The organism is Leifsonia sp. NPDC102414, assembly GCF_044765685.1.
Taxonomy (GTDB): Bacteria; Actinomycetota; Actinomycetes; order Actinomycetales; family Microbacteriaceae; genus Leifsonia.
Map to the genome: position 1 here is coordinate 969,944 of NZ_JBIWKN010000001.1, position 113,990 is coordinate 1,083,933.

The window sequence follows — 113,990 nt, forward strand, 5'->3', positions numbered from 1 at the left end:
GCGACCAGCGATGGCAGCTCGTGCTGCGCGGCGGCCGCATCCGACACCAGCACGTCGATGACACCCTGGCCGTCGCGCGAGACCGTGGTCGCCCACGACCGTTCCGCGATGAGCGTCGCCAGCGCATCCGCGTCCGCCGTCTCTGTGACCTCGAGCAGGATGCGGTGACCGCCGTGCCGCGACCGGAGGTCCTGCATCGACGATTGCGTCAGCACGCGCCCGCGGTTCAGGATCGCGACGGTGTCGCAGACCCGCTCGACATCGCTCAGGATGTGCGAGGAGAAGAAGATCGTCGCGCGCCCGCGGAGCGCATCCAGCATGTCGAGCACATCCTTGCGGCCGATCGGGTCGAGGGCGCTGGTCGGCTCGTCCAGCAGGAGCAGGCGCGGGGCGTTGATGAGGGCCTGCGCGATCCCGAGCCGCTGCTTCATCCCCCGCGAGTACCCGCCGATCCTGGTGGTCACTCCCCCGAGCCCTGCCGTGTCCAGCAGCATCGCGGTGCGCTGCCTCAGGATGCGATGGTCCAGCCCGAACAGACCGCCGACGAACTCCATGAACTCGGGCGCCGTCATCCAGTCGTAGAACGCAGGCACGTCCGGCAGGAATCCGAGCTGCCCACGCACGGCGTTGCCCGCGCTGGCGATGTCCTGGCCGAGCACGCGCACGGTGCCGCTGGTCGGCTTCGCCAAGCCGGTGATGATGCGCAGCGCCGTGGTCTTCCCCGCACCGTTGGGGCCGAGGAAGCCGAAGACGGAACCATCATCGACGCTGAGGTCCACCGCGTCGAGCGCGTGCCTGCCGCCGAAGGTCTTGGTCAGGGCGACGGTTTCCAGGGCCGTGCTCATGCGCCCTCCCGATCGCGTTCTCCGTAGAGCGCGTCTGCGACCTCCGCCATCGTCACGCGCCCAGGTGGTGCAGCGGCCGGCTCCTCCGCTGGCACGCTGCGGAGCCGCCCGACGGCGAAGTACAGGATGGGGCCGATCAGGTTCACCAGCACGATGATGGCGACCCACACCCACTTGTTGCCGAACGCCACGCGCTCCTTCGGCCGACGCACCAGCGAGACAAGTGCGACGACGTCCAGAACCGCTTCGGCGAGCAGCACCGCGCCCAGGATCACGAGGACAGCGGGCGGCAGGGTGGCGAGGTCCACGTTCGGCTTCATCTGCATCCCCTCGTCGCATTGTTCTCGTTGCATTGTTCTCGTCGATGAGAACATTATCACGCGCGAGAATGCGCGCCATAGACTACGGGGATGAACAGCTCGGAACTCCTCCTGCATCCGGTGCGCCTCCGCATCGTGCAGGCGTTCCTCGGCGACCGCGCACTCACCACCGCACAGCTCGCCGACGAGCTCTCCGATGTGCCGACCGCCTCCCTCTACCGCCACGTCTCGCTGCTGACCACGGCGGGGGTGCTCGACGTGGTCGCAGAACGGCGGGTGCGCGGCGGCGTCGAGCGCACCCTCGCGCTGCGGGTGGATGCGGCGCGCGTCAGCCCCGCCGAGCTCGCCACGCTGACCGTCGAGCAGCACGCGGCCATGTTCCGCGCGTTCGTCGCCGCTCTGCTCAACACGTTCGATCAGTACCTCGCCGCCGGCTCCCCCGACCTCGTGGCCGACGGAGCCGGATACAGCATGAACGGCCTCTGGCTCACCGACGCCGAGTTCGCCCAGCTGGCCCAGGACCTCGGCACGGTCTACGAGACGAGGGCGGCGAACGGCCCGGGCGACGGCCGTACCCTCCGGATGTTCGGGAGCGTCGTCATCCCCGGTGCTCCATCGGCCCAGTCAGCATCCACCGGATCAGATGTACCCCGGACTGAGGGTTAACGTCCCCCGGTCGGCCTGCGACAATGGACGTGCTGCACACCCGAAATGGCAGCGCAATCGTCATTCGGCGACGCTGAAAGGGGTGTGTGTGCGTTTCTCAGGTGCCAGGTCGGTCATCGCCGGTGCAGGGTTCGCGATTCTCGCCGTCGCCGTGCTGACCCCGACCGCCGCGAACGCGGTCTCCAACGTGTCAGAGGGGTCGTCGCCGTCCGCGATCACGAGCGTGTGGGCGTGGGGCAACCCCATCGACCCCGCGACGGATGCGCGCGGCCTCGGCCAGCAGCAGTTCCAGCCGGATGCGCTGGCCGCCTTCGCCGGAGAGCACCACCTGACCAGCGTCTACCTCTCCGTGCCCTGGGCGCCGCAGGAGGGCGCGTTCGCGACCTGGCTGCCGCAGGCGGTCGACGCGCTGCACGCGGCGGGGGTCACCACGGTCTCCGCTCTCGGCGGCGACCCGGAGTGGGCGAAGCAGCCGCAGCTCGCAGCGCAGTGGACGCACGACGCCCTCGCCACCGCCGACTTCGATGCGATCCAGTTCGATGTCGAGCCGTGGGCGTCCGGCGGAGGCGAGCCGGACCTCGGCGTCATCGTCCCGCAGCTGAACGCGATGTTCGATGCGGCGTCCTCCGTCGCGGACGGCACGCCGATCGGCGCCGACCTGCCATGGTGGCTCGCGGCGAAAACCTACGGGAGCTCGACGGCGTTCGACAGCCTGCTCGGCCACGTCGACACGGTGGCGATCGTCGCCTTCTCCGACCACGCGGCCGGCGACGACGGGATCGTCGCGCTGGCGCAGCCGGCCGCCGTCGCCGCTGCGGCGCACTCGGTGCCGTTCACGATCGGCGTCGAAACAGACACCCCCGCTGCCGCCGGAGGCCCGCAGTACACGTTCGGCGACGACACGGCCGTCGCCCTGGAGACGCAGACGGCGCTCGTGCGGCAGCAGCTCTCGGCCACCGCCGGGTATCGCGGCGTCACCGCGGAGCACCTGCTCGCCTGGCAGACGCTGATCGCACGCTGACCCGGCGCCGGAGAAGGTGACCCAACGCCCGAGCTGCTGACCAAGCGCCGGAGCAGCCGACCAAGCGCCGGACCCACGGAGTCAGCCGTCGGCGGCGGCACGCAGCGCCGCGATGTCCAGCTTGCCCATGCTCAGCATCGCCTGGATGGCGCGGTTGGCGCGCTCAGGGTCTGGGTCGCCGATCAGCGCATCCAGAGCCGAGGGCACGATCTGCCAGCTCAGCCCCCACCTGTCCTTGAGCCATCCGCACTGGCCGGGCTCGCCGCCGTCGCCGGTGAGCGCATCCCACAGCCGGTCGACCTCGGCCTGGTCGTCGACGGACACCGAGAACGAGAACGCCTCGGTGAACGGGAACATCGGCCCTCCGTTGAGCGCCATCACCTCGACGCCGTCGAGCTCGAACCGCACCCGGGACACCCCGGCCGCCTGCCCTGGCGCGTCCGGTGCGAACCGGCTCACCTCCAGCATCCTGGAGTTCGGGATGACGGAGACGTAGAACTCCGCCGCCTGCTCTGCCTGATCGTTGAACCAGAGGAAAGGGGTGACCCGTGACATGCGCGCTCCTTGTGTCGGCTGGCGCCCATGCTACGCGCAGGCGGGTAACGTAGCGATGTGTTCACGAGCTACATCGCCATCGGCGACAGTTTCACAGAGGGCGTCGGAGACGAGCTTCCGGACGGCCGCACCCGCGGCTGGGCGGACTTCGTCGCGCTCGGCCTCGCGCAGGCCGCCGCCGCGAACGGCGACGCCGGCAGCGTCCGTTACGCCAACCTCGCCATCCGCGGCCGCAAGCTCGGCCCGCTGATCGCCGAACAGCTCCCCCCTGCCGTCGACCAGCGGCCGGAGCTGATCAGCTTGAACGGCGGAGGCAACGACATCATGCGCCCGCGGGTGTCGATCGAGGCCGTCGCGCAGCAGCTGGTGGATGCGGCGCGCACGGTCACCGACGCCGGCATCCACCTCCTCCTGCTGAGCGGAGCCAACCCGTCGCTGCACCTGCCGATGGGCTCGCTGATGCGCCGCAGAGGCAACGAGCTGGACGCCGCCGTTCGCGTTCATCTCCCCCTCGACGACGTCACCTACGTCGACAACTGGGCGGACGAGCGCCTCTGGGACATCCGCTACTGGTCGCAGGACCGCCTGCACCTCAACCCGCTCGGCCACGCGCGCGTCGCCAGCAACGTGCTGACCGCGTTCGGCGTTCCGGTGCCGGCCGAGTGGGGCGTCGAGGAGGTCGCCGCCGGTCCGGCCAGCGCCACCTCGCGGCGCACCGCTGACTACTACCGCCGCTACGTGCTGCCGTGGGTCGGCAGACGGCTCACCGGGCGTTCCTCCGGCGATGGCCGCACGGCCAAGATCGCCGAGCTCACCGTGGTCGACCCGACGGCCATGCCGCCGCTCTAGTCGTTCGGAGCGGCAGCGCTTCGGAGCGGCGGCGCATCGAAGAGGCGGCGCATCGGCGCCCGCGTCAGTCGTTGTCACCGCCCGTGGTGTCGAATCTCGTGGTCTTCGTGCCGCCGGCCCAGGCCCACTCCGCGACCTCGGGGATGTCTTCTCCGTGCTCGCGGGTGTACTCGCGTGCGGCGATCCGCGCATCCTGCATCTCCTGCCGCAGCGCGCCGTTCTTCGCCGCCAGCCCTGGGACCCGGTCGAGCACGTCGATCACCAGGTGGTAGCGGTCCAGATCGTTCAGCATCACCATGTCGAAGGGCGTCGTGGTGGTGCCCTCCTCCTTGTAGCCGCGCACGTGCAGGTTGTCGTGGCCGGCCCTCCGGTAGGTCAGGCGGTGGATCAGCCACGGGTAGCCGTGGTAGGCGAAGATCACCGGCTTGTCCGTGGTGAACAGGGCGTCGTACTCGCGGTCGTTCAGCCCGTGCGGGTGCTCCCCCTCGCTCTGCAGCCGCATCAGGTCGACCACGTTGACAACGCGCACCTTCAGCGACGGGATGCGGTCCCGCAGGATCGAGGCAGCGGCCAGCACCTCCAGGGTCGGGATGTCGCCCGCGCAGCCGAGGACCACGTCCGGTTCGTCCCCCGCCTCCTCGGTTCCAGCCCAGTCGAAGATGCCGATGCCGCGCGTGCAGTGCGCGATGGCCTCCTCCATGGTCAGCCAGTTCGGAGCAGGCTGCTTCCCTGCCACCACCACGTTCACGTAGTCGACGGAGCGCAAGCAGTGGTCGTACGTCGACAGCAGCGTGTTCGCGTCGAACGGCAGGTACACCCGCACCACGTCGGCCTTCTTGTTGACGACGTGGTCGATGAAGCCGGGGTCCTGGTGCGACGCTCCGTTGTGGTCCTGTCGCCAGACGTGCGAGCTGAGCAGGTAGTTCAGCGAGGCCACCGGCCGCCGCCAGGCGATCTGCCTGGAGGACTTCAACCACTTGGCGTGCTGGTTGAACATCGAGTCCACGATGTGGATGAACGCCTCGTACGAGTTGATGACACCGTGCCGACCGGTGAGCAGATAGCCCTCCAGCCAGCCCTGGCACTGGTGCTCGCTCAGCATCTCCATCACACGGCCGGAGCGCACGAGGTGGTTGTCGGAGTCGATCGGCCAGTACTCGGCGTTCCACTGCTTCCCGGTCACGTCGTAGACCGCCTGCAACCGGTTGGATGCGGTCTCGTCCGGCCCGAACAGGCGGAAGTCGCGGGGATTGGCCGCCATCACATCCCGGAACCACTCGCCGAGCACCTTCGTGGCCTCGGCGACGGTCTCGCCGGGCGACGGAACATCCACCGCGTATTCGCGGAAGTCGGGCAGCCGCAGGTCGCGGCGCAGCAGGCCGCCGTTGGCGACAGGGTTGGCGCTCATCCTCCTGTCGCCCTGCGGCGCGAGCGCTGTCACCAGCTCCACGGGAGCCCCCGACTCGTCGAACAGCTCCTCCGGCCGGTACGACGCCATCCAGCTCTCCAGCAGGCGCGTGTGCGCCTCCGTGTCCCTGGCGTCCGCGAGCGGCACCTGGTGCGAGCGCCAGTTGTTCTCGGCGGGGTGGCCGTCGATCTCCTTCGGGCAGGTCCAGCCCTTCGGGGTGCGGAGGATGAGCATCGGCCAGGCCGGACGCTCGGTCAGCTCGCCGACGGCCGCCGCCTTCTTGATCCCGGCGATCTGATCGAGGATCGTGTCGAGCGTCTCCGCCATCCGCTCGTGAACCAGGCGCGGGTCCTCTCCGTCGAACCCGCCGGAGACGAGGTACGGGGTGTATCCGTAGCCGCGCATGAGCTCGAACAGCTCGCTCTCCGGGATGCGCGCGAGCACAGTCGGGTTGGCGATCTTGTACCCGTTGAGGTGCAGGATCGGCAGCACGACGCCGTCGTGCACGGGGTCGAGGAACTTGTTCGAGTGCCAGGCCGTTGCAAGCGGCCCTGTCTCAGCCTCGCCGTCGCCGACCACGGCGGCGACCAGGAGGTCAGGGTTGTCGAAGGCGGCCCCGTAGGCGTGCGAGAGCGCGTAGCCGAGCTCCCCGCCCTCGTGGATCGACCCAGGCGTCTCCGGGGCGGCGTGGCTCGGGATGCCGCCGGGGAAGGAGAACTGCCTGAACAGCCTGCGCAGCCCGTCGACGCTCTGGTCGATGGCGCTGTACGTCTCGCTGTAGGTCCCGTCGAGGTACGCGCTGGCGACGACGCCCGGGCCGCCGTGGCCGGGGCCTGCGACGAAGATCGTGTCCAGGTCGCGCTCCTGGATCACCCGGTTGAGGTGCGCGTAGATGAAGTTCAGGCCTGGCGTCGTTCCCCAGTGGCCGAGAAGCCGCGGTTTGATGTGGTCGCGCGAGAGCGGCTCCCGCAGCAGCGGGTTGTCCAGCAGGTAGATCTGCCCGACCGAGAGGTAGTTGGCGGCTCGCCACCACGCATCCAATCGGTCGAGAGTCTCGGGAGTGAGCGTGGCGGTCGATGATGTCACAGGATTCCTTCCCCTCGTTCGGCATCCTACGTTGGCTCCGCTCCGAACAACAGGCATGGAAACCACCACCGTCGCCACCGCGATCGGCGCCGTCACCGTGCGGCGCACCCCGCGGGAGTCGCACACCGCCACGATCCTGCTGCACGGCGCTGCCGGCTCCTGGACCACCTGGCGGGCGGCCATCGCGGCGGCGGAGTCCGGTGGATCGGTCGCCGACCTCGTCGTGCCCGACCTGCCTGGCTGGGGCGACTCCCCCGTCGCCGACCTCACCAGGCTCGACGCCGGCAGCATCGCGGATGCGGTCGCCGAGGTCGCCCGCGCGCTCGGCTACACCAGGTGGCGCCTGGTCGGGCACTCGCTCGGCGGTTTCATCGCCCTGGAACTCGCCGTGCGCGAGCCGGTGGCGACGGAGTCCGTCGTGCTGGTCTCCGCCACGACCTTCGGCGGACGCGGCGACCGGCTCGGTCCGCTGGGGCGGCTGCTGCACTACGCGCCGCTGATGCTCCTGACGACCGGGATCAGGATGCTCACGGCACTCGGCCCCCTCGCCGCCCGTTTCGTGCGCGCCATCGACCGCGCCGGACTGCTCACCGTGCTCGCTGCCCCGCTGTTCACGGTGGTCGACCGGCAGGCGGTGCACGAGCTCGCACACGACCTCCGGCCTGGCGCGTTCCTGCGGGCGATGCAGTGCGCGGCCACGTACCCTGCTGCAGAGCGCTGGGGGCGCATCCACTGCCCGGTGTTCGCGCTGCACGGGGACAGGGACGTCTTCGTCGCGCGCGACGACGATGCCAGGCTGGCGGCGATCATCCCGGATTTCCGCGCCGTCGTCGTGCCGGCGACAGGGCACTTCGGCCACGTCGAGCACCCGACGATCCTCGCCGGGGCGCTGCACGCGCGATAACCTGGCGGGCATGGCAGAGCAGACCATCAGCGTCGAGTCGGTCGGCACGGAAACGTGGGACGAGCTACGCACGGTGTTCGGGGAGCGCGGGGACGCCTCCGGATGCTGGTGCCAGTGGTTCAAGGTGACGGGGGCGCAGTTCCACGAGCTGTCGCGGGAGCGCAAGGCCGAGCTGCTGCACACGAGCGTCGAGGCCGGGTCTCCCGGGGTGATCGCGCGGCTCGGCGGCGAGCCGGTCGGCTGGGCGGCAGTCGAGCCGTTCAGCGCGTACCCGGCGCTGCGGCGCTCGCCGATCACCAAGCGGCAGCCCGGTGACCCCGAGGACCCGTGGGCGGTCACCTGCTTCGTGGTGCGCATCGACCATCGCAATCGCGGCATCGCCCGCGCGCTGCTCGCGGGTGCCGTCGACCATGCCGCCGAACGCGGCGCCGAGGTCGTGGAGGGGTACCCGGTCGACCCGGGTGTTCGCCCGTCGCTCAGCGCGGCCGAGCGCTACCACGGCACCGTCTCCCTCTTCGCCTCTCGCGGCTTCGAGGTGGTGCGACGGCCATCGGCCACGCGAGCCGTCATGCGACTTCATGCGGGCTCCTGACCCCATAAGCTCGTCTGGTGAGCTCGAAACGCGACCGCCTGATCGGCGCAGGAACCCAGGTCGCCACCGAGGTCAGCATCAACTTCGGCTCGTCGGTCGCCGGGCTGCTCATCCCGATCGTCGGATCGGTGGTCGTCGTGGCGGTGCGACAGATCATCACCGCCATCGCCGTGCTGCCGTTCTACCGGCCGAAGCGCGCTGAACTCACCTGGCGCAGGCTCTGGCCGGCCATCGCGCTCGGCGTCGTGCTGGCGACGATGAACCTCAGTTTCTACGAGGCGGTCGGCCGGCTCGGGCTCGGCATCGCGGCGACCATCGAGTTCCTCGGCCCGTTCGCTCTCGCCCTCGCAGGCTCCCGCAGGGTCGTGGATGTGATCTGCGCCCTGTTCGCCGCCGGCGGCGTCGTGCTGCTCACCGGCACAGAGGGCGCCATCGACCCGATCGGCGTGTTGCTCGCGCTCGCGGCGGCGGCGAGCTGGGCGGCGTACATCCTGCTCACGCGCCGGGTCGCCACCCGCCTGCCAGGGCTCGAAGGACTGAGCGTCGCGAGCGTCGTCGCCACGATCATCCTGCTCCCGATCGCGCTCGTCGTCGTCGACTACAGCCGTCTGAACTGGCCGGTGATCGGGATGCTCGTCGCCGCCGGCGTGCTGTCGTCCGCCATCCCGTACAGCCTCGACACGTTCATCCTGCGCAGGATCACCCCGCGGCTGTACGCGATCGTCACGAGCCTCGGGCCGGCGATCGCGACCCTGTTCGGCGTGCTGGTGCTGCACGAGCGGTTCAGCGGCGTTCAGCTTCTCGGCATCGCGGTGGTGTGCGTCGCCGCGGGCGTCACGATCGCCACGCAGCGCGACCAGCAGAAGTCCGACCTGGAGTCGACCGCCGAGGCGATCCCCTAGCCGGGCCGGCCGACCGTGCTCAGGACAGGATGTCCTTCGTGGTGAAGCGTCCGATCGCCAGCGCCCCGAACACCGCCACGTAGCCGAGCTGCAGCAGCGCGTTGCTGCCGAACGAGTCCCACGACACCGGGTCGCGCAGGAAGTCGGCGAACCCGAACCAGTAGTGGCTGAACAGCCAGGGGTGCAGGCCGTCCAACTGCGGGAGCTGGTCGAGCACCTGCGAGACCACCGAGAGCACGATCGTCGCCGCCATCGCGCCGACAGGCACGTCGGTGAGCGTCGAGAAGAACAGGCCGATCGCGCACAGCCCGAGCAGCGAGACGACGACGTACGCGCCGATCAGCAGCAGCCGCAGGAACGCGTCCCACGCTCCCACCTGGCTGCCGGAGAGCAGCGTCACCGGTCCGACGGGGAACAGGATCGCGCCGATCGCCGACCCAGCGGCGATCACCACGGCCGTGCCCGCGATGCAGAACGCGGCGGAGCCTGCGTACTTGACCGCCAGCAGCCGCAGCCGCCCCGCTGGAGCGATCACCAGGTAGCGCAGCGTGCCGTGGCTCGCCTCGCCCGCGATGGTGTCCCCGGCCACCACCCCGACGGTCAGCGGCAGGAACAGCGGCACGCACACCACGAGCGCCGTGAAACCGACGAACAGCCCGTTGGCTGTGATCTGGTCGAGGAACGCCGGACCGCGCCCGGCGCGTGACCCTCCGGTGATGCGCACGGCGACGGCGATCAGGATGGGGATGGCCGCCAGCGCTGCAAGCATCGCCCAGGTGCGCGAGCGGCGGAACAAGACGGCCAGCTCCGACCAGAGCAGCGACCACCCGGCCGATGGGTGCGGCAGGTTCGCCGTCGGCACGGGATGCGCCGTCGCGGCCACCCCGTCCGCCTCCGTCTCACTGCTCGACATCGAAGCCCTCCCCGGTGAGCTCCACGAACCGCTCCTCCAGCGTCGACCCGTGCACCCCGAAGCCGCGCACGCGGACACCTGCGGCGACGAGGGCCGCCACGATGGCCTCCGCAGCCGGCGCAGGTTCGGGGAGGGGCGCATCCAGCACCCCGTCCGTCGCTGTCGCAGGGGCGATGCCGAGGTGGGTGAGGACGGTCGCCGCCTCCCGCGCATCCGGTGTCTCGACGCGGACCCTCGGCCCTGTCGCTCCGCGCAGCGCGTCGAGCGAGCCCTGCGCTACGAGCCGCCCCGTCCGCATGATGGCGGCGTGCGTGCAGACCTGCTCGATCTCCGCCAGCAGGTGGCTGGACACGAACACCGTCCTGCCCTCGTCGGCCAGCGAACGGACCAGAGAGCGCACCTCCCGCGTGCCCTGCGGGTCGAGGCCGTTCGTCGGTTCGTCGAGCACGAGCAGGTCACGGTCGGTAAGCAGAGCGCCCGCGATCCCGAGACGCTGCTTCATGCCGAGCGAGTACGCGCGCACGTTCTTGCCTGCCGCGTGGGTGAGGCCCACCCGCTCCAGCGCGACAGCGACCCGCTCGCGCCGAGTCGCGGACGGCGCGTAGCGGTCGGCGGAGTCGCGGCGGACGAGGTTCGCGAAGCCGGACAGGTACGGTGCGAACGCCGGGCCCTCGACGAGCGCACCGACGCGCGGGAGCACGGTGGCTCCCCGGTCGGGCATCGGCTGCCCGAACAGGCGGATCTCCCCCGCCGACGCGGAGACGAGCCCCAGGAGCATCCGGATGGTCGTGGTCTTCCCAGACCCGTTCGGCCCGAGGAAGCCGAACACCGACCCGCGCGGCACGCTCAGGTCGATGCCGTCGACCACGGCACGGGAGCCGAAGCGTTTGGTGAGGCCGCTCGTCGTGATGGCGGCGGCTGCATCCGTCACCGAGCGGCGGCCTGCAGGGCGGACACCGGGACGGCTCCGGCGAAGACGCGCCCGTCGTCGGTCACCAGCACCGACACCAGCGAGGTGCTGAAGGCGCGGCCGCCGTCGACGGCCGTGGTGAGCTGCCCGAACAGCGAAGAGGAGGTGAGATCGGCCGGCACGGAGCCGGCAGGCACACTCACGATGGCGTCCCAGCCGCTGCCGGTGACGGTCGGCTTCTGGTGCGTCCCAGCCTGTGCCTTCTTCTCGCCGAGCCCGGACGGCGACTGCTCGGTGACCGTCGCGCCCTTCGGCGGGGTGAACGCGAACACGCTCGCGGACGGCGTCGCCGTGCTGAACTCGCTGAAACCGACCTCGAAGGCCGGAGTGCTCTGGCCGCGCGCATCCACCTGCACCCGCAGCGGAATGCCCGTGGTGCCGTCGACGGCGATCGACACGGACCCGACGAGGGTCGCGTCGGTCTTCGGAGTGAGGACCAGGTCGTATGCGTCGCGTCCCGCGACCTTCACCGGGTCGCCGAGTGTGACCGAGGTGCTGGGGTCGACAGCGGTCAGGAACCGCTGCGCGAGCTGGGATGGCGTGGTGGCGGCGCCGGTGGTCGCATCCGGGTCCTGCTGCTTGTTGTCCGGGGTCTTCACGTTGTCCGGGGTCTTCACGTTGTCCGGGGTCTTCACGTTGTCCGGGGTCTTTACGTTGTCCGGGGACGTCACGGCCGACCGGTCCGGCAGCGTCACGTGCGTGACCTTCGTACCGGTCGAGGTGTAGAGCCAGACGTCGGAGCCGTTGCGGATCACGTCGCGCTCGGCGAGCTGGTCGAGCACCTGCAGGCGCTGCTTGGACGGCCCGTCGACGTAGACCTTCGCCGTGTGGTCGCCGGTCAGCAGTTCGATGACGCTCGCGGCGTCGCCTGAGCCCGAACCGGACCCGGCGCCTGGTCCCGTCGACGGGATCGACGGCAGTCCGAGGTCGGAACTCTGCTCGACCGTGCCGGAGAACGCCTTCACGTCGCTCGCCGCGACGAGCCGCAGCACGTCGTCCGGCGTCTTCGACGGAAGGTCTGCCGCGCCGGCCGCGAGCGGCGCGACGATCACGCCCGCCGCGATCGCGACGGGCACAACGGCAGCGGGGAGCCAGCGAACCCAACGGCGTTTCATGACTTCGAGACTACGCCTGTGGCGGGGCCGCGAACCCTCCTGGATGCTGCGAACTCCGTGGGAACCGCCCGCCGCATCCCGGCGACAACGAACGGCGACAGGAGCGGAGACGACGAACGGCCCCCGCACAGAGCGGGGGCCGTTCGCACATCCGGCCGTCTTAGAGGACGTCTCCGACCCTGTGGACGCGGATGTCGTTGGTGGTTCCGGGGATTCCGGGAGGGGAACCGGAGATGATGATGACCTTGTCACCGTTCTCCGCGCGCCCGGTCGACTTGAGCGCCTCGTCCACCTGGGCGACCATCTGGTCGGTGTGGGTGACCCGCGAGACGACGAACGACTCGACGCCCCAGTTGAGAGACATGCGACGGCGCACGGACTCCTCCGGCGTGAACGCCAGGATCGGGATCTTGTTGCGCAGACGCGACATGCGACGAGCGGACTCGCCGGACTCGGTGAAGACGCAGAGGTACTTCGCCTCGACGAAGTCGGCGACCTCCACGGCGGCGAGGGTGATCGCGCCGCTCTGGGTGCGCGGGCGGGTGCCGAGCGGCTGGATGCGGTCGAGACCGTGCTCCTCCGTCGACTCCACGATGCGCGCCATGGTCTGAACGGTGATGACCGGGTACTCGCCGACGCTGGTCTCGCCGCTGAGCATGACCGCGTCAGCGCCGTCGAGGACGGCGTTGGCGACGTCGGAGGTCTCCGCGCGGGTCGGGACGGGGCTGGAGATCATCGACTCGAGCATCTGGGTCGCGACGATGACCGGCTTCGCCGCGCGGCGGGCGAGCTCGACGGCGCGCTTCTGCACGATCGGCACGGCCTCGAGCGGGAGCTCGACGCCCAGGTCGCCACGGGCGACCATGATCGCGTCGAACGCCTCGATGATGCTCTCGAGGTTGTCGACGGCCTGCGGCTTCTCGATCTTGGCGACGACGGGGAGCTTGCGTCCCTCTTCCGCCATGATCTCGTGCACGCGATCGATGTCGGCGGCGTTGCGCACGAACGACAGCGCGATGAGGTCTGCGCCGAGCTTGAGGCCCCAGCGGAGGTCAGCCTCGTCCTTCTCGGACAGCGCAGGCACGTTGACGGCGACGCCGGGCAGGTTGATGCCCTTGTTGTTGGACACCGGGCCCGCCACGATGACCTTGGTGGTCACGACGGTGCCGTCGGTCTCGAGCACCTGGACGCGGACCTTGCCGTCGTCGATCAGGAGGAAGTCGCCCGGCTTGACGTCCTGGGGAAGCCCCTTGAACGTGGTCGAGGAGATCTCCTTGGTGCCGATGATGTCCTCGGTGGTGATCTTGAAGATGTCGCCTTCGGCGAGGTCGTATGGACCTGCCTCGAACTTGCCGAGGCGGATCTTCGGGCCCTGCAGGTCGACCAGCACGGCGACCGGCTTGCCTGCGTCGTCCGCTGCCTTGCGCACGTTGGCGTAAACGCCCTCGTGGACGTCGTAGCTTCCGTGGCTCAGGTTCATCCTGGCCACGTCAACACCCGCGTCGATGATCGCGCGGATGTTGTCATAGCTCGATGTCGCAGGCCCGAGGGTCGCGACGATTTTCGCCCTTCTCATACTTTTACTTGCTCCGTGATTCTGCGCCCCTGACGGCGCTCGATTCGGTGATGACGCCCGCGGGGTGCCGGGGTGTCCGTTCAGCTCAGACGAGGATTCCCCTGTCGGTGGGTCGGACGGGGGACGGCAGATGCGTCTCCCCTTCAAGATACCGGTCAACGGCGGCTGCCGCTGCACGGCCTTCCGCGATCGCCCACACGATGAGCGACTGGCCGCGGCCGGCATCGCCCGCCACGAACACGCCCGGCTGGCTGGTCTGGTAGTCGCTGTCGCGCGCCACGTTGCCGCGGTCGTCGAACGGCAGCGCGAGCTGCGCATCCAGGTCGGCCTGCTCAGGGCCGGTGAAGCCGAGGGCGAGGAGGACCAGGTCGGCCGGGATCTCGCGCTCGGTGCCCGCCTTGGGCACGCGGCGTCCATCGAGGTACTCGGTCTCTGCGACGCGGATGGCGCGGACCTCTCCGTACTCGTTGGAGAGGAACTCGACGGTGGATGCGAGGAACTCGCGCTTGCCGCCCTCCTCGTGCGCCGAGGAGACCTCGAACAGCGTCGGCGTCATCGGCCACGGCTGGTGGCTCGGACGCTCCGACGGCGGCTGCGTTCCGATGGCGAGGTTGGTCACGCTGGCTGCGCCCTGGCGGTGCGCCGTTCCGATGCAGTCGGCTCCGGTGTCTCCACCGCCGAGGACGACGACGTGCTTGCCCTCCGCCGAGATCTGGTCGGCGACCTGGTCGCCCGCGCCCGTCTTGTTCTGCTGGACGAGGTACTCCATCGCGAAGTGCACGCCGCTCAGGTCGCGCCCGGGGATGGGGAGGTCGCGAGGGACCATCGCCCCCGTCGCCACCACGACGGAGTCGTACCGGGCGCGGAGGTCGTCCCAGGTGATGTCGACGCCGATGTTGACGCCGGCGCGGAACCGGGTGCCCTCCGCCATCATCTGGTTGAGACGCGCCTCGAGGTGCTTCTTCTCCATCTTGAAGTCCGGGATGCCGTAGCGCAGCAGGCCGCCGATGCGGTCGTCGCGCTCGTAGACGGCAACGGTGTGACCGGCGCGGGTGAGCTGCTGGGCAGCGGCGAGACCGGCAGGGCCGGAGCCGACCACGGCGACCGTCTTTCCGGTGAGCCGCTCCGGCGGGTGCGGCTGCACCCAGCCGTTCTGCCAGGCCTGGTCGATGATCGACACCTCGACCTGCTTGATCGTGACCGCCGGCTGGTTGATGCCGAGCACGCACGACGACTCGCAGGGCGCAGGGCACAGGCGGCCGGTGAACTCCGGGAAGTTGTTCGTGGCGTGCAGGCGCTCGATGGCCTGACGGCCCTCGCCGCGGTACATCAGGTCGTTCCACTCCGGGATGAGGTTCCCGAGCGGGCAGCCCTGGTGGCAGAACGGCACTCCGCAGTCCATGCAGCGGCCCGCCTGCCTGCGGAGCTGGGCGGAGTCGCCTGCTTCGTAGACCTCTTTCCAGTCCATCAGTCGCACCGAGACGGGCCGGCGCTTGGGGAGCTCGCGCTCCGTAACCTTCAGGAAGCCCTTGGGGTCAGCCACCTGTCACCTCCAGAATCCTGTTCCACACGATGTCGCCGTCCGGGTCGAGTCCCTCGTCGACGGCGTCTTGACGCATCTGCAGCACGGCGGCGTAGTCACGCGGCAGTACCTTGACGAACTTCGCGACCGTGTCGTCGAAGTTCTCGAGCAGCCGGGCTGCCAGGGCGGACTCCGTCTCAGCGACGTGCCGTTCCAGGAGGTCGCGGACGATCTCCACGTCGGCGCTGCCGAGCGGAAGCAGCTCCAGCTCGCCGCTCGCGAGCGAGTCGCGGTTGACGAGGTCCTTCTGCAGCTCGTACACGTACGCTGTGCCTCCGGACATCCCCGCCCCGAGGTTTCGGCCCGTGCTGCCGAGGATGACGGCGAGCCCGCCTGTCATGTACTCCAGCGCGTGGTCGCCGACACCCTCGACGACCGCTGTGGCCCCCGAGTTGCGGACCAGGAAGCGCTCACCGACGATGCCGCGGATGAACATGCTGCCCTGGGTCGCGCCGTAGCCGATCACGTTGCCGGCGATCACGTTCTCCTCCGCGGGGAACACGCTGCCGCGCGGCGGGCGCACGACGATCTGGCCGCCGGAGAGACCCTTGCCGACGTAGTCGTTCGAGTCGCCCTCGAGCCGCAGCGTGATGCCGCTCGGCAGGAACGCGCCGAGCGACTGCCCTGCCGATCCCGTGAGCGTGATCTCGATGGAGCCGGTCGGCAGGCCGTTCTCGCCGTGCCGCACTGTGACCTCGTGGCCGAGCATCGTGCCGACCGCGCGCTCCGTGTTCCGGATGGGCAGGTTCAGCTCGATGTGACCGCCGCGGGCGAGCACGTCTGCGCTCTCCGCGATCAGGTGGTTGTCGAAGTGCTTGTCGAGCTCGTGGTCCTGCGCCTTCGCGTTCTTGCGCGGGGCGTCTGCGGGGAACTCCGGGCCGGTGAGGATCGGGGAGAGGTCGAGCCCCGACGCCTTCCAGTGGTCGATCGCACCGTCGACGCCGAGCAGCTCATTGTGGCCGATCGCCTCGTCGAGCGTGCGAAAACCGAGCTCGGCGAGGTACTCGCGCACCTCCTGCGCGATGAACTCGAAGAAGTTCACCACGAACTCCGGCTTGCCGGAGAACCGGGAGCGCAGCTCGGGGTTCTGCGTCGCGACGCCGACCGGGCAGGTGTCCAGGTGGCAGACGCGCATCATGATGCAGCCGGAGACGACGAGCGGCGCCGTGGCGAAACCGAACTCCTCCGCTCCGAGCAGGGCGCCGACGATGACGTCGCGGCCGGTCTTGAGCTGGCCGTCGACCTGGACGACGACGCGGTCGCGCATCCCGTTCAGCATCAGGGTCTGCTGGGTCTCGGCGAGGCCGAGCTCCCACGGAGTACCTGCGTGCTTGAGCGAGTTGACCGGGGATGCCCCCGTTCCTCCGTCGTGGCCGGAGACCAGGACGACGTCGGCGAGAGCCTTGGCCACGCCCGCCGCGACCGCGCCGATGCCGGACTCGGAGACGAGCTTCACGTGGACACGCGCATCCGGGTTGGCGCGCTTCAGGTCGAAGATGAGCTGCTTGAGGTCTTCGATCGAGTAGATGTCGTGGTGCGGCGGCGGAGAGATGAGGCCGACGCCCGCTGTCGCGTGCCTGGTGCGGGCCACCCACGGGTAGACCTTGGTCGGCGGGAGCTGACCGCCCTCGCCGGGCTTCGCGCCCTGCGCAAGCTTGATCTGGATGTCGTCGGCGTGCGTCAGGTACATGCTCGTCACGCCGAACCGGCCGGAGGCGACCTGCTTGATCGCACTGCGGCGCTCAGGGTCGAGCAGACGGTCGAGGTCTTCTCCCCCCTCACCGGTGTTCGACTTGCCGCCGAGACGGTTCATCGCGATGGCGAGGGTCTCGTGGGCTTCCCTGGAGATCGAGCCGTAGCTCATCGCCCCTGTCGAGAACCGCTTGACGATCGACTCGACGGACTCGACCTCGTCCAGTGGCACGGCGGGGCGGACGCCGGTGCGGAGGGTGAACATCCCGCGCAGCGTCATCAGGCTCTCCGCCTGGTCGTCGACCAGCTTCGTGTACTCGCGGAACACGTCGTACCGCCTGGTGCGGGTGGAGTGCTGCAGCCGGAACACCGTCTCCGGGTTGAACAGGTGCGGGGCGCCGTCGCGACGCCACTGGTACTCGCCGCCGGTCGCCAGGCGCTCATGCGCGACAATCGCGCTCTCCGCCGGGTACGCGCTCTCGTGCCTGGACAGGTTCTCGGCCGCGATGACCTCGATGCCAACGCCGCCGAGCTTGCTGGTGGTGCCGGTGAAGTAGTGGTCGACGAACTCCTGGCTGAGGCCGACAGCCTCGAACGCCTGAGCGCCCGCGTATGACGAGACGGTGGAGATGCCCATCTTCGACATGATCTTGAGCACGCCCTTGCCGAGCGCCTTGATCACGTTCTTGACGGCCTTCTCCGGCGTGATGCCGGTGATGGCGCCGCTGCGGACGAGCTCCTCGCAGGTCTCCATCGCCAGGTACGGGTTGATCGCGGACGCGCCGTAGCCGATCAGGAGCGCGATGTGGTGCACCTCGCGCACGTCGCCCGCCTCGACGATCAAGCCGACCTTCATGCGGTTCTCCGCACGGATCAGGTGGTGGTGGACCGCGGCGAGCATCAGCAGCGACGGGATGGGCGCGAGGTCTTTCGTGGAATCGCGGTCGCTCAGCACGATGAACTGGGCGCCGGCCACGATGGCCTCGTCCACCTCGTCGCACATCTCGGCAAGCCGGAGCGCGAGCGCGTCCGTCCCCGCGTCGAACCGGTAGAGGCCCTTGACCGTCGTGGTGAGGCGGCTGCCTGGACGCGGGTCGATGTGCTGGATCTTCGCGAGCTCGTCGTTGTCGATCACCGGGAAGTCGAGCACGACCTGCTTGGCGTGTTCCGGCCCGGCGGAGAGCAGGTTGCGCTCCGGACCGAGGCCGAGCTTCAGGGAGGTGACGACCTCCTCGCGGATCGAGTCGAGCGGCGGGTTGGTCACCTGCGCGAACTGCTGCGTGAAGTAGTCGAACAGCAGCCGAGGGCGGTCGGAGAGCACGGCGACGGGCGTGTCGGAGCCCATTGCGCCGAGCGGCTCGGCGCCGGTGGTGGCCATCGGCTTGAGCAGGATGCGCACCTCCTCCTCCGTGTAGCCGAAGGTGCGCTGGCGGCGCGTGATCGACGCGGGGGTGTGCACGATGTGCTCACGCTCCGGAAGGTCTTTGAGGTTGATGCGGCCCTCGTCCAGCCACTCGCCGTACGGCGCGCCCGCCGCAAGGTCGGCCTTGATCTCGTCGTCCTCGATCAGGCGGCCGGCGACGGTGTCGACCAGGAACATCTTGCCTGGACGCAGGCGGCCCTTGCGCACGACGCGGCTCGGCTCGATGTCGAGCACGCCGATCTCGCTGGCGAGCACCACGAGGCCGTCGTTGGTCACCACGTACCGGCCAGGGCGGAGTCCGTTGCGGTCGAGCGTCGCGCCGACGAGAGAGCCGTCGGTGAAGACGATCGCGGCCGGGCCGTCCCACGGCTCCATCAGCATCGAGTTGTACTCGTAGAAGTCGCGACGGGACTTCTCGATCTCCGTCTGGTTCTCCCACGCCTCCGGCACCATCATCATGACGGCGTGCGGCAGCGACCTGCCGGACAGCGACAGCAGCTCCACGACCTCGTCGAACGAGGCGGAGTCGCTCGCGCCCGGCGTGACGATCGGCAGCACGGGAGACAGGTCGCCAAGCAGCTCGCTCTCCAGCTGGGACTGGCGCGCGCGCATCCAGTTGCGGTTGCCCTGGACGGTGTTGATCTCGCCGTTGTGCGCGATCATCCGGAACGGCTGGGCGAGCGGCCAGGACGGGAAGGTGTTCGTCGAGTACCGCGAGTGGACGAGCGCCAGCTTGGAGGCGAAGCGCTGGTCGGAGAGATCGGGGTAGAACGGCTCCAGCTGGAGCGTCGTGACCATGCCCTTGTAGACGAGGGTGCGACTGGACAGCGAGGAGAAGTAGATGTCGAGCTCGCGCTCCGCGCGCTTGCGGAGGAAGAAAGTCTGCCGATCGAGGAGGATGCCGCCGACCTGCTCGCCGTCGTCGCCCGTGCGCGTGCTGGACACGTAGAGCTGCTCGATGAACGGCATGGCGCCGCGCGCCAGCGTTCCGATCTCGTCCGCTGCGACCGGCACCTCGCGCCAGCCGAGGACGGTGAGCTCCTGCTCAGCAGCGATCGCCTCGATCGCGGCCTTCGCCGCTGCCCGCTCCCCTTCCTCCGTGGAGAGGAACACGTTGCCGACCGCGTAGCGGCCGGCCGCCGGCAGCTCGAAACCGGCGACGGCGCGCAGGAACGCGTCAGGCACCTGCGTGATGATGCCTGCGCCGTCGCCCGTGCCGGCGTCGGAGCCGACAGCACCGCGGTGCTCCAGGTTGCGCAGCGCGTCGAGCGCCGCGTCGATGATGTCGTGGCCGGCCGTTCCGCGGAGCGTCGCGACCATCGCGAGCCCGCAGGCGTCCTTCTCATGAGCGGGGTCGTAAAGACCCTGCTTCACGGGGGTGGTGCTGAAACGGGAGCGGGAGGGCATAAGCGCCATCAACGACCGTCCTCACATATTCGGTGGTGCGGGGGGACGCCATCGGCCCTGGACTGAGGGGAAGGGGGTTCCGCCGCTCACGAGAGGCTTGGTGCTGCTCTGGGAGACGGTGAGGTGAGGTGCTCGGGGATGACCTCGAGAGGGGATTACGCGCCGAGTGAGCTTGTGGCCTTGGCTGCGTCCTTCTCGGTGGGCTCCTCGGCGTCATCGCCGGAAACCTCGTCATCCGAGTAGGTGTCGTCAGAGTCTACCTCAGCATCCGGCCTGACCCATTCACGACCAGGGCGGTACACGCTCGGCTCGAGTCCAGGGTGGCGACGGGACTGCACGATGAACAGGACGACACCGAGCACGACGGCCGCGAACGCCGCCCACACGTTGGTCGGGATGCCCAGGAAGCTGAACTCGCTCGGGTCGATGCGGATCGACTCGAGGTAGGAACGGCCCAGGCCGTACCAGATCAGGTAGACCGCGAAGGCCTTGCCCCAGCGCAGCTGGAACTTGCGCTCGAGCAGGATGATCACGACGATGCCGATGACGTTCCAGATGATCTCGTAGAGGAACAGCGGCTGGAACAGCGTGCCGTCCGGCAGGCCGACGGGGATGGCCTTGTTGCCGGAGTCGATCTGCAGGCCCCACGGCAGGTTGGTCGGCAGGCCGAACAGCTCCTGGTTGAAGTAGTTGCCGAGACGACCGAGCGCCTGGGCGAGCAGCAGGGCGGGAGCGAGGGCGTCGGCGAACGACCAGAACCGGATGCCGGACCAGCGGCAGCCGATATACGCACCGACGGCTCCGCCGATCAGCGCGCCGAAGATGGCGTTTCCGCCCTCCCAGATGTAGAGCGTCTTGAGGAGGTCCGCTCCCGGGTAGAAGTAGTCCGCCGGGTGGGTCACCACGTGGTAGACGCGGGCTCCGATGATGCCGAGCGGCACCGCCCAGAGGATGATGTCGAGCACGACGCCCGGCTCTCCCCCGCGCTTCGAGAGTCGCCTGGAGGTCCACATGGCGGCGACGACGATACCGATCAGGATGCAGATCGCGTACGTCTGGATGCGCCAGTGCAGCCCGAAGATGTCGATCGGGATCTGCTGCCATTCCGGCCCAGGGCTGGGGATGCTCGCGTACCAGCTGCTCATCGTCGCAAACACCCGATGACTCACCTTTCGTGTTGATCAGACCGCGCGAAGACCACGCGCGGCCACCATAGTCTAATTCGGTTTGGAGAGGCTGCCGCGCCTAGGCGGCGGTGCCTGCGGAGAGGGAAGCGGCGAGACGGCCGACACCCTCGACGCCGTCGTCGGCCAGCGCCTTCACGAGCGCCGATCCGACGATCGCGCCGTCCGCGTATCCGAGCACCTCCGCGACCTGCGCCGCGGTGGAGATGCCGATGCCGACGCACGTGCTCGTCGCCCCGGCGTCACGCAGCCTGGCGACCAGTGAGCGGGCGGCGGAGTCGACGTCCGAACGTGCCCCGGTGATGCCCATGGTCGAGACGGCGTAGACGAAGCCGCGGCTCGCATCCACTGCCTGCCGCAGGCGCTCGTCCGTGGAGGACGGAGCGGCGAGGAACACGCGGTCGAGACCGGTGCGCTCCGACGCCGCGAGCCAGGATGCGCCCTCGTCGGGGATGAGGTCGGGCGTGATGAGGCCGGCTCCCCCTGCGGCGAGCAGGTCGTCGGCGAAGCGGTCGACGCCGTACTGCAGCACGGGGTTCCAGTAGGTCATCACCAGGATGGGGATGTCCACCTGGGCGGTGATCTCGCGCACGGCGGTGAAGCCGTCGCGCAGGCGGAAGCCGTTGGAGAGCGCCTGCTGGGTGGCAGCCTGGATGACCGTGCCGTCCATGACGGGATCGGAGTACGGCAGCCCGAGCTCGATCACGTCGACGCCGTTCTGCGCGAGCGCGACGGCGGCCTCGATGCTGGTCTTCAGGTCGGGGAACCCGGCAGGCAGGTAGCCGACCAGGGCGCCGGACGCCTCGGCCTTTCGCTGGGCGATGACGCTCTCGACGCGACTCTCCGCGCCCTTCACGGCGCCGCTCACGACTGCACCGCGTCGTGGTCGATCAGGTCGAAGTACCGTCCGGCGGTCTCCATGTCCTTGTCTCCGCGACCGCTGAGGTTGACCAGGATCGTGGCGTCCTTCCCGAGCTCCTGACCGAGCTTCAGAGCACCGGCCAGAGCGTGTGAGGATTCGATGGCGGGGATGATGCCCTCCGTGCGGCTGAGGAGGCGCAGCGCGTCCATCGCCTCGGCGTCCGAGATGGGCAGGTACTCCGCCCGGCCGATGGATGCGAGCCACGCGTGCTCCGGGCCGACGCCAGGGTAGTCGAGCCCGGCGGAGATCGAGTGCGACTCGATGGTCTGGCCGTCCTCGTCCTGAAGCAGCATGCTGCGGGCGCCGTGCAGGACGCCGGGGCGTCCCTTGGTGATGGTGGCGGCGTGGCGCGGGGTCTCCGCTCCTTCGCCTCCCGCCTCGTAGCCGATCAGGCGCACGTCTTCGTCGTCGAGGAAGGCGTGGAAGATGCCCATGGCGTTCGAGCCGCCTCCGACGCAGGCGACCACGGCATCCGGGAGCGAGCCGGTGAGGTCGATGACCTGCTGGCGCGCTTCCTCGCCGATGATCTTCTGGAGGTCGCGGACCATCGCGGGGAACGGGTGCGGTCCTGCGACCGTGCCGAAGATGTAGTTGGTGTTCTCGACGTTGGTGACCCAGTCGCGCATGGCGTCGTTGATCGCGTCCTTGAGGGTGCGCGATCCGGTCTTGACGGCGACGACCTCGGCACCCAGCAGGCGCATCCTGGCGACGTTGAGCGCCTGGCGCTCTGTGTCGACCTCGCCCATGTAAATGGTGCACTCGAGGCCGAACAGGGCTGCGGCGGTCGCGGTGGCGACGCCGTGCTGGCCTGCGCCGGTCTCGGCGATCACGCGCGTCTTGCCGATGCGCTTGGTGAGGATCGCCTGGCCGAGCACGTTGTTGATCTTGTGCGAGCCCGTGTGGTTGAGGTCCTCGCGCTTGAGGATGATGCGGGCACCGCCTGCGTGCGCCGCGAAGCGCGGCACCTCGGTGATGATCGACGGACGCCCGGTGTACGTGCGGTTCAGCTCGTCCAGCTCCGCGTGGTACGCGGGGTCGGCCTTCGCCTCCTCCCACGCAGCGGACAGCTCGTCGAGGGCTGCGACGAGCGACTCGGGGACGAAGCGTCCCCCGAAGTCGCCGAAGTACGGACCGGTCTCGGAACGCAGGGACATCAGGCCACCAGGAATTCTTCGAGCGTCGCGACGGGGTCGCTCGTGACGAGTGCCTCGCCGACGAGGACGACGTCCGCCCCTGCCGCCCGATAGTGCGCGACGTCGTCTGCCGACTTCACGGCGGACTCCGCGACGCGGATGACACCGGACGGGATGCTGTCGGCCAGGCGGCCGAACAGGTCTCTGTCCAGTTCGAATGTGGAGAGGTTGCGGGCGTTCACGCCGACGAGCCCGGCGCCCGTGTCGAGCGCGCGGCTCAGCTCGTCCGCGGTGTGCGCCTCGACGAGCGACGTCATGCCGAGCGACGTGATGAGCTCGTGCAGCTGGACGAGCTTGCGCTGGTCGAGGGCGGCGACGATGAGGAGCACGAGGTCGGCTCCCGCCGCGCGTGCCTCGAACACCTGGTACGGGTCGGAGACGAACTCCTTGCGCAGCACAGGGAGCGACACGGCGTCGCGAACGGCCTCCAGATCGGCGAGCGACCCGCGGAACCTGCGCTCCTCGGTGAGGACGCTGATCGCGCTCGCTCCGCCGGTCTCGTACGAGACCGCGAGGGCGGCCGGGTCGGCGATCTCGGCGAGCGACCCGCGGGACGGGCTCGCGCGCTTCACCTCCGCGATGATCTTGACGCGCTCGGCAGGGGCGAGGTGGCTCAGGGCATCCAGGGCGGGAGCGCGATCGGCTGCGGCGGCCTCGACCACCGCGAGCGGGCGCTCTGCCCGGCGCCGCTCAGCGTCTTCGCGGGCGCCGGCGACGAGGTCGTCGAGCACGCGTCAGTGGCCCTTCGGCTGGTACTTGGTGCCGCCGACGCCGTAACCGGCCTTCTTCATCGCCCATCCGACGATGAGCCCGATGATGGCGAGTCCCGCTGCCGCCCAGACGACGATCGGGGCGTCGAAGTAGAACGCGACGGCACCGACGGTGAAGGCGACCAGCATGATGATGACGGCCGTCCACGCCGCCGGCGAGTGACCGTGGCCTGGTTCGACTGACTCGGTGCTCATGGGACTCCTGCTTCGTGAGGTGCGCGTCGCGAGAGGCGTCGCGCACGGTGGATCGGGGGAATACGGGTTCAAGTCTAGCGAGTGGGGCGCGCTCGCTCGCCACTCCGGGCGGCGGGTCAGCGCTGCGGGGCAGAGCGGCGGATCAGCGCGTCGGGTCTTCGCCGCGGGTGAGGTCGTCCCAGCTGTCGATGGCGGTGTCCTTGTCGACGACCCCTGTGCCCGGTGTGCTCTCGCCGTCAGCGGCGGCGCGAGCCTCCGCGTCGTCCGACACCTCGGAGGACGGTTCGCCGTCCGCCTCGCCGTCGAGGAGCAGCGCCGTGCCCTCCTGGTCTTCGAAGCGCGTCTGATACTTGCGCGACGTGCCCGGCCAGAGCCGGTTGGTCAGCACGACGGCTGCGCTCGCGAGCACCAGTACGACGCCCCCCGCCACCGCGACGCCCGGCCAAGGCTCGGTGGTGACGGAGTCGACCAGCCGCGCGATCGACGACGCCCCCGCGACGCCGGTCGCCGTTGTGATGGTCGCAGACGATGCGCGCAGCGCGTCGGCCAGTGCGCTGATCGAGGAGATCAGAACGGAGGCGCCGAGCAGCAGCCCGAGCAGCGCGAGGACGATGCGGAACACCGGTCCTGCGATGGCGAGCGCCGCCGTGAGCGCGAGGCCGGCGAGCGACAGCGCCGTGAGCGCAGGCGCAGCGGCCGACCCTGCGACCGCCAGCGTCGCCGTGTGGTCTGCGACGTCGGTCAGGTGCACCGTGAACCAGGTCTGCGTCGACGCGAGCAGGGCGAGCAGGCTGCCGACCACGACGGCGAGCAGCGTCAGGTACTTGGCCCTGCGGGAGACGCGGCGCACGGCCGTAGCGTCAGTCTGCTCGCTCACCGGTCACCCGCCTCATCGCGTTGGCGACGGCGACCGCGCGCAGCGGAGCAGCCGCCTTGTTCTGCGACTCCTCGAACTCGCTCTGCGGCACGGAATCGGCGACGAGGCCGCCGCCGGCCTGCACGCGTGCGACGCCGTCCATGATGGTCGCCGTGCGGATCGCGATGGCGAGGTCGGCGTCCCCGGAGAACCCGAAGTAGCCGATCACCCCGCCGTAGACGCCGCGCTGCGCGGGCTCCAGCTCGTCGATGATCTCGAGCGCCCTCGGCTTCGGTGCGCCGGAGAGCGTGCCGGCAGGGAATGTGGCGCGGAACACATCCACTGCCGTCCTCCCTGGCAGCACGTCGCCCTCGACGGACGACACGATGTGCATGATGTGGCTGAACCGCTCGACGCGCATGAACTCCGTCACCTCGACGGAACCGGCGGCGCACACCTTGAGCAGGTCGTTGCGCGCCAGGTCGACGAGCATCAGGTGCTCCGCGCGCTCCTTGTCGTCCGCGAGCAGCGATGTCTCCAGCTCCAGATCCTCCTCCGGCGACGCGCCTCTCGGGCGGGAGCCTGCGATCGGATGCGTGAACGCGCGCCCGTTCTGCACTTTGAACAGCGCCTCGGGAGACGAGCCGACGATGGAGTACTCCCCTCCGTCCGGCCGCTCCAGCGCGAGCAGGTACATGTACGGGCTCGGGTTCAGCGAGCGCAGCACCCGGTACACGTCGAGCGGAGCGGCTTCGCACTCCAGCTCGAAGCGCTGCGAGATGACGACCTGGAAGATGTCGCCGTCGACGATGCGGGTCTTGGCGGTCTCGACGGCCGCGAGGAAGTCGTTCTTCGCCGTGCGGGACACCGGGTGCGCCGGCGTGCCGAGGTCGACCTGCGCCAGCCACGCCTCCGACGGCTGGGCGAGGCCCTCCTGCATCGCATCGAGCCTGCGCTGCGCCGCGTCCCACATCGTGTCGGCGTCGTCGGTGCCGTCGTTCAGCACCGTCGCGATGAGCTGCACGGTGCCGTAGCGGTGGTCGATGGCGACGAGGTCGGAGCAGAACGCGAGTGCCTGACCGGGGATGTCGTAGTCGGCGGGCGGCTGGTGCGGCAGCCGCTCGATCTGCCGGATCGCCTCCCAGCCGATGAAGCCGACCAGGCCGCCGGTCAGCGGGGGCAGGCCGGGGATGCGCGGGGTCTGCCACCGCGCATACATGGCGGCGAGAGCTTCCAGTGGCGGCAGGTCGGCCGAGGACCCGATGGCGCGCTCGGCAGGGATGCCGTAGTCGAGCCAGCGGACAGCATCCCCCTGCTGGGTGAGCACGCCGAACGACGAGACGCCGACGAACGAGAAGCGGGACCAGATGCCGCCCTGCTCGGCCGATTCGAGCAGGAAGGTGCCAGGACGGCCAGCGGCGAGCTTGCGGTAGATGCCGACCGGCGTCTCCCCGTCCGCGAACAGCTCGCGGACGACGGGCACGACGCGGTGGTCGGCGAGCAGCTCTGCGAAGCCGTCGCGGGTGGTGGAGCTGGTGACGGTGTCGATCACGAATCCTCCGTTTGACTCGCTTCGACGTGACCGACGACGGGTGAGAGCTGGTCGGCGTCGAAGCAGGTGCGGGTTCCAGTGTGGCAGGCTGCGCCGATCTGCTCGACGGTCACCAGCAGGGTGTCGCCGTCGCAGTCGAGAGCAGCGCCCTTGACGTATTGCGCGTGGCCGGACGTGTCGCCTTTGCGCCAGTACTCCTGCCGGGAGCGGGACCAGAACGTGACGCGGCCTTCCGTGAGGGTGCGGCCGAGTGCTTCGGCGTCCATCCAGCCCATCATCAGGACCTCTTTGGTGTCCCACTGCTGGATGATCGCCGGCACAAGGCCGTCGCCGTTGAAGGCGACGCGCTCGATGATGGCGGGATCCACTCTGCTCGTGCTCTGTTCGCTCATGCTCTGATCTCCAGTCCGGCGCGGACGAGCTCGTCCTTCACGTCGCCGATCGTCATCTCGCCGGAGTGGAAAACGCTCGCGGCGAGCACGGCGTCCGCCCCTGCCTCCACGGCGGGGACGAAGTCGGTCACTTTCCCCGCCCCGCCAGACGCGATCACGGGCACGCTGCTGATGCCGCGCATCAGCCGGATGAGTTCGGTGTCGAACCCTTCCTTGGTGCCGTCCGCGTCGATCGAGTTGACCAGCAGTTCGCCCGCGCCCAGTCCGATCGCCCGCTCAGCCCACTCCAGGGCGTCGAGGTCCGTCTCCGTGCGTCCTCCGTGGGTCGTGACGACGAAACCGGATGCGGTGGCCGCCGACCGCTTGACGTCGAGCGAGAGCACGAGCACCTGCGCGCCGAACCGGTCGGCGATCTCGGAGACCAGCTCCGGCCGGGCGATGGCCGCGGAGTTGACTCCGATCTTGTCCGCGCCGCTCGCCAGCAGCTTCGCCACATCCTCTGCGCTGCGCACGCCGCCGCCCACCGTCAGCGGGATGAAGACCTGCTCGGCCGTCGCGCGCACCACGTCGTAGGTGGTCGCCCGGTTGTCGACCGTCGCCGTGACGTCGAGGAAGGTGAGCTCGTCCGCCCCCTGCTCGTAGTAGCGGCGGGCGAGCGCGACGGGATCGCCTGCGTCACGCAGGTTCTGGAAGTTGACGCCCTTGACGACGCGGCCGTCTGCCACGTCCAGACACGGGATGACCCTGACCGCGACGGACATCAGATCCGCGCAGCGTGGATCGACGTGACGAGGATGGCGCGCGCGCCCAGCTCGTACAGCGCATCCATGATGTGGTTGGTCTGGTCGCGCTTGATCATGACGCGCACCGCCAGCCAGTCCGGCTCGCCGAGCGGGGAGACGGTCGGCGACTCGACGCCGGGGGTGAGCGCAACAGCCCTGTCGAGCAGGACGGCAGGCAGGTTGTAGTCGATCAGCACGTACTGGCGCGCGACCATCACGCCCTGCAGGCGGCGCAGGAGCGTGTCGACGCCGGCAGCGGGCGACGCGGACGAGATGAGCACCGCCTCGGACTCCAGGATGACGGGTCCGAAGATCTCCAGGCCCTGCTTGCGCAGCGTGGTGCCGGTCTCGACCACGTCGGCCACCGCGTCTGCGACACCGAGCCGCACAGCGGACTCCACCGCGCCGTCGAGCTTGATCAGGGTGGTGGATGCGATACCGTTCTCCGCCAGGAACGCCCCGACCAGACCGGGGTAGCTGGTGGCGACGCGCTTGCCGTCGAGGTCGGCCAGCTCGGAGAACGAACCGGTCGGCCCGGCGAACCGGAACGTGGATGCGGCGAAGTCGAGCGCGGCGATCTCGCCGGCGGTCGAACCGGAGTCGAGCAGCAGGTCGCGCCCGGTGATGCCGACGTCGAGCGCGCCGGAGCCGACGTAGGTCGCGATGTCGCGCGGCCGCAGGTAGAAGAACTCGACGTCGTTGCGGGCGTCGGTGACGATCAGCTCTTTGGGGTCGCGGCGGCCGACGTAGCCGGCCTCGTGCAGCATCTGCGCCGCGGTCTCGGAGAGGGAGCCTTTGTTGGGAACGGCGATCTTCAGCATGGGTGGTCTTTCGTGTACGAGGGGACGATCAGGACGCGGGGGTGCCGGTCACAGATGTCGGTACACGTCGGCCGGGCTGAGACCCTTCGCGATGAGCAGCACCTGGAGGTGGTAGAGCAGCTGCGAGATCTCCTCGGCGGTCTCCTCGTCCGACTGGTACTCGGCGGCCATCCAGACCTCGGCCGCCTCCTCCACGATCTTCTTTCCGATGGCGTGCACGCCAGCATCCAGCTCACGGACCGTGCCGGAACCCTCCGGGCGGGTCGCAGCCTTCTCGCTGAGCTCGGCGAAGAGGTCGTCGAAGGTTTTCACGATTACAGGCTACTAGCTCGCGAACGCGCCGCCGGACATCGGGGATGTGACGGAGACGGTCCGCTGGATGTCGAGCAGTCGATCGGCGGCAGCCGCAAGCGCGCCCCGGATGCGCTCGACGCGGTCCGCGTCGCCCGAACCTGGCGGTCAGCACCGGCAGCCTGGCCGTGTCGTTCTCTTCGTGACCTCGTCAGCGGCTGACGTGGATGTGCTGCGCCGCCGTGTCGCGGAGCAGCGCGATCTGCCGCTCGGTGTTCTCCGCACGGAACACGCTGGAGCCCGCCACGAATGTGTCGGCGCCGTTCTCGGCCGCGATCACGATCGTCTCCTCGGTGATGCCGCCGTCGACCTGCAGCCACACGTCGGCGCCCGTCGCGTCGACGGCGGAGCGCAGCCGCGCGAGCTTCGGCATCGTCTCCGCCATGAACGACTGGCCGCCGAAGCCTGGCTCCACGGTCATCACGAGCACCTGGTCGAACTCCGGGAGCAGGCCGAGGTAGTCGTCGACCGGCGTGCCTGGCTTCAGCGCGATGCCGGCGCGGGCGCCGATCGCGCGGAGCCGCCTGGCGAGCCGCACCGGATCGGCCGCCGCCTCCGCGTGGAAGGTCACGGAGTACGCGCCGAGCTCGGCGTATCCCGGCGCCCACCGGTCGGGATCGTCGATCATCAGGTGCACGTCGAGCGGGATGGCCGACACATCCTGGATGCGCCCCACCATCTGCGGCCCGAACGTCAGGTTCGGCACGAAGTGGTTGTCCATCACGTCTACGTGCACGAGGTCGGCCGTCGCGATGCGGCCAAGGTCGCGCTCCAGGTTGACGAAGTCGGCGGCGAGAATGCTGGGGTTGATCCGGGGTGGCATGCCTCCAGCCTACAAAGCCGGCACGCCGCCGACCGTCACGCCGGTCAGCGCTTCTCGAGCAGAGCGACGAACATCGCGTCCGTGCCGTGCCGATGCGGCCAGAGCTGCGCCGCCAGGCCGTCGCCGGCGAGGTCGAGCCGTTCGGACGCGAGCGCCTGGAGCACGGCGGGCGTGTCGACGGCAGCGATGTCGTCGTGCGCATCAAGCGCCGCACTGACGATCCCCCGCGTCTCCGCGATGTGCGGCGAGCAGGTCACGTATGCGATCAGCCCGCCCGGCTTCAGCGCCGCGATGGCCGCGTCGAGCAGTCGCGCCTGGAGGCCCGTCAGCTCTGCGACGTCGCGCGGCGTCTTGCGCCAGCGCGCCTCAGGGCGGCGGCGCAGCGCGCCGAGGCCGGTGCACGGCGCATCCAGCAGGATGCGGTCGAAATGCTCCGAGTGCGTCTCTCCGATGGTCGTACCGTCCAGCTCCCACACCTCCACGGGCTCCGGCACGGCGGCCAGCGCCCGGCGCACGAGCTCGGCGCGGGCGGGGACGACCTCGTTCGCGGTCAGCGTCGCGCCCCCGAGGCGGGCTTCTGCGGCCAGCAGCGCCGCCTTTCCTCCCGGTCCGGCGCAGAGGTCGAGCCACCGCTCGCCCTGCACGATCGGGCGCGCCCTGCTGAGGGCGAGCGCTGCGAGCTGCGAGCCCTCGTCCTGCACGCGCAGCCTGCCGTCCGCGCCCTCGACGCGAGCCTGCGGGTCCCCGCCGCCCGCGGTGAAGCCCACGGGAGAGAACCGGTCGGCTGTCGCGTCGTCCGGCAGCTCGGCCAGCCCGGGAAGGGCGACGAGGTTGACGCGGGGGGCTGCGTTGTCCGCGTTCAGCAGGTCGGTGAGCTCCGCCTCCCTGCCCTCCGCATCCAGCGCACGGCGGAAGGCGCGCACGATCCAGACGGGATGCGATGTCAGCGCCGACAGCTCCTGGTCTGCGCCCTTCGCGTCCGCAAGGATGCGCTGCCGCCACTCCTCCGGGCTGTGCCGCCCGATCTCGCGCAGGACACCGTTCGTGAAGCCGGTCGCGGAGCGGGAGCCGACGGAGCGCGCGAGCGCCACGGACTCGTTGACGGCCGCGTGCGGCGCGACCCTGGTCGAGAGCAGCTGGTGCGCGCCGAGGCGCAGCACGTCCAGGATCGGCGGGTCGATGCGGTCGACGGGGCGGCCGGCAGCCCTGGCGATCACGAGGTCGTAGTAGCCCTGCATCCGGAGCGTGCCGTATGTCAGCTCGGTGGCGAGGCCGGCATCCCCCTGGTTGAGCCCAGCGCGGGCGATCCTGGTGGGCAGCAGCAGGTTGGCGTACGCGTCCGAATCGCGCACCGCGGCGATCACGTCGTATGCGACCCGGCGCGCCGGCTGCACGTGGCCGCCCTGGTTCCTGTTCCTGTCGTTCATCGCAGCACCAGCTCGCTTCCCGTGGGGAGACCTCGCCACCAGTCGGCGGCGGCCATCGCCTTCTTGCCTGCCGGCTGCACGGTCAGCAGTTCCAGTGGATGCGTTCCCGTCCCCACCACGACGCGCTTGCCCTGAAGCGCGACGGCACCCGCCGGAAGGGGGTCCGCATCCGCCACCTGGCGCGCGGCGATGAGCTTGAACCGGTCGTCGCCGAGCATGGCGAATGCGCCAGGCTCAGGGGTCACCCCGCGCAGCCGGGCGTACACGGCGTCGGCGGGCTGACCGAAGTCGAGGTGGGCGTCCGCGAGCGACAGCTTCGGGGCGAGGGTGACGTCGCCGGTCTGCTCGACGGCGACGGCCGTGCCGGAGGCCAGCGCATCCACGGTGCCTGCCAGCAGCTCTGCGCCCGACTGCGAGAGCGCGTCCAGCACGTCGCCGGCCGTCTCGTCCGCGCCGATCGGCCTGGTCAGCTCCGAGAACACCGCTCCGGCGTCGAGCTCTGGCACGAGCTGGAACACCGCGGCGCCGGTGACCTCGTCGCCCGCGATCACGGCGTGCTGCACGGGCGCGGCGCCCCGCCAGGCCGGCAGCAGGGAGAAGTGCAGGTTGACCCAGCCTAGCCGTGGCGTCGACAGCAGCGGCTCGCGCACCAGGCCGCCGTACGCGACGATCACGCCCAGCTCCGGGGCCAGAGCGCGGATGCGCTCTGTGACGGACTCGTCGAGCCTGTTCGCCTTGATCGTCTCGATGCCCAGCTCCTCTGCGGCAGCCGCGACGGGCGACGGGGTGAGCACGCGCTTGCGCCCCAGCTCGGCGTCGCGCCTGGTGAGCACGGCCACGACCTCGTGCCGCTCCGCCAGGAGCCTCAGCGCGGGAACGGCGACCACGGGCGTGCCGGCGAACACCAGCCTCATCCGGCGATCTCCCGGCTGGTGGGCGTGGACGGCACTCGCTGCATGACAGGTTCTTTCGGTCGACTTCGGCGGTCGCGCGCTCCGCGACCACCGTCGATCCTACCGGCCCGAGTTCCGGCGTTCCCTGGTCGAACGACGCCCTCCACCGCGGATGCAGAGCTGGTCAGATGATGTCGGGATCGTCGAACTGCACGCGCAGCGTCGGCGCAGGGCGGAACCCGGTCTTCCCCGCCGGCGCCTTGCGCCGCTTGCTCGCGTTCCGCACGATGGCGCCGCGCACGGCGGTCGCGACGTCCTGCCCCTTCGCGTACTCGAAGCGAAGAATCGCGCGCACCGTCGCGTCGTCGACGGTCGCCGGGCCGAGCACGTCGATCAGCAGCGCAGGGTCCACGGCCGCGACGGCGGCGTCCACCACGTCCGGCGCTCCGGCGATCGAGGCGAGCCGCACGGCGGGAGGGAAGTGCAGTGCGCGGCGGTCGGCAAGCTCCGCGTGCGCGAACTCGGCGACGCGGCCTGTCGCAAAGTCCCGGGCGAGGCCGCCGGAGACGCCGACGAGCACGGTCGGGGCTCCGGGGGCGGCGAGTCCTGCCGCGTTGGTCCACCAGCGCAGGCAGTCCTCCGCGACGCCGAGCGTCTCCCTGGCGAGCATCCGCTCACCGTCGAGCAGCAGCACGGCACGGTAGCCGCCCGCCGCGACGGGTTCCGCGCCGCGCGTCGCCACGACGATGGCGCGCGCGTCGGGGACGGACTGCACGGGATGCTCGCCGTCCGCCACGATCACCCGCACGCCGGGGAACGCGCGGCCAAGCTCCTCCGCCGTTCGGCCGGAGCCCAGCGTGACCAGTCGGAATCTGTCGTGCTCGCAGTGGTCGCAGTGCCAGTTGGTCGCGAGAGCACCGCACCAGCCGCAGGACGGGACGCCGCCGGCCCTCCGCTGGCCGAGCGGTCCCGTGCAGCGGTTGCAGCGCGCGGCCTGACCGCACTTCGCGCAGGCGATCTGAGGCGCGTACCCCGGTCGCGCCACCTGGATGAGGACGGGACCCGCCGGGGTCATCTCGTCGCCCTCCAGCGCGGCACGCGCCGTCCTCCACGCCACTGACGGGATGCGCGCCGCCCGCGCGACAGGCTCCTCCGCCGTCTGGTTGGCGCTCAGGATGACCTTCGGCCAGACAGCACGCTCCGGGTCGACGGCCCGCAGCCAGCCGAGCTCGACCAGCCGTTGCGCCTCGACGCTCCGGATGCGCCCGGCCAGCACGAGCGCCCCTCCCTGCTGTTCCTGCCGCACCAGCGCCGCATCCCTGGTGTGGATGTACGGGGCCTGCCTGGCCGCGTGCAGCGGGTCTCCGTCGTTCCAGACGATCAGCAGCCCGAGATCGTCGGCCGGGGCGTACACCGCCGACTGGCTGCCGATCACGATGCGCGGACCGGACAGCGCCCCGAGGAACGCCTTGTAGCGCTCGGAGTCGGTCTGCCTGCCGTCGACGCGCACGACAGCGTCGGCCGGAGCGAGCGCGACCAGGGTCGCGGCGAGCTGATCGAGGTCGCGATAGTCCGGCACGGCGATGATGGCCGACTTCCCCGAAGCCCAGCAGGCAACGGCCGCCCCGGCGAGCGTCACGGCCCACTGGCCGACCCACTCGCCCTCCGGCGTGCGCACCACGCCGGGCATGGTGCGCAGTGCCACCCGCTCCCCCGCGGCGATCGCCGATTCGAGCAGGCCGTCGCCGTAGCCGCCGATCGGCGCGACGGACGGGCGCGCCGACGCGGACGCGTGCGCCTCCCGGCCGGCCTCCCGGCCGGCCTCCTGGGCGGTCAGCCACGCCTTCTCCACCCGCACGGAACGCGGGGGAACAGCGAACCGCAGGATGTCGTTGGCCGTCCCAGCGCTCCGGTCGGCGAGCTTGCGCGCCAGCGCCCACACCGCGGGGGTCAGCACCCGCGCCGTCGAGACCACCTGGTCGATCGGCGTCAACTCGCCCTCGAAGTCGATCTGCTCGCGCGGAAGCACCTCGACCACATACCCGGACACCATCCTGGCGCCGGTACGCAGGGGCACCTTGACCCGCACCCCGGGATGCACGTCGGCGTCGAGCGCGTCCGGCACCCCGTAGTCGAACAGGTGATCGAGCTGGGGAAGCGCCGAGTCGATCACGATGCGGGCGACCCGGCCGGCCGCCGCCACCGTCAGAGACCTGCGGCCGACCGCAGGTCGTCGACGCGGTCCAGACGCTCCCAGGTGAAGTCGGGGAGCTCACGGCCGAAGTGGCCGTACGTCGCGGTCTGCGCGTAGATCGGGCGCAGCAGGTCCAGGTCGCGGATGATCGCGGCTGGGCGCAGGTCGAAGACCTCACGGATGGCCTCGATGATGCGCTCCTCCGGCACCCTGCCCGTGCCGAACGTCTCGACGTACAGGCCGACGGGCGCCGCCTTGCCGATCGCGTACGCGATCTGCACCTCGAGGCGGTCGGCGAACCCGGCGGCCACGGCGTTCTTCGCCACCCAGCGCATCGCGTACGCCGCCGAGCGATCCACCTTCGACGGGTCCTTGCCGGAGAACGCACCGCCGCCGTGACGACTGGCTCCCCCGTAGGTGTCCACGATGATCTTGCGCCCGGTGAGCCCGGCGTCGCCCTTCGGGCCGCCGATCTCGAACCGGCCGGTCGGGTTGATGAGGGTGCGCACGTGAGCGGACTCGAGCCCTGCCTCGTGCAGCACGGGGGCGATGATCTCCTCGATCACCTCGGCCTGCAGCCGCTCGTTCGTCACGCTCGGCGCGTGCTGGGTGGAGAGCACGACGGTCTGCACCGACTTCGGGACGATGCCCTCGTAGCCGATGGTCACCTGCGTCTTGCCGTCCGGGCGGAGGTAGTCGAGCGTGCCGTCCTTGCGCACGGCGGCCAGACGCTCGGAGAGCCGGTGGGCGAGCCAGATCGGCAACGGCATGTACTGCGGCGTCTCGGTGGTCGCGTAGCCGAACATGATGCCCTGGTCGCCTGCGCCCTGACGGTCGAGGTCGTCGCTGCTCTGCTCCGCGCGGGTCTCCAGCGCGTCGTCGACGCCCTGGGCGATGTCGGGAGACTGCGCGCCGATCGACACGGACACTCCGCACTGTGTTCCGTCGAAGCTCACGTCGGACGAGTCGTAGCCGATCTCGACCAGCTTGGCGCGCACGAGGGCGGGGATCTCGACGTAGCCCTTCGTGGTCACCTCACCCGCCACGTGCACGAGGCCGGTGGTCACGAGGGTCTCGACGGCGACGCGGCTGTGCGGGTCGACGGTCAGGAGCGCATCCAGGATGCTGTCGGAGATCTGGTCACAGATCTTGTCCGGGTGGCCTTCCGTGACCGATTCGGACGTGAAGAGGCGCAGATCTGCCATTGTTCTCCCTAGTCGGATAGTGGCTGCTCGGACGGTGTCCGAGACTCGTCAGGCGATGACGTCGAGAATACGATCGGCCACCGACAGCTTGCTCCCCGAGGCCTCCATCACTATATCGCCGCCCCGTCGGAGGACCACGACTTCATTGCTGTCCGTTGCGAAACCCTGTGACCAGCCCACCTGGTTGATCACCAGGAAGTCGCTGCCCTTCGACGCGAGCTTGCCTCGGCCGAGCTCGATCAGGGCGGACGGGTCCGGCTCGGTCTCCGCTGCGAAGCCGACGACGACCTGCCCGTCCCGCTTAGCGGATGACAGACCGGCGAGGATGTCAGGGTTGGCGACCAGTTCGAGCGTGAGGGTGTCACCCTCGGCCGACTTCTTGATCTTGGAGTCGCGCACCTCGGCAGGACGGTAGTCGGCGACGGCGGCGGTCATCACGATGACGTCAGCTGCACGGGCCGCCTCCGTGACGGCCTCCTGCAGTTCGAGGGCGGTCTGGACCTCGATCAACTCGACGCCCTCCGGCGGCTCCACCTCGAGGTGGGCCGCGATCAGCACCACCTGCGCGCCGCGCGCCTGCGCAGCGCTCGCGATGGCGACGCCCTGGCGGCCGCTCGACCTGTTGCCGAGGAAGCGCACGGGATCGAGCGGCTCCCTGGTGCCTCCCGCGGTGACGACGACGCGCTTGCCCGCCAGGTCGTCTCCGCCACGCGGGCGCCTGGCGGCCTCGTTGGCCCTGCGGCGCTCGGAGAGGACCACGATGTCGGCGCCGGATGCGCCTGCAACACCGGATGCGGCGGATGCTGCGGGAGCCGGAGCATCCTGCGCGGGCTCTGCTGGCGCATCCGCTGCTGCCGCACGCTCGGGATGCGCGCCGACAGCGGCCAGCGCCTCCCGCACGATCACGGCCGGCTCCTCCATCCGGCCGGGACCGGAGTCCTTGCCGGTGAGCTGTCCGCTCGCCGGGCCCACGACCGTGACGCCGCGCGAGCGCAGCGTGGCGATGTTCGCGACGGTCGCCTGGTTGCGCCACATCTCGGTGTGCATCGCCGGGGCGATGACGAGAGGCGCCGTGCTCGCGAGCACGGTGTTGCCGAGCAGGTCGTCGGCGAGACCGGCCGCGAGCTTGGCGATGGTGTTCGCCGTCGCCGGGGCGATGACGATGAGGTCGGCTGACTGGCCGATGGCCACGTGCCGCACCTCGGCGACGCCCTCATAGAGGTCGGTCGCGACCGGATTGCGGCTGATCGCCTCCAGCGTCGGGCGCCCGACGAAGCGCAGGGCCGCCTCGGTGGCGACCACGTGCACCGAGTGCCCTTCGAGCACCAGAGAACGGATGACGCCGACGGCCTTGTACGCGGCGATGCCGCCGGTGACTCCGACGACGATGGTCAATCGTGCGCTCACGGCACCCTCCCCTTCAGCGACCCGGCCGCGATGGGCCGGGCCGGGCGCTGACGCTGTCGTTACTCGACGATCGGCTTGATGGTGAGCTTGTCCTCGTTGATCTCGTGCAGTGCGACGGACAGCGGCTTGTCGTCGACCGACGAGTCGACAAGCGGTCCGACGTTGTCGAACAGGCTGCCCTCGTGCAGGTCGGCGTAGTAGTCGTTGATCTGGCGGGCGCGCTTGGAGGCGAAGATGACCAGAGCGTACTTGGACTCGACCTTGGCGAGAACGTCGTCGATGGGCGGGTCGATGATGCCCTTGTTGCTGAGTGCCATGCGTGTAGTGCTCCTTGCAGGTTGTCGATCAGTGGTGGTCGCAGGCGGCGACGGCGTCGAAAGGACGCGACGAAAACGGTCTACGGGCGCGACGGCGCCGCGCGGATATTCATCAAGTCTACGACCTCGCGCGCCGCATCGGCCACGTCGGTGTTCACGACGCGGTGGTCGAACTCGTCCTGAGCGGCCAATTCGACCTTCGCCGTCTCGAGTCTGCGCTGCTGCTCCGCCGGCTCCTCCGTGCCGCGGCCGATGAGCCTGCGGACCAGCTCCTCCCAGGTGGGAGGGAGCAGGAAGATCAGCCGGGCCTCCGGCATCGCGGCGCGAACGCTGCGCGCGCCCTGCAGGTCGATCTCGAGCAGGACGCTCTTGCCCTCCTCGAGCGCACGCTCGATCGGCTTGCGCGGCGTGCCGTAGCGATACGCGTTGTGCACGGTGGCGTACTCGAGCAGTTCGCCCTCCGCGATCATGCGGTCGAACTCCGCGTCGTCGACGAAGTAGTAATTGACGCCGTCGACCTCGCCTGGGCGCGGAGCGCGCGTGGTCGCAGAGACCGAGAGCAGCACGTCCGGGTAGTTCTCGCGGATGTAGGTGGACACCGTCCCCTTGCCGACCGCTGTCGGCCCGGCGAGCACGACGAGGTGGTTCTTCAGGCGACCGGCCTTCGCCTCCCTGTCGATCAGGTAGTCGCGCAGCCGCAGGCGCTGGTGCCTGCCGAGGCCGCCGAGACGCTTGGCGGGAGAGATGGCCAGGGTGCGCAACGCATCCTGCATCTTGGTGGTGCCGATCGCGGGAACGCTGAGCAGGAACTCTGTGACCCGCAGCCGGCCCTCGACGCCGTCCGGCTCGGCGGTTGCGCGGTCGAGCACGGTGAGCGGCGAAAGCTCCTGACGGGCGATGGCGGCCTTGACGGCCGCACGCGCGCGGCGAGCGGCGACGGCGGCCTGCGAGGCTGCCGCGCGGTCCACTTCCGGAGGCGCTGGGCGAAGGGATGCCGTGCCGTTCTCCGACGTGCTGCGCTCTGCTGTGCCGTGCTCCGACGTGCCCGGCTCAGCCATGGTTCTCCCGCACCTCGTCCGTGCGGCGTGCGATGGCGTCGGCGAGCCCCGCCGGACCTGCGCCGAGCAGCCCCCGTGACTCGCTGACGATCACACCACCGGCGAACGAGCCGAACAGCCGGGCGGCGTCCTGCACCTTCGCGCCCTGGTGACCGAAGCCGGGAGCGAGCACGGGCGTGGCGTTGACGCCGGGCGCTGCCGCGATGTCGATGCCGAAGGCCGGGAGATCGAGGGTCGCGCCGAGCACGAGCCCGACCGATCCGAATGCGCTGGGCGGCTGCGCCTGATTGAACGATTGCACGTCTTCGATGATCGCACGCGCGACGGTGCTCCCCGCACGCGGCCCGTCCTGCACGATCGCCTTCTGGATGGCGGCGGCCTCCGGATTCGACGTGGCGGCGAGCGCGAACAGGCCTTTGCCGTTCGCCTCCGCGAGTCGCATCGGGTCGTCGATCGAGCCGACGCCCTGGAACGCCGCGATGGTCATCGCGTCCGCCTCCAGCGGCGCGCCTGGCGTGAGCCACGCCTCGGCGTACGCCGTGACGCTGGTGCCGATGTCTCCGCGCTTCGCATCGGCGATCACGAGCAGCCCCGCGGCGCGCGCCGCCCCGATCACCTCTTCGAGGGCGGCGTATCCCGCGGAGCCGTATCGCTCGAAGAACGCCACCTGCGGCTTCACGATGCCGGCGCGCCCCGTCGCCGCCTCGACCACCGCGAGGCCGAAGGCGCGCACGCCGGAGGCCGAGGCGGGAAGGCCCCAGCTCTCCAGCAGGTGCGCGTGCGGGTCGATGCCGACGCACAGGCGTCCGCGTTCCGCGAAGACTCCGGCGAGCCGGTCACCGAAGCTCACGCGCGGGCTGCCCTCTCCACCGCGTACTGCTGCAGCGACTTCACGTCGAAGCCTTCGCGGATCGCGTCCACGGAGGCGACAGCGGCGCTGAGCTCCGCGATGGTGGTGAACAGGGGCTTGTCCCCCGCCACCGCCGCCGCGCGGATCTCGTAGCCGTCCGCGCGAGCAGACCGGCCGCTCGGAGTGTTGATGACCACATCCACCTCGTTGCGGTTGATCAGGTCGACGATGGACGGCGCATCCACGTTCTCGGTCTCGCTGAACTTGCGGACGACGCGCGCGGCGATGCCGTTGCGGTTGAGCACCTCGGCCGTTCCCTCCGTCGCGAGGATCTCGAAGCCGAGCTCGCGCAGCCGCAGCACCGGGAGCACGATCGAGCGCTTGTCGCGGTCGGAGACCGAGACGAAGGCGGTTCCGCCGAGCGGCATCCCGCCGTACGCGGCCGACTGGCTCTTGGCGAACGCACGCGGGAAGTCCTTGTCGATGCCCATGACCTCGCCGGTGGAGCGCATCTCCGGGCCGAGGACGGAGTCGACGACGTTGCCCTCCTTGGTGCGGAAGCGCTTGAAAGGAAGCACGGCCTCCTTGACGGCGACAGGCGAGTCCATCGGGATGACCGACCCGTCCTGCGCGGGAAGCAGGCCCTCGGCGATCAGCCCGGCGACCGTGTCGCCCACCATGATGCGCGATGCCGCCTTGGCGAGCGGGATGCCGAGCGCCTTCGACACGAACGGCACGGTGCGGGACGCCCGCGGGTTCGCCTCCAGCACGTAGAGCACGCCGGCGCCGATCGCGAACTGCACGTTCAGCAGGCCGCGCACGCCGATGCCCTCCGCGATCTTCAGCGTCGCGTCGCGCACGCGATCGATCTCACGGCGGCCGAGCGTGATCGGAGGCAGGGTGCAGCTCGAGTCGCCCGAGTGGATGCCCGCCTCCTCGATGTGCTCCATCACGCCGCCGATGTACAGGTTCTCTCCGTCGTACAGGGCGTCGACGTCGATCTCGATCGCGTCGTCGAGGAAGCGGTCGACCAGCAGCGGATGCGCAGGGCCGACGATGCCCTGACCGGCGACGCGCTCGAAGTAGTCGGCGAGCGACGGGCTGTCGTAGACGATCTCCATGCCGCGGCCGCCGAGCACGTAGCTCGGGCGAACGAGCACCGGGTAGCCGATCTGCTCGGCCACCTGCACAGCGCCGGGGAAGTCGAACGCTGTGCCGTTGCGCGGGGCGAGGAGGCCGGCGTTCTCCAGGATCTCGGCGAACAGGCCGCGCTCCTCCGCCAGGTCGATCGCCTCCGGCGTCGTGCCGAGGATCGGGACGCCGGCGGCCTCGAGGCCCTTCGCGAGCCCGAGTGCTGTCTGGCCGCCGAGCTGCACGACGACGCCGACCAGCTCGCCGGTCTGGCTCTCCGCGTGGATGACCTCCAGCACGTCCTCCAGCGTCAGCGGCTCGAAGTAGAGCCTGTCGCTGGTGTCGTAGTCGGTCGAGACCGTCTCCGGGTTGCAGTTGATCATGATGGTCTCGAACCCGGCGTCGCTCAGCGCGAACGATGCGTGCACGCAGGAGTAGTCGAACTCGACGCCCTGACCGATGCGGTTCGGGCCCGAGCCGAGGATGACGACCTTGCGGCGGTCGCTCGGCTCCACCTCGGTCTCCAGGTCGTAGCTGGAGTAGTGGTACGGCGTGAGCGCGGGGAACTCGCCGGCGCAGGTGTCGACCGTCTTGTAGACGGGACGCACCCCCAGGATGTGGCGGATCTCGCGCACGTCCGCCTCGCCGAAGCCGCGGAGCTGACCGATCTGCGCGTCGGAGAAGCCGTGGTCCTTCGCATCCCGCAGCGTGTCGGTGTCCAGGGTCTCTGCCGTGCGGATCTGCTCGGCCACCTCGTTGATGAGGACGATCTGGTCGACGAACCACGGGTCGATCTTGGTGGCATCGAAGACCTGCTCCGGCGTCGCGCCGAGGCGGAGCGCCTGCTGCACGTCCACGATGCGGCCGTCCGTCGGCGTCTGGATGCTCGTGAGCAGCTCCTCCACCGTGCGGTTCTCCGGCCCCCAGTGGAACGACGATCCGCGCTTCTCCAGGGAGCGGAGCGCCTTCTGCAGCGCGCTCGTGAAGCTGCGGCCGATGGCCATCGCCTCTCCGACCGACTTCATGGTGGTGGTCAGCGTCGGGTCGGCGGCGGGGAACTTCTCGAACGCGAACCGCGGCACCTTCACGACCACGTAGTCGAGCGTCGGCTCGAAGCTCGCGGGGGTGACCTTGGTGATGTCGTTCGGGATCTCGTCCAGGCGGTAGCCGATGGCGAGCTTTGCGGCGATCTTCGCGATCGGGAAGCCGGTCGCCTTCGACGCGAGAGCAGACGAGCGGGAGACGCGCGGGTTCATCTCGATGACGATGATGCGACCGTCCGCCGGGTCCACCGCGAACTGGATGTTGCATCCACCGGTGTCGACGCCGACGGCGCGGATGATGTCGATGCCGATGTCGCGCAGCTTCTGGTATTCGCGGTCGGTCAGGGTGAGAGCAGGGGCGACCGTGATCGAGTCTCCGGTGTGAACGCCGACGGGGTCCACGTTCTCGATCGAGCAGACGACCACCGTGTTGTCCGCGGTGTCGCGCATCAGCTCGAGCTCGTACTCCTTCCAGCCGAGGATGGACTCCTCCAGGAGCACCTCGCTTGTCGGACTCTGGTGGATGCCGTCGCCGACGATGCGGCGCAGCTCCTGCTCGGTGTATGCGAAGCCCGAGCCGAGACCGCCCATCGTGAACGACGGACGGACGACGAGCGGGTAGCCGAGGTCCTCGGCGAACGCGACGGCCTCCTCGACCGTGTGCGCGATGTGCGAGCGGGCCACCTCTGCGCCCGCCTCGATGACGAGGTCCTTGAAGATCTGGCGGTCCTCGCCCTTCTGGATCGCCTCGAACTTGGCGCCGATCAGCTCGACGTTGTACTTCTCCAGGATGCCGTGCTCGTGCAGCTGGATGGCCGCGTTGAGAGCGGTCTGGCCGCCCAGGGTCGGCAGGATCGCATCCGGCTTCTCCTTGGCGATGATGGTCTCGATGACCTCCCAGGTGATCGGCTCGACGTACGTGGCGTCTGCGAAGTCCGGGTCGGTCATGATCGTGGCCGGGTTCGAGTTCACCAGGATGACGCGCACGCCCTCCTCGCGGAGCACCCGGCACGCCTGGGTGCCCGAGTAGTCGAACTCGCAGGCCTGCCCGATGACGATCGGGCCGGAGCCGATGACCAGGACGGAATTGATGTCGGAACGCTTCGGCATTACTCGGACTCTCCCTGCGGTGCGGTTGCGCCGTTCTCCCGAGCAGTGATCATGTCGAGGAAGCGGTCGAAGAGGTAGTTGGCGTCGTGGGGCCCTGCGGCCGCCTCCGGGTGGTACTGCACGCTGAACGCGTTCAGGTCGAGGCAGTTCAGCCCCTCCACCACGTTGTCGTTGAGGCTGAAGTGGCTGACCTCCACCTTGCCGAATCCGGCCGGGGAGTCGAAGATGCCCTCGATGGGCGCATCCACGGCGAAACCGTGGTTCTGCGCGGTGATCTCGACCCTGCCCGTGCGCTTGTCAAGGACCGGCTGGTTGATGCCGCGGTGCCCGAACGGCAGCTTGTACGTGCCGAGGCCGAGGGCGCGGCCGAGGAGCTGGTTGCCGAAGCAGATGCCGAAGTACGGGATGCCTGCCCTCAGCACCTCCTGCAGCAGCGCGACGTGCTTGCCGGACGCCTGCGGGTCGCCTGGGCCGTTCGAGAAGAACAGGGCGGACGGCTGGAGTTCGAGCACATCCCGTGCCGTGACCATCTGCGGCAGCACGTGCACGTCGAGGCCGCGGGCCGCGAGGTTCTCGAGCGTCGACTTCTTGACGCCGAGGTCAAGGACGGCGACGGAGCCGACCCTCTCCCCCACCGCCGGCACCGTGAACGGCTCCGGCGTCGAGACCTCTGCCGACAGGTTCGTGCCGGCCATCTTCGCCGTGGAGCGCACGAGTTCGAGCTGCTCGCCGTCGGTGAGGTCGAAGTCCTCACCGGAGAAGATGCCGGAGCGCATCGCGCCGGCCGACCGGATGTGCCTGGTCACCGCGCGGGTGTCGATCCCGCTGATGCCGACGACACCCTGGGCGACCAGATCGTCGTCGAGGCTGCGCTGGGCGCGGAAGTTCGACACGATGCGGCTTGGCTCGCGCACCACGTACCCGGCGACCCAGATCTGACGGGACTCCATGTCCTCGTCGTTCGTGCCCGTGTTGCCGATGTGCGGGGCCGTCATCAGGACGATCTGCCCCGCGTAGCTCGGGTCGGTCAGCGTCTCCTGATATCCGGTCATGCCGGTGGAGAACACCGCCTCGCCGAAGGTGCGGCCGACAGCGCCGTACGCGCGGCCGACATAGCGGGTTCCGTCTTCGAGGACGAGGACGGCTGGGTTCTGCTGCGCCACGTCACACCTCACTTTCCGTGCTGGTTCCCGCCTGAGACCCGGCGGGGAGAATGGATTCGACCGCGCCGACGATCGGCGCCCGGTCGGCAGGGTCGACGACCCGGAAGAAGCTGTCGGCCGCCGCGCCACCGCTGGTGGTCCAGGACAGCCGGAGCAGGCCGTCCTTCTCGACGACGCGGTCGATGGCGGTGGTCGCCGCCCCGAGGCCGCTGATCGCGGACACCGGGACGTAGACGGGCTGCTCGCCGGTGACGGCGATGGTCACGCCGTCCGCTGCGACGCTCACCGTCGCCTTGCCGCGGAAGGAGAGGCCGGGGAGCGCCAGGCGCTCCAGGTGCTCTCCACCCTTGGTGGTGGCGACGTAGAAGCTCTCAGCGGTCGCGATCGGCTGCGCCGGAGCTTCGCCCCGTGCATCCGTTCGGGCCGCGTAGCCGCCGCCCGCCGGTCGGTCACGTCGCACGCGTCGTCGCCAGCCCCAGACGATCAGCAGGAGCGCGACGACCAGGACGGCCGCGACGACCAGGGTGGGGACGAGCTTATCCACGCAGTGCCTCCTCGTGCTTTCCGGCGAATGCTCTGGCTCGAGCGGCGACCTCGTCCACGGCTGCCACGACGCCGTCGAGGACGGTCGGGTATCCGTGGTGGAAGGTCGCGACGACGCGGCCGGGCAGCGTCATCGACAGATACGGCGAGTTGACGCCCTTCCCGGCGAGGTCGCCGGTCGAGAACGAACGGGATGCGGTCGGGTCGTAGAGCGTGAACTCCGCCGGGGCTCCCGCCTCGATCGGCCCGCCGTGACCGGCCAGCCGTCCGATGCGCGCCGGCGTCTGCGAGAGCACGCGGGCGACGTCCGCCCAGTCGAGCATCCCGTTCTGGACGACGGAGGCGTGCACCACGGAGAGCGCCGATTCGAGGCCGACCATGCCGAACGCCGCTGCGTCCCACTCGCAGTCCTTCGCCTCGACCGGATGCGGGGCGTGGTCGGTGGCGACGATGTCGATCGTCCCGTCGGCGAGGCCGGCGCGAAGCGCCTCGACGTCCTCTGCGCGGCGCAACGGCGGGTTCACCTTGAACCGCGCGTCGTAGCCGGTGGCCAGCTCCTCGGTGAGGATCAGGTGGTGCGGCGTGACCTCTGCGGTCACGTCGATGCCGCGCGCCTTCGCCCAGCGGATCACGTCCACCGAGCCGGCGGTGGAGACGTGGCAGACGTGCAGGCGGGAGCCGACGTGCTCGGCCAGGAGCACATCCCTGGCGATGATCGACTCCTCCGCCACCGCAGGCCAGCCGGCGAGGCCGAGCTCGCCGGACAGCGCTCCCTCGTTCATCTGCGCGCCGATGGTCAGCCGCGGCTCCTGCGCGTGCTGCGCGATCACGCCGTCGAACGCCTTGACGTATTCGAGCGCCCTGCGCATCAGCAGCGGGTCGGAGACGCACTTGCCGTCGTCCGAGAACACCCGCACCCGTGCCCGGGAGTCGGCCATCGCGCCGAGCTCGGCGAGCCGCTCGCCTTCGAGGCCGACGGTGACAGCGCCGATCGGGCGGACCGTCGCGTAGCCGGCCGCGTCGCCGAGGCTGAGCACCTGCTCGACCACTCCGGCCGTGTCGGCCACCGGCGAGGTGTTCGCCATGGCGAACACCGAGGTGAACCCGCCTGCCGCCGCAGCCCGCGTGCCGGTCAGCACGGTCTCGCTCTGCTCGTAGCCCGGCTCCCGCAGGTGGGTGTGCAGGTCGACCAGGCCGGGCAGGGCGATCAGCCCGTCGGCGTCGACGACCGTCGCGCCGGCGGAGGACAGGCCGCTGCCGACTTCCGCGATCCTGCCGCCGTCGACCAGCAGGTCGGTGCGCGACCCATCGGCGAGCGTCGCGCCCTCGATCAGATACTTCTCGTTCAAGCTACGTCCTCCCGATCTCCACCGGACAGCAGGAGGTACAGAGCGGCCATTCGCACGGAAACCCCGTTGGCCACCTGTTCCCTGACCGTCGAGCGGGGCGAATCCGCCGCCGCCGCCGAAATCTCCAGACCCCGATTCATCGGACCGGGGTGCATGACAATGCTACCGGTGCCGAGCCTGGCCAGTCGTTCGTCGTCCAGCCCCCAGCGGCGCGCGTACTCCCTGGTGTTCGGGAAGAACGCAGCATTCATCCGTTCGGCCTGGATGCGCAGCATCATGACCACGTCGGGGTTCGCGTCGATGGCGGCGTCGAGGTCGTAGCCGATCCGCGCCGGCCAGCCGGACGCATCCACCGGCAGCAGCGTCGGCGGCGCGATGAGCGTCACGTCTGCGCCCAGCGTCTTCAGCAGCCAGACGTTCGAGCGCGCGACCCTCGAGTGCAGGATGTCGCCGACGATCGTCACCGTCACACCGTCGAGGTCGCGGCCACGGGATGCTGCACCGTGCAGCCTGCGCCGCATGGTGAACGCGTCGAGCAGCGCCTGGGTCGGGTGCTCGTGCATCCCGTCGCCCGCGTTGACGATGCCGGCGTCGATCCATCCGCTGGTCGCCAGGGTCTGCGGCGCACCGGATGCACTGTGCCGCACCACGACGGCGTCGGCGCCCATCGCGGCGAGCGTCTGGGCCGTGTCTTTCAGGCTCTCGCCCTTCGAGACGCTCGATCCCTTCGCGCTGAAATTGATCACGTCGGCGGAGAGCCGCTTGGCCGCCGCCTCGAACGAGATGCGGGTGCGGGTCGAATCCTCGAAGAAGAGGTTCACGACGGTCTTGCCGCGCAGGGTGGGCAGCTTCTTGACCTCGCGCTCCTGCACGTCTGCCATGTCCTCGGCAACGTCCAGGATGCGGATGGCCTCGTCGCGCCCGAGCGTGCGGGTGGAGAGGAGGTGCCTCATGCGCCTGCCTCCGATCCGTGCTCGGCGGGGGCGGCTGACGTGTCGGTGTCGGTGTCGGTGCCTGCGTCGGTGTCGGCCAGACCGTCCTCGATGGTCACGGCCTCGTCTCCGTCGATCTCCGTCAGCAGCACGTTGATGCGTTCCGACGCGGCCGACGGCAGGTTCTTGCCGACGAAGTCCGCCCGGATCGGGAGCTCGCGGTGGCCGCGGTCGACCAGCACGGCCAGCCGCACAGCACGCGGCCTGCCCAGGTCGCTCAGCGCATCCAAGGCCGCCCGGATCGTGCGCCCCGAGTACAGCACGTCGTCGACCAGCACGACGGTCTTGCCGTCGATGCTGCCCGGCAGCGACGTCGGCGCCGGCGTGCGCGTCGGGTTCCGGGAGAGATCGTCGCGATACATCGTCACGTCGAGCGCGCCGACGAGCTCGGCCGTCGAGGCGACGGCCTGCGGCTCGATCCGCTGGATGTTCTCCGCGATCCTCTGCGCGAGGACGACGCCTCGGGTGGGGATGCCCAGAATGATGAGATCGTTCGTACCCCGGTTGGACTCCAGGATCTCGTGGGAGATCCGAGTCAACGCCCGGGTGATGTCAGCGTGTTGCAGCACTGTTCGCACTGTCATGCCGACCTCCTTCCCCGCCTCACTGGACGGCTGTTAAAGGATGTCTACCGCGAACGAGCATAGCAGCAGCGCGGGATGCGACGCGGCGCGCGCTGCTCAGTGCTTGGCCAGGAACGACGTGAACGCGGCGGCGTCCGTGACTTTGCCTGCGAACTGCGTCTCGTTCACGAGCACGGTCGGGGTGCCCTGGATCGTGTCGAGCACCTTCTTGTCGTCGACAACGATCGGTCCGGTCTGCGAGTGCGCGGTGTTCGCCTGCGCCCACGCCTGGTACGGGCCGCTCCTGCCGAGGCAGTCCGTGATGTCGGTCAGCCCGTTGTCGGTCGCGAGCTTCGCCAGCTCCTCGTTGGTCAGACCGTTGGAGTTCTCCTCCGGCTGGTTCGCGAACAGTGCCGTGTAGTAGTCCAGCGCGCCATTCGGCTCCTTCACCGCGACGCAGGTGAGCGCCGCGGAGGCGCGCGTCGAGTATCCGGTGCCGTTGGAGGCGCGGTCGAGGAAGGTCAGCGGGTGCAGCCGCAGCGTGATCGTGCCGTCGGAGACCGCCTTCGCCAAGGTCTCCCCGTTGGCCTTCTCGAACTCGCCGCAGATCGGGCACATCGGGTCGAACCAGATGTCGACGTGCTTCGATCCCGTCCCCGTCTGGATGTATCCGCCGTCGAAGTTGACGGCGCCGTCCGTGCCGGTCGGCGCCGTCGCGGTGGCGACAGGAACCGGGGAGCTGCCGCCGACGAGCGAGCATGCCGCCGTCCCGGCCACGAGGGCGAGCGCGATCACGGCAGCGCCGAGTGCGCGCATCCCGTGGCGTCGCACCCCCGACCGCTCCGTCCCCAACTGCCCTGGCCCCGACGTCTCCGGCCCTGGTCGGCCTGTGCCTGGAAGCTCGGTCCCTGGTCGTCGAACGGCGGGGGTGCTGCGCATGTGGTGGTTTTCCCTCGGTTGTTGCGTGGCCTGCGTGGACTACTTGGGCTTGTTCTGGGCGATCTTCGCGAGCAGACCGTTGATGAATCCGGCAGAGTCGTCGGTCGACAGCACGGTCGCCGCCTCGACGGCCTCCGAGATGGCGACGCCGTCCGGCACCTGCTCGTTGAAGAGCAGCTCCCAGACGCCGATGCGGAGGATGGCGCGGTCGACGATCGGCATCCGCGCGAGGGTCCAACCCTGCGCGTACGTCTCGATCTGCTCGTCGATCTCGTCCTGGTTGTCGATGATCCCGTCGAGGATCTCGCGGGCGTACAGCCAGGAGGCTTCGCGCTGCGGCTCGCTGGCCGCGCGCTCCGCCTCGGTGGCGAGTGCCTGGTTCAGCGCGATCTGCCGGACGTCCGCTCCGTAGAGCACGTCCAGAGCACGCTTGCGGGCTTTGGTCCTGGCGCTCATCTAGTCGTTGACGCGGCCGAGGTAGTCGCCGGTGCGCGTGTCGACCTTCACCTTGGTGCCGGTCTCCAGGAACAGCGGGACCTGGATCTGGTAGCCGGTCTCGACGGTCGCCGGCTTGGTGCCGCCGGTGGAACGGTCGCCCTGCAGGCCGGGCTCGGTGTACGTGATCTCCAGCACGACGGAGGCGGGGAGCTCGACGTAAAGCGGCTCGCCCTCGTGCAGTGCGATGGTGACGTTCTGGTTCTCGAGCATGAAGTTGGCTGCGTCACCGACGACGACGCCGGATACGGTGAGCTGGTCGTAGTCGCTGGTGTCCATGAAGACGAAGCTTTCGCCGTCCTGGTACAGGTACTGGTAGTCGCGACGGTCGACGTTGGAGGTCTCGATCTTCGACCCGGCGTTGAAGGTGCGGTCGACGGTCTTGCCGCTGGTGACGTTCTTCAGCTTGGTGCGGACGAACGCGCCGCCCTTGCCCGGCTTGACGTGCTGGAACTCGATCACGGTCCAGAGCTGGCCGTCCATGTTCAGGACGATGCCGTTCTTGATGTCAGCGGTTGTTGCCATGCGTGAGTTCCGTTCGATTATGGGAGAAGATCCGGGTGGATGCGCGCCGGAGCGGTCCACGATGGCCGGCCACGCACGATGGACGCGGCGGCAGCCTCAAGAGATTCTAGTTGTCAGGCGCCGTTTCGGCGAATATGAGCGAGTGCCAGGCGGTATGAGTCGAACCCGAATCCGGCGATCACCCCGCTGGCGACGGCCGAGATCACACTGGTGTGCCGGAACTCCTCGCGGGCGTGCGGGTTGGACAGGTGCACCTCGATGACGGTGCCGCCCGCCTTGGTGACGAGGGAGACCGCATCCCGGAGCGCGTACGAGTAGTGGGTCCAGGCGCCGGCATTGAGGATGACAGGCGCTCCGGAGTCTGCCGCCTCGTACAGCCAGTGCAGGAGCTGTGACTCCTCGTCCGTCTGCCGCAGGTCGATCGTGGTCTCCGGCGCGTCGGACTGCAGGACGGTGCGCAGGTCGTCGAGCGTCCCTGCGCCGTAGACGTCGGGTTCGCGGGTGCCGAGACGACCGAGGTTCGGGCCGTTGAGGACGAGAACGCTGCTCATGTCGAGTCAGCCTACCGGCGCTTCGCCGTCGGCGAGCGGACGCACCCGCACGGCCGACCACGTGTCGTCGACGGCGACGTTGCTGATCGCACGCCACCCGAACGCGCCGGCCTCCCGCATGATCGTGTCACGGGTGACCTCCGAGCGCCCGCCCTTCTCGTACAGGTACCAGACCGCTCGCGCGCCGCCGAGCGACGGAAGGTCGGCAGCGAACCGCGCCAGCAGCTCGCCGCGGTCGTGCACGAACGTGACGGCGACGGAGGGGGCGCCGCCATCGTCTGTCTCGCCGGCTCCGTCCGGCAGCGCCCCGACCAGCCGGCGCTCCTCCCCCGCGTCACCCGAGATCCGTACGCTGTCGCCCTGCTTCACCTGCAGCTTCTGCGCCACGGTCTTCTGGACCGGTGCCTCCGCTGCCACGGTCACGACCCGATCTCTTGGTATGCCGCGAAGAGGAGGCTCTGGTCGGGGCCGGCGAGGACGGTCGGCCTGGCGATGTCGTCGAGCACGATGAAGCGCAGCAGGCTCCCGCGCGCCTTCTTGTCGCGCTGCATGGACGCGAGGAGCGTCTGCCAGCGGCCGAGCGGGTAGCTGACGGGCAGCGTCAGCGACTCCAGGATGCGACGGTGCCTGTCGACGACCTCGTCGCTCAGACGACCGCTCAGCCGTGCGAGCTCCGCTGCGAACATCATGCCGACCGCGACGGCGGCACCGTGCCGCCACTGGTAGCGCTCCGCGTGCTCGATCGCGTGCCCGAGCGTGTGGCCGTAGTTGAGGATCTCGCGCAGACCCTGCTCGGTGAAGTCCTCCCCCACGACCCGTGCCTTGATGCCGATGGAGAGCTCCACGAGACGGCGGAACTCCGGCGTCAGCGGATCGGTCGCCCTGTCGACGTCGCGCTCGATGATGTCGAGGATCTCGGGTTCAGCGATGAAGCCGTACTTCACCACCTCGCCGAACCCGGCAAGAATCTCGTTGCGAGCGAGCGAGGTGAGCGTGTCGAGGTCGCAGATCACCGCGGCAGGCGCGTAGAAAGCTCCGACCAGGTTCTTGCCCTCAGCCGTGTTGATGCCGGTCTTTCCGCCGACGGCCGCGTCGACCATCCCGAGCAGCGTGGTCGGCACCTGCACGAGCCGGACGCCGCGCAGCCAGGTGGCGGCGACGAATCCGGCGAGGTCGGTCACGGCGCCCCCGCCGAAGCCGATGACCGCGTCCGACCTGGTGAAGTCGGCCTGTCCCATCACCTGCCAGCAGAATGCGGCCACTTCGACCCGCTTGGCCGCCTCCGCATCCGGCACCTCGGCCAGCAGCACCTCGTAGCGCCCGACGAGAGACTCGCGCAGGTCCGCCGCGGCCGCCCCGAGCGTGGGCGGGTGGACGATCAGCACCTTGGACACGCCGCTGCCGAGGTACGACGCCAGTTCGGTGCGCAGCCCGCGGCCGACCACCACCGGGTACTGATCCTGGCCGGGGACGATGATCTCGGTGGGCTGGCCTCCCGTTGCGTCGTTCCTGGTCGGCTCGGCCCCCGTCAGCTCGACCCCGGTGGGCTCCGTCTCGTTGGGCTCTGCCTCGTTGGGCTCTGCCTCGTTGGCTGTCATCGCTGTCCTTCCTCGACCCAGGCTGCGATCTCTTCCACGATGGCGTCGATCGGCCTGTTCGATGTGTCTGCCGTGTAGTCGGCGAGTGCTGTGTAGATGTCTGAGCGGGCAGCGACGAGACGTTCCCAGGATTCGACGTCTGTCACCAGGGGCCGCTTGCCGCTGCCGATCCGGGAGGCGATCGCCTCCGGGCTGACCGTGAGGAGCACGACCAGCGCGTCGGCGAGGTCTGCCTGGGTGTCCCTGTCGATCACAGCCCCGCCACCGAGCGAGACGACCCCTGGCTCGCCGAGGGCGGCGGCGACGATCTCACGCTCGATGGCCCGGAAGTGCGGTTCCCCGTGTTCGGCGAAGATCGCGGGAATCGGTCCGTGCGCGGCGACGATGCGCGAGTCCGTGTCGACGAACGGCACTTTGAGACGCGCAGCGAGCCGCTTGCCGAGCCGGGTCTTGCCCGCCGCCGGCGGGCCGATCAGGACGATGGTCACGAGCGCGTGCTCAGGCGTACGGCGCCGAAAGGCGCTCCGTCGCGAGGTTCTGCGGGATGGCATCGAGGTAGCCGCGCAGGTTGCGCGCCGTCTCGGTGACCGAGTCTCCTCCGAACTTCTCCACGACAGCGTTGGCGAGCACGAGGGCGACCATCGCCTCGGCGACCACTCCGGCCGCCGGCACGGCGCAGACGTCCGAGCGCTGGTGGTGCGCTGCCGCGGCCTCGCTGGTGGCGATGTCGATCGTGCGCAGGGCGTGCGGAACGGTCGCGATCGGCTTCATGCCCGCGCGGACGCGCAGCACCGTTCCGGTGCTCATGCCGCCCTCGGTTCCTCCTGCCTTGTCGCTCGTGCGGACGATCTCGCCGTCCTCCGCCACCAGTTCGTCGTGCGCCTCTGAGCCGCGGCGCGTCGTCGTCAGGAAGCCGTCGCCGACCTCGACGCCCTTGATCGCCTGGATGCCCATCAGGGCTGCGGCGAGCTGTGCATCCAGCCTGCGGTCCCAGTGCACGTGCGAGCCGAGACCCGGCGGAAGCCCGTATGCGAGCACCTCGACGACGCCGCCGAGCGTGTCGCCGTCCTTGTGCGCGGCGTCCACCTCCTGCACCATGAGCGCGCTCGTGGCCGCGTCGAAGCAGCGCAGGGGGTCTGCGTCGAGCGCCGCGACGTCGCTCGGCAGCGGAAGCGCGGAGCCCTCCGGCACCCGCACCGGCCCGATGGAAAGTGTGTGGCTGACGAGCGTGATGCCGAGCTCGTTCAGGAACGAGCGGGCGATGGCCCCGAGGGCGACGCGGGCGGCGGTCTCCCTGGCGCTCGCGCGCTCGAGGACGGGACGGGCCTCGTCGAACCCGTACTTCTGCATTCCGACCAGGTCGGCGTGGCCCGGCCGCGGACGGGTGAGCGGCGCACCTCGACCTCCTGCGAGCTTCTCCTCGTCCACCGGCTCCGCGCTCATCACGTCGACCCACTTGGGCCACTCGGTGTTCCCGATGCGCAGCGCGATCGGGCTGCCGAGGCTGAACCCGTGCCGGACGCCGCCGGAGATGTCGAGCGCGTCCTGCTCGAACTTCATGCGCGCACCACGCCCATAACCGAGTTTGCGCCGCGCGAGATCAGCGCGGATGGCGTCGAGGGAGACGGGCACCCCAGCGGGGAGCCCTTCCAGGAGGGCAGTGAGTTCGGGGCCGTGGGATTCCCCGGCCGTGAGCCAACGAAGCATGGTTCGATTCTGGCACAGCGCGCAGGGGCCTCCTGGCCGCGTGACTCCTCCGTGGACAACTCCCGAAGCCCACGGCCTGTGGAGGGATCGGCGGGAGCGTCAGTCCTCGAGCGGCGCGCCGCTCGCGTCGATCCCCACCGCGTCCAGCATCGCGGCGAGCACGGCGTCCTCGCCGTCCAACGGCTGCAGCGGGTCGCCGGAGACGAAGATGCGCACCTGCAGGAGCGCCTGATGCGCCAGCAACGCCAGCCCGGACACCACATGCCCTCCGACGGCGTTCCACGACCGACCGAGCACGCTCGGCCACGGGTCGTACGAAACGTCGAAGAGGACCGCCCTGCGCCGTGTCGAATCGGTGTAGAGCGCATCCGTCGTCACCCCGCCGGGCAGCGTGCTGATGACCAGGTCGGGCACGTCGAGCGACCGGTCGGCCTGGCTCAGCGGCCGGATGCGAACCATCAGTCCGAGCTGGTGGGCGAGCGGCTCCAGCCACACGCTCTTCTCCAGCGAGCGGACGTAGATGTCGACCTTCTCCGCCCCGAGCTCGGCGGCGGCGACCAGCGCGGAGGCTGCCGTCGCTCCTCCGCCCAGGATGTGAACGAAGTGCGCGCTCTCCAGCCCGGCGGCGGAGAGCGCCCGGACGAAGCCAGGCACGTCGGTGTTGAACCCGCGAAGGACGCCGTCGTCGTCGAGAAGCACCGTGTTGGCGCCTCCGGTCTGCTCGGCGACCCTGTCGATCTCGCCGAGCAGCGGGATCACCGACTGCTTGAGCGGCATGGTGAGCGACAGCCCTCGCCACTCAGGACCGCGACCGTCGATGAAGTCGGCCAGTGTCTCGGACGTCACGTCGACGGCCTCATACTCCCAGGTGAGACCGAGACTGTCGTACGCCGCGCGATGCAGAGCGGGCGATTTCGAGTGTTCGATGGGCGAACCGAGGACAGCGAGCTTGCGGGCGACGGCCTTGGCTGCCTTCGGCTTGCTGGCCTTCGACCTGGTCGGCGCGGCCTTCGGCGCGGTCGGCTCGGCAACCTCGTCGGCCGGCTCCTCCAGCTCTGCGGCCTCCTCAGCGGCAGCCACCGCGGCTTCTTCGGCTTCCGCTTCCCGCTCCGCCTCCACGATCGCCGCGATCGAGGCTTCGGCCTCCGCCTCGGAGACTCCGTCCTCCTCCGCGGCTCCGTCTGGCTCGTTCACGCCGCGTGCATCACTCATAGCCGGGGTTGTCCCTCATCCACTGTTGCCACTTCTCCACCGCGGCGTCGTGCTCCTCGACGGTCGTCGAGAAGATGGTCTCGCCTGTCTTCAGATTCCACGTCACGAAGAACATCCACGGGCCGTCCGCCGGGTGGATCGCCGCGTTGATGGCGAGGTCGCCCGGGTTCGAGATCGGTCCGACCGGCAGCCCGGAATGCACGTACGTGTTGTAGGGGTTGCCCGCGTCCGCGCGCTCCGCGTCGGTCGTGGTGACCGTGTGCGTGTTGCCCGTTCCGTATGCGACCGTCGCATCCGACTGCAGGTCCCAGCCCTGAGCGAGCCGGTTCAGGAACACCCTGGACACCTTCGGATAGTCCGGCGCCAGTCCCGCCTCGCGCTGGACGATGGATGCGAGCACCACTGTCTTCCAGCGATCGGCCGGCGCGACCCCGGCTTCGTCGAGCGCCTGGAAGCTGCGATCGACCATCGTCTTGATCGCGTCGTGCGCCGTGATTCCAGGGGTGAACGTGTACGTCGCGGGGAACAGGAAGCCTTCGAGCGTCTTCGCCTCGGCCGGCACACCGTATTCAGCCGGGTTCGCTGCGGCTGCCTGCAGGTCGGCCAGCGGAAGCTTGGTCGCGTCCGCCACGATCGGCAGGATGTCCTTCTCCGCCGTCCCCTCGGGGATCACTGCCGTGTTCTCCATCTTCGACGCAGGGTCCTGCAGCGCGATCAGCGCCGCCTGGGCGCTCATCTGCTTGGCGAGCTTGAACAGGCCAGGCTGGAAGTTCACCTCCGGCTTCTGCCTGAGCAGCAGCGTGTAGAACGCCTCGTAACTCTTCGTCACGCCCTTCTTGGCGAGGTTGTTCGCGATGTCCGAGCCGCTGTCGCCCGACTGGATCGAGAACAGCACCTGCCCTGTGCCGTTGCCGGAGTAGTCGTTGTCGACCGGCGTGATCGCCTGGACGAGTTTCGCGACCTGCGGCTGGAACACGGCGTACGCGCCGCCGATCAGCCCGCCGAAGATCGCCACGATGATGAGCGTCACCCACAGGCCCTTGAGGCTGCGCTTCTTCTTGGGCGGCTCGGAGTGGGACAGGTAGTGCTGCTGCCGCCAGACCAGCGGCGACTCCTTCTGCGCATCGGGGGCGTGCTCGGCCTCCGGCGCGTGGTCCTGCTGTGCCGTCAATTCCTCGAACGTCGCGAACGGGTCGCTCGTCACGGCCTCCTGCGCGCTTTCGGGCGCTGGGCCACGGGCAGCGATGAAGTTCGATCGTCGTGCGCCGACCGTCTCTCGCTCGCGCTCGCCCTCGCTGACGTCTTCGCTGATGTCGTCGAACGCATCCACGTTCTCGCCCTGCTGCGACCGCTGCGAGGCGATGGGACCGGTGATCACGCTGTCGAAGTCGAGCGGCGGCGGCGTTGCCTGGCTCCCACGCGCGCCAGTCTGCGCCGTGTCTCCACCGGAAGCGGCGGCGGCCGCGGCCTCCCTGGCCTTGGCCTCGCGCCTGGTGAGGGGCTGCCTGTTCACCGAGGGGAATGACGGCGGAGCGGGCTGGCCGTCCGGCTGGCTGGTTTCGCCGTGCCCCGGGGTGTGAGGGTTCTGCGACAAACTAGGGTCCAATGTTCGGTTCAACGGGTGTGCCCGGCGGACGGTCTGTAGCGCGCTCCGCGTCGAGGGCGTGCTGCAAAATTATCGTGGCGGCCACCTGATCCACCACCGGACGCGCGCTTTTCGAGTTCTTTCCCGACGCCCGGAGGGCCGAATGCGCCGAGACGGTCGACAGTCGTTCGTCCACCAGCCGAACCGGCACACCCACCTCCGCGACGAGCGCCTCAGCGAATCCGACAGCGTCAGCCGTGGATGCGGTGTGGCCGCCCGAGAGCGCCAAAGGCAAACCGACGATAATCTCGAAAACTCCGAGTTCCGTCACAATCTCGGCGATCCTACGCCGATCCGCAGCATCTTTGGAGCGTTGCACCGTCTCCACCGGTGTCGCGAGCATCCCGTGCAGGTCGGACCGGCTCACGCCGATCCTGACCTTTCCGACGTCGATGCCGAGGCGGACTCCTGAGCGCACGGCGCCCTAGCCGCCGATCGCCGACGTCACCGCGCTGAGCGCTGCCGGGATGGCGTCGACGTTCGTGCCTCCACCCTGTGCGAGGTCCGGCTTGCCGCCCCCGCCTCCGCCGAGTACACCGGACGCGGTCTTCGCCAGTGCCCCGGCGTTGACGCCGGCATCCCGCGCGCCCTGGTTGGTGGCGACGATCACGACCGGCTTGTCGCCCGCACGCGCCGCGAGGGCGACGACGGCAGGGTCGGAGCCGAGACGTTCGCGAACGGTGGTCGCCAGCAGGCGCAGGTCGTCCGCCGAGTTCAGCGTGCCGGCGTCGCTCGCGACGACCGTCACCGATCCGTGACGGGACGCGGATTCCAGCAGCGCAGGCACCTTGTCGAGCACAGCGCGAGCCTCGAACGCGGCGATGCGCTTCTCCGCCGCCTTCAGGTTGTTGAGCAGGTCCGCGATCTTCTCCGGAAGCTGCTCGCGCGGGGTCTTGAGCGACCCGGAGAGCTGGGACACGATCGTGCGCTCGACCGCGAGGTCGCGGAACGCCTCGAGGCCGACGAGCGACTCGACGCGGCGGTTCGTCGATCCGACGGACGACTCGCTCACCAGGTTGATCATGCCGATCTCGGCGCTCGATGCCACGTGCGTTCCCGCGCACAGCTCGCGCGACCACGGGCCGCCGATGTCGACGACGCGCACCGTCTCGCCGTACTTCTCGCCGAACAGCGCCATTGCGCCGAGCGCCTTGGCCTCGGCCAGCGGCAGCTCGCGCGTCGTCACCTGCAGGTTGTCGCGGATCGCATTGTTCGAGATCTCCTCAATCTCGGTGCGGGTCTCCGGCGACAGCGCCTGATTCCAGGAGAAGTCGAGGCGAAGGTAGCCCGCCTTGTTGAACGAGCCGGACTGGTGGGCATTGGAGCCGAGCACCTGACGCAGAGCCGCGTGGATGATGTGCGTGCCGGAGTGCGCCTGGCGCGCTCCGCGGCGGTAGTCCTTGTCGACCAGCGAGGTCGCGGGCGAGCCGACGCCCGCTTCACCGCTGCGCACGAAGACCTTGTGACTGATCAGCCCCTTCACCGGCTTCTGGACGTCAAGCACCTCGAGCTCGTAACCGGGGCCGACGATCAATCCGGCGTCGGCGTCCTGGCCGCCTGACTCCGCGTACAGCGCCGTCGCCCCGAGGATGACCTCCGCGATCTGCCCCTCGGTCGCCTTGTTCACCGAAGCGCCATCGACGATCAGGCCCAGGATGCTCGACTCGGTCTCCAGCTCGGTGTACCCGGTGAAGACGGTCTCGCCCTGCGACCGGAACGCGCTGTAGACGGAGAGGTCGGCCAGCGCCGTCTTCTTCGCCTTCGCATCCGCCTTCGCGCGGGAGCGCTGGTCGGCCATCAGGCTGTCGAACGCCGTGCGGTCGACGCTGAGGCCGGCCTCCTCCGCCATCTCCAGCGTGAGGTCGATCGGGAAGCCGTACGTGTCGTGCAGCAGGAACGCCGTGTCTCCCGCGAGCTGGTCCTTCCCTGCACGCTGCGTGTTCGCCACAGCGGTGTCCAGGATGCTCGTGCCGGCGACCAGGGTGCGGAGGAACGTCTCCTCCTCCGCGTACGCGAGCTGCGCAATGCGCGCGAAGTCCGCATCCACTTCCGGGTATGCGGCCTTCATCGCGTCCCGCGACACGGGGAACAGCTCGGGAAAGGTCGCCCTCTCCACGCCGAGCAGGCGCATCGCGCGCACCGTTCGGCGCAGCAGGCGGCGCAGGATGTATCCGCGGCCCTCGTTCGACGGCGTCACGCCGTCCGACATCAGCATGAGCGCGCTGCGGACGTGGTCGGCGATCACGCGCAGGCGGACGTCGTCGTCGTGGACAGCGCCGTACTCCTTGCCTGCGAGCTCGGCAGCGCGGTCGAGCACAGGGCGCACCTGGTCGATCTCGTACATGTTCTCGACGCCCTGCTTGAGGAACGCGACACGCTCGAGCCCCATGCCGGTGTCGATGTTCTTCTTGGGCAGGTCGCCGAGGATCTCGAAGTCGGCCTTGCCCGTGCCCTCTCCGCGCAGGTACTGCATGAAGACGAGGTTCCAGATCTCCACGTAGCGGTCGTCGTCGGTGGCTGGACCGCCGTCGATCCCGTACGCGGGGCCGCGGTCGAAGAAGATCTCCGAGCACGGCCCAGCAGGACCAGGCTGACCGGTCGACCAGTAGTTGGTGTCCCTGCCGAGACCCTGAATGCGCTCATCCGGGAGCTGCGCGACGCGCTTCCAGATCTCCCGCGCCTCGTCGTCCTCCTCGTACACGGTGACCCACAGGTCCTTCGGGTCGAAGCCGAGACCGCCGTCGGACTCCGGCGTCGTCAGGAGCTCCCAGGCGAACGTGATCGCCTGCTCCTTGAAATAGTCGCCGAAGGAGAAGTTGCCGCACATCTGGAAGAACGTTCCGTGGCGAGGGGTCTTGCCGACCTCCTCGATGTCCAGCGTCCTGATGCATTTCTGCACGCTCGTGGCGCGCGGGAACGGCGCGGGAACGAGGCCGGTGAGATACGGCACGAACGGGACCATTCCGGCCACCGTGAACAGCAGCGACGGGTCGTCGCTGACGAGGGAGGCGGACGGGACGACGGTGTGACCGCGCGTGGCGAAGAAGTCGAGCCAGCGGCGGTGGATTTCAGCAGTCTGCATGGTTTCCGAGCGGTAGAGAGCGGTAAGTCGGTGAGAGAGGGATCAGTCGCCGTCGATGGCGGAGCGGATCTCCGCCTCGCGCTGGCGGTAGCCATCCGAGACGGCCTCGCCGAAGTCGCGCGCCTTCTTGTCGATGCTGCTGAAGAACTGACGCCCCTGCGGGGTCTCGTTCACCTTGTGCGCGACGACGAACCCGATCGCGACGCCGACGACGAGCCACAGAAAACTCTTCATGTCCTGATTCTCCCTCGATGGATACGACGCGGGCGCCGACGAGCTGCCGCCGGTCTCCCGCGCGCCTCGGTCAGTTTAGTCGGTGGTCGTGCGGGAACGTCGAGAGCCCCGCGTCCAGCCGAAGGCGGCACGGACCGCCGCGCTGAAGCCAGCGAGCTTGACGAGCGGGCCGCCCACCGTCGCGGCGAACAGCGAGACGAGGGCGGAGACGTTGCCCGTCACATCCGCGACGTTCCTGGTGATGACGTCCACACGCGCCAGCTGCTTGTTGGTCTCGTGGATGGTCGTGGCCGTCTCGTCGAGGATCGGCGTGATGCCGTCGCTCGCCTCTTTGATCGCATCCCTGGTCTGGTCGAGCACGCGCCCGAACTTCAGCAGAGGGACCGCGATGAATCCGACGAGCACCGCGAAGACGCCCGCCGCGATCAGTCCTGCGATATCGCCACCTGACACGAGGCCACCTTCCATTCCGTCAACGGCATACAGCACAAGCGTAAACCCCGTGGAGGGCGCGATGGGCTCCCTGGGCGAAAACGACGGAAGGGGCCGTGGCTGATGCCACGACCCCTTCCGTTCTGAGCGCTGTGCTTAGCGAGCCGCGTAGTACTCGACGACGAGCTGGACTTCACACGTCACCGGAACCTCGGCACGCTTCGGGCGACGCACGAGGCGCGCCTGCAGCCTGTCGAGTTCGACCTCGAGGTAGCCAGGGGTCTTCGGCAGGACGTCGACGTGTCCGCCGGCGGCCGCGACCTGGAACTGCTCCGTGCCCTCCGAGCGAGCCTTGACGTGGATCAGCTGACCCGGCTTCACGCGGAACGAGGGACGGTCGACGATCTGGCCGTCGACGAGGATGTGGCGGTGAACCACGAACTGACGAGCCTGCGCGGTCGTGCGGGCGAAGCCTGCGCGGAGCACGAGGGCGTCGAGACGCATCTCGAGGAGCTCGACCAGGTTCTCACCGGTCAGGCCCTGGGTGCGACGAGCTTCTTCGAACGCGATGCGCAGCTGCTTCTCGCGGATGCCGTACTGGGCGCGCAGACGCTGCTTCTCGCGAAGACGAACGGCGTAGTCCGAGTCGGCCTTGCGCTTGGTGCGGCCGTGCTCGCCGGGGGCGTACGGGCGCTTCTCAAGGTACTTCGCCGCCTTCGGGGTCAGGGCGATGCCCAGCGACCGCGAGAGGCGGGTCTTGCTACGGGTACGTGACTTGGTAGACACGATGTCCTTTCGGTTGTCTCTCTAACAATGAACGCAGGCACACATGTTCGTCCTGCAAAAGTAGAGGGATGTGCCGGGGAGGCCCGGCTACAGGGCCTGTCCCTTCGAAGACGTTGCTCGACGCAGCCGCACGCGAACACGCTTCTAGGCCAGAGAAGTCTAGCAGATCGCGCAGTCAGCGTCCGCGCACGATCCGGCGCAGCTTCGCGAGGCGCGCGGAGACGTCGCGCTCGTTTCCGTGTTCGGTCGGTGTGTAGTACGTCGCGTCCCTGAGTTCGTCCGGCAGATACTGCTGCTGCAGCACGCCGAGCGCGTCGTCGTGCGGGTACTGGTACCCCTTTCCGTGGCCGAGCCGCTTGGCGCCAGGGTAGTGCGCATCGCGCAGGTGCTTGGGCACGCGCCCGATGCGACCGGCGCGCACATCGGCGATCGCCGCATCCAGGGCCATGTACGCGGCGTTGGACTTCGGAGCCGTCGCCAGGTGCACCACGGCCTGTGCCAACGGGATGCGTCCCTCCGGCATCCCGATGAGCTGCACGGCGTCCGCGGCGGCCACCGCGACGACGAGCGCCTGAGGGTCGGCGAGCCCGATGTCCTCCGAGGCGAGGATGATGATGCGCCGCGCGATGAAGCGAGGGTCCTCCCCTGCTTCGATCATGCGGGCGAGGTAGTGCAGCGACGCATCCACGTCGGAGCCGCGCACCGACTTGATGAACGCGCTGATCACGTCGTAGTGCTCGTCGCCGTTGCGGTCGTAGCGCAGCAGCGCCCTGTCGACCGCCTGCGCCACGAGCTCGGCCGTGATGACGGGCTTCTTCTTCGACGTCGCCCGTGTGGACGACGCCGCGCTCACCGATGCGGCTTCGAGCGCGGTGAGCGCTCGTCGCGCATCCCCCGATGCCAACCGGACGATCGCCGCTCTGGCCTCCTGGTCGAGCGTGTACTGGCCGGCGAGCCCTCTGTCGTCTGCGACGGCCCTGTCGACCACTGTGCCGAGGTCGTCGTCGCTGAGCGTCTCCAGGGTGAGCAGCAGCGACCTGGACAGCAGCGGAGAGATGACGGAGAACGACGGGTTCTCCGTGGTGGCGGCGACGAGGATCACCCAGCCGTTCTCCACCCCGGGCAGCAGGGCGTCCTGCTGCGCCTTGGTGAAGCGGTGGATCTCGTCGAGGAAGAGGACGGTGGACACCCCGTACAGGTCGCGCGTGGAGAGCGCCTCATCCATCACCAGCCGCACGTCCTTGACTCCGGCGGTGACCGCGGACAGTTCCACGAACCGTCGACCCGAGGAGTGCGCGATGGCCTGGGCCAGCGTGGTCTTGCCCGTTCCAGGGGGACCCCAGAGGATGACGGAGACCGACCCGGTCTCCCCGCTCTTGTCCGACGCGAGGCTCACCAGCGGCGAGCCAGGCCGGAGCAGATGCTTCTGGCCGGCGACTTCGTCGAGCGACTTCGGCCTCATCCGCACAGCGAGAGGCGTCGCTCCCGTACGGAGCCCAGGTTGCACGTCGACCACCTGACAAGGCTAGTCGCTCCCACTGACACTCGCGCCGCCAGCACGGCCTGCGGATGCGCCCCGTCCAGCACCCGAACCTGAGAGTCACGACTTTGCCGCTCATAGGCGGGTCCAATAGGGTTCATCCTGATCCTCGGGCGTTGCGCGACGGGTCGGGATTTTGCACGACGGCGCGCTCCGGAGGACACACGTGGCACCTAACAAGCAGAACGATCGCGAAGCCAGGCAGGCGCGGGAACGACTCCGCGCGTACCAGGCGCGTCAGACCGTGCACGAGAAGAAGACGAAGCGGCGCGTCAGGGACAACTGGATCGCCGGCGTGGCCGTGCTGATCGTCGTGGTACTCGCCATCGGCACGCAGCTCCTCTTCTTCGCGAAGCCGGGGACGCCGACGGCCTCGGGGTCTCCATCGCCGTCGCCGTCCGCGTCGTCCGCTGCTCTCGCGCTTCCGCCCGAGACCCTCGCAGAGGACCGCACCTGGACGGGCACGCTGACGATCAACGACATCGCGCTCGGCGTCGACCTCGACGGCGCGAAGGCTCCGCAGGCCGTCTCGTCCACGATCGCGCTCACGCAGAAGGGCTTCTACGACGGCCTCACCTGCCACAGGCTCACCAACGGCGGCTTCTACGTGCTGCAGTGCGGCGACCCTGCCGGCGACGGCAGCGGCGGACCCGGGTACTCATACGGCCCGATCGAGAACGCACCGAAGGACAACGTCTACCCGGCCGGCACGATCGCGATGGCCAGGCAGAGCAACAACGCGAGCAGCCAAGGCAGCCAGTTCTTCATCGTCTACAAGGACACGACGATCGGCGCGGACTCGGCCGGCGGATACACCGTCATCGGAAAGGTCACCAGCGGCCTCGACAAGCTGATCTCCGAGGTTGCGGACAAGGGCGTCTCCGGCGGTGGCACGGACGGCAAGCCTGCTGTCGCGACGAAGATCGACACCTTCACCGTCAAGTGACGCACGAGGTCGCGCTGACGGCTGCACGCCGCGCGCTCGTGCAATAGGCTAATTCGCAACCGTGGGGCGTTCTGCGCCCGCACCGTACATCAGCAAGGTGAGGCTCTTGGCTACAACTGATCAGCAACCGTGGGGTCGTGTCGATGAGACCGGCACCGTCTTCGTCCGCGAAGGCGACGGCGAGAGGGCCGTCGGCCAATACCCTGACGGAACTCCGGAAGAGGCGCTCGCGTACTTCGAGCGCAAGTTCACCGATCTCGCCGGTCAGGTGACGCTGCTCGAGCAGCGCGCGCGCCGGGGAGCACCTGCCTCCGACATCGCCAAGGCAGTCGCCACTCTGCGCAACACCCTCGACGGAGCGAACGCCGTCGGAGATCTCGCGTCGCTCGCCACTCGGCTGGATGCGCTCGGGGGCACCGTCGAAGAGCTCACCGAGCAGCAGAGCGCCGAGGCGAAGGCCGCCGTCGAGCAGGCCGTCGCGGAGCGCACGGCCATCGTCGAGGAGGCAGAGGCCCTCGCGGCCGAAGACCCTGCGCGCACCCAGTGGAAGCAGACCACCGCGGCACTCGACGCGCTGTTCGCCCGCTGGCAGAGCCACCAGCACGACGGCCCGCGCATCCCCAAGAACGAGGCCAACGAGCTGTGGAAGCGTTTCCGCGCCGCACGGTCCACCATCGAGCACAACCGCAAGGCGTTCTTCGCAGACCTGGACAACCAGCACCGCGACGTGCGCACCCGCAAGACCGCGCTGATCGAACAGGCAGAGGCCCTCATCCCGCGCGGTGCGGACGGCGTGCCGGAGTACCGGCAGTTGCTGGACCAGTGGAAGCTGGCCGGTCGCGCAGGCAAGCGCAACGACGACGCCCTGTGGGCGCGCTTCAAGGCGGCGGGCGACGCGATCTACTCAGCCAAGGCGGAGGTGGATGCGCGCGACAACGTCGAGTACGAGGCCAACCTCGAGCTCAAACTCGCCCTTCTCGAGGAGGCGGAGCCGCTGCTGAAGGCCACCAACCGCGAGTCAGCCCGCAACGCGCTGCTCTCCATCCAGCAGCGCTGGGACGAGATCGGGCGGGTCCCGCGCGAGCAGGTGCGGCCGATCGAAGACCGCCTCCGCAAGGTCGAAGCAGCCGTCCGCAAGCTGGACGAGGAGCACTGGGAGCGCAACAACCCGGAGAAGAAAGCTCGCACGGAGGGTCTGGCCAGCCAGCTCAACGCGGCCATCGCCAAGCTGGAGCAGGAGCTCGACGATGCCAAGGCGAGCGGAGACGCCCGCAAGGTCAAAGAGGCCCAGGAAGCCCTCGACGCACGCAAGATCTGGCTCGACGCGCTGCAGTGACGCGCGTGCTGCCATCGACGTAGCAGGTTCTCCACAGGGCCGCCGGATCTCCACAGATCCGGCGGCCCTGTTCTTTCCCGCTGCAGCCCGCCGCAAGGTGGATGCATGACAGCACTCCTCCCCCGCCTCTTCCGGCCCGATGTCCTCCCCCTCGCCGAGCTCATGGCGCTGTGCCTGGACGGCCAGCTCTATCGCGTCGGCGACTCGTTCGCCACACTGGACACCCCGGACTCCGCGGCTCTCCGCGCTGCCGCCTTCGCCTCGTCAGCGCCCTCGCACGTGATCGCCGACCGGGGAACGGCCGCGTGGATCCACGGCGCGCGTGCGGCCCCGTCGCACCGCCCCCAGGTGTGCGTCGACGCGCGCAGCCGCGGCGGCCGCATCCCGCCGGAGTTTGACGGCAGGCAGACCACGCTCTCCCGCGGTGACGTTCAGCTGATCGACGAGGCCAGAGTGACCTCACCAGCCCGAACAGCGCTCGACCTGCTCTGCGTCGACGGGCGTTTCTCCCCCGACGCGGCCGCTCAGGTGCTCTACCTGCTCGATCGCGCGGGCGTACCGGTGTCGTCCATCAAGTCCAGGATGCGCGGATCGTCCCGCACGAACGCCAGACGCTACCTGGCGAGAGCCGACCAGCTCAGTGCCAGAGCGCGCAGCGTACTCCGTCCGTTTTCCGGCCCAACGCGCAGCCGGCGCTGACTCAGCCGGCGCTGACTCAGCCGGCGCTGACCCGATACACGTCGTACACGGCGTCGATGCGCCGCACAGCGTTCAGCACGCGGTCGAGGTGGGTGGTGTCGCCCATCTCGAACACGAACCTGCTGAGTGCCAGGCGGTTGCTCGACGTCGTCACGGTGGCAGAAAGGATGTTCACATGATGCTCGGACAGCACGCGCGTCACATCGGAGAGCAGGCCGGACCGGTCGAGCGCCTCCACCTGGATCTGAACGAGGAACACGCTCTTCGAGCTCGGCGCCCACTCCACATCGATCATGCGGTCCGGCTCCTGCATCAACGACTGCACGTTGTGACAGTTCGACTGGTGCACGGAGACTCCGGCTCCCCTGGTGATGAATCCGACGATGGGGTCGCCCGGCACCGGCGTGCAGCACTTCGCGAGCTTGACCAGGATGTCGGGCGCGCCCCGCACGAGCACACCGGAATCACTGTCGCGGAGCTTCCGCGAACGGCCCTTGACCGGCAGGTCGATGTCACCGGCGTCGGACTCCGCCTCCGTCTGCACCGAGGCGACGATCTTCTCGATCACCGACTGGGTGGAGACGTGTCCCTCGCCGACGGCCGCGTAGAGCGCGGAGACGTCGTCATATTTGAGCAGCGACGCCACTTCGCTCAGCGAGTCCTGCGACATCAGCTTCTGCAGCGGCAGGTTCTGCTTGCGCATCGCGCGCGCGATCGCGTCCTTGCCCTGCTCGATCGCCTCGTCGCGGCGCTCCTTGGTGAACCACTGGCGGATCTTGTTGCGCGCCCTCGGGCTCTTGACGAAGTTGAGCCAGTCCTGGCTGGGGCCGGAGTCGGGGTTCTTCGAGGTGAAGACCTCGACCACGTCACCGGTCGTCAGCGTGCTCTCCAGCGGCACCAGGCGTCCGTTGACCTTCGCGCCCATGGTGCGGTGGCCGACCTCGGTGTGCACGGCGTACGCGAAGTCCACAGGCGTCGCGCCTGCGGGAAGGCCGATCACCCGGCCCTTCGGCGTGAAGACGTAGACCTCCTTGGCCCCGATCTCGAAGCGCAGGGAGTCGAGGAATTCGCTCGGGTCCGCGGTCTCCGCCTGCCAGTCCGAGATGTGCGCCAGCCAGGCCAGGTCGGTGTCGGAACGCGCCGGACCGCCGGCGCTCTTCCCTGTGGTCTGCTCCTTGTACTTCCAGTGCGCTGCGACACCCAGCTCGGCGCGCTGGTGCATCTCCTCCGTGCGGATCTGGATCTCCACGGGGCGCCCCTCCGGCCCGACCACCGTGGTGTGCAGCGACTGGTAGAGATTGAACTTGGGGGTGGCGATGTAGTCCTTGAACCGCCCGGGCATCGGGGTCCACCTGGCGTGGATCTGGCCGAGCACGGCGTAGCAGTCGCGCACGGAGTTGACCAGGATGCGTATGCCGACGAGGTCGTAGATCTCGTCGAACTCGCGGCCGCGCACGACCATCTTCTGGTAGATCGAGTAGTACTGCTTCGGCCGGCCGACCACCTTGCCGCGGATCTTCGCTGCCTTGAGGTCGTCGTTGATCGCGTCGATGACCTGCTGCACCAGGCGCTCGCGCTCCGGGGTGCGCTGGCGTACCAGGCTCTCGATCTCTGCGTACAGCTTGGGGTAGAGCACGGCGAACGACAGATCCTCGAGCTCCCACTTGATCGTCTGGATGCCGAGGCGATGCGCGAGCGGTGCGTAGATCTCCAGCGTCTCCGTGGCCTTGCGCGTGGCGGAGGCCGCCGGCACGAACCCCCAGGTGCGCGCGTTGTGGAGACGGTCGGCGAGCTTGATGATGAGCACGCGGATGTCCTTGGACATCGCGACGATCATCTTGCGCACGGTCTCCGCCTGGGCGCTGTCTCCGTACTTGACCTTGTCGAGCTTGGTGACACCGTCCACCAGCATGGCGATCTCGTCGCCGAAGGCGTCGCGCAGCTCGTCGAGGGTGTACTCGGTGTCCTCCACCGTGTCGTGCAGGAGCGCGGCGGCGATGGTCTTCGCACCGATGCCGAGGTCGGCGAGAATCTGCGCGACGGCCACGGGATGCGTGATGTACGGCTCCCCCGACCGGCGCTTCTGCCCGGAGTGGGCGCGCTCGGCGACCGCGTACGCGCGCTCGATCAGCGAGAGGTCAGCCTTCGGGTGGTGCAGACGCACCGTGCGGATCAGGGTGTCGACGGCTCCGGCCGGCTGAGCGCGGGAGAAGATGCGCGGAACGAGTCGGCGCAGCGAAGCGGCCTGTGGTGTCGAAGTATCAACCATGTGCACGCCTCCTGTCGTCCATTATCGCCGTCATCGCGCCCCGCTCTGACACAGGGCCGATTCCCGCGGTCAGGCGACCGCCCCCGGCGAGCCGTCGTCGCGCACGACGGGCGCTCCGCTGGCCTGCCAGGCGAACATCCCGCCGGCGACGTTGGCCGTCGGATAGTCGGCACGGTTCAACGTGTCCGTCACGAGTCGCGAGCGACCTCCAGAGAGGCAGACCACGAGGATCTGCTGATCTTCCGGCAGCTCGTGCTGGCGCGACTCGATCTCGTACAGCGGGATGTGGTGAGCGGCGGGCGCGTGCCCGGCCTCCCACTCGTGCGCCTCGCGGACGTCGAGCAGCCAGGCCGAACCCGACTCGACGAGCTCGTGCGCGCGCGCGGCGCTCACCTCGTCTTCCGACAGATAAGAACCGCTCACGCTCCCCCGCTATTCCGCCGCGACCGGCACGGCTTCGGGCTGCTTCGCAGCCTTCGGACGGATGGCGAGCACCTTCTGGTCGTGCTTGCGCACGGCCGCCTCGCCCTCGCGGAATTGCGAGTACATCGGCGCTGCCAGGAAGATCGTCGAGTACGTGCCGACGATGATGCCGATCAGCAGCGCGAGCGAGATGTCGCGCAGCGTGTCTGCACCGAGCCAGAAGGCACCGATGAAGAGGATAGACGCGACAGGGAGCACAGCGACCACGGCCGTGTTGATGGAGCGCACGAGGGTCTGGTTGACCGCGAGGTTGACCGACTCGGCGAACGTGCGCCTGGTGAGCTCCATCTCCTCCTTGGTGTTCTCTCGCACCTTGTCGAACACCACGACGGTGTCGTAGAGCGAGTACCCGAGGATGGTCAGGAAGCCGATCATCGTCGCAGGCGAGATCTCGAACCCGACGAGCGCGTAGATGCCCGCGGTGATGATGAGGTCGTGGAACAGCGAGATGATCGCGGACGCCGACATCTTCCAGGTGCGGAAGTACAGCGCCATCGCGATGAACGCGAGCAGCAGGAACACCACAAGGCCCTGGATGGACTGTTGCGTCACGTCAGCGCCCCACGACGGGCCGATGAACGTGGAGGCGACCTCGGTGACCGGAACGTCGTACGCCTTCGCGAGAGCGTCGGCGACCTGCTTGGTCTGCGCCTCGGAGAGCTGGTCGGTCTGCACCCGCACCGCGTCGCTGCCGACGGAGCTGACGTGGGCGACGGCGTTCGGGACGACGCTGGTCAGCGCATCCTGAGCTTTCGCCTGGTCGGTGTCCGTGACGTTCGTCACCGTGAACTGCGAACCGCCGCGGAACTCGATGCTGAAGTTGAAGCCGCCCTTGACCACGGGGATCAGGATGGCGATGACGACCATCACGGCCGCGATCGAGTACCAGATCTTGCGCTTTCCGACGAAGTCGAACGAGCGGGCGCCTGTGTAGAGGTCGTTTCCGAACTTGGTGAGACGGCTGGCCATCAGGAGTCCTTCCCCTCGGTCGAGCGATCAGAGGACGTCGATGACGATGACGAAGCCGAAGCGCCTGCCAGCTCGGCGGCCTTGCGCTCTGCGATCGTCTGGCGGCGAGCCGCCTCCTTGCCGCTGGACGCGGCCTTGCCTGCGCTCACGGTGACCGTCGGCTTGCGGAACTGGGCCGCACCGCGGTAAACGGCCCCCAGCGCCTGCGGGTCGAGGCCGGAGGCCTTGTGACCCGTGCTGAAGAACTTCGTGCGGGCGAGCAGCTGCAGTGTCGGGTGCGTGAACAGCAGCACGACGATCACGTCGATGACGGTCGTGAGGCCGAGCGTGAACGCGAAGCCGCGAACGTTCGCAGCAGCGAGCACGTAGAGAACGATGGCGGCCAGCAGGTTGGTGGCCTTCGACGCATAGATGGTGCGGCGTGCGCGCGTCCAGCCAGCCTCGACGGCGGACTCCAAGCCTCTGCCGTCCCGCAGCTCGTCGCGTATTCGTTCGAAGTAGACGATGAACGAGTCGGCTGTGAACCCGATAGCGACGATCAGACCCGCCACACCTGCCAACGACAGTCGGTAGTCGTAGTGCCACGACAGCAGCGAGATGGTCAACAGCGTGAGCACGGCGGCGACGACCAGCGAGATGATCGTGACGAAGCCGAGCAGGCGGTACTGGAAGAACGTGTAGATGGCGACGAGCAGGAGGCCGATCGCTCCGGCGATCAGACCGCTCATCAGCTGGGTCGATCCGAGGGTGGCCGAGATCGTGTCCTGGCTCTGCACCTTGAAGCTGAACGGAAGGGCGCCGAACTTGAGCTGGTCGGCCAGCGTCTTCGCGGTGGCCTCGGTGAAGTTGCCCGTGATCTGCGGGCGGCCGTCCGTGATGACCGCGTTCGTGGTCGGTGCGGAGATGACCTTGCCGTCGAGGACGATGGCGAACTGGTTCTGCGCGCCGGTGAGGCCGTTGAGGCGGGTGGTCACATCCGCGAACGACTTGGTGCCCGCATCGTTGAAGATGATGTTGACGGCCCACTGGCCGTTGCTGACACCGCTCGAGCTCTGGGCGAGGCCGCTGTTCGCGTCCTTGATGTCCTGACCTTTGACCTCGACGGGGCCGAGGAGGTACTTGACCGTCTTGGCGTCGTCACAGGTGATCAGCGGCTTGTCCGTCGGCGCCTGGTTGACGTTCTCCAGGTTGGCGGTGGTGCACGAGAACGCGTCGAACTGCGCCTGCAGTTCGGGGGTCACCCACGCGAGGTCGCTGCCGTTGGTCGGCTTGGTGGACGGCGTCGACTGCAGGCCGGGCGCGGGGCTCGGCGCCGGCGTGGACTTGCCGTCCGCTCCGACGACCTCGTTGGTCGGGCCGCTCGTGGCGAGCACCGCGCGGAAGTCGAGGCGTGCGCTGGCCTTGACGCGGTCGAGCGTCGCCTGGTCAGGCGTGCCGGGCAGCGAGACCACGATGTTCCGCGATCCCTCGGTAGAGATCTGCGCCTCGGAGACGCCGGAGGCGTCGATGCGCTGACGGATGATCGAGACAGCCTGGTCGAGCTGCTGCTGTTGAACGGTCTGACCGTTCTCGACCTGCGGCGCGAGGATGATCTGCGTGCCGCCCTCCAGGTCGAGGGCGAGCTTGGGCAGCCAGGTGGCATTTCCCCAGATGACGCCGGCCGTGAGCACTCCGAGGAGCACCACCACGATGGCGCCAAGCCAACTCAACGAACGCCAGGCTTTTTTGACCGGGGTCGACTTTGCCACCTAGGAACTCAGCTTTCTACGCGCGCGACGACGCCGGCACGGCGCCGTCGCACAAAGGGATTAACGGATCAGTCGTCGCTCTTCGAGCCTGGCTTCTTCGAGGCGTCGTCGACGCGCTCACCGAACTCGGGCTCGGACAGAGGGATGGCGTGGTCTTCGTTGATCTGCGGCTCGGTCGAGGAGATCTCGGCGGAGATCGGCTCTGCGACCGTCGGCTCGACGACGCGGGCGAGCACCTGGCGGTGCACCTTCAGGATGGTGCCAGGGCTGGTCTCCACGAGAGCCGTGTTGTCGTCTTCGTTGACGGAGAGCAGCGTGCCGTACAGGCCGAAGTTCGTCATGACCTCCGCGCCAGGGACCATCTTCGAGCGCGTCTCAGCCTGCTCCTTCTGGCGCTTGCGGCTGTTGCGGAACATGAAGAAGATGAGGGCCGCCAGGATGACGACCATCACAATGGTTAACGGGTCAATGGGCATGAAATCTGCCAAACCTTCCGGTGGGGTTTGTGGGAGTGGCCGAGAGGCCAGATTGAATTATATGTCATCTATCAGTGATGGTTGCTGTGAGACTCCTAGCTGCGGGCTGGAGAGTCCGAAGTGACGCCACGCTGCGGGGGTCGCGACCCGCCCTCTGGGGGTACGGGAGAGCAGCCCGATGCGGACCAGGAAGGGTTCGACGACCGACTCGATGGTCTCCGCCTCCTCGCCGACGGACACGGCCAGCGTGTTCAGTCCGACCGGCCCGCCGTCGAAACGCTCGAGGATGGCGCGCAGCACAGCGCGGTCGAGCCGGTCGAGTCCCAGCGCATCCACGTCGTAGAGGTCGAGTGCGGCCCGCACGGACTCGACGTCGGCCTCGCGGCCGTGCACGAGCGCGTAGTCCCGCACCCGGCGCAGCAGTCGGTTGGCGATACGGGGAGTGCCCCTGCAGCGTCCCGCGATCTCGGCGAGTGCCTCCTTGTCGACCGCGAAGTCGAGCATGACGGCAGCGCGGGTGAGCACCTGGGTGAGCTCAGCCTCGTCGTAGAACTCCAGATGCGCCGTGAAGCCGAAGCGGTCGCGCAGCGGATTGGGCAGGAGGCCGGACCGTGTCGTGGCGCCCACCAGCGTGAACGGCGCGAGGTCGAGAGGGATGGACGTGGCGCCCGCTCCTTTGCCGACCATGATGTCGATGCGGAAGTCCTCCATCGCGAGGTACAGCATCTCCTCTGCCGACCGCGCCATCCTGTGGATCTCGTCGATGAAGAGCACCTCCCCCGGCGTCAGCGACGACAGGAGAGCGGCGAGGTCGCCGGCGTGCTGGATGGCCGGACCGCTCGACAGGCGCAGTGGTCGCTCGCTCTCGTGGGCGACGATCATCGCGAGCGTGGTCTTGCCGAGCCCGGGAGGACCGGCCAGCAGGATGTGGTCCGCCGTGCGATCCTGCATCTTGGCGGCCGTCAGCAGCAGCTGGAGCTGCCCGCGCACCTTCGCCTGGCCGACGAACTCGGCGAGCGAGCGTGGACGCAGGGCGCCCTCGAAGGCAAGCTCGGACTCCGACTCCAGCTCGGGGGCGGTTAGATCCTCGTCGCTCATGAGCCGACCCGCCCGCTCTGCGCCGACCCGCTCTGCGCCGCTCCTGTATGGGCGGCGGGGCCGAGCCGCGCGAGCGTGAGCCGCAGCAGCGTCTGGACGCTGTCACGCAGCTTCTCGTCCGTGTCGGCGACGACCTCGGCGACGGCCTCGGCTGCGACCTTCTCCGGCCAGCCCAGCCCGACGAGGGCCACGAGCACGCTGTCGCCGATGGAGGACGGAGCGCCCGGCTTCCGGACGGCCGCCGGCGCCCTGTGCGTCACGGCGAGCTTGCCTGCGAGCTGCACCACGATGAGCTTGGCCGTCTTCGGGCCGATGCCGGAGACCTTGCGGAACGGCGCGTCGTCGTCGGCGGAGACCGCCTCGGCGATCTGATCCGGCGAGAGCACCGACAGCACGCCGATGGCGGACTTGGGGCCGACCCCGGAGACGCCGGTGAGCAGCTCGAACACCTGGAGCTGCTCCACGTCGGAGAAGCCGAAGAGCTGCAGGGCGTCCTCGCGGACGATGAGAGAGGTGTAGACGAACGCTTCGTCGCCGACACGCAGGGACAGCACGTGGTCGGCGGTCAGCTGCACGGAGAACCCGACACCGCCGACCTCGATCACGGCTGAACCGCCTGCCGCCTGGAGTACCGCGCCGCGGAGGGAGGAAATCACTTGGCCAGCCTAGGGCGCACGACCGACGTGCGGCTGGAGCGCTCGGCGGCGCGCCACGCGGCCTGCGCGGGAGTGAGCGAGCCTGTCCCAGCATCCCCGGGTGTCGCGGGGGTGGCGGGAGCCCCGCGCCAGGCGTGGCAGATCGCGATGGCGAGCGCATCAGCGGCGTCTGCCGGCTTCGGCACCTCCGCCAGGCCCAGGATGCGCGCGACCATCGTCTGCACCTGCCGCTTGTCGGCCGAGCCGTAGCCCGTGACGGCGGCCTTCACCTCGGACGGCGTGTGCAACGCGACGGCCAGGCCGCGCTTGGCCGCTGCGTGCAGCGCGACGCCGCTCACCTGGGCGACGCCCATCACGGTGTGCAGGTTCTGCTGCGCGAAGACCCGCTCGATCGCGACCGCGGACGGCTGGTGCGCATCCAGGAGACGTTCGATTCCGTCGCCGACGGCGAGCAGCCGCTGTTCGAGCGGCATGGTCGCGGGCGTCCGGATGACGACGACCTCGACGAGGGTCGCGGTGCGGTCCGGCCGTACATCCACGATCCCGACGCCACAGCGCGTCAGGCCGGGGTCGATGCCGAGTACGCGCACCGACATGGCCTGGCGCTACTCGTCTTCGCCGAGCTCGGCCTGGACCTCGGGAGTGAGGTCGAGGTTGGTGTAGACGTTCTGCACATCGTCCGAGTCCTCGAGAGCGTCGATCAACCGGAACACCTTGCGCGCCGTCTCGGCGTCCGCCTCGATGTTGAGGCTCGCCACGAACTCGACGTCGGCCGAGTCGTAGTCGATGCCGGCCTCCTGGAGCGCCGTGCGGGCGGCGACCATGTCGGTCGCCTCTGTCTGCACCTCGAACGACTCTCCGCGGTCGGTGACGTCTTCCGCACCGGCGTCGAGCACGGCCGTGAGAACGTCATCCTCGGTGAGGCCATCGGCGTGCGGGACGACGATGACGCCCTTCCGGTGGAAGTTGTATGCGACGCTGCCTGGGTCGGCCATGGTGCCGCCGTTGCGGGTCATCGCCGTGCGCACCTCGGCGGCAGCGCGGTTCTTGTTGTCGGTCAGGCACTCGATGAGGAGGGCGATGCCGTTGGGGCCGTAGCCCTCGTACATGATCGTCGCGTAGTCGATGGACTCGCCGGTGAGTCCTGCGCCGCGCTTGACGGCGCGGTCGATGTTGTCGTTCGGGACCGAAGTCTTCTTCGCCTTCTGGATGGCGTCGACCAGCGTCGGGTTGCCGGAGAGGTCGGCGCCGCCCATCTTGGCCGCGACCTCGATGTTCTTGATCAGCTTGGCGAACGACTTGGCGCGGCGCTGGTCGATGACCGCCTTCTTGTGCTTGGTCGTTGCCCACTTGGAATGCCCGGACACTGGTGCTCCCTCAGTTACGTCTAAAGATCCTGACCATTGTAGGACGTGCACACGCTCAGGCCGCGCGCACCTTGCCAAGGAAGTACTCGTGGAATCGGGTGTCGCCCGTGATCTCCGGGTGGAACGACGTGCCGATCAGGTTGCCCTGTTCGACAGCCACGACCCGCCCGTCCGCGAGCTGCGCGAGCGGCTTCGCCCGCTCTCCGACGCTCTCCACGATGGGCGCACGGATGAACACGGCGTGCATCGGCTCCCCGCCGACGGCGGGAACGTCGAGGTCGGTCTCGAACGAGTCGAGCTGCGAGCCGAACGCGTTGCGGCGCACGGAGACGTCGAGTCCGCCGAGGCTCTGCTGACCGCGGATGCCGTCGAGCACCCTGTCGGCCAGCATGATGAGCCCGGCGCAGGTGCCGTAGACCGGCAGGCCGTCGGCGATCGCCTGCTTCAGCGGCTCGGCGAGGCCGAAGGTGCGGGACAGCTTGTCCATCACGCTCGACTCCCCGCCGGGGATCACCAGGCCGCCGACCTCCGCCAGTTCGGAGGGCCGACGGACGGGCACTGCGTCGGCGCCCAGGCCGCGCAGGACCGCGATGTGCTCGCGGAAGTCTCCCTGCAGGGCCAGGACGCCGACAGGCGTGCTACCAGCCACGCTCGGCGAGGCGGTGCGGAGCGGCGAGGTCGGAGACGTTGATGCCCACCATGGCCTCGCCGAGTCCACGGGAGACCTCGGCGATCACGGCGGGGTCGTCGTAGAACGTGGTGGCCTTGACGATCGCGGCGGCGCGCTGCTCCGGGTTGCCGGACTTGAAGATGCCGGAGCCGACGAACACGCCGTCCGCACCGAGCTGCATCATCATCGCGGCGTCCGCGGGGGTGGCGACGCCACCAGCGGTGAACAGGACGACCGGCAGTGTGCCGGTCTCGGCGATCTCGACGACGAGGTCGTACGGCGCCTGCAGCTCCTTGGCCGCGACATACAGCTCGTCCTTGCTCATCGCGCTCAGCGCTGCGATCTCTGACTTGATCTTGCGGATGTGCTTGGTCGCCTCGGAAACGTCGCCGGTTCCGGCCTCGCCCTTCGAGCGAATCATCGCTGCACCCTCGTTGATGCGGCGGAGCGCCTCACCCAGGTTGGTCGCTCCGCAGACGAAGGGGACGGTGAAGCCCCACTTGTCGATGTGGTTGACGTAGTCCGCCGGCGACAGAACCTCCGACTCGTCGATGTAGTCGACGTCGAGCGCCTGCAGCACCTGCGCCTCGACGAAGTGACCGATGCGGGCCTTCGCCATGACCGGGATGGAGACCTCGGCGATGATGGCTTCGATCAGGTCGGGGTCGCTCATCCTGGCGACGCCGCCCTGCGCGCGGATGTCGGCGGGGACGCGCTCCAGCGCCATGACGGCGACGGCTCCCGCATCCTCGGCGATGCGCGCCTGCTCGGGCGTGACGACGTCCATGATGACGCCGCCCTTCAGCATTTCTGCCAGGCCCCGCTTGACCCTGTTCGATCCGGTGGCGGCGTTCTGCTCCGTGTCAGCCATCGTGGTCCTCTCGTCTGGAACTAAGAAATCTTTGACCTATGCCAAACGATAGCACTCGGCCTGGCGCTCGCTAAACTCGGGAGCGACATGGATCAGATCATCACAGGGACGACCGCCGCAGAGATCGCAGACAGCGTGCGCACCCTGCACGAGCGCGGCGAACTGCGGACGGGGGACGCGCTCCCGCCCGTCCGCGAACTCGCCGCCCTGCTGGGCGTCAACCGCAACACGGCGGTCGCCGCGTACCGGCTGCTCGCGCAGGCGGGCGTGGTCGTCGCCCGCGGCAGGGCGGGGACGGTGGTCGCTGGCCACGAGGCCGTCGCGCAGGAGGGCTATGCGGCAGACACCGTCCTTCGCGACATCGGCACGGGCAACCCCGATCCCAGGCGCATCCCCGACCCGAGCATGGCGCTGGCGCGCGCTGCAGGCCGGCCCGTGCTCTACGGCGAGCCGGTGATCGACCCCGCGCTCGAAAGCCTGGCCATCCGCTGGGCCGGCACGGACCTCCCAGGCGTCGACCTGCGAATCACCGTCACCAGCGGCGCCGTCGATGCCGTCGAGCGCCTGCTCGCACAGGCGCTCCTCCGCGACGACGCCGTCGCGCTCGAAGACCCGTGCTTCCTCGCGAGCATCCACACGGTGCGGCTCGGCGGCTATCGCGCCGTCCCCGTGCCGGTCGACGAGGAAGGCATGACCGTCGCCGGACTGCAGGCAGCGCTCGACGCCGGCGTCCGCGCGATCATCTGCACGCCGCGCGCCCAGAACCCGACAGGCTCGACCCTCACGCCTCGCAGAGCCGCAGCACTCCGCTCCCTGCTGACCGCGCATCCATACGTGCTGGTCATCGAGGACGACCACTTCTCGATGCTCTCCCGGCTCCCATACGAGACCCTTATCGGCCCCGAACACCGCCGCTTCGCCCTCGTTCGCTCGGTGTCGAAGTTCCTCGGACCCGACATGTGCCTCGCCATCGCGGCGACAGATCAGGAGACCGCCGACCGTCTCGCCCTCCGGCTCAGCCCAGGCACGACGTGGGTGAGCCACCTGCTTCAACGCCTCGTGCTCTCCCAGCTCACCGACGAGACAGTACTGGGCGAGATCGCCGACGCAGGCCGCCACTACGCCGAGCGCAACGCGGCTTTCGCTGCGCGACTCAGGGAGCATGGGCTGCATGCCTCCGCGGCAGACGGCCTCAATGTCTGGGTGGAGTCGCCGATCGAGGCGAAGGTGGTGGCCGAGCGACTGATGCGGCGCGGCTGGCTCGCCCGCACAGGCGACGAGTTCCTGCTGACCGAGCGTGCAGCGCCGTCGCACCACCTGCGGCTGACGGTGCACGACCTCACGGAGGACGAGACGGCGAGGCTGATCGACGACCTGGCCGACGCGGCGGGTTCGCGTTCCAGCCAGAGAGCGTGACTCCTGGGAGCACCGAACGTCTCGTCTCCTGCGCTCCAGCGGTCACTTTGCGCTGTTGTAATGTTTGTTGTTACCCAGTAATGTTTTGCCGGTGACAGAGCATGCAACATTCGGCTTCACAAGGTTGATCGCCATGACGGCGATCATCGGCGGCATCAGTGCCGGGGTGAGCGGCTGCTCGGTGTCCGGGGCAGACAAGGACGAACAGATGCAGGCGAATTTGGCGAACCAGCGGAAAGTCGCGGTGAAACTCGTGGAGAACTATCCCAATCCGGAGTTGGAGTCGATCACATTCACGAGCGCGGGCAGCGTAGGCGGCGCGGGCGACTGGGCGGCTCGGGCTGTCATCTCCGTCGGAGGACGCGACTACAACGGCATCCTCGGGACCTCGCTCTCAAGCGGGGACGGTTTGCCCACGATCGCCGAGGATGCGACGCCGGGCCTCGTGGCCGTGACCTACAGCGACGGCACCTCTGAGATGCTGCCATGACGAGCGACAGCGACTTCGCGGACATCGCAAGAATGGCGTATCGAGTCGACCCGCTGTGGCAGGACCCTCCCGAAGCAAAAGGAACGCAATTTCCCCAGGAGAATCCGCGGTATGTGGTGATCTCCGACCCCGCCAGCGATCCGGTGACGGGTTTTCAGGGCATGGCGGTGGCGCCGCTGGTGGACGGCCTGCCGGATTATTCGCAGGTGCACGTGTCGTTCGCGGGGACGAATCCAGGCCACCATGCCGACATCAGCGCTGATGCGCAGATCGTGCTCGGGCAGGAGACCGCCAGCGCGACGCAGGCCGGTCAGGCTCTCGCCTACGCCGAGAAGGTGCGAGCGGACGTGCTGAGGGAGAACCCCGACGCGACGTTCTCGACGGTCGGTCATTCCCTGGGCGGCTACCTCGCCCTCTACGTCGCGGGCGAACTCGAGTGGACGTCGACGACGTTCAACGCACCCGACCCGTGGAACGCGATGACCCCGCACGCCCAGCAGTGGCGACGCGACCAGCTCGACGCCGGCACCCTGCCGTGGCGCAACTTCGTGAACGAATGGGACCCGATCGCCAACTTCGACGGCAACGGGACAGGCGCCGCCATCTACGTCACCGGCGAGCCAGGGAAAGACCCCCTGTCGTACCACAACCTGGAAACCGGGTTCCCGTTCAACGCAGACGGCGCGATCACCACCACCGGCGACGGCCGATCCACCTACGAAATCACCGAGAACCTGCTCAGCGGGTTCCCCGCCAGCGTCCGCCCGGTCCCAGCGGCCGCCCTGTCCCAGCTCCTGACCGTGCTCCGCGACCCGGTCGTCGGCGCGTCGGTCGGGAGCTCCGTGTCTGCGATCATGATCGCCGTCGACACGATCGCCTCGGCCGCGCTCGCCTCCACGATCCTGAAATCGGCCGAGCACCTGACACAGCTCAAACAGATCAACAGCGGCCTGATCCCGCAGATGCAACGCGACCTCGACGACGCCAAACGCGCCGCAATCGACCTGCCATACATCACCGAAGCCGACATCGAGAACTGCGTCACCACCCACCGCCTCCGCGTGCACGACAACATCGACGAAGACGCCGTCGACACCGTCAACCGCCGCATCGACGACCACCTCGACACCGTCCAGAAACTCTTCGACGGAATCAACACCGCCATCCGCAACGCCACCGCACAAGACGAACAATGGGCATCCGTCTACCGTCAGTCCAGCGCGAACGCGAAGTAGCCCCATGAGCGACGACGGATCGAACCGCGCTGCCCGGACGCACCTGAGCCTCGCGGACGTGATCGAAGGGATCGCGAGCGGTGACCACGACATTGCCCATAACGCCCAGAGCTACATCGACGAACTCGTGCACCAGGCCGCGGTCCAGCTTCTGAACGCGCTGCTCCCGCTGATCGTTCATGGCAACAACGCCGTCACTCGTTCCACCCGCTGGGTCGCAACGGAAGCCAGCACCCTCGAATTGCAGTTCGATCTGGCCGGCGCAGACATCAGCAACACCGTGCTCGCCGGACTGGTCGCGGAGAAGGTCGAGATCGGTCTCGATCGCATCACCACGGATCTCGACTTCTCAGGCGGAGTGAACAGCATCACGTGAGTCGACGCCGCTCGGCGCGAGCAGGTTCTGCGATCTGAGAGGATCGAGGGATGAAGATCCTCTCCATCCAGTCCGCGGTGGCGTACGGCCACGTCGGCAATTCCGCAGCCGTCTTCCCGCTCCAGCGCATCGGGGTCGAGGTGCTTCCCGTCTACACGGTGAACTTCTCGAACCACACCGGATACGGCGCCTGGCGCGGACCGCTGATCGCTCCGGAGGACGTGCGCGAGGTCATCACGGGCATCGAGGAGCGCGGCGTGCTCGGGCAGATCGACGCCGTGCTGTCCGGCTACCAGGGCGGCGAGGGCATCGGCGACGTGATCATCGACGCTGTCGCCAGGGTCAAGGCCGCCAACCAGGATGCGGTCTACGCCTGCGACCCTGTGATGGGGAACGCGACGTCCGGATGCTTCGTGGCCCCGGCCATCCCCGACCTGCTGCGCGACCGCGTCGTGCCGGTCGCCGACATCATCACGCCGAACCAGTTCGAGCTCGGCTACCTCACCGGCACCTCCCCCGATACCCTCGAATCCACGCTCGAGTCGGTGGATGCGGCGCGCGGCATGGGCCCTGACACCGTGCTCGTGACCAGCGTGGAGCGTCCAGACCGGCCGGAGGACACCATCGAGATGCTCGCCGTCGACGGCACAGGCGCGTGGATCGTGCAGACCCCGCGCCTGCCGATGAAGGCGAACGGGTCAGGCGACGTGACCGCCGCGCTGTTCACCGCGCACTACCTCCGTGACCGCAGCGCGGAGTCTGCCCTGCGTAAGACCGTGTCGAGCGTGTACGACCTGCTGGCCCGCACCCTGGAGTCGGGCGAGCGCGAGCTGCAGCTCGTGGAGTCGCAGGAGTTCTACGCGAACCCGCGCGAGCAGTTCGCCGTTCGCCAGGTGCGCTGAACGCGCCACTTCCGCTGAACGCGGCAGCGCCCGCATCGTCTCCGGTGCGGGCGCTGTGCGTAGCGGGGCTTCGCAGCCGTCCGGTCAGGCGTCGTCCTTCGGCCACGCGTCGGCGATGGCCGCGCGCACCTCGCCGAGGAGCTGCGGGAGCGCCTTCGTCTTGGCGATGATCGGCAGGAAGTTCGCATCCTGAGCCCAGCGCGGCACGATGTGCTGGTGCAGGTGCGCCGCGATCCCCGCTCCGGCGATGGCGCCCTGGTTCATCCCCAGGTTGAAGCCGTCGTTCTTCGACACCTCGCGGATGACCCGCATCGCCGTCTGGGTGAGGCTGCCGATTTCGGCGACCTCTTCCGGCGTCGCCTCGTCGTACTGGGCGATGTGGCGGTACGGGCAGACCAGCAGGTGTCCACTGTTGTACGGGAACAGGTTGAGCAGCGCGTATGCGTGCTTCCCGCGCGCGACGATCAGCGCATCCTCGTCGCTCATGCTCGGCGCGACGCAGAACGGGCAGTCGTCTTTGCCCGGCTGCTGACCGTGCTGGATGTAGACCATCCGGTGCGGCGTCCACAGGCGCTGGAACTCGTCCGGCACGCCGACGAGGTAGCCGGGGTCGTCGATGCGGACCCCGCCCTCCTCGGCGCCGGTTGCACCGGCCGCACCGGCCGCCCCGGTCGCGCGGTCGGCGCTTCCGGCGCGGTCGGCGCTCTCGGCGTAGTCGTCGAGGCTCAGTCGAGCCATGCGGTGTCGACCTGCTCGTGCTTCTCGATCGCGGAAACGATGCGGTCGGTCGCCTCGTCCACGGTGACACCGTTGCGCTGCGTGCCGTCGCGGAAGCGGAAGCTGACCGTGCCGGCCGACGCGTCCTCCTCGCCGACGATGAGCTGGAACGGCACCTTGGCCTTGGTGTGGGTGCGGATCTTCTTCTGCATCCGGTCGTCCGAGTGGTCGACCTCTGCACGCACGCCGCGCGCCCTGAGACGCGAGACGAAGTCGTCCAGGAACGGGCCGAACTGGTCAGCGACCGGGATGCCGACGACCTGCACAGGAGACAGCCACACCGGGAACGCGCCGGCGTAGTGCTCCAGCAGAATCGCGAAGAAGCGTTCGATCGATCCGAGCAGAGCGCGGTGGATCATCGCGGGCTGCTTGCGGGTGCCGTCCGCCGCGGTGTACTCCAGCTCGAACAGCTCCGGCTGGTTGAAGTCGAGCTGCACCGTGGAGAGCTGCCAGGTGCGACCGATCGCATCCCGTGCCTGCACCGAGATCTTCGGGCCGTAGAACGCGGCCCCTCCCGGGTCGGCGACGAGCTCGAGACCGGATTCGACGGCGACCTGTCGCAGCGTCTCCGTCGCCTGCTCCCAGCTCTCGTCCGAACCCACGTACTTGTCTGGGTCCTTGGTGGACAGCTCGAGGTAGAAGTCGGTGAGGCCGTAGCCGCGCAGCGTCTCCAGCACGAACTCGAGCTGGCGCGCGACCTCGTCCTTGATCTGCTCGTCGGTGACGTAGATGTGGGCGTCGTCCTGGGTCAGGCCGCGCACACGGGTCAGGCCGGAGAGCGTTCCGCTCTTCTCGTAGCGGTACACCGTGCCGAACTCCGCCAGCCGCAACGGGAGCTCCCGGTAGCTGCGTCCGCGGGCCCGATAGATCAGGTTGTGCATCGGGCAGTTCATGGGCTTCAGGTAGTAGTCCTGGCCCTGGCGGGTGACGTGACCCTCCGCATCCACCTCTTCGTCCAGGTGCATCGCGGGGAACATGCCGTCTTTGTACCAGTTGAGGTGCTGGCTGATCTCGTAGAGGCGGCCCTTGGTGATGTGCGGGGTGTTGACGAGCTCGTAGTCGTTCGCGATGAGGCGCTCGCGCATGTAGTTCTCGATCTCGTTCCGGATGATCCCGCCCTTGGGGTGGAACACCGCGAGACCGGAGCCGATCTCCTCCGGGAAGCTGAACAGGTCGAGCTCAGAGCCCAGCTTGCGGTGATCGCGCTTGGCGGCCTCCTCCATGCGGGTCTGGTACGCGCGCAGCTCGTCCTTGGTCGGCCAGGCCGTTCCGTAGACGCGCTGCAGCTGCTTGTTCTTCTCATTGCCCCGCCAGTACGCGGCGGCGACGCGGGTGAGCGACCAGCCGTTGCCGATCATCCTGGTGTTCGGCAGGTGCGGGCCGCGGCAGAGGTCCTTCCAGACCGTCTCCCCCGTCTTCGGGTCGACGTTGTCGTAGATCGTGAGCTCCGAGCCGCCGACCTCGACGGACTCGCTCTCGTCGAATGCGGTGGTGTCGCCGTGCACGACGCCGCCCTTGAGCCCGATGAGCTCCAGCTTGTACGGCTCGTTCGCGAGCTCTGCACGCGCCTCGTCGTCGGTGACGACCCTGCGCACGAAGCGCTGGCCTGCACGCACGATGCGTGACATCTCTTTGTCGAGCGCCTTCAGATCCTCCGGGGTGAAGGACTCTGCGACGTCGAAGTCGTAGTAGAACCCGTCGGTGATGGGCGGCCCGATGCCGAGCTTAGCCTCCGGGTTGATCGCCTGGACGGCCTGCGCGAGCACGTGCGCTGTCGAGTGCCGGAGGATGTTCAGCCCGTCCGGAGAGTCGATGGTCACCGGTTCGACGGTGTCCGTGGTCGTGACCTGCGTTGCGAGATCTTTCAGTTCGCCGTTGACGCGCATCGCGACAACGGAACGGTCGGTGAAGAGCTCGAAGCCGTCAGCCACCTTTTCCACTCCTTGGGATCGTGTTAATCGGAACCCTTCAACCTTAGTGCGCGCGGGAAGGGCGCCTTCGCGCGCGACGGAGGTGCGCACAGCCCCCTCCACAGGCTGCGCCTCCGGAAACGACGAGATGCCAGAAACCGTGTCGAGATCAGGAAGGATCGACGCAGTTTCTGGCATCTCGTGAGCGTGAGCCGGCGCGGTCAGTCGTTGCGGCGCATCCAGTGCTCGCGCATGAACATCCGGCCGAACCACGCGCTGAGTCCGTTGCCGCCGAACTCGTCGGGGTCGGCATCGAACACCTCCGTGCCCTCCGGTTCGGGGAGCGCTTCCGCCTGCGCGGCCGTCAGCGTCGTGTGCACGGCGGCCGTGGTGATCCGGCCGACGACGCGCGCGTCGACGAACCGCAGCCCGTTGGCCGTCGTGACGGCGATGCCGTCGAAGAGGTCGATCGTGCTGTCCTGGAGCACGTGCTCGACGGTGCCGATCTCGGCGCCGTCGGCATCCAGAACCGCCGTGCCCGTGGTGAGTGCTGTATATGCGATCGGCGTCTCCGCCTGCCCTTGTGTGTTGTCCGTCACGCCGGGAACTCTACCCCCGGGCAGCTTCCGTGCGGAATGGCCAGCACCGACGCCCCCCCCCCCCCCTCATCCCCCAGGCGGATGCTTCCTGGCACCCACGGGAGGTAGCGTCGAACACATGCATCGACGTGGAGCCGCCGCGGTCGCGCTCCTGCTGACAGGGGCGCTGCTCTCCGGGTGCAGCGCCCTGCACGATCTGGCGGCGGGCAGCACGACCGGGGATGCGACACCCTCACCGCGAACGTGCCTTCCTCCGGGCGCGGACCCCGACCCGTCTCCGACTCCCGCTCCGACCCTGGACCCGAACGTCGCCACGCAGATCCGGAAAGCGCTCGCCGCCGTGCGCGCGTTGCCCGAAGTGGACACTGTCGGCGAGAGTACGTCCAACGCTCAGAGCACATACCCCGACCCCGAACGCTCCTACTGCCAGCTCGTGGAGAACCACTTCTCGACGGACGTCACTGTGACCATGTCGCCGGAGGCGACGCCGCAGCAGGCAGGGGCCGTGCCGTCGGCGATGGCGAAGCACCTCGCCTGGACGGGTGTCAGCCTGTCGATGACGGTGCCCGCCGGCCCCGGACACGTTGCCAGCGTCGTCCACTACAACCGGACGTTCGACCAGTCGATCCCGCTGGAGACGTCCACCGGGGTGGCCGACGGTCTGCAGCGCATCGCCTCGACTTCCGGGGTGACCTCCGTGGAGGCGTCGATCCCCTACACGATGCGGGTGGAATACGGGTCGCTCACGGTGACGGTCGATCCCGCTGACGAAACCACTCTGGCGGCAGTGCGCAGCGTCATCGACGGGACCGCGTTCGCGGACACGACGCTGCACGGATCGTTCCACAATGGCGCGAAGCCGTAGGAGGATGCATCCTCGCTGGACGATCCGCTCACGCGGAACGTCGCGGCGTTCGCGTCATTTCTGCGTGATGTGAGCCAGCCGGATCAGGTTCCGCGCCGCCATCGCGACCGTGAGAGGTCCGACGCGTGGGACGAAGACGCCCGCACGCTCCTTGGCCGACTCAGCGAAGTTGGTGAACTCCGCGACGTCGACGCAGATCGCGCCCGCACGGATCTCGTCGCCTCGGATGAGTTCGAAGTCACGGGATGGCACGGCCGAGATGACGACGTCGGCGTCGGCCAGCGCTGCCGCGCGGTCGATTCCCGACGACCGCACCTCGTGGGTGTGCCGGCCGATGGCAGGCTCGTAGGTCACGGCTCCCGAGATGTCGAGCGAGTGGACGCGCGCGCCGTCATTGGCCAGCATCGCCGCGAGCGGGCGTCCGACCACCTCGCTGCGGTTGATCACGCACGCGGTGACGCCCTCGAGCGGGGCGTTCCCGCTGGTGCCGCGCATCCCGGCACGGTTCAACAGCTTCAGAATGGCCAGGGGCGTGCACGGCAGGATCGCCCGCAGAGTGCGGCCGGAGTCGACGAACCGCTCGTTCTCGTAGAGCAGGCGGCTCCAGAAGGAGTGCATCCCCTCGATGTCTTTGCGGGGGTCGACCAGTTCGCGGAGCCATCGGTCGTCACGAGCGGCGAGCGGGTAATAGAGGAAGATGCCGTCCACGTCCGCGTCGACGTTCGCGGCTGCGACGGCCGCCTCGGCCTCGTCCGGCGTGACGTGGCGGAGGTCGAATTCGATGCCGACATCGTCGAAACCCCGACGTGCGAAGCGCGCATACGTTGCGGCCGGGCCTTCGTCCTGGCCGAGGAGACCGACGACGCGGAGCGTGCGACCTGCAGCACGGAGCCGTTCCACGTCCTCGCGGACCTCATCCCGGAAGGACGCAGCCACGGGGGACGGATCGAGCACGGTTGCGGTCATGAGGCCTCCTGTAGACGATGGGCGAGCTGCGTGCGCGCCGCCAGCAGAGCCGGCGCGCGGTGCGAGTGCATGCGGTCGAGCTGGGCGAGGTTGACATCGACGGTGCGGATGGCGGCCCATGCGGCGCCGCCGATGACGTCGCGGCCCGCGACCACGTCGCTCAGGATTCCCGGCTTCACCGCGGACGCAGCCTCGCGCGAGGCGTCGAGTGCGTCGATGAGGGCCGCGACAAGCGAGAGCGGACGCTCGGTCGCTGTGACGGTCGCCGCCTCGATCGCTCCTCGGCGCTGCTCACGATCTGCGTCGTCCGAGCGAGGCAGGCGATAGGCGGACATGAGGCTCTCGAAGTCCGTCACGTCCGCATCCGCGCCGGGGACGATGCGCTCCTGCAGAGCACCGAGTCGCTCACTCAGAGACTCCAGCTCCGGGTCGGCCGTCACCGCGAGAGCCATCTGCACGAGGCCGACCCCGAACGCCCCCGTCATGGCAGCGATCGAGCCGCCACCCGGCGTCGGTTCGGACGATGCCGTCCTCGACAGCAGCTCCGACGCGGGGAGCTCCCACAAACTCTGTTGCACCCACCAAGCCTATCCACGCCGACAGCACGGTTCGGCCTCGACATGGGTTCCCCACGGGGGTCGTTCGTCCTCAGCCGGCCGGTGTCGCACCCACCTGAGGGCCGAGCGGCCGGTAGGTCAGGTGCGTCACACGAGACGCCTGTCGCAGCGACGTCAGCTCCAGCGGCTGGGGAGGCACGCCGTCGAACACACGCACCCCAGCGCCGGCGATGTACGGAGTCACATGGAGCCGCAACTCGTCGATGAGCCCTGCGGTCAGGTAGGCGTTGACCGTGCTCGGGCCGCCGATGACCTCGATGTCCCTGGCGCCCGCCACAGCGCGCGCCGCCTCCATGGCCGAGTGGATGCCGTCGGTGACGAAGTGGAACGTCGTCCCGCCCTCCATCTCGATGGGCTCGTGAGCGTGGTGGGTGAGCACGAACACCGGGCCGTGGAACGGCGGATTCGGCCCCCACCAGCCACGCCACTCACGATCCCATCCCCCTCGAATCGGACCGAACATATTGCGGCCCATGATGAAGGCGCCGGCGTCGGAGATCCCCGCGACCTCCGACTGGTTCTCGCCGTCGTCCTGGAACATCCAGCCGTGCAGCCAGTTCTCATCGAGGTCGCCGAACGGTTTCTCCTCCGTCTGATTCAGCCCCGTCGCGTAGCCGTCCGCCGTGACTGCGAGGTCGCTGTTCACCGTGCTCATGATGTGACTTCCTCACCCGTCGTCGTTAGCAATCGGTTCGATGGTAGGTCGATCCGGAGTTCTCCGACAGGTTCGTGGATGAGCTGCGCAGACAGCATCCGAGGCTCGTGACGCGCTCAGTAGATCGGATGCACCAGCTTGCGCACCTCGACCTGTGAATACCTCGCCTCGACAAAGCGCCCGGCGATCTCCACCGCTCTCTCCAGGCTCTCGCAATCGACGGTGTAGAAGCCGCCGACCCACTCCTTCGACTCGCTGAATGGGCCGTCCGTCAACCGGACGTGGTGCGGAGCGCGACGGTCTGCGCGCACGATTGCTGCGGTCCGTTGGCTGTATTCGTTCGAATCCAGGTACTCGTCGGATTCCTTCAGCTCGGCCAGCATCTGCTGGTGGACACGCGCCCATTCCGCTGCGACAGCCGGGTCAGGATGGTCTCCTTGGGCGGCTGCGGCGAACTCGGAGTTGTTGTAGATGATGATTTCGAAACGCATTGTGCTCCTGTCAATGGTGTGAGTGACACATTGACGTCGAACGAACCCGTCCGTATTCGACACTTTGCTCGCCGGAGATCTCCTGTCCCGGCACAACAAAAAAACCCCCGGATCTCCGGGGGTTCTGCGTGGTGGGCGATACTGGGATCGAACCAGTGACCTCTTCCGTGTCAGGGAAGCGCGCTACCGCTGCGCCAATCGCCCAAGCCTGAATGACTCCAGGTTGGAGGTGGATACGGGATTCGAACCCGTGTATACGGCTTTGCAGGCCGCTGCCTCGCCTCTCGGCCAATCCACCGTTTGGGTTCACCACCGTTGTGAGAAGCCCGACCTTTCGATCGGGCTGACTCGAGCGGATGACGAGATTCGAACTCGCGACCCTCACCTTGGCAAGGTGATGCGCTACCAACTGCGCTACATCCGCATTTCGTTCCGCATCTCTGCGGCACTTGAATGACTTTAGCCGATGCCGACGCGGAAAACCAAACCGGGTGACGCAGCCGGGTGTGTCGCGCTGCCGATGTGCGCTCGGCCCCGTTCGTCGGCTAGTATCGAGTCTCGCAGCCGGTTCACGGCCGCGAAACCCAGGGCGATTGGCGCAGTTGGTAGCGCGCTTCCTTCACACGGAAGAGGTCATCGGTTCGAGTCCGGTATCGCCCACCGAACGCCCCCGGTCCGCCGGGGGTTTTTGCGTTCCCGCCACCGTGTCATCATGCAGGGATGGCATCGTTCATCTTCATCTACCGGGCGGGACCCGACCCCATCCCGCCGTCGCGGCTCGCAGAGAATCGAGAGGCGTGGCGGGCCTGGAACGTCGCGCTCCACGAGGACTACGGCATCCGGACGGCGCACGGGAAGCTCGTGACCTCGGATGGGGTCACGGAGAGTGACGGCCAGGTGCGAGGAGCGTCGATGGTCGAGTTCGATTCGATGGAGGCCGCGCTCGAGGTGGCGAGGCGCAGCCCGAACCTCGCATTCGGCGGAACCGTGGAAGTCCTGCAGGAGTACTGAGCCGCTATCCGCACGGCGGTCTCCGGGCGGTGGAGCGACTCAGCGCCACCCGTAGCGCGCGACGAGCGCGTCTCGCACCGCGCCGTAGCGGCGACGGTCGAGGGCCGTGGCCTCGCGCCGCATCCCCGCCTGGTGCAGCCGGAAGACGCGATCGGTGTTCACGTAGCTCGGCCTGCGCTGTGCATCCCAGTCCCCCGTGCCGATCGGCACGTACTCCGTGCGGCCGGGATGCGCCTGGCTGGTGAGCTGGACGGCCAGAACGGTCCCGGAGCGCTCGCTGGCGACCACCAGCACCGGCCGGTCCTTGCCTCGGCCGTCGCGCTCTTCGTACGGCACCCAGGTCCAGACGATCTCGCCAGGGTCCGCGTCGCCGTCCGTGCTCGGCGCGTACGCCATCGTCACGCGGCTGATCGCGCGCGGGTCGACCTCGACGGTCGCAGACGGGCCGGAACGGCCAGGCTCATCCCCTGCTGTCCGCTGCGGAGCCGCCGAGCGCTTCTGCGTCGTCGGCCGCGGAGCCGCCGCTGTCCGGGTCGTAGCCGCTGTCCGGGTCGTAGCCGGCGTCCTGGTCGGCGTCTTCTTCGTCGGCAGCAGCGCGTTCGCGATCGCGCGCACGAGGTTCATCGGGAAAGCCACCGTCCGCACGATACCGGAGCCTGGTCAGCCCTAGCGTGTACCGGAGCGCGATCGCGATCAGCAGCGAGACCACGAACGAGTACGCCGCCACGCCGAGCCCGGCGACCGCCTGTGCGACGAACAGGTCGAAGTTGCCGCTGTCGACCATCCCGTCGCCGTTGGCGAACAGGCCGATGTAGAGCAGGCCGACCAGGCTCGCCACGATGTGGATCACGCAGATGGTCATCGGCACGCCGAAACGCGCCCTGGCCGCCAGGTCGACCATGCTCGCGCAGGCGATCGCGGCCAGCGCGCCGAGCAGCAGCGACCAGCCGATGGTCAGCACACCGGATGCGGGGGTGATCGCCACCAGGCCGGCCACGGCCCCGCACAGGGCACTCGTCACGGTCGGGCGCCGCAGCAGCACCCTGTCGACGATGATCCACATGAGCGCGCCGCCCGCGGACGCCATCAGCGTGTTCAGCGCGATCAGCGGGGCGAACGCGTCGAGTGCGCCCTCCGACCCGACCGTGAGGCCGAACCAGCCGACCCAGACGAGCGCTCCCCCTGCCGCGACGAGCGGGAGGCGCCGTTCGCCCGCGACGGGATGGTCGCGATGGCCGCAGGCGAGGATGACCCCGGCCGCTCCGCTGCCCGCCGCGAGGCTGATCGGGATGGCTCCGCCGAAGTCGATGACGTGCATGCCAGCCACCGCCCAGCCGTCCCCGAGCGCGAACACCGCGTATCCGGCCGGGAAGAGCACGAGCACCGACCAGAGCGCGGAGAACACGGCCCACGCGCGCAGCGTCACGCGGGAGGCGATGGCCGTGCCGAGGATGGTCACCGCCACCGCGCACACCGCGATCAGGTATCCGGCCCTCGCCAACGGGTACAGCGTGGATGCGGTCCCCTTCCCCGGAGTGAACACGTCGGCGAGGCCCCAGTCCGGCCGCCCGACCAGGTGGGCGATCAGCGGCGAGCCTGCGAGCATCCCGTAGCCGCCCAGCACGGCGAGCAGCACGACGATCGCGGATCCGACGAGCGCAGCTCTGAACGCTTGAGACGCACCCTTCGCTCCCGTCATCCCTCCGTAGAAGAACGCGAGGCCAGGGACGACCGCCATGACGAAGGTGGCGCTCACCAGCAGCAGGAGGGCGTCGACCTGCGCGCTCGTGGCAGGCGTCATCCGTCCTCCTCGTCGCGCGAACCGGGCAGCAACACCCTACTGGGCCGCACAGCACCCTGCGGCGCACGCGCGGAGCGGGGCGCCGCCCGAAGGCGACGCCCCGCTCGCGTGCTGTGGAACTGCCGAACCGATCAGACCGTCTCGAGGGCGTAGCCCTCTTCGCCGTGCACCACCGTGTCGACGCCGGCGAGCTCGTCCTCGTTCTTGATCCGGAAGCCCATCGTCCGCTGGATGACCGTGCCGATGATCCAGGCGAGGACGAAGGAGTAGATCATCACACCGAACGCACCGACCGCCTGCGCCCCCAGCTGCAGGAAGCTGCCGCCGTAGAGGAGGCTGGAGAAGCCCTTGGTCGCGTCGCCGTCGATGTGGGTGAAGCCGAAGACGCCGATCCAGAGCGTTCCGATGAGACCGCCGATGAGGTGGATGCCGACCACGTCGAGCGAGTCGTCGAAGCCGAGCTTGAACTTCAGGTCGATGGCAATGGCGCAGACAGCACCGGCGACCAGGCCGAGGAGGATCGCGAAGCCGGGCGTCAGGATGTTACAGGCCGGGGTGATCGCGACCAGACCGGTGACAGCGCCGGAGGCCGCACCGATGGAGGTCGGCTTGCCGTCCTTCAGCTTCTCGACGATCAGCCAGCCGATGGTCGCGGCGGCCGGAGCGGCGAGGGTGTTGATCCAGGCCAACGCTGCCACGCCGTCCACTGCGGCTTCCGAACCGGCGTTGAAGCCGAACCAGCCGAACCACAGGAGAGCGGCGCCCAGGAGCGTGAGCGGCACGTTGTGCGGCTTCGACATGCCCTTCTGGAAGCCGACGCGCTTGCCGAGCACCAGGGCGAGTGCCAGGCCTGCTGCACCGGCGTTGATGTGGACCGCTGTGCCACCGGCGAAGTCGTTGACATGCAGGACAGCGGGCGCCCAGCCATCGGCCAGGTTGAACACCCAGTACGCGACCGGGAAGTACACGACCGTGACCCAGATGCCCGCGAACACCATCCATGCGCCGAATTTGGCGCGGTCGGCGATCGCACCGGAGATCAGAGCGACCGTGATGATGGCGAAGGTGGCCTGGAACCCGGCGAAGGCGAGACCGCCGAGGTCGGGGGTCATGCCGTCCTTGCCCATCAGGCTGGACAGGAACCAGTCAGGAGCGCCGAGGAAGTGCGGGATGATCGGCTTGCCGAACGCGAGGCCGTACCCGTAGAACACCCACAGGACGCCCACGATCGCCATCGCGCCGAAGCTCATCATCATCATGCTGATCACGCTCTTGGCGCGGACCATTCCTCCGTAGAAGAAGGCGACGCCGGGGGTCATCAGCAGAACAAGTGCTGCGGCGACGAGCAGCCACAGGGAGTTGACGGTCCCTGCGGGTGCGTAGTCCGCTGCTGTGTGTAGCAACATACGTTGGTCTACCTCTCTCATGAATGCACACGGGCCCCGGTCTGGCTGATCGGTGAGCGTTTCGGGGTGTGCCCAGTTTCATCACGGGAGGTTTCCGTGGAGGGATACTCGTGTTTCGCGTCTGTTACGCATCCACCACGGGTGTAAACATCGTGTTTCGCGCCGCCACGAATCCGTCGAGCGCCGTCAGGCGCGCGCGGTCGGTCGTGCGGTGTCAGTCGTGCGGGGGAAGCTCTCCGGTGGTCAGCGCGATCATGCGCGAGACGGAGCGGAGGTACTTCTTGCGGTAGCCGCCGCCCAGCATCTCCTCGTCGAAGACCTCGCTGAGCGGGGTGCCGGTCTGCACGATCGGGATCTCAGCGTCGTAGACGCGGTCGATGAAAGCGACCAGGCGCAGCGCGGCCATCTGGTCGTGCAGGATGCGCACATCCGTGAGCCCGATGACATCCACGCCGTCGAGCAGCTTGATGTATCGCGACGGGTGCACCGTGGCGAGGTGCGCGATGAGCGCGTCGAAGTCGTCGCTGGTGACGGTCTCGCCGCGCGAGCTGAGCGCTCCGGTGATCCTGTCGTACTCGTCGCGCTCGACGGTGACGGCCCGGCCTTCCGTGTCGCGGCGGCGGTAGTCGAGCCCGTCGATGCGGATGGTCTCGAAGTTGGCGGACAACGACTGGATCTCGCGAAGGAAGTCGCTCGCGGCGAACCGGCCCTCCCCGAGCGCGTTCGGCGGGGTGTTGCTGGTGGCGGCGATCCTGGTGCCCGAGGCGACGAGCTCGCCGAGCATCCTGGTCATCATCATGGTGTCGCCGGGGTCGTCGAGCTCGAACTCGTCGATGCAGATCAGCGCGGAGCCGCGGAGCAGGTTGACCGCGCCCGCGTAGCCGAGGGCTCCCACCAGTGCCGTGTACTCGATGAAGGTGCCGAAGTACTTGGGTCCCGGCGCCTCGTGCCACAGGGATGCGAGGAGGTGCGTCTTGCCGACGCCGAATCCGCCGTCGAGGTACACACCGGGCTTCGTCTCCGCCTTCTTGCGGTTGCGGCTGAACAGCCCGGCGGGGCGCTGCGGCTCCCACGATTTCGCAAAGGTGCGCAGGATGCTCACGGCCTCCGCCTGCGACGGGTAGTCGTGGTCCGGCCGGTACGACTCGAAGGTGGCGTTGTGGAACTGCGACGGTGGGACCAGCGACGACGCGATCTCCGCCCCGGTGATCTGCGGGGCACGGTCGGCGAGGCGCACGAGAGCGCCGGTCTGGTCGATCGTCATGGAAGCTGCACCTTTGTGTCGAAGTCTTACCGCACCGGTTTACGCGCAGATAGCCTGGAACGTAAGTTCGCACAGTGTCGGGGTGTCCAGCCTAAACCGACGCAGCCGATTGTTCCCCTTGCGCTCACGAGGCGCTCTCTGGAGGTAATGCAACCATGTCCATTGAGGTCGACCGGTCCCCCGCTTTCGCCGAGTACGCGCATCCCGAGCGGCTGGTGAGCACGGAATGGCTCGCCGAGCATCTGGGGCAGCCAGGACTGGTCGTGGTGGAGTCCGACGAGGACGTCCTGCTCTACGAGACGGGTCACATCCCCGGCGCCGTGAAGATCGACTGGCACACCGACCTCAACGACCCCGTGCAGCGCGACTACGTCGACGGCGAGCGCTTCGCCGAGCTGCTCGGCTCCAAAGGCATCGCCCGCGACACCACCGTGGTCATCTACGGGGACAAGAACAACTGGTGGGCGGCGTACGCGCTCTGGGTGTTCACACTGTTCGGCCACGAGGATGTGCGTCTGCTCGACGGCGGGCGCGACAAGTGGATCGCCGAGGGCCGAGAGCTCACCAAGGACAAGCCGGTCGTCACGCCGGTCGAGTATCCGATCGTCGAGCGGGACGACACCGTCATCCGCGCGTTCAAGGACGATGTGCTCGCCCACCTCGCACTCGTCGATTCGGGGAAGGGGGCGCTCATCGATGTCCGCTCTCCCGAGGAGTACAGCGGCGAGCGCACCGAGATCCCCGGCTACCCGACCGAGGGCGCTCTGCGCGCAGGGCACATTCCGTCCGCTGCGTCCGTGCCGTGGGCGAGGGCTGCCGCACCGGATGCGACGTTCAAGCGCCGCGCGGAGCTCGAGTCCATCTACCTCGGCGATGCTGGGCTGAAGGAGGGCGACGATGTGATCGCGTACTGCCGCATCGGCGAGCGGTCGAGCCACACCTGGTTCGTGCTCACGCACCTGCTCGGTTTCGAGAACGTACGCAACTACGACGGCTCGTGGACCGAGTGGGGTTCCGCTGTGCGCGTACCGATCGTCACGGGCAGCGAGCCGGGAGCCGCTCAGGCGAAGTAGCCTTGTCGTATGACTGATCCTGCGGCCCTGGCACCCGCTCTCGCGGAGATCCGCGACGACTTCCTGGCGCTCGAGCAGCCAGACAGGCTCCAGCTTCTGCTGGAGTTCTCGGAAGAGCTGCCCGAGCTGCCGGAGCGCTACCGCGACCATCCCGATCTGTTCGAGCGGGTCGTGGAGTGCCAGTCGCCCGTCTACATCTTCGTGGAGGTAGACGACGGGAACATTGTGCACCTCTATGCGACCGCTCCGCAGGAGTCGCCGACCACGCGCGGGTTCGCGTCGATCCTGGCGCAGGGTCTCGCCGGCCTCACGGCCGAGGAGGTGCTGGCCGTCCCCGATGACTACCCGCAGACGCTCGGGCTCACGCAGGCGGTCTCTCCCCTGCGCATCCGGGGCATGACGGCGCTGCTCGGCCGCACCAAGCGGCAGGTGCGGGAGAAGCTGGCGGCCTAGCTCGCCGCTTCGACGGCGGGCGCGTCCGGCGCGGCTGCGTTGATGTCCGCGCCTGCGTCGGCGTGGATGTGCTCGGCGAGCCAGTCGGCGATCGAGGTCTTCCAGCGTTCCTCGTCGTAGTTCCAGAGCTTGGTGTGCAGCGCGGTCGCGAACGGCACCAGCGTGACGATGTCGCTGCGGGCCTCCGCCAGAGCACGGGATGCGGTCGACGGCACGAATCCGTCGTCATCGCTGTGCAGGATGAGGGTGGGCAGGCTGAGGTCGGCTGCGCGGGCGACGAAGTTCATGCTGGTGAGGTCGATCGGCGCTGCCTGGCCGGTGATCGGGCCTCCCCAGGTCGACTCGATCAGGCGCAGGGCGCCCTGGGTGATCGGGTCGGGGAGGCGGAGCATCCGCGCCTGGTATTCGAGCGTGTCGATCCAGTCGATCACCGGGGATTCCAGGATGAGGCCGCGGAGCAGGTCGGTGGCGGTCGACCTGGTGACGGTCTGCAGCACGACGGCGCCGCCCATCGACCAGCCCATCAGGACGATCGAGGTGGCGCCATGGTCTGCGGCGTACCGCAGCGCTGCGTCGATGTCGTGCCACTCCGTGCCGCCGAGGCCGTAGCGGCGGTCGGCGCTGTTCGGCGCATCCCCGTCGTTGCGGTACGAGGCGAGCAGCACGGTGTACCCCTGCTCGTGGAAGGTGCGGACGGCGCGCAGCCCCTCCTGCCTGGTGGCGCCCCAGCCGTGCACCTGGATCACCCAGTGTCCTGTGTCCTCTCCCGGCTCAGGAGGGAACAGCCAGCCGGGCGCTTCGCCGAGCTCCGTCTCCACAGTCACGCTCTCCACCCGGTAGTCCAGCTCGGAGGGTTCGAGGTAGTAGTAGCCGCTGATCCGCCCGCGCCCAGGGCGGAGGTCGCCGAACGCGACGGACTCCAGCGTGCGCGTGACAGAGCCGTCCTCGCGGGAGATGACGCCGCCGATCTTCGCGTAGCCGGCGTCCTCGGAGAACCAGAGGCCGTATCGGCCTGGCACAGAGGAGTCCGGCGTCTCGCGCAACGTCACCGTTCCCGCATCCAGGTCGACGGCCCTGATGCTCTGGTTCTGCGGGCGTTTGCGCACCGGCGTGACGACGGTGCGAGCCACCCTCGCCATGATCAGTACAGCACCTGCACCGGCCGCCAGGCCGAGGACACCGGCCGCGACGACGGCCGTGCGGACGGATTTCGCGAACGTCGAACGCGCCATGCCGCCAGCGTAACCCCGATGCCATCGCGCGGTGTTCAGGACTTCCTCAGGCGGCGTGCCGTACCGTCACATGCCCCGAATGGACCATAGTGTTCCTAACGTGCCGACAACACCCTCGACCCCACGCACTCCCCCGGAGTTCGCCGCGGCGTTGGAGACGATCCGCCACGCGAAGTCCCGCCCGGAACTCGTGGTCACCGAGATCCCCGCGCCGGGCCAGCTCGCGCCGCACTCCGTCGCGCTGGCGGCCGACGTGCGTCCGACACGGCACGGAAGCGACTCCGACTTGGGCACCGGCCGGTTCATCCTGCTCTACGACGAGGACGAGCCAGAGGCGTGGGGCGGCCCGTTCCGCATCGTCTGCTTCGCGCAGGCGCCATTGGAGACCGACATCGGTCTCGACCCGTTCCTGGCCGACGTCGCCTGGTCGTGGCTGGTGGATGCACTGGATGCGCGGCACGCGAAGTACACGGCGGCCAGCGGCACCGCCACCAAGATCATCTCCACCGGGTTCGGCGAGCTCGCCGCTCAGGGCGACGGTTCGCAGATCGAGCTGCGCGCATCCTGGAGCCCGCTGGAGAGCGACATCACCGCGCACGTCGAGGGCTGGGGCGAGTTGCTGTGCATGCTCGCCGGGCTGCCACCGACCGGAGAGGGCGTCAGCCTGCTGACGAGACGGGAGCCGCGTGGCTGACCATCACGTCATCGCGACCAGAGACGAGTACCTGGAGGCCGTCGAGGCGATCGCGGCGGGGAACGGCCCGGTGGCCGTGGACGCCGAGCGCGCGAGCGGCTTCCGGTACTCTCAGCGGGCGTACCTCATCCAGGTGTTCCGGCGCGGGTCGGGCACGTTCCTGTTCGACCCTCCGCCGATCGGGCGCTTCGACGAACTGAACGCCGCCATCGCAGAAGAGGAGTGGGTGCTGCACGCAGCCACTCAGGACCTCACCTGCCTGCGCGAGGTCGGGCTCGACCCGAAGCACGTCTTCGACACCGAGCTCGCCGCCCGGCTGCTCGGGATGCCGAGGGTCGGCCTCGGCACCGTGGTGGAGGAGCTGCTCGGCATTCACCTGGCCAAGGAGCACTCGGCCGCCGACTGGTCCACCAGGCCGCTGCCGGAGCCCTGGCTCGTTTACGCAGCGCTCGACGTCGAGCTGCTGCCGGACCTCAGAGACGCCATCGCTGCACTGCTGGAGGAGCAGGGCAAGACGGGGATCGCCCAGCAGGAGTTCGCCGACGAGCTCGCCCGTGACCTCAAGGTGGTCCGCAGCGAGCCGTGGCGCCGCCTGTCCGGCATCCACTCGATCAGGGGCATCCGCAATCTCGCCGTCGCCCGCGAGCTCTGGCTGAGCCGCGACGAGCTCGCCCGCACCACGGACATCGCGCCGGGCCGCCTGGTCCCGGATGCGTCGCTCACCGCCGCGGCGAAGGCCATGCCGGAGACCAAGCGCGGTCTCGCGGCGCTCCGCGAGTTCAACGGCAGAGCGAGCAGGACGGAGCTCGACCGCTGGTGGGAGGCCATCGAGGCCGGACGCACCACGGAAGACCTCCCCGTTATGCGCGGAAACGGAGACACCCTTCCTCCGCCCCGCGCGTGGGCGGACAGGAACCCGGATGCGGACGCCAGGCTCAAGGCGGCCCGCGCCGCCGTCACCGCGCTCTCCGAGGAGCTGTCGATCCCGATCGAGAACCTGCTCACGCCGGAGACGCTGCGCCGCGTCGCGTGGGCCCCGCCCGCCGAGATCGACGCCGCATCCATCGCCGCCGCCCTCGCCGAATGGGGTGCCCGGCCCTGGCAGATTGAGGCAACCTCACAGTCGATCGCCCAGGCGTTTGTGGAAGCCAACCAAAACGGCCCGGAGACCGCCGAAGCGGATTCGTAGAAAGAATCAAACGATTCTTCCCCGTTCCGCCGCATCCCTAGGATCGAATTCGACCTGATTTGGGAGGCATTGTGGCCGATAGAGCTGATGTCGTCTTCGTCGACGGAGTTCGCACTCCGTTCGGGCGAGCCGGCGAAAAAGGGCAGTACTGGAACACGCGAGCGGACGATCTGGTGGTCAAGGCCATGATCGAGCTGCTGGAGCGCAACCCGAACGTGCCCAAAGACAGGATCGACGACGTGGCCATCGCCGCCACGACGCAGCAGGGCGACCAGGGCCTCACCCTCGGCCGCACCGCCGCTCTGCTCGCCGGTCTGCCGAAGTCCGTGCCAGGCTTCGCCATCGATCGGATGTGCGCCGGCGCGATGACCAGCGTCACCACCCTCGGCTCCGGGATCGCGTTCGGCGCGTACGATCTGGCCATCGCCGGCGGCGTCGAGCACATGGGACGCCACCCGATGGGCTTCGGCGCAGACCCGAACCCGCGTTTCCTCTCCGAGCGCCTGGTCGGCGAGGACGCCCTCAACATGGGCATGACCGCCGAGCGCATCCACGACAGGTTCCCCGCGCTCACCAAGGAGCGTTCCGACCGCTTCGCGATGCGCAGCCAGCAGAAGACCGCGGCGGCGTACGCGGCGGGCAAGCTGCAGCCCGACCTGGTGCCCGTCGCCATCCGCTCCGAGAGCGGCTGGGGCCTCGCCACCCAGGACGAGGGGATGCGGCCGGAGACGAACATGGAGTCGCTCGCCACCCTGCGCACCCCGTTCCGTCCGCACGGCCGGGTCTCCGCAGGGAACTCGTCTCCGCTCACAGACGGCGCCACAGCGAGCCTGCTCGCGTCCGGCGACGCGGTCAAGGAGTTCGGCCTGCAGCCGAAGATGCGCATGGTCAGCTTCGCCTTCGCGGGAGTCGAGCCGGAGATCATGGGCATCGGCCCTGTGCCGTCGACGGAGAAGGCGCTCCGCAAGGCGGGGCTCAGCATCGACGACATCGGCCTGTTCGAGCTGAACGAGGCGTTCGCCATCCAGGTGCTCTCGCTGCTCGACCACTTCGGCATCGACGACGAGGACCCCCGCGTCAACCAGTGGGGCGGCGCCATCGCCGTCGGCCACCCGCTCGCCGCCAGCGGCGTGCGCCTCATGATCCAGCTCGCCCGCCAGTTCGAGGAGCACCCGGAGGTCCGCTACGGCCTCACCGCGATGTGCGTCGGACTCGGCCAGGGCGGGTCCGTCATCTGGGAGAATCCCCACTACAACAAGCGCGCGCGGAAGGCTTAACACGTGACCGACTACAGCAAGATCGACTTCTCCCCGCTCGTCGACCTCACCTCAGACGAGGTCGTGACCCACTCGTTCGTCAAAGACATCCCGTTGCCGAGCGGCAAGACGCTCGCCCTGGTGACCCTCGACAACGGCCGCGATCACACGCGACCGAACACGATGGGCCCCGCGACTCTTCTCGAGCTCGGGAAGACCTTCGACGAGCTCACGGAGCGCGCTGGCCGCGGCGAGATCGACGCGGTCGCCGTCACAGGCAAGCCGTTCATCCTCGCTGCAGGCGCCGACCTCAGCCGCGTGGGAGACATCCCGAGCGTCGAGGTCGCGAAGCTGCTCCCCCAGCTCGGTCACTACGTGCTCGGCAAGCAGGCCACCTTCGGCGTCCCGTCGTTCGTGTTCACCAACGGCCTCGCGCTCGGCGGCGGTGTGGAGATCGGCCTGAACGCCGACTACCGCACCATCGACCGCTCTGCCGCGGCCTTCGCCCTCCCAGAGGTGTTCCTCGGCCTCATCCCCGGCTGGGGCGGCGCGTACATCCTGCCGAACCTGATCGGCATCGAGAACGCCCTCAAGGTGATCGTCGAGAACCCGCTCAAGCAGAACAGGATGCTCAAGCCGCAGGACGTCTTCGACCTCGGCATCGCGGACGCGATCTTCGACTCCGCCAACTTCCTCGAGGACTCGCTGCGCTGGGCCGACAGGGTCCTCACCGGCGAGCTCACCGTGAAGCGGCCGAACGTGCCCGGCAAGGTCGAGCGCATGGTCAAGTGGGATGCGGCCATCGGCATCGCCCGCAAGATGCTGGAGAGCCGCATCGGCACCGTGCCGAAGTCGCCGTACGCCGCACTCGACCTGCTCAAGGCGGCCAAGTCCGGTACCAAGGAGGAGGGCTTCGAGCGCGAGGACGACGTGCTCGCCGAGCTCATCTCCGGCGACCAGTTCCAGGCCAGCATCTACGCCTTCAACCTGGTGCAGAAGCGGGCCAAGCGCCCGGCAGGTGCGCCGGACAAGAAGCTCGCCAAGAAGGTCACCAAGGTCGGCGTGATCGGCGCAGGCTACATGGCCAGCCAGTTCGCTCTGTTGTTCGTGCGCCGTCTGCGGGTGCCCGTGGTCATCACCGACCTCGACCAGGCGCACGTCGACAAGGGTGTCGCGTACATCCACGACGAGATCGGCAAGCTGCAGGAGAAGGGCCGCATCTCGCCGGATGAAGGCAACCGCCTGCGCGCGCTGGTCACCGGCACGACCGACAAGTCCCTCTTCGCCGACGCGGACTGGGTGATCGAGGCCGTGTTCGAGGAGCTGTCGGTCAAGCAGGACGTGTTCGCCGAGATCGAGCAGTACATCTCGGACGACGCCGTGCTCGCCACCAACACCTCGTCGCTGTCGGTCGAGCAGATCGGGGCGAAGCTGAAGCACCCGGAGCGCCTGGTCGGCTTCCACTTCTTCACCCCGGTCGCCGTCATGCCGCTGATCGAGGTGGTGAACACGCCGAACACCGACGAGGCGACTCTGTCGACGGCGATGGTCACGGCGGCGACGCTCAAGAAGAACGCGGTCATCACCGCGGACACCCCCGGCTTCGTGGTCAACCGCGTGCTGGCGAAGGTGCTCGGCGAGGCGATGCACGCCGTCGACGACGGCACCCCGTTCGAGACGGTCGACGAGGCGTTCGCGCCGCTCGGCCTGCCGATGCCGCCGTCCGCGCTGCTCGACCTGGTCGGGCTGAAGGTCGGAGCGCACGTCCTGGACACGCACCACGCCGCGTTCCCCGACCGGTTCTACCGCAGCGAGAACCTGCACAAGCTGGCCGAGCACGGGACGCTGCTGGAGAAGGACTCCAAGGGCAGGGTCAAGGGCATCGACAAGCAGGCGGCGAAGATCGTCTCCGGCGGCAAGAACCCGTGGACCAAGGAGCAGATCCTCCGCGGCCTCGAGGACGGCCTCGCCGACGAGATCCACCGGATGCTCGTGGACGACCACGTCGTGGCGGCGCCGGAGGACATCGACCTGTGCATGATCCTCGGCGCGGGCTTCCCGTTCCAGATGGGCGGCATCACGCCGTACCTCGACCGCGTCGGAGCGTCGGAGCGGGTGTTCGGAGACACGTTCCAGCACCCGCCAGTGAAGGGCGTGCTCTAACCGCTCACAGCGTGAAAAGCCGGTGACCGCATCCACGTCGGATGCGGTCACCGGCTTTTGTTACGCGCGCTGGCTCACGCGGTCTGGGGCGAGAGGAGCACCAGGTCCAGGTATGCGCGGAGGGTGGCGGCCGCGTCGATCCGGTCGGGCGTGTACAGCCACTGGAGCTGAATGCCCTCCCAGAGCGCGATCACGGTCGCGGCCGCGAGCGCAGGGTCGACGCCGTCGCGCAGGCGGCCCTGGTCGCGGAGCGCGGCGAACTCCGCCTCGTACTCGGAGCGGAGGGTGTCGTAGCGGCCGAGGAAGTATTCGCGTCCTGGATGGTCGTCCGTCACGGCCTCGGCGGAGAGCACACTGTAGAGCGCGATGACCCCGGGGATGCGCTCGTTGGCCGCCGCCTGCGCCACGATGTGGCGCTCGAACGGCTCGTCGTCCTCCGGGGCGTCGACGCCGGCGCCGAGTTCGTCGCGGAGTTCGAGGACGGCGAGCAGCACGTCCTCCTTGCCGGTGAAGTAGTGCTGCAGGTTGGACAGGCTGATGCCGGCCGCAGCCGCGATCTCGCGCAGCGAGCTGCCGTGATACCCGCGCGTGGCGAACACGCGGTACGCCTCTTCGACGATCTGACGGCGACGGGCTGCGCTCTTGGCGTACGGTCCGCGGCGGCGGGGACCGGCGATCTCGGTGTCCACGAAACCAAATTAGGTCACCCGCGCTAGTTTTGTATAGGGTCGCAGTACTCGTATTCCCACTCACGACGAAGTGAAGGACATGGCGCAACTCACACGACGAAGTCTCCTCGGCCTGGGAGCAGCGGCGGGGGTCACCGCGCTGCTCGCCGGGTGCAGCACCCCCGGCACCACCTCCGTCAACAGCAGGCCGCTCATCCAGCCGGCCGCGAGCGGCGAGAAGATCACCCTCACGTACTGGGCCTGGCTGAAAGACCTGCAGAAGGTCGCGGATGTGTGGAACGCCACGCATCCGAACGTGCAGGTCGAGGCCGTCTGGATCCCCGGCGGCAACAGCGGCGGATACCAGAAGCTGTACTCGGCCCTCGCGGCGGGCGGCGGCCCGGACCTCGCCCAGGTCGAGCTGCGCTCCGTGCCGGAGTTCATGCTCGTGAACGGCCTGGTCGACCTGGCCCGCTACGGCGCGAACGACTACGCCGACCGCTACGACCCCACGCTCTGGAAGCAGGTCAGCTACGTCGACGGCGTGTACGCCATCCCGCAGGACTCCGGCCCGATGGCGTTCTACCACCGGCCGGACCTGTTCGAGAAGGTCGGCGCCTCCGCCCCCACCACCTGGGACGAGTGGATGAGCACCGGCGCCGAACTGCGCACGGCCGGTTCCTGGATCGACACCTTCAACTACGCCGATCCGTCCTGGTTCGCCGCGGTCGCAGGGCAGGCGGGCGCATCCTGGTTCGCGGTCGACGGCGACCGCTGGACCGTGAACATGACCGACGACGCGACGCTCACCGCCGCCCGGTTCTTCGACAAGGCGATCGACGACGGCGTGATCCAGACCGCGTACGGCGCGTACACGACGCCGTGGTTCGCCGCTGCCGCGTCGAACAAGATCGCCGGTCTCACCAGCGCGAGCTGGGGGGATGCGCTGCTCGAGGGTGTCTCGGGAGGCGAAGGCAAGTGGCGGGTCGCTCCGATGGCCCGCTGGGGCTCCGACGGCACGACCGGATACGGCTCCAGCTACCTCGGCGGCTCCACGGCTGCGGTGCTCGCCAACAGCAAGCACCCGAAGGAGGCGCTGGAGTTCGCGGTCTGGATGACCACCAGTCACGCGGGCATCGACGCAATGATCGAGAACAGCGGCATCGGCTGGTCGCCCTCCGCCGACTTCATCGGCACCTCCCGGCAGAAGCCGTCGAAGTTCTTCGGCGGCCAGAACTACAACGAGGAGATCTTCCTCCCCGCATCGCGCCAGCAGAATCAGGACTGGTCGTGGTGGCCGCTGACGCAGCAGTCGTTCAACATCCTCGCCGACGGGTTCCGCAAGAAGTCCTCCGGCCTCACCCTCGTGGATGCGATCGCGCAGAGCGAGAAGAACATCGTCACCGCGTTCCGCGACAAGGGACTCAGCATCGAGAAGGTGACCTCGTGAGGGGCGTGCGACGTTCCTGGGCGCCGTGGGTGCTGCTCGGGCCGTTCCTCGCCCTCTTCCTGCTCACGTTCATCCTGCCGATCATCGTGGCGGTCGGCAGCAGCTTCACCAAGGTCACCAGGCAGGGCGTGTTCGGCGAGAAGGGCGTGACGAGCGAGTTCGCCTGGTTCGCCAACTACGCCCAGGCGCTCTCGAACCCGAACTTCATCGCATCCATCGGCAGGATGCTGCTGTTCGGCGTGGTGCAGGTCACGCTGATGATCGCGCTGTGCACGGTGCTCGCGCTGCTGCTCGAGTCGGCGTCCGCGCGCTGGCCGGGGATGTTCAGGGCCGTGTACTTCCTGCCGTACGGCATCCCCGGTGTCGTGGCGACCATCCTGTGGTCGTTCCTCTACGTCCCAGGGCTCAGCCCGCTGATCGACCTCGCGAGCGCGTTCGGCCTGCAGGTCGACTTCCTCGGGCCGAACACGGTGCTGTGGTCGATCGCGAACATCGTCACCTGGACGTACACCGGCTACAACATGATGATCATCATCGCCCAGCTCAAGTCGATCCCGACCGAGGTGTACGAGGCGGCGAAGGTCGACGGCGCGAGCCCGTGGCGGGTGGCGACGAGCATCCAGTTGCCGCTGATCAAACCGGCGCTGATGCTCACCACCGTGTTCTCGATCATCGGCACCCTGCAGCTCTTCGCCGAGCCGCAGGTGCTGCAGACGGTCTCCCCCGCGATCGACAGCGAGTACACGCCCAACCTCAGCGCGTACACGACCGCGTTCGCCTACAACGACTACAACGTCGCAGCCGCGCAGGCTGTGCTCATCGCCCTGGTCGCGTTCCTGCTGTCGTTCGCGTTCCTGCGTCTGTCGAACAGGAGAGCGAAATGACCGCAACAGACACCCCGACAGGCAGCGTCGCAGCGCCAGGCACCTCCTCGGTCACCGCGCAGAAGGCGCGAGGCACCGGTCCTGACCGCTCGGCAGGGCGCAGGCCGGGGATGCGCATCCTGGTCACCGGCATCCTGGTCGTCGTCGCCGTCTACTTCCTGGTGCCGGTCTACTGGGTGATCGTCGCCGCCACGAAGACCACGCAGGATCTGTTCTCGACCAACGGCTTCTGGTTCGCGCCGACCTTCGCGCTCTGGCACAACCTCGGCGAGGTGCTGACCTACGACGGCGGCATCTTCGTGCGCTGGTTCGCCAACTCGGTGCTGTACGCCGGAGTCGGCGCGATCCTCGCGACCTACTTCGCCGCCGCAGGCGGGTACGCGCTGTCGAAGTACGCATTCCGCGGCCGTGGATTCATCTTCGGGCTGGTGCTCGGCGGCGTGCTCGTGCCCGGCACCGCGACGGCGCTGCCGCTGTTCCTGCTGTTCAGCCAGCTCGGGCTCGCGAACACCTACTGGTCGGTGCTGCTGCCGTCGCTGGTGTCACCGTTCGGGCTGTTCCTCTGCCGGATCTACGCGGATGCGACGGTCGACACCGCCCTGATCGAGGCCGCCAGGATCGACGGGGCAGGCGAGCTGAGGATCTTCCACACGGTGGGACTGCGGATCATGGTGCCCGCGCTGGTGACGGTGTTCCTGTTCCAGCTCGTCGGCATCTGGAACAACTACTTCCTGCCGCTCGTGATGCTGTCCGACAACACGCTGTACCCGATCACGCTCGGGCTCAACAACTGGCGCAGTCAGACCGACCGGCTGCCCGAGTTCTACGAGCTGACCACCGGCGGCGTGCTGCTGTCGATCATCCCCCTCGCCATCGCCATGATCGTGCTGCAGCGGTTCTGGCGCGGCGGTCTCACCGAAGGAGCCGTGAAGTAGTGCTGACGCCCCACGTCCTGTCCGACCCGTATCTGTCCGACACCGCGCCAGGCCGCGGTGCGCGTAGCGCGCCGCGGTCCTGGCTGCGCACCGATGCCCCCGCGCTCTGCCTCGACGGCGACTGGGCGTTCCGGCTCTCCCCCACCGCCGCCGTGTCCGAGGACATCGCAGCGGTCGACTTCGACGACTCCGGCTGGGACACCCTGCCGGTGCCGTCGCACTGGGTGCTGCACGGCGACGGCGCATACGGCAGGCCGATCTACACCAACGTGCAGTACCCGTTCCCGATCGACCCGCCGCACGTCCCCGACGAGAACCCCACCGGCGACCACCGCCGCCGCTTCACCCTGCCAGCCACGTTCGCCGACGCCGGCCGGGTGCTGCTGCGGTTCGACGGGGTCGAGTCGATGTACAAGGTGTGGGTCAACGGGGCAGAGGTCGGCGTCGGCACCGGGTCGCGGCTGGCACAGGAGTTCGACGTCACCGACCTCGTGCATCCCGGCGAGAACCTGATCGTGGTGCGGGTGCACCAGTGGTCCGCCGCGTCGTACCTGGAGGACCAGGACCAGTGGTGGCTGCCCGGCATCTTCCGCAGCGTCACCCTCCTCGCCCGCCCCACCGGCGGCATCGACGACGTCTGGCTGCGCACCGGCTACCGCGACGGCGCCGGGACGGTCGAGGTGGAGCTGACCGCTGACCCGTCGGCGTATCCGGTGACCCTGCGCATCCCCGAGCTGGGGATCGAGCAGAGCTGGCAGAGCGCCGCCGAGGTCGCGCCCCTTCCCGTGGATGCGGTGGAGCCGTGGTCGGCGGAGACCCCGCGGCTCTACGACGTGACCGTCTCGAACGCCGCAGAGACGATCAGCCTCCGCCTCGGATTCCGCACGGTGGAGATCGTCGGCGACCGGTTCCTCGTGAACGGCCGCCGCGTCGTCTTCCACGGCATGAACCGGCACGAAACGCACCCGGTGCGCGGCCGCGTCTTCGACGAGGAGCACGCCCGCGCCGACCTGGCCAGGATGAAGCGGTTCAACGTCAACGCCATCCGCACCAGCCACTACCCGCCCCATCCCCGCCTCCTCGACCTCGCCGACGAACTGGGCTTCTGGGTCATCGACGAGTGCGACCTCGAGACCCACGGCTTCGACAAGCTCGGCTGGGAGGGCAACCCGAGCGACGACCCGCGCTGGCGCGCTGCATACCTCGACCGCATCCAGCGCACCGTCGAGCGGGACAAGAACCACCCGAGCATCGTGATCTGGTCGCTCGGCAACGAGTCCGGCACCGGCGCCAACCTCGCCGCCAACGCCGCCTGGGTGCACGACCGCGACCCCGGCCGCCCCGTGCACTACGAGGGCGATTACACGGGCGAGTACACCGACGTGTACTCCCGGATGTACTCGTCGATCGCCGAGACCACCGCGATCGGCACCGACGGATCGCAGGCGCCGCTCCTGAACTGCACGCCGGGCGAGGGTGCGCGCCAGCGGACGAAGCCGTTCCTGCTCTGCGAGTACGCGCACGCGATGGGCAACGGCCCAGGCGCCCTCGACCAGTACGAAGCGCTCACCCGTGACTTCCCTCGCTTGCACGGCGGGTTCGTCTGGGAGTGGCGAGACCACGGCATCCTCACCACCACCGACGACGGCACCCCCTTCTACGCCTACGGCGGCGACTTCGGCGAGGTCATCCACGACGGCAACTTCGTCATGGACGGCATGATCCTCAGCGACGACACCCCCATGCCCAGCCTGCACGAGTTCGCCGCCGTGGTGAAGCCGATCCGCTTCGAGTTCGGAGACCGCACCGTGACCCTCACGAACCTGCGGCACACGGCCAACGCCTCCGATCTGGCCTTCCGCTGGCGCGTCGAGCACGACGGGCGGCGGGTGTCGCGCGGCGAGCTGGAGGTCGGCTCGCTGCCCGCGGGCGCAGCGGTCACGGTCGCCCTGCCGACCGCCGAGGTGGCGCAGGATGCGGAGACCTGGCTCACGATCGACGCCGTCCTGCAGTCCGCAACGGCGTGGGCGGAGGCCGGCCACGTGGTCGCCAGCGGGCAGGTGGACCTGAGCGCGCGCATCCCCTCGGCTGTTCCGCGCCCTGTGCCCGCGGCGCTCGTCGCCGGCGCACCGTCGCGGTCGACGCTCGGCCCCGCCGAGTTCGAAGACGGCGTGCTGGTGCGCCTCGGCGGTCGCGAGGTCGCAGGGCCGCGCCTGGAGCTGTGGCGCGCCCCGACCGACAACGACGAGGGCGCGTCCCGAGCGGAGCCCGGCGAGGACGACGCAAGCATCGCCGGCGTGTCGAGCGCCACCCTCTGGCGGGCGGCAGGACTCGACCGCCTGACCCACCGCGTCGTGTCGGTCGAGCACGCCGACCGGGCGCTGCGCGTGCGCACGCGGGTGTCGGCGGCGAACTCGTCCGCGGCTGTCTGGGTGGATGCGCTCTGGACGCTCGACGCAGACGGACGGCTCACCCTGCGCGCCGAGATCGCCCCGTCGACCGGCTGGGACACCGTCTGGCCGCGCATCGGCCTGCGCTTCGACCTGCCGGACGGCTCGAACGCCGTCGACAGGGCGGAGTGGTTCGGCCGCGGTCCGCTGGAGGCGTACCCGGACAGCATGACCGCCGCCCTGGTCGGTTCGTTCGGCGCGACGGTGGACGAGCTCAACGTCGTCTACGCGCGCCCGCAGGAGACGGGACACCGGGCCGACGTGCGCACGCTCACGCTCGGCACAGCGGACACCGACGCCCTGCGCCTCACCCTGGTCCAGGACACCGCCGGGCGCCGCCCAGGCTTCAGCCTGAGCAGGCACACCCCGCAGCAGGTCGCGGCGGCCGGGCACCCGCACGAGCTGCCGGACAGCACGACGACCTACCTGTTCGTCGACGCCGCCCAGCACGGCCTCGGATCGCGGGCGTGTGGCCCAGACGTCGCCGCGGAGCACGCGCTGCGGCCGGAGGCACGGACGATCACGATCCGCTTCGGCGACTGACGCGCTGCTGAGACACGAGAGGCCCCTGACCGCGCTGCGATCAGGGGCCTCTGCGCGCGTACGCGTCGGCGATTCAGCGATTCGGTGATTCAGCGGTTCAGCGGCGACATGTCCGCGTACCGGTCCCCCACCGCCGGGGCGACGCTGCCGAGGCGCTCGAGCTGCTCCGGCGACAGTTCCAGCTCGTCCGCCGCCACGTTCTGCTCCAGGTTCTCCACGCGGCGCGTTCCGGGGATGGGCGCGATGTCGTCCCCCTGCGCCAGAAGCCAGGCGAGCGCCACCTGGCCGGGGGTCGCCCCGGCTTCGCGGGCCACAGCATCCACCTGTTCGACGATGCGGATGTTGGCCTCCAGGTTGTCGCCCTCGAAGCGCGGGTTGAACCGGCGGAAGTCGTCGGGCGCCAGCTCGTCGAGCGAACGGATCGTGCCGGTGAGGAAGCCGCGGCCGAGCGGCGAGTACGGCACGAAGCCGATGCCGAGCTCACGCACGGTCGGCAGGATCTCGGCCTCAGGGTCGCGGCTCCAGAGCGAGTACTCGGTCTGGATCGCCGTCACCGGATGCACGGCGTTGGCGCGGCGGATGGTCTCCGGCGCCGCCTCCGACAGGCCGTAGTGACCGATCTTGCCCTCCTCGATCAGCTCGGCGAGTGCGCCGACCGTGTCCTCGATCGGTGTGCCGGGGTCCATCCTGTGCTGGTAGTAGAGGTCGATGTGGTCGGTCTGCAGGCGCCGCAGCGACCCCTCGACCGACAGTCGCACGTTCTCCGGCGAGCCGTCGAGGCCGCGTTCGTCCTTGCTCCTGTGCAGGATCGTGCCGAACTTGGTCGCGATGACCACCTGGTCGCGCTTTCCGGCGAACGCGCGGGCGAGCAGTTCCTCGTTGGCGTACGGGCCGTAGATCTCGGCGGTGTCGAAGAATGTCACCCCCAGGTCGATGGCGCGGTGGATGGTGCGGATCGAGCCGGCGTCGTCGTCGCCTGCGCCGGTGTAGAACGCGGACATTCCCATGCAGCCGAGGCCGAGGCGGGAGACCTCGAGCTTCTCCGTGCCGAGTGTGATCTTCTTCATGCGGTTACCTTCTCCTGATAGAGACCGATCTTGTGGTCGATGGCCGCCAGACTGGCCGTGACCTCCTCGAGCTGCCGCACCACGTTCATCCGGTGCACGAGCAGCAGTTCCAGCCGCTCCGCGGTGGTGTCGTCGCCGCGACGAGCGAGCTCGGTGTACTCGCGCATCCTGGCGATGGGCATGGCGGTGAGACGCAGCTTGGTGAGGAAGACGACCCAGTTCACGTCGGCGTCGGTGTAGCGACGGTGCGTGGAGGATGCGCGCCCGACAGGGGTGCGCATCAGCCCTTCTCGCTCGTAGTAGCGCAGGGTGTGGGTCGTGAGGCCCGTGCGCTCCGCGACCTCGGAGATCGAGAGCTCTGTCGCTGTATCGGTCATGGTTGCCACGATAGGACTTCGAGTGCACTCTAAGTCAATCCGGGACGGCGATCATGTCGGATGCTCCTGCTAACTTCACAGAATGGCTCTCACGAAGTACTACGTCGCGTCGTCCATCGACGGCTTCATCGCGGATGCGGACGACCGCATCGACTGGCTGCTGCAGTTCGGCTTCGAGGAGTTCGACGAGCACTATCAGCGCTTCCTCTCCGGCATCGGTGCCATCGTGATGGGCGCGGCCACCTACGAGTTCCTGCTCGCCGACGACACCACCGAGTGGCCGTATGCCGGCATCCCGACCTGGGTCGTCACCCACCGCGCCCTCCCCAGCATCCCAGGCGCAGACCTCACGTTCTTCGAGGGCGACCTGGGAGCGCTGGATGCCGAACTCCGCGAGGCCTCGGGCGACCGCGACGTGTGGGTGGTCGGCGGCGGGCAGATCGCGGCCCAGCTCGCGAACGCGGGGCTGCTCGACGAACTGCACATCACCTACGTGCCGGTGCTGGTCGGCTCCGGCAAGCGACTGCTCCCCGTCGCGCAGGCGAGCAGCCCGCTGACGCTCGTCGGTACCACCGCGTTCCCGAGCGGGTCCGTGGAGCACGTCTACCGCATCGGCTGACGCCGCTTACGCGGCTCTACTCACCCGACGCCGCTTACGCGTCGAGGTGCCGTTCGCTCAGCTCGTCGGCCGGGAGGGGGCGGGCGATCGGGATGCGGCTGCCGAGCACCTGTGCCACGAGGTCGCGGGCGATCTTCTGCGCTGTGAGCCCTGCGTCCTCGAGGATCTGCTCGCGCGTGGCGTGGTCGATGAACTCGTCCGGGAGTCCCAGCTCGTCCACCGCGGTGTCGATGCCTGCCTCGCGCAGGCTCTGCCGCACGCGCGTGCCGATACCGCCGACGCGGATGCCGTCTTCGATGGTCACCACGATCCGGTGTTCCGCCGCCAGCTCCAGGATGCTCGTGGCCACGGGGACCACCCAGCGCGGGTCGACCACGGTCGCCCCGATGCCCTGCGCCGCGAGGCCGTCCGCCACGGTGAGGCCCAGCTCAGCCATCGGCCCGACCGTCACGATCAGGACGTCTTTGCGGTCGGCCTCGCGCAGCACATCCACGCCGTCGTCCGTGCGGCGCACCGCGTCGATGTCGGCGCCGACCGAGCCCTTCGGGAACCGGAGCACCGTCGGGGCGTCGTCGACCGCGACCGCCTCCGCCAGCTCCTCACGGAACCGTGCGCCGTCACGCGGCGCGGCGAGCCGGATGCCGGGAACGACCTGCAGGATCGCGAGGTCCCAGATGCCGTGGTGACTCGGGCCGTCCGGGCCGGTCACCCCCGCACGGTCGAGCACGAACGTCACTCCGGCCTTGTGCAGGGCGACATCCATCAGCACCTGGTCGAACGCGCGGTTGATGAACGTGGCGTAGATCGCGACCACGGGATGCAGTCCCCCGAACGCGAGACCGGCTGCGCTCGTCGCCGCGTGCTGCTCGGCGATGCCGACATCGTGCACCCGCTCGGGGAAGCGTTCGGCGAACTTGTGGAGGCCGGTCGGGCGCAGCATCGCGGCGGTGATGCCGACGATCTTCTCGTCCTTCTCGGCGAGTGACACGATCTCGTCGGCGAACACGCTCGTCCAGGACGGCTTGCTCGAGCTCTCGATCGGCTCGCCCGTCTCCGGGTCGATCTTGTTGACGGAGTGGAACTGGTCCGCCGCATCCCGAAGCGCCGGCTCGTAGCCGCGGCCCTTCTGCGTGATGGCGTGCACGATCACCGGGGCGCCGTAGTTCTTGGCCTGCCGGAGCGCTTCCTCCATGGCCTCGATGTCGTGGCCGTGCACCGGCCCGATGTACTTGATGTCGAGGTTGGAGTACAGCGCCTCGTTGTTGGAGAAGCGGCTGAGGAAGCCGTGCAGGCCGCCGCGGATTCCTCGGTAGAACGACTGGCCCGGCCCGCCGAGGCGGTCGAACGCCTTGCGGCTCGACAGGTACAGGTTGCGGTAGCTGCGCCGGGTGCGCACCGTGTTGAGGAAACGCGCCATGCCGCCGATGGTCGGGGCGTACGAGCGGCCGTTGTCGTTGACGACGATGATGAGCTTGCGGGTGTTGTCGTCGCTGATGTTGTTCAGCGCCTCCCACGTCATGCCGCCGGTCAGCGCGCCGTCGCCGACCATGGCGATCACGTGCCGGTCGTCCTGCCCCGTCATGGCGAACGCGCGGGAGATGCCGTCCGCCCAGGACAGCGAGCTGGACGCGTGCGAGCTCTCCACGATGTCGTGCTCGGACTCCGACCGCTGCGGGTACCCGGCGAGGCCGCCGCGCTGCCGCAGCTGCGAGAAGTCCTGCCGCCCGGTGAGGAGTTTGTGCACGTACGACTGGTGCCCGGTGTCGAACACGATGGCGTCGCGCGGGGAGTCGAAGACCCTGTGGATGGCGATGGTCGACTCGACCACGCCGAGGTTGGGTCCGAGGTGACCCCCGGTCTTCGCGACATTCGCGACCAGGAACGCGCGGATCTCCCCCGCCAGCCGAACAAGCTCCTCTTCCGAGAGCGTGTCCAGATCGCGGGGACCGTGGATGGTCTCGAGGATGCTCATGCTTCGAGTCTAGGCGCGGACAAATCGAAGCTCGCTCCGAAACGGCAATTCCGGCTCATCATCACGCCCATCAGGCACACGAACGGAAGCGGCCGGCGACCATCAGGTCACCGGCCGCTCGTGTGTGTGCGCTAGACGAGGCTCCGCAGCACGTACTGCAGGATGCCGCCGTTGCGGTAGTAGTCCGCCTCACCAGGGGTGTCGATGCGGACGACCGCGTCGAACTCGATCGTCTGCTTTCCAGCAGGCGAGTCGCTGCTCGGCTCGGCGACCACGTGCACCGTCTTCGGCGTCGTGCCCTGGTTCAGCTCCTCGAGCCCGGAGATCGAGACGATCTCGGTGCCGTCGAGACCGAGCGAAGCCCAGCTCTCACCGGCGGGGAACTGCAGCGGGACGACGCCCATGCCGATCAGGTTCGACCGGTGGATGCGCTCGAAGCTCTCCGTGATGACCGCGCGGACGCCGAGGAGGCTCGTGCCCTTCGCCGCCCAGTCGCGGGACGAGCCGGAGCCGTACTCCTTGCCGCCGAAGATCACCAGCGGGGTGCCCTGCGCCTGGTAGTTCTGCGACGCATCGTAGATGAACGACTGCGGGCCGCCCTCCTGGGTGAAGTCGCGGGTGTAGCCACCCTCGACGCCGTCCAGGAGCTGGTTCTTCAGGCGGATGTTCGCGAACGTTCCGCGGATCATGACCTCGTGGTTGCCACGACGCGAGCCGTAGGAGTTGAAGTCCTTGCGCTCGATGCCGTGCTCGTCGAGGTAGCGGCCGGCTGGGCTGTCCGCCTTGATGTTTCCGGCGGGGCTGATGTGGTCGGTGGTGACCGAGTCGCCGAGCTTCGCGAGGACGCGAGCGCCCGCGATGTCCGTGACCGGGGTGGTCTCCAGCGTCATGCCGTCGAAGTACGGGGGCTTCCGCACGTACGTGGACTTCTCGTCCCACTCGAAAACGGACCCGGTCGGGGTCGGCAGCGACTTCCAGCGCTCGTCGCCCTCGAACACGCTCGCGTACTCGTGGGTGAACATGCCCTCGTTGATCGAGGAGTCGATGGTCTCCTGCACCTCGGCGGCGTCCGGCCAGATGTCCTTGAGGAACACGTCGTTGCCGTCTGCGTCCTTGCCGAGTGCGTCCACCTCGAAGTCGAAGTTCATCGAACCGGCGAGGGCGTATGCGATGACCAGGGGCGGGCTCGCCAGGTAGTTCATCTTCACGTCGGGGTTGATGCGACCCTCGAAGTTGCGGTTGCCGGAGAGGACAGCCGTGACCGCGAGGTCGTTCTGGTTGACCGCCTGCGAGATCTCGTCGATCAGCGGGCCGGAGTTTCCGATGCAGGTGGTGCAGCCGTAGCCGACCGTGTAGAAGCCGAGCTCTTCGAGGTAGCTGGTCAGACCGGCCTTCTCGTAGTAGTCGGTGACGACCTTGGAGCCGGGAGCAAGCGTGGTCTTGACCCACGGCTTGGCCTTGAGGCCCTTCTTCGCCGCGTTGCGGGCGAGGAGGCCGGCGGCGAGCATCACCGAGGGGTTCGACGTGTTCGTGCACGAGGTGATCGCCGCGATGGCGACCGCACCGTGGTCGATCGTGAACTCGGTGCCGGACTCGGCCAGGGTGACCGGCGTCGGGTTCGACGCCGTCTTGGGCGAGTGGCTGTGGTGGTGGTGCTCGTGCGTGCTGTGCGTGTCCTCCGGGCTCAGCTCGCCAGGGTCGGACGCGGGGAACGACTCCGAGATGGTCAGGTCGACGATGTCGTGCGAGATCTCCGCGTAGTCGACGAGGTCCTTCTCGAACTGCTCCTTGGCGCCGCTCAGCTCGATGCGGTCCTGCGGGCGCTTCGGCCCGGCGATCGACGGGACGACCGTCGACAGGTCGAGCTCGAGGTACTCGCTGAACACCGGCTCGACGGAGGCGTCGTGCCACAGGGTCTGCAGCTTCGAGTACTCCTCGACCAGCTTGATCTGCTCCTCGCTGCGGCCGGTGAGGCGGAGGTAGTCGAGGGTCACGTCGTCGATCGGGAACATGGCGGCCGTTGAGCCGAACTCCGGGCTCATGTTTCCGATGGTGGCGCGGTTGGCGAGCGGCACCTCGGCGACGCCTGCCCCGTAGAACTCGACGAACTTGCCGACGACGCCGTGCTTGCGCAGCATCTGCGTGATGGTGAGCACCACGTCCGTGGCGGTCACGCCGGTGGGGATGGCGCCGGTCAGCTTGAAGCCGACGACCTTCGGGATGAGCATGGAGACGGGCTGGCCGAGCATGGCCGCCTCTGCCTCGATGCCGCCGACGCCCCAGCCGAGCACGCCGAGGCCGTTGACCATCGTGGTGTGCGAGTCGGTGCCGACGCAGGTGTCAGGGTATGCGAGCAGCTCGCCGCCGACCTCGCGGGTCATGGTGACGCGGGCGAGGTACTCGATGTTGACCTGGTGCACGATGCCGGTTCCCGGCGGGACGACCTTGAAGTCGTCGAACGCGGTCTGGCCCCAGCGCAGGAACTGGTAACGCTCTCCGTTGCGCTCGTACTCGATGTCGGTGTTGCGCTCCAGCGCGTTCTCCGTGCCGAACAGGTCGGCGATCACCGAGTGGTCGATGACCATCTCGGCCGGCGCGAGCGGGTTGATCTTCTTGGGGTCGCCGCCCAGGGCGGAGACCGCCTCGCGCATGGTGGCGAGGTCCACGATGCATGGCACGCCGGTGAAGTCCTGCATGATCACGCGCGCCGGCGTGAACTGGATCTCCGTGTCCGGCTCCGCGGCCGGGTCCCAGCCCGCGAGGGCCTGGATGTGGTCGGCGGTGATGTTCGCGCCGTCCTCCGTGCGCAGCAGGTTCTCGAGCAGAACCTTGAGGCTGAACGGAAGTCTCTTGTATCCGTCGACCTTGTCGATCCGGAATACCTGGTAGTCGGTCGATCCGACCGTCAGGGTGTCTTTTGCACCGAAGCTGTTTACCG

At 68.8% G+C, this 113,990-nt stretch carries 107 protein-coding genes and 4 tRNA genes (2 of these 111 running past the window's edge); 28 read left to right on the top strand and 83 right to left on the bottom strand.

Features of this window, described 5'->3' with window-relative positions; all coding sequences use genetic code 11:
• Both ACIRCZ_RS04665 and ACIRCZ_RS04670 read right to left on the bottom strand, forming a co-directional pair.
• Positions 1-845 carry the 5' portion of an ATP-binding cassette domain-containing protein gene (locus tag ACIRCZ_RS04665; RefSeq protein ID WP_402850138.1) on the bottom strand. It extends 88 nt beyond the left edge of the window, so only the first 845 of its 933 coding nucleotides appear in the window; the start codon lies at positions 843-845; the stop codon falls past the left edge of the window.
• The gene (locus ACIRCZ_RS04670; RefSeq protein ID WP_402850141.1) at positions 842-1,165 is read right to left on the bottom strand and encodes a PLD nuclease N-terminal domain-containing protein; all 324 of its coding nucleotides are present in this window, start codon (positions 1,163-1,165) and stop codon (positions 842-844) included. The genes ACIRCZ_RS04665 and ACIRCZ_RS04670 overlap by 4 nt, the downstream gene beginning before the upstream one ends.
• 90 nt (positions 1,166-1,255) lie before the next feature.
• On the opposite strand from ACIRCZ_RS04670, the gene ACIRCZ_RS04675 reads away from it, so the two are divergent.
• On the top strand, positions 1,256-1,831 hold the full coding sequence (locus ACIRCZ_RS04675) for a helix-turn-helix domain-containing protein (protein ID WP_402850144.1): 576 nt from the start codon (positions 1,256-1,258) through the stop codon (positions 1,829-1,831).
• A gap of 88 nt (positions 1,832-1,919) precedes the next feature.
• Positions 1,920-2,852: a hypothetical protein gene (locus ACIRCZ_RS04680; protein WP_402850147.1), complete on the top strand. Its 933-nt coding sequence runs from the start codon at positions 1,920-1,922 to the stop codon at positions 2,850-2,852.
• 81 nt (positions 2,853-2,933) lie between these two features.
• On the opposite strand, the gene ACIRCZ_RS04685 is transcribed toward ACIRCZ_RS04680, so the two are convergent.
• The gene (locus ACIRCZ_RS04685; RefSeq protein ID WP_402850150.1) at positions 2,934-3,407 is read right to left on the bottom strand and encodes a VOC family protein; all 474 of its coding nucleotides are present in this window, start codon (positions 3,405-3,407) and stop codon (positions 2,934-2,936) included.
• 57 nt (positions 3,408-3,464) lie between these two features.
• On the opposite strand from ACIRCZ_RS04685, the gene ACIRCZ_RS04690 reads away from it, so the two are divergent.
• Positions 3,465-4,256, top strand: a complete 792-nt coding sequence (locus ACIRCZ_RS04690) for an SGNH/GDSL hydrolase family protein (protein WP_402850153.1) — start codon at positions 3,465-3,467, stop codon at positions 4,254-4,256.
• 64 nt (positions 4,257-4,320) lie between these two features.
• On the opposite strand, the gene ACIRCZ_RS04695 is transcribed toward ACIRCZ_RS04690, so the two are convergent.
• Positions 4,321-6,750: a phosphoketolase gene (locus ACIRCZ_RS04695; RefSeq protein ID WP_402850156.1), complete on the bottom strand. Its 2,430-nt coding sequence runs from the start codon at positions 6,748-6,750 to the stop codon at positions 4,321-4,323.
• Positions 6,751-6,805: 55 nt separating this feature from the next.
• Here ACIRCZ_RS04695 and ACIRCZ_RS04700 point away from each other — a divergent pair, with 55 nt between their 5' ends.
• The 3 genes from ACIRCZ_RS04700 to ACIRCZ_RS04710 are packed head-to-tail and all read left to right on the top strand — an operon-like array spanning position 6,806 to position 9,148.
• Positions 6,806-7,654, top strand: a complete 849-nt coding sequence (locus tag ACIRCZ_RS04700) for an alpha/beta fold hydrolase (RefSeq protein WP_402850159.1) — start codon at positions 6,806-6,808, stop codon at positions 7,652-7,654.
• A gap of 10 nt (positions 7,655-7,664) precedes the next feature.
• Positions 7,665-8,246, top strand: a complete 582-nt coding sequence (locus ACIRCZ_RS04705) for a GNAT family N-acetyltransferase (protein WP_402850162.1) — start codon at positions 7,665-7,667, stop codon at positions 8,244-8,246.
• 17 nt (positions 8,247-8,263) lie between these two features.
• A complete protein-coding gene (locus tag ACIRCZ_RS04710; protein ID WP_402850165.1) occupies positions 8,264-9,148 on the top strand; it encodes an EamA family transporter in 885 nt (294 codons plus the stop codon).
• 19 nt (positions 9,149-9,167) lie between these two features.
• Here ACIRCZ_RS04710 and ACIRCZ_RS04715 read toward each other — a convergent pair whose 3' ends face one another.
• The 48 genes from ACIRCZ_RS04715 to ACIRCZ_RS04950 form a co-directional block, all read right to left on the bottom strand.
• Positions 9,168-10,061 carry an ABC transporter permease gene (locus tag ACIRCZ_RS04715; protein WP_402850167.1) on the bottom strand — a complete coding sequence of 298 codons (894 nt, stop codon included), beginning with the start codon at positions 10,059-10,061 and terminating at the stop codon, positions 9,168-9,170.
• A complete protein-coding gene (locus ACIRCZ_RS04720; protein ID WP_402850170.1) occupies positions 10,048-10,992 on the bottom strand; it encodes an ABC transporter ATP-binding protein in 945 nt (314 codons plus the stop codon). The genes ACIRCZ_RS04715 and ACIRCZ_RS04720 overlap by 14 nt, the downstream gene beginning before the upstream one ends.
• Positions 10,989-12,146: an outer membrane lipoprotein carrier protein LolA gene (locus ACIRCZ_RS04725; RefSeq protein ID WP_402850173.1), complete on the bottom strand. Its 1,158-nt coding sequence runs from the start codon at positions 12,144-12,146 to the stop codon at positions 10,989-10,991. The genes ACIRCZ_RS04720 and ACIRCZ_RS04725 overlap by 4 nt, the downstream gene beginning before the upstream one ends.
• A 160-nt stretch (positions 12,147-12,306) precedes the next feature.
• Positions 12,307-13,722 carry a pyruvate kinase gene (gene pyk / locus ACIRCZ_RS04730; protein WP_055894092.1) on the bottom strand — a complete coding sequence of 472 codons (1,416 nt, stop codon included), beginning with the start codon at positions 13,720-13,722 and terminating at the stop codon, positions 12,307-12,309.
• Positions 13,723-13,807: 85 nt separating this feature from the next.
• A complete protein-coding gene (locus tag ACIRCZ_RS04735; RefSeq protein ID WP_402850176.1) occupies positions 13,808-15,265 on the bottom strand; it encodes a glutamate synthase subunit beta in 1,458 nt (485 codons plus the stop codon).
• On the bottom strand, positions 15,258-19,835 hold the full coding sequence (gene gltB / locus ACIRCZ_RS04740) for a glutamate synthase large subunit (protein ID WP_402850179.1): 4,578 nt from the start codon (positions 19,833-19,835) through the stop codon (positions 15,258-15,260). Before gltB ends, ACIRCZ_RS04735 begins: the two co-directional genes overlap by 8 nt.
• A gap of 146 nt (positions 19,836-19,981) precedes the next feature.
• On the bottom strand, positions 19,982-20,971 hold the full coding sequence (gene lgt, locus ACIRCZ_RS04745) for a prolipoprotein diacylglyceryl transferase (protein WP_055894099.1): 990 nt from the start codon (positions 20,969-20,971) through the stop codon (positions 19,982-19,984).
• A 100-nt stretch (positions 20,972-21,071) separates the two neighbouring features.
• Positions 21,072-21,878, bottom strand: a complete 807-nt coding sequence (gene trpA, locus ACIRCZ_RS04750) for a tryptophan synthase subunit alpha (RefSeq protein ID WP_402850182.1) — start codon at positions 21,876-21,878, stop codon at positions 21,072-21,074.
• Entirely contained in the window at positions 21,875-23,086 is a 1,212-nt protein-coding gene (gene trpB / locus ACIRCZ_RS04755) for a tryptophan synthase subunit beta (RefSeq protein WP_055894103.1), read from the bottom strand. Before trpB ends, trpA begins: the two co-directional genes overlap by 4 nt.
• Entirely contained in the window at positions 23,086-23,856 is a 771-nt protein-coding gene (gene trpC / locus ACIRCZ_RS04760) for an indole-3-glycerol phosphate synthase TrpC (RefSeq protein ID WP_402850186.1), read from the bottom strand. Before trpC ends, trpB begins: the two co-directional genes overlap by 1 nt.
• Before the next feature lie 3 nt (positions 23,857-23,859).
• A complete protein-coding gene (locus ACIRCZ_RS04765; protein WP_055894106.1) occupies positions 23,860-24,090 on the bottom strand; it encodes a DUF6704 family protein in 231 nt (76 codons plus the stop codon).
• A 142-nt stretch (positions 24,091-24,232) separates the two neighbouring features.
• A complete protein-coding gene (locus ACIRCZ_RS04770) occupies positions 24,233-24,967 on the bottom strand; it encodes a Trp biosynthesis-associated membrane protein (protein ID WP_402850190.1) in 735 nt (244 codons plus the stop codon).
• Complete coding sequence (locus ACIRCZ_RS04775; RefSeq protein WP_402850193.1) at positions 24,951-26,498, bottom strand: anthranilate synthase component I; 1,548 nt, start codon at positions 26,496-26,498, stop codon at positions 24,951-24,953. The genes ACIRCZ_RS04770 and ACIRCZ_RS04775 overlap by 17 nt, the downstream gene beginning before the upstream one ends.
• A complete protein-coding gene (gene hisI, locus ACIRCZ_RS04780) occupies positions 26,495-26,890 on the bottom strand; it encodes a phosphoribosyl-AMP cyclohydrolase (RefSeq protein ID WP_055894109.1) in 396 nt (131 codons plus the stop codon). The genes ACIRCZ_RS04775 and hisI overlap by 4 nt, the downstream gene beginning before the upstream one ends.
• Entirely contained in the window at positions 26,887-27,651 is a 765-nt protein-coding gene (gene hisF / locus ACIRCZ_RS04785) for an imidazole glycerol phosphate synthase subunit HisF (protein WP_055894111.1), read from the bottom strand. Before hisF ends, hisI begins: the two co-directional genes overlap by 4 nt.
• The gene (hisG, locus tag ACIRCZ_RS04790; RefSeq protein ID WP_055894114.1) at positions 27,651-28,493 is read right to left on the bottom strand and encodes an ATP phosphoribosyltransferase; all 843 of its coding nucleotides are present in this window, start codon (positions 28,491-28,493) and stop codon (positions 27,651-27,653) included. Before hisG ends, hisF begins: the two co-directional genes overlap by 1 nt.
• 48 nt (positions 28,494-28,541) lie before the next feature.
• On the bottom strand, positions 28,542-28,805 hold the full coding sequence (locus ACIRCZ_RS04795; protein ID WP_055894116.1) for a phosphoribosyl-ATP diphosphatase: 264 nt from the start codon (positions 28,803-28,805) through the stop codon (positions 28,542-28,544).
• Positions 28,806-28,995: 190 nt separating this feature from the next.
• A complete protein-coding gene (rpe, locus tag ACIRCZ_RS04800) occupies positions 28,996-29,667 on the bottom strand; it encodes a ribulose-phosphate 3-epimerase (protein ID WP_055894117.1) in 672 nt (223 codons plus the stop codon).
• A 44-nt stretch (positions 29,668-29,711) separates the two neighbouring features.
• Positions 29,712-31,094 carry an RsmB/NOP family class I SAM-dependent RNA methyltransferase gene (locus ACIRCZ_RS04805; RefSeq protein ID WP_402850200.1) on the bottom strand — a complete coding sequence of 461 codons (1,383 nt, stop codon included), beginning with the start codon at positions 31,092-31,094 and terminating at the stop codon, positions 29,712-29,714.
• Positions 31,091-32,008 (bottom strand): methionyl-tRNA formyltransferase, encoded by a 918-nt coding sequence (gene fmt / locus ACIRCZ_RS04810; RefSeq protein WP_402850203.1) that lies wholly within the window; start codon positions 32,006-32,008, stop codon positions 31,091-31,093. The genes ACIRCZ_RS04805 and fmt overlap by 4 nt, the downstream gene beginning before the upstream one ends.
• Before the next feature lie 163 nt (positions 32,009-32,171).
• Entirely contained in the window at positions 32,172-34,190 is a 2,019-nt protein-coding gene (locus ACIRCZ_RS04815; protein WP_402850206.1) for a primosomal protein N', read from the bottom strand.
• A gap of 2 nt (positions 34,191-34,192) precedes the next feature.
• Positions 34,193-35,386 carry a methionine adenosyltransferase gene (gene metK, locus ACIRCZ_RS04820; RefSeq protein WP_055894126.1) on the bottom strand — a complete coding sequence of 398 codons (1,194 nt, stop codon included), beginning with the start codon at positions 35,384-35,386 and terminating at the stop codon, positions 34,193-34,195.
• 48 nt (positions 35,387-35,434) lie between these two features.
• Positions 35,435-36,781, bottom strand: coding sequence for a phosphopantothenate--cysteine ligase family flavoprotein (locus tag ACIRCZ_RS04825; RefSeq protein ID WP_055894127.1), 1,347 nt, complete (start codon positions 36,779-36,781; stop codon positions 35,435-35,437).
• 71 nt (positions 36,782-36,852) lie between these two features.
• Complete coding sequence (rpoZ, locus tag ACIRCZ_RS04830; protein WP_055894129.1) at positions 36,853-37,110, bottom strand: DNA-directed RNA polymerase subunit omega; 258 nt, start codon at positions 37,108-37,110, stop codon at positions 36,853-36,855.
• Between the two features lie 80 nt (positions 37,111-37,190).
• Positions 37,191-38,168: a guanylate kinase gene (gene gmk / locus ACIRCZ_RS04835; protein WP_402850211.1), complete on the bottom strand. Its 978-nt coding sequence runs from the start codon at positions 38,166-38,168 to the stop codon at positions 37,191-37,193.
• On the bottom strand, positions 38,161-39,018 hold the full coding sequence (gene pyrF / locus ACIRCZ_RS04840; RefSeq protein WP_402850214.1) for an orotidine-5'-phosphate decarboxylase: 858 nt from the start codon (positions 39,016-39,018) through the stop codon (positions 38,161-38,163). The genes gmk and pyrF overlap by 8 nt, the downstream gene beginning before the upstream one ends.
• Positions 39,015-42,302, bottom strand: a complete 3,288-nt coding sequence (carB, locus tag ACIRCZ_RS04845; RefSeq protein ID WP_055894140.1) for a carbamoyl-phosphate synthase large subunit — start codon at positions 42,300-42,302, stop codon at positions 39,015-39,017. Before carB ends, pyrF begins: the two co-directional genes overlap by 4 nt.
• The gene (gene carA / locus ACIRCZ_RS04850) at positions 42,302-43,465 is read right to left on the bottom strand and encodes a glutamine-hydrolyzing carbamoyl-phosphate synthase small subunit (RefSeq protein ID WP_402850219.1); all 1,164 of its coding nucleotides are present in this window, start codon (positions 43,463-43,465) and stop codon (positions 42,302-42,304) included. Before carA ends, carB begins: the two co-directional genes overlap by 1 nt.
• 1 nt (position 43,466) lies before the next feature.
• Entirely contained in the window at positions 43,467-44,009 is a 543-nt protein-coding gene (locus ACIRCZ_RS04855) for a hypothetical protein (protein ID WP_402850222.1), read from the bottom strand.
• Positions 44,002-45,357 (bottom strand): dihydroorotase, encoded by a 1,356-nt coding sequence (locus tag ACIRCZ_RS04860; protein WP_402850225.1) that lies wholly within the window; start codon positions 45,355-45,357, stop codon positions 44,002-44,004. The genes ACIRCZ_RS04855 and ACIRCZ_RS04860 overlap by 8 nt, the downstream gene beginning before the upstream one ends.
• A complete protein-coding gene (locus tag ACIRCZ_RS04865) occupies positions 45,354-46,310 on the bottom strand; it encodes an aspartate carbamoyltransferase catalytic subunit (protein ID WP_402850228.1) in 957 nt (318 codons plus the stop codon). The genes ACIRCZ_RS04860 and ACIRCZ_RS04865 overlap by 4 nt, the downstream gene beginning before the upstream one ends.
• Positions 46,307-46,933 (bottom strand): bifunctional pyr operon transcriptional regulator/uracil phosphoribosyltransferase PyrR, encoded by a 627-nt coding sequence (gene pyrR, locus ACIRCZ_RS04870; RefSeq protein WP_402850231.1) that lies wholly within the window; start codon positions 46,931-46,933, stop codon positions 46,307-46,309. Before pyrR ends, ACIRCZ_RS04865 begins: the two co-directional genes overlap by 4 nt.
• A gap of 96 nt (positions 46,934-47,029) precedes the next feature.
• Positions 47,030-47,851, bottom strand: coding sequence for a DsbA family protein (locus tag ACIRCZ_RS04875; RefSeq protein ID WP_402850234.1), 822 nt, complete (start codon positions 47,849-47,851; stop codon positions 47,030-47,032).
• 39 nt (positions 47,852-47,890) lie between these two features.
• Positions 47,891-48,307 carry a transcription antitermination factor NusB gene (nusB, locus tag ACIRCZ_RS04880; RefSeq protein ID WP_055894151.1) on the bottom strand — a complete coding sequence of 139 codons (417 nt, stop codon included), beginning with the start codon at positions 48,305-48,307 and terminating at the stop codon, positions 47,891-47,893.
• Positions 48,308-48,871, bottom strand: a complete 564-nt coding sequence (efp, locus tag ACIRCZ_RS04885) for an elongation factor P (protein ID WP_055894153.1) — start codon at positions 48,869-48,871, stop codon at positions 48,308-48,310. It abuts the gene before it with no gap.
• 113 nt (positions 48,872-48,984) lie between these two features.
• On the bottom strand, positions 48,985-49,422 hold the full coding sequence (locus tag ACIRCZ_RS04890) for a type II 3-dehydroquinate dehydratase (protein ID WP_402850239.1): 438 nt from the start codon (positions 49,420-49,422) through the stop codon (positions 48,985-48,987).
• Between the two features lie 6 nt (positions 49,423-49,428).
• Positions 49,429-49,845 carry a hypothetical protein gene (locus ACIRCZ_RS04895; RefSeq protein ID WP_402850242.1) on the bottom strand — a complete coding sequence of 139 codons (417 nt, stop codon included), beginning with the start codon at positions 49,843-49,845 and terminating at the stop codon, positions 49,429-49,431.
• Positions 49,842-51,020, bottom strand: coding sequence for a 3-dehydroquinate synthase (gene aroB, locus ACIRCZ_RS04900; RefSeq protein WP_402850244.1), 1,179 nt, complete (start codon positions 51,018-51,020; stop codon positions 49,842-49,844). Before aroB ends, ACIRCZ_RS04895 begins: the two co-directional genes overlap by 4 nt.
• Positions 51,017-51,508: a shikimate kinase gene (locus ACIRCZ_RS04905; protein WP_402850247.1), complete on the bottom strand. Its 492-nt coding sequence runs from the start codon at positions 51,506-51,508 to the stop codon at positions 51,017-51,019. Before ACIRCZ_RS04905 ends, aroB begins: the two co-directional genes overlap by 4 nt.
• A gap of 10 nt (positions 51,509-51,518) precedes the next feature.
• A complete protein-coding gene (gene aroC, locus ACIRCZ_RS04910) occupies positions 51,519-52,727 on the bottom strand; it encodes a chorismate synthase (protein ID WP_055894159.1) in 1,209 nt (402 codons plus the stop codon).
• 99 nt (positions 52,728-52,826) lie between these two features.
• Positions 52,827-53,939, bottom strand: coding sequence for a shikimate dehydrogenase (locus ACIRCZ_RS04915; RefSeq protein ID WP_402850252.1), 1,113 nt, complete (start codon positions 53,937-53,939; stop codon positions 52,827-52,829).
• Positions 53,932-55,452: an endolytic transglycosylase MltG gene (gene mltG, locus ACIRCZ_RS04920; RefSeq protein WP_402850255.1), complete on the bottom strand. Its 1,521-nt coding sequence runs from the start codon at positions 55,450-55,452 to the stop codon at positions 53,932-53,934. Before mltG ends, ACIRCZ_RS04915 begins: the two co-directional genes overlap by 8 nt.
• 82 nt (positions 55,453-55,534) lie before the next feature.
• Complete coding sequence (ruvX, locus tag ACIRCZ_RS04925; protein ID WP_055894164.1) at positions 55,535-56,002, bottom strand: Holliday junction resolvase RuvX; 468 nt, start codon at positions 56,000-56,002, stop codon at positions 55,535-55,537.
• Positions 56,003-56,008: 6 nt separating this feature from the next.
• Complete coding sequence (gene alaS, locus ACIRCZ_RS04930) at positions 56,009-58,666, bottom strand: alanine--tRNA ligase (protein WP_402850259.1); 2,658 nt, start codon at positions 58,664-58,666, stop codon at positions 56,009-56,011.
• 42 nt (positions 58,667-58,708) lie between these two features.
• Positions 58,709-58,900, bottom strand: a complete 192-nt coding sequence (locus ACIRCZ_RS04935; protein ID WP_055894169.1) for a hypothetical protein — start codon at positions 58,898-58,900, stop codon at positions 58,709-58,711.
• A gap of 75 nt (positions 58,901-58,975) precedes the next feature.
• Entirely contained in the window at positions 58,976-59,353 is a 378-nt protein-coding gene (locus ACIRCZ_RS04940) for a DUF948 domain-containing protein (protein WP_402850264.1), read from the bottom strand.
• A 135-nt stretch (positions 59,354-59,488) separates the two neighbouring features.
• Entirely contained in the window at positions 59,489-60,118 is a 630-nt protein-coding gene (gene rpsD / locus ACIRCZ_RS04945) for a 30S ribosomal protein S4 (RefSeq protein WP_402850267.1), read from the bottom strand.
• A gap of 175 nt (positions 60,119-60,293) precedes the next feature.
• The gene (locus tag ACIRCZ_RS04950) at positions 60,294-61,634 is read right to left on the bottom strand and encodes a replication-associated recombination protein A (RefSeq protein WP_082581335.1); all 1,341 of its coding nucleotides are present in this window, start codon (positions 61,632-61,634) and stop codon (positions 60,294-60,296) included.
• A gap of 190 nt (positions 61,635-61,824) precedes the next feature.
• On the opposite strand from ACIRCZ_RS04950, the gene ACIRCZ_RS04955 reads away from it, so the two are divergent.
• From ACIRCZ_RS04955 to ACIRCZ_RS04965, 3 genes are all read left to right on the top strand, one after another.
• The gene (locus ACIRCZ_RS04955) at positions 61,825-62,604 is read left to right on the top strand and encodes a peptidylprolyl isomerase (RefSeq protein WP_402850271.1); all 780 of its coding nucleotides are present in this window, start codon (positions 61,825-61,827) and stop codon (positions 62,602-62,604) included.
• 106 nt (positions 62,605-62,710) lie between these two features.
• Positions 62,711-63,940 carry a DUF349 domain-containing protein gene (locus ACIRCZ_RS04960; protein WP_402850274.1) on the top strand — a complete coding sequence of 410 codons (1,230 nt, stop codon included), beginning with the start codon at positions 62,711-62,713 and terminating at the stop codon, positions 63,938-63,940.
• Between the two features lie 105 nt (positions 63,941-64,045).
• On the top strand, positions 64,046-64,639 hold the full coding sequence (locus ACIRCZ_RS04965; RefSeq protein ID WP_402850277.1) for a hypothetical protein: 594 nt from the start codon (positions 64,046-64,048) through the stop codon (positions 64,637-64,639).
• 16 nt (positions 64,640-64,655) lie between these two features.
• On the opposite strand, the gene ACIRCZ_RS04970 is transcribed toward ACIRCZ_RS04965, so the two are convergent.
• The 11 genes from ACIRCZ_RS04970 to pdxS form a co-directional block, all read right to left on the bottom strand.
• Positions 64,656-66,908, bottom strand: coding sequence for a RelA/SpoT family protein (locus tag ACIRCZ_RS04970; protein ID WP_402850279.1), 2,253 nt, complete (start codon positions 66,906-66,908; stop codon positions 64,656-64,658).
• A gap of 69 nt (positions 66,909-66,977) precedes the next feature.
• Positions 66,978-67,331 (bottom strand): rhodanese-like domain-containing protein, encoded by a 354-nt coding sequence (locus ACIRCZ_RS04975; RefSeq protein ID WP_402850282.1) that lies wholly within the window; start codon positions 67,329-67,331, stop codon positions 66,978-66,980.
• A gap of 9 nt (positions 67,332-67,340) precedes the next feature.
• Entirely contained in the window at positions 67,341-68,360 is a 1,020-nt protein-coding gene (secF, locus tag ACIRCZ_RS04980) for a protein translocase subunit SecF (RefSeq protein ID WP_055894191.1), read from the bottom strand.
• Positions 68,360-70,108 carry a protein translocase subunit SecD gene (gene secD, locus ACIRCZ_RS04985; RefSeq protein ID WP_055894193.1) on the bottom strand — a complete coding sequence of 583 codons (1,749 nt, stop codon included), beginning with the start codon at positions 70,106-70,108 and terminating at the stop codon, positions 68,360-68,362. Before secD ends, secF begins: the two co-directional genes overlap by 1 nt.
• 68 nt (positions 70,109-70,176) lie before the next feature.
• On the bottom strand, positions 70,177-70,584 hold the full coding sequence (gene yajC, locus ACIRCZ_RS04990; protein ID WP_055894195.1) for a preprotein translocase subunit YajC: 408 nt from the start codon (positions 70,582-70,584) through the stop codon (positions 70,177-70,179).
• A 57-nt stretch (positions 70,585-70,641) separates the two neighbouring features.
• Positions 70,642-71,682, bottom strand: coding sequence for a Holliday junction branch migration DNA helicase RuvB (gene ruvB / locus ACIRCZ_RS04995; RefSeq protein WP_055894197.1), 1,041 nt, complete (start codon positions 71,680-71,682; stop codon positions 70,642-70,644).
• Positions 71,679-72,338, bottom strand: a complete 660-nt coding sequence (ruvA, locus tag ACIRCZ_RS05000; RefSeq protein ID WP_402850289.1) for a Holliday junction branch migration protein RuvA — start codon at positions 72,336-72,338, stop codon at positions 71,679-71,681. The genes ruvB and ruvA overlap by 4 nt, the downstream gene beginning before the upstream one ends.
• Entirely contained in the window at positions 72,335-72,928 is a 594-nt protein-coding gene (ruvC, locus tag ACIRCZ_RS05005; RefSeq protein ID WP_402851656.1) for a crossover junction endodeoxyribonuclease RuvC, read from the bottom strand. The genes ruvA and ruvC overlap by 4 nt, the downstream gene beginning before the upstream one ends.
• A gap of 15 nt (positions 72,929-72,943) precedes the next feature.
• Positions 72,944-73,705, bottom strand: coding sequence for a YebC/PmpR family DNA-binding transcriptional regulator (locus ACIRCZ_RS05010; RefSeq protein WP_055894205.1), 762 nt, complete (start codon positions 73,703-73,705; stop codon positions 72,944-72,946).
• 55 nt (positions 73,706-73,760) lie between these two features.
• A complete protein-coding gene (gene pdxT, locus ACIRCZ_RS05015; RefSeq protein ID WP_402850292.1) occupies positions 73,761-74,354 on the bottom strand; it encodes a pyridoxal 5'-phosphate synthase glutaminase subunit PdxT in 594 nt (197 codons plus the stop codon).
• On the bottom strand, positions 74,344-75,246 hold the full coding sequence (gene pdxS, locus ACIRCZ_RS05020) for a pyridoxal 5'-phosphate synthase lyase subunit PdxS (RefSeq protein WP_055894211.1): 903 nt from the start codon (positions 75,244-75,246) through the stop codon (positions 74,344-74,346). The genes pdxT and pdxS overlap by 11 nt, the downstream gene beginning before the upstream one ends.
• Before the next feature lie 87 nt (positions 75,247-75,333).
• Here pdxS and ACIRCZ_RS05025 point away from each other — a divergent pair, with 87 nt between their 5' ends.
• The 5 genes from ACIRCZ_RS05025 to pdxY all read left to right on the top strand — a co-directional run bounded on the left by ACIRCZ_RS05025 (position 75,334) and on the right by pdxY (position 79,665).
• Positions 75,334-76,662: an aminotransferase class I/II-fold pyridoxal phosphate-dependent enzyme gene (locus ACIRCZ_RS05025; RefSeq protein ID WP_402850295.1), complete on the top strand. Its 1,329-nt coding sequence runs from the start codon at positions 75,334-75,336 to the stop codon at positions 76,660-76,662.
• Positions 76,663-76,795: 133 nt separating this feature from the next.
• A complete protein-coding gene (locus tag ACIRCZ_RS05030; RefSeq protein WP_402850296.1) occupies positions 76,796-77,152 on the top strand; it encodes a hypothetical protein in 357 nt (118 codons plus the stop codon).
• Positions 77,149-78,387 carry a hypothetical protein gene (locus tag ACIRCZ_RS05035; protein ID WP_402850298.1) on the top strand — a complete coding sequence of 413 codons (1,239 nt, stop codon included), beginning with the start codon at positions 77,149-77,151 and terminating at the stop codon, positions 78,385-78,387. The genes ACIRCZ_RS05030 and ACIRCZ_RS05035 overlap by 4 nt, the downstream gene beginning before the upstream one ends.
• A gap of 4 nt (positions 78,388-78,391) precedes the next feature.
• The gene (locus ACIRCZ_RS05040; RefSeq protein WP_402850300.1) at positions 78,392-78,763 is read left to right on the top strand and encodes a hypothetical protein; all 372 of its coding nucleotides are present in this window, start codon (positions 78,392-78,394) and stop codon (positions 78,761-78,763) included.
• Between the two features lie 50 nt (positions 78,764-78,813).
• Positions 78,814-79,665 carry a pyridoxal kinase PdxY gene (gene pdxY / locus ACIRCZ_RS05045; protein ID WP_402850302.1) on the top strand — a complete coding sequence of 284 codons (852 nt, stop codon included), beginning with the start codon at positions 78,814-78,816 and terminating at the stop codon, positions 79,663-79,665.
• 84 nt (positions 79,666-79,749) lie between these two features.
• Here the strand turns inward: pdxY and ACIRCZ_RS05050 are convergent, their stop codons facing one another.
• From ACIRCZ_RS05050 to ACIRCZ_RS05060, 3 genes are all read right to left on the bottom strand, one after another.
• Positions 79,750-80,403, bottom strand: coding sequence for an HIT family protein (locus tag ACIRCZ_RS05050; RefSeq protein WP_402850305.1), 654 nt, complete (start codon positions 80,401-80,403; stop codon positions 79,750-79,752).
• Positions 80,391-82,328, bottom strand: coding sequence for a threonine--tRNA ligase (gene thrS / locus ACIRCZ_RS05055; protein WP_402851659.1), 1,938 nt, complete (start codon positions 82,326-82,328; stop codon positions 80,391-80,393). The genes ACIRCZ_RS05050 and thrS overlap by 13 nt, the downstream gene beginning before the upstream one ends.
• 245 nt (positions 82,329-82,573) lie before the next feature.
• Complete coding sequence (locus tag ACIRCZ_RS05060; RefSeq protein WP_402850308.1) at positions 82,574-82,951, bottom strand: hypothetical protein; 378 nt, start codon at positions 82,949-82,951, stop codon at positions 82,574-82,576.
• 118 nt (positions 82,952-83,069) lie between these two features.
• Here ACIRCZ_RS05060 and ACIRCZ_RS05065 point away from each other — a divergent pair, with 118 nt between their 5' ends.
• A complete protein-coding gene (locus ACIRCZ_RS05065) occupies positions 83,070-83,816 on the top strand; it encodes a hypothetical protein (RefSeq protein ID WP_402850310.1) in 747 nt (248 codons plus the stop codon).
• A 54-nt stretch (positions 83,817-83,870) separates the two neighbouring features.
• Here ACIRCZ_RS05065 and ACIRCZ_RS05070 read toward each other — a convergent pair whose 3' ends face one another.
• The 7 genes from ACIRCZ_RS05070 to ACIRCZ_RS05100 form a co-directional block, all read right to left on the bottom strand.
• Positions 83,871-84,782: a bifunctional methylenetetrahydrofolate dehydrogenase/methenyltetrahydrofolate cyclohydrolase gene (locus ACIRCZ_RS05070; protein ID WP_402850313.1), complete on the bottom strand. Its 912-nt coding sequence runs from the start codon at positions 84,780-84,782 to the stop codon at positions 83,871-83,873.
• The gene (locus ACIRCZ_RS05075; RefSeq protein WP_402850316.1) at positions 84,779-85,360 is read right to left on the bottom strand and encodes a cyclodeaminase/cyclohydrolase family protein; all 582 of its coding nucleotides are present in this window, start codon (positions 85,358-85,360) and stop codon (positions 84,779-84,781) included. Before ACIRCZ_RS05075 ends, ACIRCZ_RS05070 begins: the two co-directional genes overlap by 4 nt.
• A gap of 70 nt (positions 85,361-85,430) precedes the next feature.
• Positions 85,431-86,054, bottom strand: a complete 624-nt coding sequence (locus tag ACIRCZ_RS05080) for a dihydrofolate reductase family protein (RefSeq protein ID WP_402850319.1) — start codon at positions 86,052-86,054, stop codon at positions 85,431-85,433.
• Between the two features lie 116 nt (positions 86,055-86,170).
• A complete protein-coding gene (locus ACIRCZ_RS05085; protein ID WP_055894237.1) occupies positions 86,171-86,545 on the bottom strand; it encodes a YciI family protein in 375 nt (124 codons plus the stop codon).
• Between the two features lie 129 nt (positions 86,546-86,674).
• Positions 86,675-86,749 (bottom strand) — tRNA-Val (locus tag ACIRCZ_RS05090).
• 20 nt (positions 86,750-86,769) lie between these two features.
• Positions 86,770-86,843 (bottom strand) — tRNA-Cys (locus ACIRCZ_RS05095).
• A gap of 53 nt (positions 86,844-86,896) precedes the next feature.
• Positions 86,897-86,969: transfer RNA gene (locus tag ACIRCZ_RS05100), tRNA-Gly, on the bottom strand.
• A gap of 163 nt (positions 86,970-87,132) precedes the next feature.
• Between ACIRCZ_RS05100 and ACIRCZ_RS05105 the strand changes: the two genes are divergently transcribed.
• Together ACIRCZ_RS05105 and ACIRCZ_RS05110 are read left to right on the top strand one after the other, a co-directional pair.
• Positions 87,133-87,205, top strand: a tRNA-Val gene (locus tag ACIRCZ_RS05105).
• Positions 87,206-87,265: 60 nt separating this feature from the next.
• Entirely contained in the window at positions 87,266-87,556 is a 291-nt protein-coding gene (locus ACIRCZ_RS05110; RefSeq protein ID WP_055894240.1) for a YciI family protein, read from the top strand.
• 39 nt (positions 87,557-87,595) lie between these two features.
• Here the strand turns inward: ACIRCZ_RS05110 and ACIRCZ_RS05115 are convergent, their stop codons facing one another.
• The 4 genes from ACIRCZ_RS05115 to zapE form a co-directional block, all read right to left on the bottom strand.
• Complete coding sequence (locus ACIRCZ_RS05115; RefSeq protein WP_055894242.1) at positions 87,596-87,952, bottom strand: type II toxin-antitoxin system PemK/MazF family toxin; 357 nt, start codon at positions 87,950-87,952, stop codon at positions 87,596-87,598.
• 64 nt (positions 87,953-88,016) lie between these two features.
• The gene (locus tag ACIRCZ_RS05120) at positions 88,017-89,357 is read right to left on the bottom strand and encodes an ammonium transporter (protein ID WP_402850323.1); all 1,341 of its coding nucleotides are present in this window, start codon (positions 89,355-89,357) and stop codon (positions 88,017-88,019) included.
• A 131-nt stretch (positions 89,358-89,488) separates the two neighbouring features.
• On the bottom strand, positions 89,489-90,763 hold the full coding sequence (locus ACIRCZ_RS05125; RefSeq protein ID WP_055894244.1) for an ammonium transporter: 1,275 nt from the start codon (positions 90,761-90,763) through the stop codon (positions 89,489-89,491).
• 214 nt (positions 90,764-90,977) lie between these two features.
• Positions 90,978-92,027: a cell division protein ZapE gene (zapE, locus tag ACIRCZ_RS05130; RefSeq protein ID WP_402850326.1), complete on the bottom strand. Its 1,050-nt coding sequence runs from the start codon at positions 92,025-92,027 to the stop codon at positions 90,978-90,980.
• Between the two features lie 155 nt (positions 92,028-92,182).
• Here zapE and ACIRCZ_RS05135 point away from each other — a divergent pair, with 155 nt between their 5' ends.
• The gene (locus ACIRCZ_RS05135; RefSeq protein WP_402850329.1) at positions 92,183-93,100 is read left to right on the top strand and encodes a sulfurtransferase; all 918 of its coding nucleotides are present in this window, start codon (positions 92,183-92,185) and stop codon (positions 93,098-93,100) included.
• A gap of 9 nt (positions 93,101-93,109) precedes the next feature.
• Entirely contained in the window at positions 93,110-93,553 is a 444-nt protein-coding gene (locus ACIRCZ_RS05140) for a SufE family protein (protein ID WP_402850332.1), read from the top strand.
• On the opposite strand, the gene ACIRCZ_RS05145 is transcribed toward ACIRCZ_RS05140, so the two are convergent.
• Positions 93,550-94,785 carry an alpha/beta hydrolase family protein gene (locus ACIRCZ_RS05145; protein WP_402850335.1) on the bottom strand — a complete coding sequence of 412 codons (1,236 nt, stop codon included), beginning with the start codon at positions 94,783-94,785 and terminating at the stop codon, positions 93,550-93,552. The genes ACIRCZ_RS05140 and ACIRCZ_RS05145 overlap by 4 nt on opposite strands.
• A gap of 100 nt (positions 94,786-94,885) precedes the next feature.
• Here ACIRCZ_RS05145 and ACIRCZ_RS05150 point away from each other — a divergent pair, with 100 nt between their 5' ends.
• From ACIRCZ_RS05150 to ACIRCZ_RS05165, 4 genes are all read left to right on the top strand, one after another.
• Positions 94,886-95,479: a DUF3000 domain-containing protein gene (locus ACIRCZ_RS05150; protein WP_055894256.1), complete on the top strand. Its 594-nt coding sequence runs from the start codon at positions 94,886-94,888 to the stop codon at positions 95,477-95,479.
• The gene (locus ACIRCZ_RS05155) at positions 95,472-96,668 is read left to right on the top strand and encodes an HRDC domain-containing protein (protein WP_402850338.1); all 1,197 of its coding nucleotides are present in this window, start codon (positions 95,472-95,474) and stop codon (positions 96,666-96,668) included. Before ACIRCZ_RS05150 ends, ACIRCZ_RS05155 begins: the two co-directional genes overlap by 8 nt.
• A gap of 71 nt (positions 96,669-96,739) precedes the next feature.
• Positions 96,740-97,945 (top strand): thiolase family protein, encoded by a 1,206-nt coding sequence (locus ACIRCZ_RS05160; protein ID WP_055894261.1) that lies wholly within the window; start codon positions 96,740-96,742, stop codon positions 97,943-97,945.
• A 3-nt stretch (positions 97,946-97,948) separates the two neighbouring features.
• Complete coding sequence (locus ACIRCZ_RS05165; RefSeq protein WP_402850341.1) at positions 97,949-100,087, top strand: 3-hydroxyacyl-CoA dehydrogenase NAD-binding domain-containing protein; 2,139 nt, start codon at positions 97,949-97,951, stop codon at positions 100,085-100,087.
• Between the two features lie 74 nt (positions 100,088-100,161).
• Here the strand turns inward: ACIRCZ_RS05165 and ACIRCZ_RS05170 are convergent, their stop codons facing one another.
• Positions 100,162-100,776: a TetR/AcrR family transcriptional regulator gene (locus tag ACIRCZ_RS05170; protein WP_402850344.1), complete on the bottom strand. Its 615-nt coding sequence runs from the start codon at positions 100,774-100,776 to the stop codon at positions 100,162-100,164.
• 79 nt (positions 100,777-100,855) lie between these two features.
• Here ACIRCZ_RS05170 and ACIRCZ_RS05175 point away from each other — a divergent pair, with 79 nt between their 5' ends.
• The 4 genes from ACIRCZ_RS05175 to ACIRCZ_RS05190 are packed head-to-tail and all read left to right on the top strand — an operon-like array spanning position 100,856 to position 107,017.
• On the top strand, positions 100,856-102,205 hold the full coding sequence (locus ACIRCZ_RS05175) for an ABC transporter substrate-binding protein (protein WP_402850347.1): 1,350 nt from the start codon (positions 100,856-100,858) through the stop codon (positions 102,203-102,205).
• The gene (locus ACIRCZ_RS05180) at positions 102,202-103,089 is read left to right on the top strand and encodes a carbohydrate ABC transporter permease (RefSeq protein ID WP_055894270.1); all 888 of its coding nucleotides are present in this window, start codon (positions 102,202-102,204) and stop codon (positions 103,087-103,089) included. The genes ACIRCZ_RS05175 and ACIRCZ_RS05180 overlap by 4 nt, the downstream gene beginning before the upstream one ends.
• Positions 103,086-104,024 carry a carbohydrate ABC transporter permease gene (locus ACIRCZ_RS05185; RefSeq protein ID WP_055894273.1) on the top strand — a complete coding sequence of 313 codons (939 nt, stop codon included), beginning with the start codon at positions 103,086-103,088 and terminating at the stop codon, positions 104,022-104,024. Before ACIRCZ_RS05180 ends, ACIRCZ_RS05185 begins: the two co-directional genes overlap by 4 nt.
• Entirely contained in the window at positions 104,024-107,017 is a 2,994-nt protein-coding gene (locus ACIRCZ_RS05190) for a glycoside hydrolase family 2 TIM barrel-domain containing protein (RefSeq protein ID WP_402850351.1), read from the top strand. Before ACIRCZ_RS05185 ends, ACIRCZ_RS05190 begins: the two co-directional genes overlap by 1 nt.
• An 89-nt stretch (positions 107,018-107,106) precedes the next feature.
• Here the strand turns inward: ACIRCZ_RS05190 and ACIRCZ_RS05195 are convergent, their stop codons facing one another.
• Both ACIRCZ_RS05195 and ACIRCZ_RS05200 read right to left on the bottom strand, forming a co-directional pair.
• Positions 107,107-108,084 carry an aldo/keto reductase gene (locus ACIRCZ_RS05195; protein ID WP_402850354.1) on the bottom strand — a complete coding sequence of 326 codons (978 nt, stop codon included), beginning with the start codon at positions 108,082-108,084 and terminating at the stop codon, positions 107,107-107,109.
• Positions 108,081-108,461: a MerR family transcriptional regulator gene (locus ACIRCZ_RS05200; RefSeq protein WP_055896267.1), complete on the bottom strand. Its 381-nt coding sequence runs from the start codon at positions 108,459-108,461 to the stop codon at positions 108,081-108,083. Before ACIRCZ_RS05200 ends, ACIRCZ_RS05195 begins: the two co-directional genes overlap by 4 nt.
• 82 nt (positions 108,462-108,543) lie before the next feature.
• Between ACIRCZ_RS05200 and ACIRCZ_RS05205 the strand changes: the two genes are divergently transcribed.
• Positions 108,544-109,080 carry a dihydrofolate reductase family protein gene (locus ACIRCZ_RS05205; protein WP_055896265.1) on the top strand — a complete coding sequence of 179 codons (537 nt, stop codon included), beginning with the start codon at positions 108,544-108,546 and terminating at the stop codon, positions 109,078-109,080.
• Positions 109,081-109,114: 34 nt separating this feature from the next.
• Here ACIRCZ_RS05205 and dxs read toward each other — a convergent pair whose 3' ends face one another.
• Entirely contained in the window at positions 109,115-111,052 is a 1,938-nt protein-coding gene (gene dxs / locus ACIRCZ_RS05210; RefSeq protein ID WP_055896262.1) for a 1-deoxy-D-xylulose-5-phosphate synthase, read from the bottom strand.
• Positions 111,053-111,183: 131 nt separating this feature from the next.
• Positions 111,184-113,990: the 3' portion of an aconitate hydratase AcnA gene (gene acnA, locus ACIRCZ_RS05215; RefSeq protein ID WP_402850361.1), read on the bottom strand. It continues 7 nt past the right edge of the window; 2,807 of the gene's 2,814 nt are visible here — the last part of the coding sequence; the start codon falls outside the window, past its right edge — the gene reads right to left on this strand; its stop codon occupies positions 111,184-111,186.

Bases quoted from the DNA above. Each gene is read 5' to 3' on its own strand.
- ACIRCZ_RS04670 (WP_402850141.1), bottom strand. From the start codon at position 1,165: ATGAAGCCGAACGTGGACCTCGCCACCCTGCCGCCCGCTGTCCTCGTG.
- ACIRCZ_RS04675 (WP_402850144.1), top strand. From the start codon at position 1,256: ATGAACAGCTCGGAACTCCTCCTGCATCCGGTGCGCCTCCGCATCGTG.
- ACIRCZ_RS04685 (WP_402850150.1), bottom strand. From the start codon at position 3,407: ATGTCACGGGTCACCCCTTTCCTCTGGTTCAACGATCAGGCAGAGCAG.
- ACIRCZ_RS04700 (WP_402850159.1), top strand. From the start codon at position 6,806: ATGGAAACCACCACCGTCGCCACCGCGATCGGCGCCGTCACCGTGCGG.
- ACIRCZ_RS04705 (WP_402850162.1), top strand. From the start codon at position 7,665: ATGGCAGAGCAGACCATCAGCGTCGAGTCGGTCGGCACGGAAACGTGG.
- ACIRCZ_RS04715 (WP_402850167.1), bottom strand. From the start codon at position 10,061: ATGTCGAGCAGTGAGACGGAGGCGGACGGGGTGGCCGCGACGGCGCAT.
- ACIRCZ_RS04725 (WP_402850173.1), bottom strand. From the start codon at position 12,146: ATGAAACGCCGTTGGGTTCGCTGGCTCCCCGCTGCCGTTGTGCCCGTC.
- pyk (WP_055894092.1), bottom strand. From the start codon at position 13,722: ATGAGAAGGGCGAAAATCGTCGCGACCCTCGGGCCTGCGACATCGAGC.
- gltB (WP_402850179.1), bottom strand. From the start codon at position 19,835: ATGGCGCTTATGCCCTCCCGCTCCCGTTTCAGCACCACCCCCGTGAAG.
- lgt (WP_055894099.1), bottom strand. From the start codon at position 20,971: ATGAGCAGCTGGTACGCGAGCATCCCCAGCCCTGGGCCGGAATGGCAG.
- trpB (WP_055894103.1), bottom strand. From the start codon at position 23,086: ATGTCCCTGCGTTCCGAGACCGGTCCGTACTTCGGCGACTTCGGGGGA.
- ACIRCZ_RS04765 (WP_055894106.1), bottom strand. From the start codon at position 24,090: ATGAGCACCGAGTCAGTCGAACCAGGCCACGGTCACTCGCCGGCGGCG.
- hisI (WP_055894109.1), bottom strand. From the start codon at position 26,890: ATGAGCGAACAGAGCACGAGCAGAGTGGATCCCGCCATCATCGAGCGC.
- hisF (WP_055894111.1), bottom strand. From the start codon at position 27,651: ATGTCCGTCGCGGTCAGGGTCATCCCGTGTCTGGACGTGGCAGACGGC.
- hisG (WP_055894114.1), bottom strand. From the start codon at position 28,493: ATGCTGAAGATCGCCGTTCCCAACAAAGGCTCCCTCTCCGAGACCGCG.
- rpe (WP_055894117.1), bottom strand. From the start codon at position 29,667: ATGCCACCCCGGATCAACCCCAGCATTCTCGCCGCCGACTTCGTCAAC.
- ACIRCZ_RS04805 (WP_402850200.1), bottom strand. From the start codon at position 31,094: ATGAACGACAGGAACAGGAACCAGGGCGGCCACGTGCAGCCGGCGCGC.
- fmt (WP_402850203.1), bottom strand. From the start codon at position 32,008: ATGAGGCTGGTGTTCGCCGGCACGCCCGTGGTCGCCGTTCCCGCGCTG.
- metK (WP_055894126.1), bottom strand. From the start codon at position 35,386: ATGGCAGATCTGCGCCTCTTCACGTCCGAATCGGTCACGGAAGGCCAC.
- rpoZ (WP_055894129.1), bottom strand. From the start codon at position 37,110: ATGGCACTCAGCAACAAGGGCATCATCGACCCGCCCATCGACGACGTT.
- gmk (WP_402850211.1), bottom strand. From the start codon at position 38,168: ATGGCTGAGCCGGGCACGTCGGAGCACGGCACAGCAGAGCGCAGCACG.
- carB (WP_055894140.1), bottom strand. From the start codon at position 42,302: ATGCCGAAGCGTTCCGACATCAATTCCGTCCTGGTCATCGGCTCCGGC.
- ACIRCZ_RS04865 (WP_402850228.1), bottom strand. From the start codon at position 46,310: ATGAGGCACCTCCTCTCCACCCGCACGCTCGGGCGCGACGAGGCCATC.
- pyrR (WP_402850231.1), bottom strand. From the start codon at position 46,933: ATGACAGTGCGAACAGTGCTGCAACACGCTGACATCACCCGGGCGTTG.
- ACIRCZ_RS04875 (WP_402850234.1), bottom strand. From the start codon at position 47,851: ATGCGCAGCACCCCCGCCGTTCGACGACCAGGGACCGAGCTTCCAGGC.
- nusB (WP_055894151.1), bottom strand. From the start codon at position 48,307: ATGAGCGCCAGGACCAAAGCCCGCAAGCGTGCTCTGGACGTGCTCTAC.
- efp (WP_055894153.1), bottom strand. From the start codon at position 48,871: ATGGCAACAACCGCTGACATCAAGAACGGCATCGTCCTGAACATGGAC.
- ACIRCZ_RS04890 (WP_402850239.1), bottom strand. From the start codon at position 49,422: ATGAGCAGCGTTCTCGTCCTCAACGGCCCGAACCTCGGTCGTCTCGGC.
- aroB (WP_402850244.1), bottom strand. From the start codon at position 51,020: ATGACAGCCAACGAGGCAGAGCCCAACGAGGCAGAGCCCAACGAGACG.
- aroC (WP_055894159.1), bottom strand. From the start codon at position 52,727: ATGCTTCGTTGGCTCACGGCCGGGGAATCCCACGGCCCCGAACTCACT.
- ACIRCZ_RS04915 (WP_402850252.1), bottom strand. From the start codon at position 53,939: ATGAGTGATGCACGCGGCGTGAACGAGCCAGACGGAGCCGCGGAGGAG.
- alaS (WP_402850259.1), bottom strand. From the start codon at position 58,666: ATGCAGACTGCTGAAATCCACCGCCGCTGGCTCGACTTCTTCGCCACG.
- ACIRCZ_RS04935 (WP_055894169.1), bottom strand. From the start codon at position 58,900: ATGAAGAGTTTTCTGTGGCTCGTCGTCGGCGTCGCGATCGGGTTCGTC.
- ACIRCZ_RS04965 (WP_402850277.1), top strand. From the start codon at position 64,046: ATGACAGCACTCCTCCCCCGCCTCTTCCGGCCCGATGTCCTCCCCCTC.
- ACIRCZ_RS04970 (WP_402850279.1), bottom strand. From the start codon at position 66,908: ATGGTTGATACTTCGACACCACAGGCCGCTTCGCTGCGCCGACTCGTT.
- secF (WP_055894191.1), bottom strand. From the start codon at position 68,360: ATGGCCAGCCGTCTCACCAAGTTCGGAAACGACCTCTACACAGGCGCC.
- yajC (WP_055894195.1), bottom strand. From the start codon at position 70,584: ATGCCCATTGACCCGTTAACCATTGTGATGGTCGTCATCCTGGCGGCC.
- ruvB (WP_055894197.1), bottom strand. From the start codon at position 71,682: ATGAGCGACGAGGATCTAACCGCCCCCGAGCTGGAGTCGGAGTCCGAG.
- pdxS (WP_055894211.1), bottom strand. From the start codon at position 75,246: ATGGCTGACACGGAGCAGAACGCCGCCACCGGATCGAACAGGGTCAAG.
- ACIRCZ_RS05025 (WP_402850295.1), top strand. From the start codon at position 75,334: ATGGATCAGATCATCACAGGGACGACCGCCGCAGAGATCGCAGACAGC.
- ACIRCZ_RS05030 (WP_402850296.1), top strand. From the start codon at position 76,796: ATGACGGCGATCATCGGCGGCATCAGTGCCGGGGTGAGCGGCTGCTCG.
- ACIRCZ_RS05035 (WP_402850298.1), top strand. From the start codon at position 77,149: ATGACGAGCGACAGCGACTTCGCGGACATCGCAAGAATGGCGTATCGA.
- ACIRCZ_RS05040 (WP_402850300.1), top strand. From the start codon at position 78,392: ATGAGCGACGACGGATCGAACCGCGCTGCCCGGACGCACCTGAGCCTC.
- pdxY (WP_402850302.1), top strand. From the start codon at position 78,814: ATGAAGATCCTCTCCATCCAGTCCGCGGTGGCGTACGGCCACGTCGGC.
- ACIRCZ_RS05050 (WP_402850305.1), bottom strand. From the start codon at position 80,403: ATGGCTCGACTGAGCCTCGACGACTACGCCGAGAGCGCCGACCGCGCC.
- thrS (WP_402851659.1), bottom strand. From the start codon at position 82,328: ATGCGCGTCAACGGCGAACTGAAAGATCTCGCAACGCAGGTCACGACC.
- ACIRCZ_RS05065 (WP_402850310.1), top strand. From the start codon at position 83,070: ATGCATCGACGTGGAGCCGCCGCGGTCGCGCTCCTGCTGACAGGGGCG.
- ACIRCZ_RS05070 (WP_402850313.1), bottom strand. From the start codon at position 84,782: ATGACCGCAACCGTGCTCGATCCGTCCCCCGTGGCTGCGTCCTTCCGG.
- ACIRCZ_RS05080 (WP_402850319.1), bottom strand. From the start codon at position 86,054: ATGAGCACGGTGAACAGCGACCTCGCAGTCACGGCGGACGGCTACGCG.
- ACIRCZ_RS05085 (WP_055894237.1), bottom strand. From the start codon at position 86,545: ATGCGTTTCGAAATCATCATCTACAACAACTCCGAGTTCGCCGCAGCC.
- ACIRCZ_RS05110 (WP_055894240.1), top strand. From the start codon at position 87,266: ATGGCATCGTTCATCTTCATCTACCGGGCGGGACCCGACCCCATCCCG.
- ACIRCZ_RS05115 (WP_055894242.1), bottom strand. From the start codon at position 87,952: ATGGCGTACGCGCCGAGCACGGACGGCGACGCGGACCCTGGCGAGATC.
- ACIRCZ_RS05120 (WP_402850323.1), bottom strand. From the start codon at position 89,357: ATGACGCCTGCCACGAGCGCGCAGGTCGACGCCCTCCTGCTGCTGGTG.
- ACIRCZ_RS05125 (WP_055894244.1), bottom strand. From the start codon at position 90,763: ATGTTGCTACACACAGCAGCGGACTACGCACCCGCAGGGACCGTCAAC.
- zapE (WP_402850326.1), bottom strand. From the start codon at position 92,027: ATGACGATCGACCAGACCGGCGCTCTCGTGCGCCTCGCCGACCGTGCC.
- ACIRCZ_RS05135 (WP_402850329.1), top strand. From the start codon at position 92,183: ATGTCCATTGAGGTCGACCGGTCCCCCGCTTTCGCCGAGTACGCGCAT.
- ACIRCZ_RS05140 (WP_402850332.1), top strand. From the start codon at position 93,110: ATGACTGATCCTGCGGCCCTGGCACCCGCTCTCGCGGAGATCCGCGAC.
- ACIRCZ_RS05145 (WP_402850335.1), bottom strand. From the start codon at position 94,785: ATGGCGCGTTCGACGTTCGCGAAATCCGTCCGCACGGCCGTCGTCGCG.
- ACIRCZ_RS05175 (WP_402850347.1), top strand. From the start codon at position 100,856: ATGGCGCAACTCACACGACGAAGTCTCCTCGGCCTGGGAGCAGCGGCG.
- ACIRCZ_RS05185 (WP_055894273.1), top strand. From the start codon at position 103,086: ATGACCGCAACAGACACCCCGACAGGCAGCGTCGCAGCGCCAGGCACC.
- ACIRCZ_RS05195 (WP_402850354.1), bottom strand. From the start codon at position 108,084: ATGAAGAAGATCACACTCGGCACGGAGAAGCTCGAGGTCTCCCGCCTC.
- ACIRCZ_RS05200 (WP_055896267.1), bottom strand. From the start codon at position 108,461: ATGACCGATACAGCGACAGAGCTCTCGATCTCCGAGGTCGCGGAGCGC.
- ACIRCZ_RS05205 (WP_055896265.1), top strand. From the start codon at position 108,544: ATGGCTCTCACGAAGTACTACGTCGCGTCGTCCATCGACGGCTTCATC.
- dxs (WP_055896262.1), bottom strand. From the start codon at position 111,052: ATGAGCATCCTCGAGACCATCCACGGTCCCCGCGATCTGGACACGCTC.